Source organism: Gluconacetobacter brunescens (assembly GCF_048695475.1).
Lineage (GTDB): Bacteria > Pseudomonadota > Alphaproteobacteria > Acetobacterales > Acetobacteraceae > Gluconacetobacter.
Genome location: NZ_JBLHEN010000001.1, coordinates 230468 through 345810, shown reverse-complemented (window position 1 = coordinate 345810; position 115343 = coordinate 230468). Strand labels below are relative to the sequence as shown.

Annotated in this window: 89 protein-coding genes (1 of these 89 cut by a window edge); 37 read left to right on the top strand and 52 right to left on the bottom strand. The window is 65.8% G+C overall.

Annotated elements, in window-relative coordinates; translation table 11 throughout:
* Positions 1-10: 10 nt before the first annotated feature.
* From hflX to dusB, 7 genes are all read right to left on the bottom strand, one after another.
* Positions 11-1297, bottom strand: coding sequence for a GTPase HflX (gene hflX, locus ACMAUO_RS01415; RefSeq protein WP_420355226.1), 1287 nt, complete (start codon positions 1295-1297; stop codon positions 11-13).
* Between the two features lie 7 nt (positions 1298-1304).
* Positions 1305-1601: an RNA chaperone Hfq gene (gene hfq / locus ACMAUO_RS01410; RefSeq protein WP_420355225.1), complete on the bottom strand. Its 297-nt coding sequence runs from the start codon at positions 1599-1601 to the stop codon at positions 1305-1307.
* A gap of 113 nt (positions 1602-1714) precedes the next feature.
* Positions 1715-3106, bottom strand: coding sequence for a nitrogen assimilation response regulator NtrX (ntrX, locus tag ACMAUO_RS01405; RefSeq protein WP_420355224.1), 1392 nt, complete (start codon positions 3104-3106; stop codon positions 1715-1717).
* Positions 3096-5312, bottom strand: a complete 2217-nt coding sequence (locus ACMAUO_RS01400; RefSeq protein WP_420357165.1) for a sensor histidine kinase NtrY-like — start codon at positions 5310-5312, stop codon at positions 3096-3098. The genes ntrX and ACMAUO_RS01400 overlap by 11 nt, the downstream gene beginning before the upstream one ends.
* A 94-nt stretch (positions 5313-5406) precedes the next feature.
* Entirely contained in the window at positions 5407-6861 is a 1455-nt protein-coding gene (gene ntrC / locus ACMAUO_RS01395; protein ID WP_420355223.1) for a nitrogen regulation protein NR(I), read from the bottom strand.
* 82 nt (positions 6862-6943) lie between these two features.
* Positions 6944-8062, bottom strand: coding sequence for a two-component system sensor histidine kinase NtrB (locus ACMAUO_RS01390; RefSeq protein ID WP_420355222.1), 1119 nt, complete (start codon positions 8060-8062; stop codon positions 6944-6946).
* Positions 8062-9123 carry a tRNA dihydrouridine synthase DusB gene (dusB, locus tag ACMAUO_RS01385; RefSeq protein ID WP_420355221.1) on the bottom strand — a complete coding sequence of 354 codons (1062 nt, stop codon included), beginning with the start codon at positions 9121-9123 and terminating at the stop codon, positions 8062-8064. The genes ACMAUO_RS01390 and dusB overlap by 1 nt, the downstream gene beginning before the upstream one ends.
* A gap of 244 nt (positions 9124-9367) precedes the next feature.
* Between dusB and ispF the strand changes: the two genes are divergently transcribed.
* On the top strand, positions 9368-10522 hold the full coding sequence (gene ispF / locus ACMAUO_RS01380) for a 2-C-methyl-D-erythritol 2,4-cyclodiphosphate synthase (RefSeq protein WP_420355220.1): 1155 nt from the start codon (positions 9368-9370) through the stop codon (positions 10520-10522).
* Between the two features lie 198 nt (positions 10523-10720).
* Here ispF and ACMAUO_RS01375 read toward each other — a convergent pair whose 3' ends face one another.
* The 5 genes from ACMAUO_RS01375 to ACMAUO_RS01355 all read right to left on the bottom strand — a co-directional run bounded on the left by ACMAUO_RS01375 (position 10721) and on the right by ACMAUO_RS01355 (position 16639).
* Positions 10721-10933, bottom strand: a complete 213-nt coding sequence (locus tag ACMAUO_RS01375) for a hypothetical protein (RefSeq protein WP_420355219.1) — start codon at positions 10931-10933, stop codon at positions 10721-10723.
* Between the two features lie 134 nt (positions 10934-11067).
* Positions 11068-11829 (bottom strand): ATP12 family chaperone protein, encoded by a 762-nt coding sequence (locus ACMAUO_RS01370; protein WP_420355218.1) that lies wholly within the window; start codon positions 11827-11829, stop codon positions 11068-11070.
* Positions 11826-14279 carry an AsmA family protein gene (locus tag ACMAUO_RS01365; RefSeq protein ID WP_420355217.1) on the bottom strand — a complete coding sequence of 818 codons (2454 nt, stop codon included), beginning with the start codon at positions 14277-14279 and terminating at the stop codon, positions 11826-11828. Before ACMAUO_RS01365 ends, ACMAUO_RS01370 begins: the two co-directional genes overlap by 4 nt.
* Before the next feature lie 3 nt (positions 14280-14282).
* On the bottom strand, positions 14283-15260 hold the full coding sequence (locus ACMAUO_RS01360) for an RluA family pseudouridine synthase (protein WP_420355216.1): 978 nt from the start codon (positions 15258-15260) through the stop codon (positions 14283-14285).
* Positions 15257-16639 (bottom strand): replication-associated recombination protein A, encoded by a 1383-nt coding sequence (locus tag ACMAUO_RS01355; protein ID WP_420355215.1) that lies wholly within the window; start codon positions 16637-16639, stop codon positions 15257-15259. The genes ACMAUO_RS01360 and ACMAUO_RS01355 overlap by 4 nt, the downstream gene beginning before the upstream one ends.
* Before the next feature lie 955 nt (positions 16640-17594).
* Between ACMAUO_RS01355 and bcsA the strand changes: the two genes are divergently transcribed.
* The 7 genes from bcsA (at position 17595) to sodC (ending at position 32880) form a co-directional block, all read left to right on the top strand.
* Positions 17595-22214: a UDP-forming cellulose synthase catalytic subunit gene (gene bcsA / locus ACMAUO_RS01350; RefSeq protein WP_420355214.1), complete on the top strand. Its 4620-nt coding sequence runs from the start codon at positions 17595-17597 to the stop codon at positions 22212-22214.
* Between the two features lie 47 nt (positions 22215-22261).
* Complete coding sequence (locus ACMAUO_RS01345) at positions 22262-22936, top strand: SGNH/GDSL hydrolase family protein (protein WP_420355213.1); 675 nt, start codon at positions 22262-22264, stop codon at positions 22934-22936.
* Positions 22937-22990: 54 nt separating this feature from the next.
* Positions 22991-24151: an acyltransferase family protein gene (locus tag ACMAUO_RS01340; protein WP_420355212.1), complete on the top strand. Its 1161-nt coding sequence runs from the start codon at positions 22991-22993 to the stop codon at positions 24149-24151.
* 28 nt (positions 24152-24179) lie between these two features.
* Positions 24180-27968: a cellulose biosynthesis protein BcsC gene (locus tag ACMAUO_RS01335; RefSeq protein ID WP_420355211.1), complete on the top strand. Its 3789-nt coding sequence runs from the start codon at positions 24180-24182 to the stop codon at positions 27966-27968.
* Positions 27969-27978: 10 nt separating this feature from the next.
* Complete coding sequence (locus tag ACMAUO_RS01330) at positions 27979-29676, top strand: SGNH/GDSL hydrolase family protein (protein ID WP_420355210.1); 1698 nt, start codon at positions 27979-27981, stop codon at positions 29674-29676.
* Between the two features lie 163 nt (positions 29677-29839).
* Entirely contained in the window at positions 29840-32197 is a 2358-nt protein-coding gene (locus ACMAUO_RS01325) for a TonB-dependent receptor (RefSeq protein WP_420355209.1), read from the top strand.
* Between the two features lie 143 nt (positions 32198-32340).
* Complete coding sequence (sodC, locus tag ACMAUO_RS01320; RefSeq protein WP_420355208.1) at positions 32341-32880, top strand: superoxide dismutase[Cu-Zn]; 540 nt, start codon at positions 32341-32343, stop codon at positions 32878-32880.
* Positions 32881-32943: 63 nt separating this feature from the next.
* On the opposite strand, the gene ACMAUO_RS01315 is transcribed toward sodC, so the two are convergent.
* The 3 genes from ACMAUO_RS01315 to fzlA all read right to left on the bottom strand — a co-directional run bounded on the left by ACMAUO_RS01315 (position 32944) and on the right by fzlA (position 35152).
* A complete protein-coding gene (locus ACMAUO_RS01315; protein WP_420355207.1) occupies positions 32944-33207 on the bottom strand; it encodes a hypothetical protein in 264 nt (87 codons plus the stop codon).
* A gap of 72 nt (positions 33208-33279) precedes the next feature.
* Positions 33280-34467: a BaiN/RdsA family NAD(P)/FAD-dependent oxidoreductase gene (locus ACMAUO_RS01310; protein ID WP_420357164.1), complete on the bottom strand. Its 1188-nt coding sequence runs from the start codon at positions 34465-34467 to the stop codon at positions 33280-33282.
* 16 nt (positions 34468-34483) lie between these two features.
* Positions 34484-35152, bottom strand: coding sequence for an FtsZ-binding protein FzlA (gene fzlA, locus ACMAUO_RS01305; protein WP_420355206.1), 669 nt, complete (start codon positions 35150-35152; stop codon positions 34484-34486).
* A 157-nt stretch (positions 35153-35309) separates the two neighbouring features.
* On the opposite strand from fzlA, the gene minC reads away from it, so the two are divergent.
* The 3 genes from minC (at position 35310) to minE (ending at position 37216) form a co-directional block, all read left to right on the top strand.
* A complete protein-coding gene (gene minC, locus ACMAUO_RS01300; RefSeq protein ID WP_420357163.1) occupies positions 35310-36032 on the top strand; it encodes a septum site-determining protein MinC in 723 nt (240 codons plus the stop codon).
* A gap of 102 nt (positions 36033-36134) precedes the next feature.
* Positions 36135-36950: a septum site-determining protein MinD gene (gene minD, locus ACMAUO_RS01295; RefSeq protein ID WP_114727694.1), complete on the top strand. Its 816-nt coding sequence runs from the start codon at positions 36135-36137 to the stop codon at positions 36948-36950.
* Positions 36947-37216, top strand: a complete 270-nt coding sequence (gene minE / locus ACMAUO_RS01290) for a cell division topological specificity factor MinE (protein ID WP_420355204.1) — start codon at positions 36947-36949, stop codon at positions 37214-37216. Before minD ends, minE begins: the two co-directional genes overlap by 4 nt.
* A gap of 67 nt (positions 37217-37283) precedes the next feature.
* Here minE and ACMAUO_RS01285 read toward each other — a convergent pair whose 3' ends face one another.
* The 3 genes from ACMAUO_RS01285 to ACMAUO_RS01275 all read right to left on the bottom strand — a co-directional run bounded on the left by ACMAUO_RS01285 (position 37284) and on the right by ACMAUO_RS01275 (position 40091).
* Complete coding sequence (locus tag ACMAUO_RS01285) at positions 37284-37496, bottom strand: hypothetical protein (RefSeq protein ID WP_420355203.1); 213 nt, start codon at positions 37494-37496, stop codon at positions 37284-37286.
* A gap of 11 nt (positions 37497-37507) precedes the next feature.
* Positions 37508-38179, bottom strand: coding sequence for a GntR family transcriptional regulator (locus ACMAUO_RS01280; protein ID WP_420357162.1), 672 nt, complete (start codon positions 38177-38179; stop codon positions 37508-37510).
* Between the two features lie 112 nt (positions 38180-38291).
* Complete coding sequence (locus tag ACMAUO_RS01275; protein WP_420355201.1) at positions 38292-40091, bottom strand: ABC transporter ATP-binding protein; 1800 nt, start codon at positions 40089-40091, stop codon at positions 38292-38294.
* A 286-nt stretch (positions 40092-40377) separates the two neighbouring features.
* On the opposite strand from ACMAUO_RS01275, the gene ACMAUO_RS01270 reads away from it, so the two are divergent.
* Positions 40378-41412 carry a glycosyltransferase family 4 protein gene (locus ACMAUO_RS01270; protein WP_420355200.1) on the top strand — a complete coding sequence of 345 codons (1035 nt, stop codon included), beginning with the start codon at positions 40378-40380 and terminating at the stop codon, positions 41410-41412.
* 57 nt (positions 41413-41469) lie between these two features.
* Here the strand turns inward: ACMAUO_RS01270 and ACMAUO_RS01265 are convergent, their stop codons facing one another.
* The 4 genes from ACMAUO_RS01265 to ACMAUO_RS01250 form a co-directional block, all read right to left on the bottom strand.
* Positions 41470-42672, bottom strand: a complete 1203-nt coding sequence (locus ACMAUO_RS01265) for an MFS transporter (RefSeq protein WP_420355199.1) — start codon at positions 42670-42672, stop codon at positions 41470-41472.
* A gap of 58 nt (positions 42673-42730) precedes the next feature.
* On the bottom strand, positions 42731-43456 hold the full coding sequence (locus ACMAUO_RS01260) for a tetratricopeptide repeat protein (protein WP_420355198.1): 726 nt from the start codon (positions 43454-43456) through the stop codon (positions 42731-42733).
* 14 nt (positions 43457-43470) lie between these two features.
* Positions 43471-45798 (bottom strand): TonB-dependent receptor, encoded by a 2328-nt coding sequence (locus tag ACMAUO_RS01255; RefSeq protein WP_420355197.1) that lies wholly within the window; start codon positions 45796-45798, stop codon positions 43471-43473.
* 1102 nt (positions 45799-46900) lie between these two features.
* Positions 46901-47587 carry a Fe2+-dependent dioxygenase gene (locus ACMAUO_RS01250; protein ID WP_420355196.1) on the bottom strand — a complete coding sequence of 229 codons (687 nt, stop codon included), beginning with the start codon at positions 47585-47587 and terminating at the stop codon, positions 46901-46903.
* A 206-nt stretch (positions 47588-47793) separates the two neighbouring features.
* Between ACMAUO_RS01250 and ACMAUO_RS01245 the strand changes: the two genes are divergently transcribed.
* Entirely contained in the window at positions 47794-48564 is a 771-nt protein-coding gene (locus ACMAUO_RS01245) for a tetratricopeptide repeat protein (protein WP_420355195.1), read from the top strand.
* A 20-nt stretch (positions 48565-48584) separates the two neighbouring features.
* Here the strand turns inward: ACMAUO_RS01245 and ACMAUO_RS01240 are convergent, their stop codons facing one another.
* The 5 genes from ACMAUO_RS01240 to ACMAUO_RS01220 all read right to left on the bottom strand — a co-directional run bounded on the left by ACMAUO_RS01240 (position 48585) and on the right by ACMAUO_RS01220 (position 54078).
* Positions 48585-49694, bottom strand: coding sequence for an anhydro-N-acetylmuramic acid kinase (locus ACMAUO_RS01240; protein WP_420355194.1), 1110 nt, complete (start codon positions 49692-49694; stop codon positions 48585-48587).
* Positions 49695-49767: 73 nt separating this feature from the next.
* Complete coding sequence (gene coaA, locus ACMAUO_RS01235; protein ID WP_420355193.1) at positions 49768-50736, bottom strand: type I pantothenate kinase; 969 nt, start codon at positions 50734-50736, stop codon at positions 49768-49770.
* A gap of 228 nt (positions 50737-50964) precedes the next feature.
* A complete protein-coding gene (locus ACMAUO_RS01230) occupies positions 50965-51390 on the bottom strand; it encodes a hypothetical protein (RefSeq protein WP_420355192.1) in 426 nt (141 codons plus the stop codon).
* Entirely contained in the window at positions 51374-52426 is a 1053-nt protein-coding gene (gene recA, locus ACMAUO_RS01225) for a recombinase RecA (protein WP_420355191.1), read from the bottom strand. Before recA ends, ACMAUO_RS01230 begins: the two co-directional genes overlap by 17 nt.
* Before the next feature lie 128 nt (positions 52427-52554).
* The gene (locus ACMAUO_RS01220) at positions 52555-54078 is read right to left on the bottom strand and encodes a gamma-glutamyltransferase (protein ID WP_420355190.1); all 1524 of its coding nucleotides are present in this window, start codon (positions 54076-54078) and stop codon (positions 52555-52557) included.
* A gap of 155 nt (positions 54079-54233) precedes the next feature.
* Here ACMAUO_RS01220 and ACMAUO_RS01215 point away from each other — a divergent pair, with 155 nt between their 5' ends.
* Positions 54234-55016 (top strand): DsbA family protein, encoded by a 783-nt coding sequence (locus ACMAUO_RS01215; RefSeq protein WP_420355189.1) that lies wholly within the window; start codon positions 54234-54236, stop codon positions 55014-55016.
* A gap of 52 nt (positions 55017-55068) precedes the next feature.
* On the opposite strand, the gene ACMAUO_RS01210 is transcribed toward ACMAUO_RS01215, so the two are convergent.
* From ACMAUO_RS01210 to ACMAUO_RS01185, 6 genes are all read right to left on the bottom strand, one after another.
* Entirely contained in the window at positions 55069-55881 is an 813-nt protein-coding gene (locus ACMAUO_RS01210; protein ID WP_420355188.1) for a hypothetical protein, read from the bottom strand.
* A gap of 35 nt (positions 55882-55916) precedes the next feature.
* A complete protein-coding gene (locus tag ACMAUO_RS01205; RefSeq protein ID WP_420355187.1) occupies positions 55917-58886 on the bottom strand; it encodes a TonB-dependent receptor in 2970 nt (989 codons plus the stop codon).
* Between the two features lie 136 nt (positions 58887-59022).
* The gene (locus tag ACMAUO_RS01200) at positions 59023-59988 is read right to left on the bottom strand and encodes a FecR/PupR family sigma factor regulator (RefSeq protein WP_420355186.1); all 966 of its coding nucleotides are present in this window, start codon (positions 59986-59988) and stop codon (positions 59023-59025) included.
* Positions 59972-60550: an RNA polymerase sigma factor gene (locus ACMAUO_RS01195; protein WP_420355185.1), complete on the bottom strand. Its 579-nt coding sequence runs from the start codon at positions 60548-60550 to the stop codon at positions 59972-59974. Before ACMAUO_RS01195 ends, ACMAUO_RS01200 begins: the two co-directional genes overlap by 17 nt.
* 220 nt (positions 60551-60770) lie before the next feature.
* Entirely contained in the window at positions 60771-62018 is a 1248-nt protein-coding gene (locus ACMAUO_RS01190; RefSeq protein WP_420355184.1) for a pyridoxal-phosphate-dependent aminotransferase family protein, read from the bottom strand.
* Between the two features lie 51 nt (positions 62019-62069).
* Complete coding sequence (locus ACMAUO_RS01185; RefSeq protein ID WP_420355183.1) at positions 62070-62768, bottom strand: GntR family transcriptional regulator; 699 nt, start codon at positions 62766-62768, stop codon at positions 62070-62072.
* 502 nt (positions 62769-63270) lie between these two features.
* Here ACMAUO_RS01185 and ACMAUO_RS01180 point away from each other — a divergent pair.
* From ACMAUO_RS01180 to ACMAUO_RS01170, 3 genes are read left to right on the top strand one after another with little or no spacing between them, the layout of a single operon-like run.
* Positions 63271-65559 carry a TonB-dependent receptor gene (locus tag ACMAUO_RS01180; protein WP_420355182.1) on the top strand — a complete coding sequence of 763 codons (2289 nt, stop codon included), beginning with the start codon at positions 63271-63273 and terminating at the stop codon, positions 65557-65559.
* Between the two features lie 44 nt (positions 65560-65603).
* Entirely contained in the window at positions 65604-66896 is a 1293-nt protein-coding gene (locus tag ACMAUO_RS01175) for a cation:dicarboxylate symporter family transporter (RefSeq protein ID WP_420355181.1), read from the top strand.
* Positions 66893-67924, top strand: a complete 1032-nt coding sequence (locus tag ACMAUO_RS01170; protein ID WP_420355180.1) for an Ldh family oxidoreductase — start codon at positions 66893-66895, stop codon at positions 67922-67924. Before ACMAUO_RS01175 ends, ACMAUO_RS01170 begins: the two co-directional genes overlap by 4 nt.
* Before the next feature lie 25 nt (positions 67925-67949).
* Here the strand turns inward: ACMAUO_RS01170 and hemA are convergent, their stop codons facing one another.
* Positions 67950-69212 (bottom strand): 5-aminolevulinate synthase, encoded by a 1263-nt coding sequence (gene hemA / locus ACMAUO_RS01165; RefSeq protein ID WP_420355179.1) that lies wholly within the window; start codon positions 69210-69212, stop codon positions 67950-67952.
* A gap of 99 nt (positions 69213-69311) precedes the next feature.
* Entirely contained in the window at positions 69312-69776 is a 465-nt protein-coding gene (locus ACMAUO_RS01160; protein ID WP_420355178.1) for a hypothetical protein, read from the bottom strand.
* Between the two features lie 175 nt (positions 69777-69951).
* Here ACMAUO_RS01160 and ACMAUO_RS01155 point away from each other — a divergent pair, with 175 nt between their 5' ends.
* Genes ACMAUO_RS01155 through ACMAUO_RS01145 form a run of 3 tightly spaced genes read left to right on the top strand, consistent with a single transcriptional unit; the run spans position 69952 to position 74227 of the window.
* Positions 69952-71931, top strand: a complete 1980-nt coding sequence (locus ACMAUO_RS01155; RefSeq protein ID WP_420355177.1) for a transketolase-like TK C-terminal-containing protein — start codon at positions 69952-69954, stop codon at positions 71929-71931.
* A gap of 50 nt (positions 71932-71981) precedes the next feature.
* Positions 71982-73004 (top strand): type I glyceraldehyde-3-phosphate dehydrogenase, encoded by a 1023-nt coding sequence (gene gap / locus ACMAUO_RS01150; RefSeq protein WP_420355176.1) that lies wholly within the window; start codon positions 71982-71984, stop codon positions 73002-73004.
* Entirely contained in the window at positions 73004-74227 is a 1224-nt protein-coding gene (locus tag ACMAUO_RS01145) for a phosphoglycerate kinase (RefSeq protein ID WP_420355175.1), read from the top strand. The genes gap and ACMAUO_RS01145 overlap by 1 nt, the downstream gene beginning before the upstream one ends.
* Before the next feature lie 21 nt (positions 74228-74248).
* On the opposite strand, the gene ftsY is transcribed toward ACMAUO_RS01145, so the two are convergent.
* Genes ftsY through ACMAUO_RS01125 form a run of 4 tightly spaced genes read right to left on the bottom strand, consistent with a single transcriptional unit; the run spans position 74249 to position 77730 of the window.
* Positions 74249-75226 carry a signal recognition particle-docking protein FtsY gene (ftsY, locus tag ACMAUO_RS01140; protein WP_420355174.1) on the bottom strand — a complete coding sequence of 326 codons (978 nt, stop codon included), beginning with the start codon at positions 75224-75226 and terminating at the stop codon, positions 74249-74251.
* Position 75227: 1 nt separating this feature from the next.
* Entirely contained in the window at positions 75228-76475 is a 1248-nt protein-coding gene (gene mtaB, locus ACMAUO_RS01135; protein ID WP_420355173.1) for a tRNA (N(6)-L-threonylcarbamoyladenosine(37)-C(2))-methylthiotransferase MtaB, read from the bottom strand.
* Positions 76472-77296, bottom strand: a complete 825-nt coding sequence (gene dapF, locus ACMAUO_RS01130) for a diaminopimelate epimerase (RefSeq protein ID WP_420355172.1) — start codon at positions 77294-77296, stop codon at positions 76472-76474. The genes mtaB and dapF overlap by 4 nt, the downstream gene beginning before the upstream one ends.
* Before the next feature lie 32 nt (positions 77297-77328).
* The gene (locus ACMAUO_RS01125; RefSeq protein WP_420355171.1) at positions 77329-77730 is read right to left on the bottom strand and encodes a VOC family protein; all 402 of its coding nucleotides are present in this window, start codon (positions 77728-77730) and stop codon (positions 77329-77331) included.
* Positions 77731-77979: 249 nt separating this feature from the next.
* On the opposite strand from ACMAUO_RS01125, the gene ACMAUO_RS01120 reads away from it, so the two are divergent.
* Together ACMAUO_RS01120 and ACMAUO_RS01115 are read left to right on the top strand one after the other, a co-directional pair.
* Positions 77980-79848, top strand: coding sequence for a PspA/IM30 family protein (locus ACMAUO_RS01120; RefSeq protein WP_420355170.1), 1869 nt, complete (start codon positions 77980-77982; stop codon positions 79846-79848).
* Positions 79849-79973: 125 nt separating this feature from the next.
* Positions 79974-80318: a hypothetical protein gene (locus ACMAUO_RS01115; RefSeq protein WP_420355169.1), complete on the top strand. Its 345-nt coding sequence runs from the start codon at positions 79974-79976 to the stop codon at positions 80316-80318.
* A 27-nt stretch (positions 80319-80345) separates the two neighbouring features.
* On the opposite strand, the gene ACMAUO_RS01110 is transcribed toward ACMAUO_RS01115, so the two are convergent.
* The 4 genes from ACMAUO_RS01110 to ACMAUO_RS01095 all read right to left on the bottom strand — a co-directional run bounded on the left by ACMAUO_RS01110 (position 80346) and on the right by ACMAUO_RS01095 (position 86678).
* Positions 80346-81158, bottom strand: coding sequence for an SDR family NAD(P)-dependent oxidoreductase (locus tag ACMAUO_RS01110; protein ID WP_420355168.1), 813 nt, complete (start codon positions 81156-81158; stop codon positions 80346-80348).
* Positions 81159-81242: 84 nt separating this feature from the next.
* Positions 81243-84317 (bottom strand): efflux RND transporter permease subunit, encoded by a 3075-nt coding sequence (locus ACMAUO_RS01105; RefSeq protein WP_420355167.1) that lies wholly within the window; start codon positions 84315-84317, stop codon positions 81243-81245.
* 4 nt (positions 84318-84321) lie between these two features.
* On the bottom strand, positions 84322-85470 hold the full coding sequence (locus tag ACMAUO_RS01100) for an efflux RND transporter periplasmic adaptor subunit (RefSeq protein ID WP_420355166.1): 1149 nt from the start codon (positions 85468-85470) through the stop codon (positions 84322-84324).
* Complete coding sequence (locus tag ACMAUO_RS01095; RefSeq protein WP_420355165.1) at positions 85467-86678, bottom strand: TolC family protein; 1212 nt, start codon at positions 86676-86678, stop codon at positions 85467-85469. The genes ACMAUO_RS01100 and ACMAUO_RS01095 overlap by 4 nt, the downstream gene beginning before the upstream one ends.
* 500 nt (positions 86679-87178) lie before the next feature.
* Here ACMAUO_RS01095 and ACMAUO_RS01090 point away from each other — a divergent pair, with 500 nt between their 5' ends.
* From ACMAUO_RS01090 to ACMAUO_RS01045, 10 genes are all read left to right on the top strand, one after another.
* A complete protein-coding gene (locus ACMAUO_RS01090; protein WP_420355164.1) occupies positions 87179-87415 on the top strand; it encodes a hypothetical protein in 237 nt (78 codons plus the stop codon).
* 140 nt (positions 87416-87555) lie between these two features.
* Positions 87556-88146, top strand: coding sequence for an acetate uptake transporter (locus tag ACMAUO_RS01085; RefSeq protein WP_420355163.1), 591 nt, complete (start codon positions 87556-87558; stop codon positions 88144-88146).
* A gap of 209 nt (positions 88147-88355) precedes the next feature.
* Positions 88356-89366, top strand: a complete 1011-nt coding sequence (locus tag ACMAUO_RS01080; protein ID WP_420355162.1) for a dipeptidase — start codon at positions 88356-88358, stop codon at positions 89364-89366.
* Between the two features lie 78 nt (positions 89367-89444).
* Entirely contained in the window at positions 89445-90743 is a 1299-nt protein-coding gene (gene ahcY, locus ACMAUO_RS01075; protein WP_420355161.1) for an adenosylhomocysteinase, read from the top strand.
* 63 nt (positions 90744-90806) lie between these two features.
* The gene (locus ACMAUO_RS01070) at positions 90807-91190 is read left to right on the top strand and encodes a DUF3597 domain-containing protein (RefSeq protein ID WP_420355160.1); all 384 of its coding nucleotides are present in this window, start codon (positions 90807-90809) and stop codon (positions 91188-91190) included.
* A gap of 24 nt (positions 91191-91214) precedes the next feature.
* Positions 91215-92741: a glycosyltransferase gene (locus tag ACMAUO_RS01065; protein ID WP_420355159.1), complete on the top strand. Its 1527-nt coding sequence runs from the start codon at positions 91215-91217 to the stop codon at positions 92739-92741.
* Between the two features lie 90 nt (positions 92742-92831).
* The gene (locus tag ACMAUO_RS01060) at positions 92832-93917 is read left to right on the top strand and encodes a CorA family divalent cation transporter (RefSeq protein ID WP_420355158.1); all 1086 of its coding nucleotides are present in this window, start codon (positions 92832-92834) and stop codon (positions 93915-93917) included.
* A 76-nt stretch (positions 93918-93993) separates the two neighbouring features.
* Entirely contained in the window at positions 93994-96183 is a 2190-nt protein-coding gene (locus tag ACMAUO_RS01055; protein WP_420355157.1) for an amylo-alpha-1,6-glucosidase, read from the top strand.
* A gap of 304 nt (positions 96184-96487) precedes the next feature.
* Positions 96488-97897: a lytic transglycosylase domain-containing protein gene (locus ACMAUO_RS01050; protein WP_420355156.1), complete on the top strand. Its 1410-nt coding sequence runs from the start codon at positions 96488-96490 to the stop codon at positions 97895-97897.
* A 30-nt stretch (positions 97898-97927) separates the two neighbouring features.
* Positions 97928-98521, top strand: coding sequence for a peroxiredoxin (locus ACMAUO_RS01045; protein ID WP_420355155.1), 594 nt, complete (start codon positions 97928-97930; stop codon positions 98519-98521).
* Positions 98522-98570: 49 nt separating this feature from the next.
* Here the strand turns inward: ACMAUO_RS01045 and ACMAUO_RS01040 are convergent, their stop codons facing one another.
* Positions 98571-99101, bottom strand: a complete 531-nt coding sequence (locus ACMAUO_RS01040) for a hypothetical protein (protein WP_420355154.1) — start codon at positions 99099-99101, stop codon at positions 98571-98573.
* A gap of 176 nt (positions 99102-99277) precedes the next feature.
* Entirely contained in the window at positions 99278-99886 is a 609-nt protein-coding gene (locus ACMAUO_RS01035) for a cytochrome b (RefSeq protein WP_420357161.1), read from the bottom strand.
* Between the two features lie 157 nt (positions 99887-100043).
* Between ACMAUO_RS01035 and ACMAUO_RS01030 the strand changes: the two genes are divergently transcribed.
* From ACMAUO_RS01030 to ACMAUO_RS01015, 4 genes are all read left to right on the top strand, one after another.
* Positions 100044-100739, top strand: a complete 696-nt coding sequence (locus tag ACMAUO_RS01030) for a VIT1/CCC1 transporter family protein (protein WP_420355153.1) — start codon at positions 100044-100046, stop codon at positions 100737-100739.
* A gap of 75 nt (positions 100740-100814) precedes the next feature.
* Positions 100815-101168, top strand: a complete 354-nt coding sequence (locus ACMAUO_RS01025) for an ArsR/SmtB family transcription factor (protein ID WP_420355152.1) — start codon at positions 100815-100817, stop codon at positions 101166-101168.
* Positions 101165-101587 carry an arsenate reductase (glutaredoxin) gene (arsC, locus tag ACMAUO_RS01020; protein ID WP_420355151.1) on the top strand — a complete coding sequence of 141 codons (423 nt, stop codon included), beginning with the start codon at positions 101165-101167 and terminating at the stop codon, positions 101585-101587. The genes ACMAUO_RS01025 and arsC overlap by 4 nt, the downstream gene beginning before the upstream one ends.
* Complete coding sequence (locus tag ACMAUO_RS01015) at positions 101587-102882, top strand: arsenic transporter (protein WP_420355150.1); 1296 nt, start codon at positions 101587-101589, stop codon at positions 102880-102882. The genes arsC and ACMAUO_RS01015 overlap by 1 nt, the downstream gene beginning before the upstream one ends.
* Positions 102883-102908: 26 nt before the next feature.
* Here the strand turns inward: ACMAUO_RS01015 and ACMAUO_RS01010 are convergent, their stop codons facing one another.
* The 7 genes from ACMAUO_RS01010 to ACMAUO_RS00980 form a co-directional block, all read right to left on the bottom strand.
* On the bottom strand, positions 102909-103835 hold the full coding sequence (locus ACMAUO_RS01010; protein ID WP_420355149.1) for a L,D-transpeptidase: 927 nt from the start codon (positions 103833-103835) through the stop codon (positions 102909-102911).
* A 199-nt stretch (positions 103836-104034) separates the two neighbouring features.
* Positions 104035-106452 carry an ABC transporter permease gene (locus tag ACMAUO_RS01005; RefSeq protein ID WP_420355148.1) on the bottom strand — a complete coding sequence of 806 codons (2418 nt, stop codon included), beginning with the start codon at positions 106450-106452 and terminating at the stop codon, positions 104035-104037.
* A 26-nt stretch (positions 106453-106478) separates the two neighbouring features.
* Entirely contained in the window at positions 106479-108890 is a 2412-nt protein-coding gene (locus ACMAUO_RS01000) for an ABC transporter permease (protein WP_420355147.1), read from the bottom strand.
* The gene (locus ACMAUO_RS00995; protein WP_420355146.1) at positions 108890-110314 is read right to left on the bottom strand and encodes a TolC family outer membrane protein; all 1425 of its coding nucleotides are present in this window, start codon (positions 110312-110314) and stop codon (positions 108890-108892) included. Before ACMAUO_RS00995 ends, ACMAUO_RS01000 begins: the two co-directional genes overlap by 1 nt.
* 5 nt (positions 110315-110319) lie before the next feature.
* Positions 110320-112785, bottom strand: a complete 2466-nt coding sequence (locus ACMAUO_RS00990) for an ABC transporter permease (protein WP_420355145.1) — start codon at positions 112783-112785, stop codon at positions 110320-110322.
* Positions 112786-112797: 12 nt separating this feature from the next.
* Positions 112798-113481 carry an ABC transporter ATP-binding protein gene (locus tag ACMAUO_RS00985; RefSeq protein WP_420355144.1) on the bottom strand — a complete coding sequence of 228 codons (684 nt, stop codon included), beginning with the start codon at positions 113479-113481 and terminating at the stop codon, positions 112798-112800.
* A gap of 34 nt (positions 113482-113515) precedes the next feature.
* Positions 113516-114838 (bottom strand): efflux RND transporter periplasmic adaptor subunit, encoded by a 1323-nt coding sequence (locus ACMAUO_RS00980; RefSeq protein WP_420355143.1) that lies wholly within the window; start codon positions 114836-114838, stop codon positions 113516-113518.
* Between the two features lie 194 nt (positions 114839-115032).
* On the opposite strand from ACMAUO_RS00980, the gene ACMAUO_RS00975 reads away from it, so the two are divergent.
* Positions 115033-115343 carry the 5' portion of a sigma-54-dependent transcriptional regulator gene (locus tag ACMAUO_RS00975; protein ID WP_420355142.1) on the top strand. 892 nt of this gene lie beyond the right edge of the window, so 311 of the gene's 1203 nt are visible here — the first part of the coding sequence; its start codon is at positions 115033-115035; the stop codon falls past the right edge of the window.

Below are 115343 nucleotides of genomic sequence, written 5' to 3'. Positions count from 1 at the left end.
GGGCGGGCGCCTACCGGTCGCGGCTGGCCAGTTGCTGTTCGAACCGCGCGCGATCGGCCGGCAGCAGCCGCACCGTCACCACGATAGCCTGCTCGCCGTCATCCCGCGTTGTCACTTCACCATGAGCATACAGCCAGGCCAGCAACGCACCGTCCTTCACCGGGATGGTGTAGTCGACGACTTCCATCGCCTCTGTCAGGCGCTGGTCGATCGCCGCCAGCAATTCCGGCAGCCCGTCACCGGTAATCGCCGAAATCGCGACACTCCCGGCCCGCACCGGCACTGCGTCGCACCCGCCCAGCAGGTCGGCCTTGTTTTGTACCTCAATCACCCGCCGGCGCCAGTCGCCTTCCAGCGTCCCGCTGGTCGCCATGCCCTCCAGCACTTCCTCCACATCGGCGCGCTGCGCCGTGGTGTCCGGATGCGAGATATCGCGCACATGCAGGATGATGTCGGCCTCGGCCACCTCTTCCAGCGTCGCGCGGAAGGCGGCGATCAGTTCGGTTGGCAGGTCGCTGATGAACCCCACGGTGTCGGAGAGGATGATCCGCCGGCCCGACGGCAGGCGAATCCCGCGCATCGTCGGGTCCAGCGTCGCGAACAACTGGTCCTGCGCATAAACCGTCGCCCCGGTCAGGGCATTGAACAGGGTCGATTTGCCGGCATTGGTATAGCCGACCAGCGCCACCACCGGAAACGGCACCCGCCGCCGCGCGGCCCGATGCAGGCCACGGGTGCGCCGCACCTGCTCCAGTTCGCGCTTCAGCCGCACGATGCGGTCGCCGATCATGCGGCGATCGGCCTCGATCTGGGTCTCGCCCGGCCCGCCAAGGAAGCCGAAGCCGCCGCGCTGCCGCTCCAGATGGGTCCAGGTCCGCACCAGCCGGCTGCGCTGGTACTCCAGATGGGCCAGTTCGACCTGGAGCGAGCCTTCCTTGGTGGCGGCACGCTCGCCGAAAATATCCAGGATCAGGGCCGTCCGGTCGATGACCTTGCAGCCCAGCGCCTTTTCCAGGTTCCGCTGCTGCACCGGCGTCAGGCGCGTATCCACCACCACGACGGCGACGCGATCCTCCTGCACCGCCTGGCGCAGCGACTCCACCTGGCCGCTGCCCAGCAGCGTGGCCGGCCGGCGCGTGCGCAGCAGCAGCACCGCCTGGCGCACGATCACCAGCCCGATCGACGCCGCTAGACCCACGGCCTCTTCCAGCCGGGCTTCAGCGGCGCGAACCTCGTCCTGACGGTCCGGCCGCTCCCATGGCAGGATAACGGCGGCCCGTGTGGGCGACTGCGCCACGGGAGCCTCAGACGAGATCGGATTCTCCCGCCAGATCCTTGTCCGACAGATCCACGGCGGCACCCTCGGGGCGCGAGGGGTCGAACAGCACGACCGGCGTCGCCGGCATCACGGTGCTGATCGCGTGCTTGTAGACAAGCTGCGTGTGGCCATCACGCCGCAGCAGGACGGAAAAATTGTCGAACCAGGTGATGATGCCCTGCAACTTGACACCATTGACCAGAAACACCGTGACCGGCGTCTTCGAGCGCCTGACATGGTTGAGAAAAACATCCTGAACGTTCTGCGTAGGTTCTTTTGCCACGGTTGGGCCTTACTTGCTCTGTCGGCGAGGACGAACGCCGCACAAGCCGCTCCGTTCCCCGCCAATAATACGGTTGGCCCTCTCTAGCAGGCCCTTCCCCGGGGGGCAAAACCTCATCCTGCTCCCCGCTCGTCGGACGTCACGCCCAACTGCTTCAGCTTGCGGTGCAGCGCACTGCGCTCCATGCCCACGAAGCCCGCGGTACGGCTGATATTGCCGCCGAATCGCAGCAATTGCGCCTGGAGATACTGGGTCTCGAACAGGTCGCGCGCCTCGCGCAGCGGCAGGCCCATCACGTCGGCGGCGGGGTCGAATTTCAGCAGCGTCGGCGCCCCCTGCCCCACCTGCGGCGGCAGCATCTCGGCGCGGATCGGATCGGTGCCGTTCCCCGGCATCATGATCAGCAGCCGTTCCATCAGGTTGCGCAGCTCGCGCGAATTGCCGGGCCAGTCATAGCTCTGCAAGGCCGCGATGGCATCGCCCGACAGGTCGCGCAGCGGCAGGCCGGCATTTTCCGCCGCCCGGTGCAGGAACATCCGCGCCAGGCCCGGAATATCCTCCCGCCGCTCCCGCAGGCTGGGCACGCGCAGCGGCACCACCGCCAGCCGGTAATACAGGTCCTCGCGGAACCGCCCGGCGGCAATCAGCTCCTGCAGGTCGCGGTTGGTCGCCGCCAGCACGCGGACATCGACCTTCACCCGCGTGGCGCCCCCCACGCGCTCGAAACTCTGGTCCTGCAACGCACGGACGATCTTGCCCTGGGTCTCGATCGGCATGTCGGCCACTTCGTCCAGCAGCAGCGTGCCTCCATGGGCGCGTTCCAGCACCCCGGTACGGCGCCCGCTGCCGTCCGCCGTGCCCTCGATGCCGAACAGTTCTTCCTCGAAGCGCCCCGGCGCCAGCGTGGCGCAGTTCAGGGCAACGAACGGCCCCTCGGCCCTGCGCGACCGGGCATGGATCATCCGCGCCGCAACTTCCTTGCCCGCGCCGGCGGCACCCGAAATCAGCACGCGCGAACCGCTGGGCGCCACCCGCTCGATCTGGTTGCGCACGGCGGCAATGGCCGGGCTGTCGCCGAACAGCGTCGCCTCAGCCCCCGCGCGCAGGCGCAGTTCCGCATTCTCCCGCGCCAGGCGCGAGGCCTCCAGCGCACGGCGGACCACCAGCAGCAGCCGATCGGACTGGAACGGCTTCTCGATAAAATCGTAGGCACCGTGCTGAAGGGCGGCAACGGCCGTCTCAATCGTGCCATGGCCGGAAATCATGATCGTGGGAACGACCGGTTCCTCGCCCTGGATCGCCTGCAGGATGCCCAGCCCGTCCAGGCGCGATCCCTGCAACCAGACATCCAGAATCACCAGCGACGGCCTGCGCGCCCTAAACGCGCTGATCGCCGAATCCGAATCTCCCGCCAACCGGGTCTCGTAGCCTTCGTCGCGAAGGATCCCCTCGATCAGCAGCCGGATATCCGGTTCGTCATCAACGATCAGGATTTCATGCGCCATGCTCGTCCTTTACCGGCAGTATCAAGATCGAAACAGCTCCCCGTCCGTCTGGCCTGTCCTCCAGACGGATGCTTCCCCCATGATCTTCCAGAATTTTCTTGACGATCGCCAGCCCAAGCCCGGTTCCCTTCGGCTTGTGGGTCACATAGGGCTCGGTCAGACGCCGCCTGTCTTCCTCAGGCAGACCGATCCCATCGTCGACGACCGCGATATGGGCGGCCGTCCCTTCGATACGCAAGACAATCCGGATAGAGCCGACCGGTCCGGCCGGGCGATCGGCAGCATCACCATCTTTCGGAAGCATTGCAATGGCATCGGCAGCATTTTGCAACAAATTGGTCAAGGCCTGCCCGACCAGCCGCCGGTCGCACGAGACGATCGGCCCATGGTCGGGCAGGTCGGTCTCGTAATGGATCTCGGGATGCGCGTTGCGTTGCAGGATCAGGGCCTCGCGCACGATTCGCGACAGGTCCTCGGGCCGCATGATCGGCTGCGGCATCCGCGCGAATGCCGAGAATTCGTCCACCATCCGCCCGATATCGCCCACATGCCGCACGATCGTATCCGCGCACTGGCTGAACGTCTCGGGGTCGGAGGTGATTTCCCGCAGGAAGCGGCGCTTCAGCCGTTCGGCCGCAAGCTGGATCGGCGTGAGCGGATTCTTGATCTCATGGGCGATCCGCCGCGCGATATCGGCCCAGGCCGCCTTGCGCTGGGCCGCCTGCAAGGCCGTGATGTCATCGAACGTCACCACATAGCGGTCCGGCGCCCCCCCGGTGGTCTCGCTCCCGATCCGGACCAGCAGCGTGCAGGCCTTGGTGCCCGATCCCACATGGATCTCGCCCGTCCACACCCGGTCGGGCGCACCCGCCGCCTCGTTCAGCATCGGGCCGAATTCGGGCACCACATCCACCAGACGCTTTCCGACGGCAGCCGGCAGATCATGTTGCAACAGCACGCTGGCCGCCCGATTCGGCAATTCGATCACCTGCTGCGCATCCAGCCCGATCACCCCGGCCGACACGCCCGAGAGCACCGCCTCGGTAAAGCGCCGGCGCTCGTTGATCTGGCCATAGGCGATCATCAGTTCCGAACGCTGGCTGGAAAGCTGGTCGGTCATGCGGTTGAAGGCGCGCGACAGGCTCGACACCTCGTCATGCCGCTCGCCTTCCGGCACCCGTACTTTCAGATCGCCGTCGCTGATGCGCTCCGAGGCCAGGATCAGCAGCCCCAGCGGCCGCACGATCTGGTTGGCCAGCACCAGCCCCACCAGCACGGCGGCAAAGAGCACCAGCAGCCCCACCAGCGCGAAGATCAGCACGAAGGTAAACTGGATCTTGGACCGGTTCCGGTTCAGCCGCTGATAGTCCGCCACCACCATCTCGGTCTTGTGCATGTGGTCGAGAATCGACGGATCGACCGGCCGGGTAATCACCAACATCAGCGCCGGCGTATCGCCCAGCGAAATCACCGCCCGCACCGTCTTCTCGTCCGGCGAATCGAGAATCGCAATCTCGTTGGTGCGGGCCATCATGGTGGCCGAAGGCGGCGGCAGGGCCTGCATGTCGCCCGCCCGGCTCATCAGCCCGCCCTTGGCCACCACGGTATTGGTCAGCGGATCATAGATCACCGCCTCGTTCAGCCCGCGCAGGGTCGCCTGCGAATCCAGCACCTGATCCAGCGCCTCGGGGTCATGCATCAGGTCCGACCCCGAGCCCTCCAGGCTGTTCGCCGCCCCGGCCAGGTAATTGGCCAGCGAGAACGCCTCGGTCCGGATATTGGCGTTATGTTCCTGCAAATACCCGCGCGAGGCCTGGAGCGCCTCGTTCAGCGCCGTGTTCACGCGGTCGCTGAACCAGATCTGGATGCCGTAATGGAAAAACACGGCGGCAAACGTGCCCACCACCACCGTCGGCGCCACCGCGACGATGCCGAACAGCGTGACAAGGCGCACATGCAGCCGTGCCCCCGCCAGGCCGCGCCGCCTGTCGGCCATCACGCGCCCCAGGCGCTCCGCCAGCGCCAGCGCCAGCAGCAGCAGCACCAGGAAGTTGAGGATAAAGATCAGCGCCTGGATGTGCGGATAATGCGTTACCGACATCCCGCCCGACAGCACGACGAAGGTCGCGACGCCGAAGCACAACGCCAGCGCCACCAGGGCAATGGCGACATTCCGCCGGGCCAGCAGCCCGAACAGCCCCCGCATCAACCCCATTCCCGACGCCAGCCGCCGAATATTGAAACCGTGCCCGGGGGTCAGCACCCGATTGTCGCCCGACGCTTAAAAAGACTCATGACAGTCAGCTTACGCCGCGAACGACCGGTATTTCCAGATCCCGGATCTTCTTGCGCAGGGTATTGCGGTTCAGGCCCAGCATCGCCGCGGCCTTGATCTGGTTGCCCCGCGTGGCAGCCAGCGTCATCTGGATCAGCGGCCGCTCGACCTCGGCAATCACCCGGTCATAGATATCGTGCAGCGGCATGCCATCCTGCCCCGCCGCCAGGAAATGCCGGATATGCCGGGCGACGGCATCGGCCAGCGGCTCCTTGGCCAGAATCTCCGGCGCCTCCGCCTCCTGGTCGTGCGACGCCGCCTCCGCCAGTTCCTGGTCCACCAGGTCCGCCGTGATCGTCTCCTGCGGATACAGGGCCGCCAGACGACGCATCAGGTTTTCCAGCTCGCGGACATTGCCCGGCCAGCGGCTGGCCTGCAGGCGCTCGATCGCCCCATCGGCCAGGATCTTGGCCGGCAGCCCGTCCTCGCGGCAGCGATCCAGGAAATGCCGCGCCAGCAGCGGGATATCCTCCACACGCTCGCGCAGTGGCGGCAGCCGGATCGGCACCACGTTCAGCCGATAGAACAGATCCTCGCGAAACGTCCCGTTCCGGATCGACTGGCGCAGATCGCGATGCGTCGCCGCGACGATACGGACATTGGCCCGGATCGGCTGCCGCCCGCCGACGGTCGTAAACTCGCCTTCCTGCAACACGCGCAGCAGGCGGGTCTGCGCCTCCGGGGGCATGTCGCCGATCTCGTCGAGAAACAGCGTCCCGCCCGCCGCCTGTTCGAACCGGCCCGGATTGCGGCTGGTCGCTCCCGTAAAGGCCCCCCGCTCATGCCCGAACAACTCGCTCTCGATCAGTTCGCGCGGAATGGCCGCCATGTTGACGGCCACGAACGGCCCGCCCCGCCGGCGCCCGTAATCATGCAGCGCCCGCGCCACCAGTTCCTTGCCGGTGCCGCTTTCACCATTGATCATCACCGTCAGGTCGGAGGTCGTGAGCCGCGCGATGATGCGATAGATATCCTGCATCGCCATCGACCGGCCGATCAGCGGCATCCGCTCCTCGGATTCGGGCGGGGTCGCCGGCTCGACCAGCGTGCGGGCCGGCGAGGCCAGCGCCCGCTCCACCACCGCCAGCAATTCCTTCAGGTCGAACGGCTTGGGCAGATATTCGAACGCCCCGCGCTGGGTCGCCTTCACCGCCGTCATCAGCGTGGATTGCGCGCTCATCACCAGCACGCGCATGTCCGGCCGTGCCCGCTTGATGCGCGGAATCAGGTCCAGGCCGTTCTCGTCGGGCATCACCACGTCGGTAATGACCAGATCGCCCTCCCCTTCCTCGATCCACTGCCACAGGGTGGCGGCGCTGGCGGTGGTGCGCACCTGATAACCGGCGCGCCCCAGCGCCTGGCTGAGAACGGTGCGGATGGAACGGTCGTCATCGGCAACAAGAATGGTCGGAAGGGGCATACGAAATCCGGTCTCTCAGTCGAAACGGGCAACAAGGAAAAGGAATAAAAAAACGAAGAAGACGGCCGCGCGGGATCGCGGGTCAGGGGTGCGCCCGCCCCTCCGCCACCACGGGCAGGTGCAGCAGGACTTCGGTCCGGCCAGGCCGGCTGTTCACCTCGATCACCCCGCCATGATCGCCGATGATCTTGCCCGCCAGCGCCAGCCCCAGCCCGCTCCCCCCGGCCTTGGTGGTCAGGAAGGGCTCGAACAGATGGGGCCGGATACTTTCGGGAATCCCGGCGCCGTTATCGCGCACCGAAACCACCAGCGGCAGTTCGACCCGCTGCTCCATACCCGGCACCGCCAGGCGCACGCCATGGCGATAGGCGGTGCCGAGCGTGATTTCGCCCTTCCTGCCCTCTCCGGCCACAGCCTCGGCGGCATTCTTGACCAGGTTCAGCAGCACCTGCACCAGCTGGTCGCGATTGCCCCATACCGGCGGCAGCGACGGGTCATATTCCTCGACAAAGCGGATATCGGCGGCAAATCCCTGCTGTGCCAGCAGCCGCACATGCTCCAGCACCCGATGAATGTTCACCGGCCGCCGCTCCAGCGGCTTGTCGCTGAAAATCTCCATCCGGTCGACCAGGTCACGGATCCGGTCCGCCTCGTCACGGATCAGCACCGCCAGTTCCCGGTCACTCTCCGAGACCGATCCCTCCAGCAACTGCGCCGCCCCCCTGATGCCGGAGAGCGGATTCTTCACCTCATGCGCCAAAATCGCGGCCATGCCGGAGACGCTGCGCGCGGCGGAACGAAAAGTCAGTTGCCGATCCAGCGCCCGCGCCGCCGACGAATCGTGAAAAGTCAGCAGCACCCCGTCCGGATGCTCGGCCACCAGCGTTCCCTGCACGGTAATGCCGCTGCGATGCAGCCGGGGGCCGTCCAGATTCAGTTCATGTTCCGCGATCGTCACCCCGTCGCGCCGCACCTGCTCCACCAGCAGAAAGATCGGATGGTCCGCCGCCAGCACGTCGGAGAGATGCATCTGCACCAGATGCTGGCTGGACATGCCGAAGAACGGCTCGGCCGCGCTGTTAACGTGGCGGATGCGGTTGTTCTCCCCCACCAGCATCACCGGCAGGGGCATGGCATCCAGCAGCGCCGCCCCGTCCGGCCGGGGCAGTGCATCGGGCGGCAGGCTCGCTTGCATGGGCATCAGGCCGCCTGGGCGGCGTCCTGGCCGCCCGACGCACTGCCCCGGCGCTCCCGGCCCGAACCGGCGGCAATCTGCCGGTCGTAGAAATCCCCGATCATGGCAATCGCCACCGCCGCCTCGTCCACCTTGTTGATCGCGGCACGGAAACCCGCCGAATCCGGCAGGCCGGCCGAGTACCAGGACACATGCTTGCGCGCCAGGCGCAGCCCGGGGTGCGCGCCGAAATGCGAGAGCATCATGTCGTAATGCTCCAGCACGATCGCCTTTTCCGTCGCCAGGTCCGGGTCGGGTATTTCCTCGCCGGTCGTCAGCGCATGCCCCACCTGCGCCAGGAACCACGGCCGGCCATAGCAGCCGCGCCCGATCATCACCCCGTCGGCGCCAGACTGCGCCAGCGCCCGCCGCGCGTCATCGACGGTCAGGATATCCCCATTCACGATCACCGGCAGCGACACCGCCTCCTTCACCGTGCGGACGAAGGCCCAGTCGGCGGTGCCGGTATAAAATTGCTGCCGCGTGCGGCCATGCACCGTGACCATGCGAATACCGGCCTGCTCGGCCATCCGCGCCAGCACCGGCGCGTTCAGGCTGGCATGGTCCCAGCCCATGCGCATCTTCAGCGTCACCGGCACGTCCACCGCCCGCACCACGGCCTCCAGCAGCCGCCCCGCCAGCGCCTCGTCGCGCATCAGTGCCGAGCCCGCCATCTGGCCCACCGCCACTTTCTTGACCGGACAGCCAAAATTGATGTCGATCATGTTCGCGCCACGATCGACGGCAATCCGCGCCGCCTGCGCCATCGCCTCGGGCTCGCAGCCGGCAAGCTGCACCGCGTTCGGCCCGTCATCGTCCGCCACCTCGGCCATGCGCAGCGTCGCCTGGTTCTCGCGCACCATGGCCCAGGACGCGATCATCTCGGAAACCACCAGCCCCGCGCCCAGGCGGCGCGCCAGGCGGCGGAACGGCAGGTCCGTCACGCCCGACATCGGGGCGAGAATCACCGGGGTGCGCAGCACCACGCCCCTCCCCAGATCGACAGGACGCAACAATTCGGACGACATGGACGGCACTACCCCCATCTGGGCTGACAGATCATGCCTTCGTCTCGCGGCGCGACACTGGGATGCGCAACACCGGGATGGACGAATTTCCAGCATGGATGCTCAGGATTTAAGCAGAATATCGACTTTGAGAGCATCACGCAATCGCGATAGCAGCCAAACGGACGGAAACGGGACGTCGGGCGCCCGAAACAAATGCGTCCCGGCGCTTGACGCCGCCGGGCGTCCGCCGCATTGCTCCGCCATGCGTGTTGCAGCCATTCTTCTTGCCGCGGGCGTGGGCCGACGTTTCAGCGCCACGACGGCATCGCCTGTCGCCAAGCAGTATCTGACGCTCGGCGGCCGGCCCATCATCCGCCACGCGGCGGATGCCCTGTTCCCTCATGTGGACCTGCTCCAGCCGGTCGGCGACACCGCCGCGCTGGCCGAGGCCCTGCACGGCCTGGACACCCTCCCACCCGTCGCTGGCGGCGCCAGCCGCCAGGAAAGCGTCCGCGCCGGGCTGGAGGCACTGGATCGCCTGCCGGCATCCGAACGCCCCGACCTGGTGCTGGTCCATGACGGCGCCCGCCCCTACGTGCCTGCCGAAGTCACGCAGGCCGTCATCGCGGCCCTCGCGACCCACCCCGGCGCCATCCCGGCGGTGCGCGTGGCCGACACGCTCAAGCGCGGCCATGGCGGCGTCATCACCGCCACCGTCCCGCGCGACGATCTCTATCGCGCCCAGACACCGCAGGGCTTCCGCTTCGCGCTGCTGCGCGACCTCCATCGCGGCGCCGCCGCCACCGACGCCACCGACGACGCCGCCCTGCTGGAAACGGCGGGCCACACGGTCGCGCTGGTCGCCGGCTCGGAAGACAATATCAAGCTGACCTACGAGGAAGATCTGATGCGCCTGGAACGGCTGATCGGTCCGACATTGCTGCCGCGCACCGGCATCGGGTACGACGTGCATGCCTTCGCCGAGAACCGGCCTCTGATCATCTGCGGCATCACCGTGCCCCATGATCGCGGCCTGGCCGGCCATTCCGACGCCGATGTCGGCATCCACGCCCTGTGCGACGCGATCTACGGCGCGCTGGCCGAAGGCGATATCGGTCGCCATTTCCCGCCCAGCCAGAACGAATGGAAAGACGCCGACAGCGCGCGCTTTCTCGTTCATGCCGGGCAGCGCATCCGCGACCGGGGCGGCATGCTGGTCAACGCCGACGTCACGCTGATCTGCGAACGTCCCAAGATCGGCCCGCATTCCGAAGCGATGCGCCAGCGCCTGGCCGACCTGCTGGAAGTCGGCATCGACCGCATCTCGGTCAAGGCTACCACCTCCGAGCGTCTGGGCTTTACCGGCCGCGAGGAAGGGATTGCCTGCACCGCCAGCGCCACAGTCCTCGTCCCCTAACCCTGTTCGGAAATGCGCGCTGGTGGCGATCCGGCGCGCGTTTCCTGCGCTTCGCTGCTCACGGCCGTCAAGGCCGCTCCGCTGCGATGCTCGGAAACACACGCCGGCCGTGCCGCTTCGCGGCACTCTCGCTCACCAGCCCACATTTCCGAACAGGGTTTCCACCTCCCGCACCGGGAGGGAGCATGGCGTTAATCTTCAGCCGTCGATTGCCATGATGACGACGACGACGGGCACGATCGCCAGCAGCACCCACGCGCCCATGGCGCAGGTCGCGACCCAGTGGGCGACACGCTGCCGTGTGCGACGCGACGAACCGGAGCAGTCAGCCTGGCCTTTCGATGACCGGTCGATCTCATGCGCGGCAATCCCCGGCATTTCCGAAAGCGGCCGCAAATCGATCAAAGCCATGCGCTCACTCCTGAGTCGTCGTTGTTCTCCGTTCCTTCTACAGCGAAGCTCTGTAACAGAGTGTTTGGCTCGGTGTCGGAACGCAAGCCGCAAGCTGCCGACACTTTATGGCGGTTCCATGACCGCCCCGGCCGTTACGAATCGGCCCGCAACAGCGCCAGAAACGACGCGGCGTCCATAACATCCAGCCCCAGCGTCTCCAGGCGCCCGGCCTGCTCGGCGTCGTGCCCCCAGAGTTCCATCTGGGTCCGCTCGTCCAGGGTCGCGCAGGCCATGACCTGCTCCGCCGTCAGCCGTCCATCCACCAGCGCCAGCCCCAGCACCAGGCTGCCCAGCGCCGGCACGGCAACACCCAGCGCGGCCAGCACCCCGTCCGGCAGTCCCTCAAGCACCGCCTGTAGCCCCGCCAGCGCCTCGGGCGGCTGATCGACCGGCATCACCCCGTCGGTGCTCCGCAGCACGACACCATACCGGGCACGCAGCCATTCCAGCCACGGGTCCCATTCCTGCTGCTGGAGCTCGACCAGCAGGGCCGGATAGCGCACGCGGTAACACAACAGTTCGTGGCGGGCGTATCCCAGCAGCACGCCGATCACGGCCGCCCGGTCGGGCGCGATGCGCTCCAGCATCGTTCCGGCAATCCGGGTCAGCCGCAGGTCGGACGGCGCGAAGTCGCCCCCTTTCGTGCCACCTCCCGCCGCCTGCCACTCCCCGGCCAGTGCCTCGGCCAACGCGCGACTGCCGACCCGCAGCACCGCCCCACCCGGCAGACGCACCGGCCGGCCGTCCAGCCGAACCGCGAAGCCCTCGGGCTCCGACACCACCTCCGCATGGTCCCAGAAGCGGCGTCGTGTGGCGGGGGCGGAAGGTTGAGGCGTCACAGGCGTACCCTTCATCGAAACAATCCAAGACCGCGCAGAATATTCATCACCTTCGGCGCCTTGGCCTTCGGCGCGGCATCCGGTGCCGGGCCGGGCTGTTCCTCGCGCGCCGCCTTCAAGGCCTCGGGGCACGGGTCGCCGATCCCCACCGCCGGCCCGATGGTCAGCGTGAAGCGATGCCCCGGCCCCGCCGCTTCCGGCCGGGGCTGCGGCGCCCGGATCGTACCGGCGACCACGATCGGCATCGAGGCGCCGCCGCCACCGATCAGCAGTTGCGGCATCAAATGCAGGTCCAGGTCCTGCTGCGCCAGGCCGATCGTCCCATGGCCGGTCATCGCCAGCCGAAAGGTCTGCAACCCGATCGTATCCAGCGCCGCCCGCCCGTCACCCAGCGTCATATGCACACCCAGGCACCGCAGCGCGACCGAGGTGCCCCGCGTGGCGGCGGAGGCATCCGGCCCCAGCAGGCGGCCCAGCGTATTGCCGTCGATCTGCCCCCTGACCATCGACAGGCCCAGATGCCCGCCCAATTGGTCACGCAGCGCAGCCCGATCATTCCCCTGGGTCTGCACACTGCCGACCAGTTGCAGGCTGCCGCGCAGCATCGGCGTCAGGTCGAGCGCCTGGGCCAGCCAGTCGGCCGGCAGCACCAGCGTCCGCACATCGGCCGACAGGCGCGGCACCGCACCCGACGCATCGACGGACAGCACGGCATCCAGGCTGCGCCCCGCGCCATCGGCATGCAGCGGATCAATCGTCAGATGCCCGCCCCGCAGCACGAAATGGGCTTCGGCGGCATGATAATCCTCGTCATACAGCCGCATCCGGTCCGCCGTCAGGTCCAGATCCCCATCCATCTGCCGCAGACGCTCGAAGGGCAGCGGCGCATCGGCCGCCGCATCCTCCACCACCGGAGGCGCCGCCGGCGCGCCCCCGTCAGCCGAAGGCTCGCCGTCCGGCGCAGCCGCACGCAGCGAATCCACATCCAGCCGGCTGGCATGCAGCCGCCCGTTCAGCAGCGGCACCCCGTTCGTCCCGCCCTGCCGGAGAAAAGACAGTTCCCCATCCAGCGTCATCTGCGCCGAATCCAGCCGCAGCCCCGTCAGGCGAATGTCGGAACCGCCCCGAACCGCCAGATGCGCATCGGCGGTCAGATGATCCAGCACCAGATTGCCGGGCAGCGACAGCCGGCCGGCGGTCAGGTGACTGTCGAGGGCCGACTGGCCGCCCCCGACCGTTCCCCCCAGCCGCAGGCTTCCACCCGCGACATCCACCACCAGATCCAGCGGCATCGCACTGCCCAGAAAGCTGCGCGCCGCGGCCAGGGTCTCGGCCGGCGTCCCCAGCGTGCCATGCAGCGCGAACGGCTGGCCGGCATAATGCCCGGCGGTCTCGATCGCCACATGATCGGCCGGCGTCGGCGCATCCACCGCCAGACGATCCAGCACCAGCCCGCCCACCACCGGCAGGCTGCCGATCGCCCCGGTGCGCAGCCGCACCTGCCGCAGGCCCGGCATCGGCGCGGTATCCGATCCCAGATCGACCACGTGCGCCGTCAGGTCGATATCATGGATATCCGGCAGATTGGCATGCACGAACAGCCGGTTGAGATCCCCCAACTGCCCGATCGCCAGATGCACCGCCGCATCATAGCCACGCAGGCGCATGGGGTCGGAGAGGCTACCCTCCAGCGTGGCGGAGCCCGCATCCCGCCCCTCGATCCGCAACGAAGCCTGCAAGCGGACCGGCCATGCCGAGGGCTCCGCCCCGAAAAGCCGGCCAACCTGCCCCGACACGCTGACGACCGCGGACGAATCCCCCTGCCGATGCCCCTGAACATTGATCGAGGGTTTCGAACCGGTCAGCCCGGACAGATCCAGGCTGTCCAGCGTCACCGCCCCACTGGCATGGGCACGCTGGTCATCCCAGCGCAGATCGGCATCCCGGACCCGCACGCTGCCGATCCGGACCTGCCATGGCGTCGAGGGCGAAGACACACCGCCCGGCGGCTTATCCGATTCGGCCGGCGGCTGCATCTGCCAGTTCGCGCGCCCGTCCGCCATCCGCTCCACCAGCAGGTCGGGATGGGTCAGGCGCACATCTTCCAGCCGGATTTCGCGCCGCAACAGCGGCAGCAGCGCCAGCCGAGCATCCAGTTCGCTGGCCGTCAGCATCTCCGGCCGCGCCCCGCCCGGCATGTCCGACAGCGCCAGATCCCGAACGGAGAGCGACGGATAAGGCAGCAGGTGCACCTGCACCGCCCCCACCTTCAGCACACGGCCGGTCTGGCGCCACACCGCCGCCACCGCCTGCTCGCGCAGCACGGTGGGATCGAGCCGCATCCACGCACCCACTACGCCACCGGCACCCAGTACCGCCAGCAAGGCAAGTCCCGCCAGCAGACGCAGGCGACGCCGTTTCGGTCGCGGCGGCTTCGGTTCCCCTTCCAACACGACCGGCAGCATGATTCAGCTCCGCCTTGGGGCCGGCGTCGCGCCGGCGGTAAAACCGAGTTGCCGGAAGGTCTCGCGCATATGGGGCGGCAGTTCCGCCGACACCTGCAAGCGCCCACCGGCCGGATGCGGCAGATCCAGCGACCGCGCATGCAGATGCAGCCGGTCGACGAATCCCTCGGGATGCGCCGCCTCTCCCCCATATTTCGGGTCGCCCAGAATCGGTGTGCCCAGGGCCTCGCAATGCACGCGCAACTGGTGGGTCCGCCCCGTCAGCGGCGACAGCGCCAGCCACGACAGGCGGCGCCCGGCGGCATCCAGCACCTCGTATTCCGACAGCGCATGGGCCGCGTCCTCGTCCTTGCGCGACGCCACCACCGTCAGCGCCCCCGGCCCCACCCCCAGCCGGGCCAGCGGCTGGTCGATCACCCCGCTGGCCGGCGTCGGCCGACCGACCACGACCGCCCAGTAGGTCTTGCGCACGTCGCGCCCCCGGAACGACGCCGCCAGCTTCGCCGCCACGCCGGGCGTGCGCGCCAGCAACAGCAGCCCCGACGTATCCCGGTCGATCCGGTGTACCAGGCGCGGGCGCGGATCGTCGTCATTCTCCTTCAGCGCATCCAGCATGCCGTCCACATGGTGGATGATGCCCGGCCCGCCCTGCACCGCCAGCCCGGCGGGCTTGTTCAGCACGATCACCTGCGCATCGCTGTACAGCACCATGCCCCGGATCTCGCGCACCGTCCGCTCGTCCAGCACCGGCCGGGGTGGCGGCGCCGGCCGCGCGGCGGCGGGGATCGGCGGCACGCGCACCGCCTGCCCCGGCAGCAGGCGGGTCGAGGTGTCGGCACGCTTGCCATCCACCCGCACCTGCCCCGTGCGACACAGTTTCTGCAATGCCCCCTGGGTCAGGTGGGGATAATGGCGGCGAAACCAGCGGTCGAGGCGGATATCGGCTTCGTCATCGCTGACGGTCAGGGTCACTACACTCATGACTGACGGCTTTCCCGCAGTCTGGCCCACCTGTCCAGCCGTCGCGCGATTTCAGCCTCGAATCCCCGGCCGCTCGGGCGATACAGCGATTCGCGCCGCATCTCGTCCGGGAAGTAATTCTGGCCGGAAAATCCCTCTTCGCTATCGTGGTCGTATTCATATCCCCTGCCGTAGCCGAGATCCTTCATCAGCCCTGTGGGCGCGTTCAGGATATGAGCCGGCGGCATCAGGCTGCCCGTTGCCTTCGCCAGCCGCCGCGCGGCATTATAGGCGGTATAGACGGCATTCGATTTCGGCGCGGTGCCCAGATGCACCACCAGTTGCGCCAGCGCCAGTTCCCCCTCGGGCGAGCCGAGTCGCTCATAGGTCTCCCAAGCCGCCACCGCCAGCGGCAATGCCTGCGGATCGGCCATCCCCACATCCTCGGTCGCGAAACGGGTCAGCCGCCGCGCGATGAAGCGCGGGTCCTCTCCCCCTTCGAGCATGCGCGCGAACCAGTACAGCGCCGCGTCGGGGTCGGAGCCCCGCAACGATTTATGAAGCGCCGAAATCAGGTTGTAATGTTCCTCGCGGTCCTTGTCGTACAACACCGCCCGCCGCGCCAGCAGGGCAGACAGGCCCTGCCCGTCCAGTTCCTGCCCCTCCGGCAGCGCCAGCACCTGCTCGACCATGTTCAGCAGATACCGCCCGTCACCATCCGCCATCGCGCGCAGCGTCGCCCGCCCATCCGGCGTCAGCGGCAAACTCCGCCCACTCTCGGCCTCGGCCCGGCACAGCAGCCGCTCCAGCGCCTCGTCGTCCAGCCGCCGCAGCACCATGACCTGGCAGCGCGACAGCAGCGCGCCATTCAGCGCGAAAGACGGATTCTCCGTCGTCGCCCCCACCAGCACCACCGTCCCGTCCTCGACCACGGGCAGAAACCCGTCCTGCTGGGCGCGATTGAAGCGATGGATCTCGTCCACGAACAGCAGCGTGCCCTGCCCGATGGCGGCTCGCTGCCGGGCCTCCTCAAACGCCCGCTTCAAATCCGCAACACCCGAGAACACAGCCGAAATCTGCACGAAGCGCAGCCCCGCCGCATCGGCCAGCAGCCGGGCGATGGTCGTCTTGCCCACCCCCGGCCCGCCCCACAGGATCAGGCTGGCAAGCGTGCCCCGGTCCAGCATGCGCCGCAGGGCACCGTCCGGCCCCAACAGATGGTCCTGCCCCACCACCTCGTCCAGCGACGCCGGGCGCAACCGGTCGGCCAGCGGCTGCGTACGCGAGGGCGCCGAACGCCCGTGCCGCCCGCCCTGCCCGGCCGGATCGTGCCGGACATCGACAGCTGCCGGACCACCGAACAGATCCCCGCTTTCTCGTTCATCCCGCCTGCCTGCCATGCCGTCCCGCCTCACATCCACACCAACGTCCGCCGGACATGCGTCCATCCGACCGATATCATGGCCATGGCCGTCGACAGAAATGGGATTACCGCGAGGCAAATGCCATACCGAGTTGCCAGAACACCGGACACGCGGCACGTTTGACCGATCGAGCCCCCTCCCCAACTACCGCGCCATCCACACCCGCCACGCCCTCACTCGCGCCGCCACCGACAAGCCGCATCTCGTCAGGCCCCATGGCGGGCAGACCGGAATTTCACGATGACGGCCGCATCCCGCTGGTCACTCCAGGAAATCCGCCATCTCGGCACGAAGAATGCCCGAATCCCGCCTCGATCGAGCATATCCTCCGAAGGTCGTTCTTTCGGCGCACTCATCAGGCGACCGACCATCCTCCTGCGCTTTGTGGTTTGTATCATTTTTGGTGATATCTGAGTTAAGCACTTGCCGTAATTCATGCGCCATTCATACATGGCGGCACCAACAAACAGCGCCTTTATAAATTCACCAGGATTTCCGGCATTAATAAAACTTTCAGTGTGAAGAAAAAACTATGACACAGAAATCAACAAACAAAGAAAAATGAAAACACCAAACAACATAGAGCAAAAATAGGCGGAAATATATTGTAAATTATTATCATAATAATTTACAATATTAAAAATACATTTCGAAATATATAACTAAATATGGAATTTTATCGTAAAATACATCGTGGAGATGACCCAAAAAAATTTTCCGAAGGGACTTTTTATATCGAACAATATAGAATATTAACAAAGCGTACATTTTTCGGTCTATGGTCAGGTATCCAGTATAGCGCACCGGGCCTGGTCCGGATCGGCTGTTTTTGGGATCTTGTGAGTCGGTAGTAAAACAACGGACGGCTTACCCGGCAACCGGGGCGCGTGTCTGAATATCTGGTTGGAATTCCATAATGGGTCGGTTGGATATGACAGTAAAATCGGGCCGGTTTCGTCGGGTCGCGCTCGATTCCGCTTTCGCTGCCGTCGTCGGTCTGACATTGATTGTTCTGGTCAGTGCACTTGAATTGTCCGACACCCAACAGGGTTTCTTCGCGTTCGGCACGATTAGCCTGCTTCTGTTGGTCAATCGTTTCGAAGGGCGTCTGGCCAGTTGCTTCCTGATCACATTGTCGATCATGATGTCGCTGCGTTATATCGTATGGCGGGTGGGGACTACAATCACCCACGACAACATACTGCAATTTGTTCTGTCCATCACACTACTCCTGGCCGAATGCTATGCGCTATGGATTCTTTGCCTGAGTTATTTCCAGATGGTCTGGCCACTGGAAAGGCAGGTGCATCCATTACCCGAAGATGAATCTCTCTGGCCCGTGGTGGATGTCCTTATCCCGACTTATCATGAAAGCCTGGATGTGGTGCGCGCGACGGTACTCGCTGCTCAAGCACTCGACTGGCCGACCGACAAGTTAAACGTCTATATATTGGATGATGGAAGACGTCCGGCTTTCCGCGATTTCGCGCTCGAATGCGGTGCCGGATACATCACCCGGCCGGACAACCGCTTTGCCAAGGCAGGCAATCTCAACCACGCACTCGAAGTGACCACGGGCGCGCTGGTCGTCGTGTTCGACTGCGACCATGTCCCGGTGCATGATTTTCTGAAGCAGACCGTCGGCTGGCTGGTGGCCGACCCGACGATGTGCATCTTGCAGACGGCGCATTATTTCTATTCGGCCGATCCCTTCCAGCGTAATCTGACGGCAGTCGAACAGGTTCCTCCCGAAGGCAATATGTTCTATGGCCTGATCCAGGACGGGAACGACCTGTGGGATTCGACCTTCTTCTGCGGATCGTGCGCCGTGATCCGGCGGGCGGCGCTGGAAAGCGTCGGCGGTTTCGCGACCGAGACCGTCACCGAAGATGCACATACCGCTCTGAAGATGCAGCGCAAAGGCTGGAGCACCGGCTATCTGCGCCTGGCCCTGGCGGGCGGGTTGGCGACTGAACGACTTATCTTTCATATCGGCCAGCGCATGCGCTGGGCCCGTGGCACGCTACAGATCATCCGAACGGACAATCCCTTGCTGAGGCCCGGTCTCCGCTGGGAGCAGCGGCTATGCTACCTGTCATCGATGTCGCATTTTCTGTTCGCGATACCCCGCATCGTCTTTCTGACCGCCCCGATGGCCTTTCTGCTTCTGGGACAGAACGTCCTGATGGCATCGCCACTGGCGGCTCTCGCCTATGCGGGGCCCCATATCGTGCATTCGATGCTGACCCTGTCGCGGATCGAGGGGCGCTGGCGCTATACTTTCTGGAGCGAGTTGTATGAAACCTCGCTGGCCATGTTTCTCGTCCGGGTGACGATCTCCACCTTCCTGTGGCCCAGCAAGGGAAGCTTCAACGTAACGCGCAAGGGCACGCAGCTTCACAATAATTATTTCGATATGCGTGCGGTCTATCCCAACGTGGTTCTTGCCGTTCTGCTGGGCGTAGCCGTGCTGCGCGGCCTTTTCGGGGTGTTCATCCAGCATACGGACGGGGCCGAATATCAGTCGATGCTGCTCAACACATTCTGGGGCCTGTTCAGCCTGTTCATGGTGCTTGCATCGATCGCGGTTGCCCGCGAAACGCGCCAGAGCCGTGTCCAGCATCGTGTGCGCGCCGATCTGCCGGTCAATGTGCGGATGGCGTCCGGCGAGGTCTGGCAGACCCGCACCACCGATCTGTCGTTGGGCGGGGTCGGTCTCCTGGCACCAGGCGGCGCACAACTCAGCGGGTCCACGCAAGCCATACTCGATTACTACGACGCGCAGGACCATATCGATGTCTCGATCCCCGTCGAAATCCTGCGTCAGCGCGGAGATCGCATACATGGCCGCTGGTTGATCTCGGATCTGGACCAGGAGCGCCAGGTCGTCTCGATGATTTTCGGTCGTCGTGACGCCTGGAACTCCTGGGCCGACTTCCCCCGGGACCGGCCCCTCAGAAGTTTCTTCATCATCCTCAGGAACATCGTGGCCATGTTCAGGCCCCGTTCCGGTGAGGTTCGTTCATCCGTCATTCCTGCCGATGGTGCCTCGTCCGACGACGTCGCAACGGCCCAGACATTGGAGAAGGCAAGTTTCGTGCTGAAACCTTCACGACAAGCCACCCAGCGTGGCGTAGTGGCTTCCTGTGTCCTGGCTGCCGGCCTGGCGATGGCGGCCATCCCTGTTGCTCATGGGCAGACCCACGGGGCGCCTCTCGGCTCCATCCCCGCAGATGGTGATTCACCCTTCGCCTTGCCGGTTCCCGCGCCTTCCGAAGCCAAGCCGACCATTACCGTGCCGACGCGCCCCTCCACACCGGGGGCACCGGAACTGCCGATCGACGACCCCAATGCCGGCGACCGCAATCCGGTCGCCGGCGACGACGCCGCCATCGCGGCGCGCATCTCCGATACCGAAGTGACGAATACCTTGTCCCTCCATGATCTGGGCGTATCCGGCCCCATGATCCTGCGTGGTTACAGCCCCTTGCAGGGCGTGACTGTGGCCGTACCGGCCAATCGTATCGTCACCCATGCGCAACTGACGTTGTCGGGCGCCCTGTCACCGGAACTGCTTCCCGAAGCGAGTGCGGTGACCGTGACTCTGAACGAGCAATATATCGGAACCATCAAGGTCGATCCGGCGCATCCACAGTTCGGGCCGCTGACGTTCGACGTCAATCCCATGTATTTCGGCGGAAAGAACACACTGAATTTTCAGTTCGCCGGCGAATACAGGCGCGACTGCAACGATCTTTATAACGAGGTCCTGTGGGCCCGTATTTCCGACCAGTCGCATATCACGCTGACGACGGTGCGGATCGCGCCCGAACGGACGCTGGCCCGCCTGCCGGCACCATTTTTCGATCCGAACCTGCGGACCGCTGTGCGGGTCCCGATGGTGCTCCCCGCGAAGGAGCCGAATTTGCGGGCCAGCGGCATGATCGCCTCCTGGTTCGGCAAGCTGGCGGATTTCCGGCAATTCTCCTTTCCGGTCACCAACGCGATCCCGGACGCGGGCAATGCAATCCAGATCGGTGAAAACCTGCCTGTCGGACCGGATGGCCAGCTTCCCCAGGGGCCGACACTGGTCGAAATCCCCAACCCTAACGATCGTTGGGGCACGATCCTGGTCGTGACGGGCCGCAATTCGCGTGAAGTGGAGGTCGCGGCGCGCTCGCTGGTCCTCTCGCCCACAACATTGGGCGCGGTGAATGCGCAGGTGATGTCCGATGTCGCCACGACGCCGCGCAAGCCTTATGACGCACCATCTTTCGTACCGACCGATCGCCCGGTCCGTTTTGGTGAACTGGTGCCGGCCGACACGCTGCAGGCAAACGGCTTTGCGCCCGCATTGCTCAACCTGCCGTTCCACTTGCCGACCGACCTCTTCACATGGCGTCAACGGCCGTTCCTGATGGATCTGTGGGTCCACCCGCCCGGCGTCATCGGCGGAACGTCGGTCGATCTGGCCAGTTCGCGGCTTGATGTGTCGGTCAACGACATCTTCCTGCAGCGGTCGTCGATGATCGCTTCGGGCTCCTGGGACACCTGGTCGCGGCGCCTGATCAATCCACATTTCGGCACGGTCGGCATTCAGGTGGCGCTGCCGCCGGCGGCATTGTTCGGCCAGAACCAGCTGCAATTCTCGTTCGATGCCAGGCCGGTCGATCGGGGCGCCTGCCGCCACGTTCCGATCGACCTCCACACCAGCGTGGACGAATCATCGGTGCTGGATTTCCGGCGGGCCTATCATTTCACCACCCTTCCGGATCTCGCCCAGTTCGCCCAGATCGGTTTTCCCTTCACCCGGATGGCGGACCTGTCGGAAACAACGGTGGTCCTGCCCCGGCATCCCGACAATACGGTGATCGGGGCCTATCTGGACATGATGGGCGTTTTCGGTGCGACGACCTGGTATCCCACGACAGAGGTATCGATTACCTATACGGGCGATGTCGATGCTGAACATCCAACGGGCGATATCATTCTACTGACAACAGCCGGCAATGTGCATGAAGCCGATTCGCTGCTGTCCCGCGCCCCGTACCAGGTTGATCAGAGCTGGATTACGGCGGGCCAGTACACCGGCCTGCAAGGCATTCGCCATCTGTTCCAGGACCGCGATCAGGCCGGGCTTCGGAATGCGGTGACAGCAAAGCTGCGGGCTCCGCTCGTGGGAGCAGGCCTGCTGATTGGCGCGCAGTCGCCCTACGATACTCACCGCTCGGTCGTGGCGATCATAGGTGACACGCCGCAACGGTTGCAGGAGATGGTGCTGGCACTGCGCGACAACACGGTCCATCCCCTGATCCAGGGCGATCTGGTCATCAAGAACGGCGATCGGGTTTCGAGCTATCGCACGGCACCGCGTTATACGGTGGGGTCGCTGCCGCTATGGATGTGGCCGGCCTGGTACCTGGACGGTCATCTGCTTGGCCTGTCGGTGGCCGGTCTCCTCGGCACCAGCCTGCTGGCCTACGTGATCTGGCGGGCTCTGAAGCGCCGGGCACGTCGCCGGCTGGGCGACATGTCTTCCAAGGATGATTGAGAAAGGCATTTTTCTCTGCATCCCATAATGAAGAACGGAAACCGGATATGAGTGCACTTCTCGCGGGCCTGACGCTGCTGATCATCGGCGACAGCCATGTCACCTTCAAGGATTCGCTGCTGTCGGTCCTGCCAGACGCGCTGACGGCACAGGGGGCGAAGGTCGTGGCCTATGGCGTCTGTTCGTCTCAGGCGGCGGACTGGGTGGTCCCGAATCCGAACAACGGCTGCGGCGCGGCGGAGCGGATCGACGATGCTCCGCTGGGGCCGCCGAACATGCAGCCGGCCGCACCACCGTCGATGTCGTCTCTGCTGGAGAAGTGGCATCCGAATGTGGTGATGGTGGTACTCGGCGACACCATGGCGTCCTATGGTCAGGAGAGCGTGTCCAAATCCTGGCTCGACGAGCAGGTGAAAACCCTGACCTACACGATCGGCAAGACCGCCTGTATCTGGATCGGACCAACCTGGGGCCAGTACAGCCCGCGTTATGGCAAGACCGACGCGCGGGCCGCCGAAATGGCGGCCCTCCTCAAGACAGAAGTCGCACCCTGCACCTATATCGACGGCACGGCCCTGATGAAGCCCGGTTCGGTCTCCACCATCGACGGGATTCATGCCACGGCGGCCAGCTATCGCGTATGGGGTGATGCGATCCTGAAGGTGACCGTGCCGCTCTTGCAGAAAATCAAGGACGGGACAGCCCCGGCGCCCGCGCCATAAGCCATTCGGGCTCGTTTGCATTCCTTCAGCGGCGCATTTTTACGGAAGACTGGAATGTTACAGCGCACCACCATCCCCCCAGCCGCGGGCAGTTGGACAGAGGCCCTGCGGCGGGACTTCTTTCCAGCAGACCGCCGAAGGGACGTCGACGGACTTCGTGGCCTGGCCGTTCTGCTGGTGGTGCTGTTTCATGCCGGCTGGATTCATGGCGGCTTCATCGGCGTCGATGTTTTCATCGTGATTTCCGGCTATTTCATGGGGCGTTCGGCATTACTCCAGTCGCCGTTCCGGCCGGTGAATTTCGTCTGCCGCCGCCTCTACCGCCTGCTGCCTGCCCTGCTCTTCATGATCGTTGCCGTATGTGCGGGAATGCTGTGGTGGGTCCTCGCCAGCGATCGGGCCGACATTGCGCTCAACGGCGCTTATTCACTGGTCTACCTGTCAAATCTGTGGGCTGCAGGTCATGTCGGATATTTCGAAGGGCAAAGTATCGCCTATCCGTTTCTGCATACATGGTCGCTCTCATTGGAGATGCAGTTCTACACGATCATTTTCTTCATGGCGCTTTTCCTGCCCTATGTCCGGCATCGCGGCTGGGCAATCATCGGGATCTTCCTGCTCTCCCTCATGGCCAGCATGACGGCTCATTTCCGCGGCGATAGCCAAGCCTATTACAGTATTTTCGACCGGATGTGGCAGTTCTCGCTCGGAACCATGATCTGGCTTCTGCCGCGGCATCGCATGCCCCCGCTTGCGGCGAATCTGGCCAGCGCCCTGGCCTGCGCGACAATCGTCATGGCGGGATTGTACTATTCCCTGCGTTTCGCCTGTCCGTCCTATATGTCGATATTGCCGTGTCTGGCCGCTGCCGTGCTGATCGCATTGCCGCAGAGCTGGCTATCCCAAAAGGTGCTGGGTTTGCTGTCGCCGCTCGGCGTCATGTCCTATTCCGTCTATCTCTGGCACTGGCCCTGTATCGTCGTCGCCAATTACCTGATGGCTTTTTCCGTGCACGGCCTGGTCATGGCCGGTGTTCTGGCACTTGCTCTGGTGGCCAGTGTCATCAGCTATCTCTCCATCGAACAGACCGGCCTGGCCTATGAAGGCCGCGTGGCGATGCCCGCGCGGGTCCGCGGGGCATTGTGCCTGGTCGCAACCAGCGGGCTCGTCGCACTGGGCCTGTCCATCATATCGGCTACCTCCCGTGTCCATTAGGTTGCGCTCGCCCCAGAGGAACGGACAATTGCGTGCATATTTGACTGGCATGACAATGCTGGGCGGCCTGGTCGCATGGGCGCCGGGCATCGCATATTCTCACGAAGCGTCCGACAGCACGGCTCCGGCGATCTCGGGTGGCGCCGTGCCGACATCGGAGGCCGAAGCCCGGCTGTCCCATGCCAGGTCGGTGCTGGACCTGGTGCTGGAGCAAGGCCATTACTGGATCGACGCAGGCCAGTTCGTTCGGGCACATGAGAGCATTCAGCGTGCACTGGCGATCCAGCCGACCAATACCGACGCACTGAGCATGTTGTGCGTGGTGCAGATCGGGACCGGTGATGTCACGGCTGCCCAGCAGACATTGAGCCGCCTGGCTGCCGCCGGGGGCAGCGCCACCCAGCTATCACGACTGCGCGCGGCCCTGAAGGCGGGGCCGGTGGATCAGAAGGCGCTTGCCGAGGCGCGCAAGCTTGCCGGATCAGGCAGTATGCTGGCCGCGATGCTGCGCTATCGTGCGCTGTTTCACAACGGCGAGCCGCCCCCTGCACTGGCGCTGGAATATTACCGTGTTCTGGGCGGCACCATCCTTGGATATAACGACGCCCGTACCAGACTGTCGGCTCTGGTGGCGGAAAGTCCGCACGACCTGAACGCGCGGCTGGCCCTGGCGCAGATCCAGACCTATCGCGACACCTCACGGGCCCAGGGACTGGCGGAACTACGTCGCCTGGCGGGCCCCGAGACACAACCCCTGATCCGTAATCAGGCCATCGCGGCCTGGCATGCGACATTGTCCTGGGTGCCGATCGTCGGTGCCAGCATTCCGCTCTACATGGACTGGCTCGCCCTGCATCCGGACGATACGGCAATCGTCACCCGGCTGGAAAAGGCCCGCGCCGTCCAGGCGACGATCGACGAGGGCAACGACCGGACCGAAGGCTTCGTCCTGCTGGAACAAGGACGACTGGATGCCGCCAATGCGGCCTTCCAGCGGGCATTGAGTGTCAATCCGCAGGACGCCGATGTGCTGGGTGGCCTGGGGCTGGTCGCACAGAGGCACAGACAGATCCCACTGGCCCGGCGCTATTTCCACCAGGCGATCGATGCGGATGCCGGGCGTGCATCCCACTGGCGCGCGGCCTTGAGCGCATTGAATGCGGTGGGCGGAAACGATCCGCAAATCGTCGCGATCAACCGGCTGGCGGCGGCGGGACGGTATGACGCCGCGCGGACGGCCCTGACGCATCTGGCCCGTCGCCCCGAAATGGCGTTTGCGGCACTGCTGATGACGGCCGGTCTCGACCGCCTGCAAGGCCGGACGGCCGAAGCCGAACAGCTTTACAGGAAGGCATTGCAGCGGCGTCCGGCCGATCCGAACGCCCTCTTCAATCTGGCGGATCTCCTGTACCAGGCCGGACAGTTGGACGAAGCCCGTACCCTGGCAGCCCGGGTGGCGATTCTGCGGCCGGCCCTGCTGCCCCGCCTGCAGGCCGCAGACTATACGGCTCGCGCCGCACGAGCCGGCACCGACGCCGAACAGATCGCCCTGTTGCGGCAGGCGCTGGGCAGGGTACCCGGCGACCCGTGGCTGACCCTGCGCCTAGCGCAGGCACTCTATCATAACGGCCAGCCCACCGAGGCACGGTCGTTGATGGAGGCTCTGACCCGCAACCCACATGCCCCTCCCGCCAGCCTGCAGGCCGGCGTAACGTTCGCGATGAATATGCGGCGCTACGAGGACGCGGCCGTGTTGCTGGACCGGCTGCCCCCTGCGGGCCGCAACGCGGCGATGCGACGTGCCGCCGACCTGGTCGCATTCTCCCGCCAGGTCGCGGCCGCGCCGAAGAACGACACCCGTTCCATACGGGCGATGGCCGACCAGCCGGATCCGACCGGCAATCGCGCGGCAATGCTGGTCGACGCCCTGCTGGCGCGCCACGACCGCGAAGGCGCGCGCTGGGTACTGGCGCATGAGAGCGCAATCACCCTGTCGGCCACGCCCGCACAGAAGCTGCTCTACGCCGGCCTGGCCTTGCGCCTGGAAGCTCCTGCCGACGCGCAGCGTGAACTGGATGCCTATGACCGGCTTGTCCGTGCCGAGGGCCTGCCCCCCACTGCCGATGCCGCTCTGGCCCGCGCGGATCTGGCGGTAGGGGTCATGATCCAGCGGAGTGACGCGGAAATACGCGCGCAACGGCCGCGGGAAGCCTATCGCCTGCTCGCGCCGATCGTCAGCCTGCATCCCGATTCGACAGCCGCATGGCTGGCCCTGGGGCGCGTCTATCATGCGTTGAACCAGCCACAGATGGCATTGCGCGCCGACCAGGAGGCCCTGCGACGGGGACCCAAATCCGTCGATGCCCTGGCCGCCGTGGCACAGGACACGCTGGCTCTGGACGACCGGCTGGCGGCGCGGGCGATGGAACGGCGCCTGATGGCCAGCGCTCCCCGTCGGTCAACGACCTGGCAGATCAAAGCCCAGAACGACCGTGCCGATGGGCTTGACCGCCAGCAGAAGGCCGATCTGGTCGTCGCCCGCCAATTGCAATGCGACGCGGAACAGGATCGTGCATGCGCGCCCGCTGTCCGGCAGAAGCCGGATTACCGCTGGCCCGACATCGAGACCGCATATGTACCGCTGCGCGGCGCTCCCCTGCCCGCCACGGAACATTATCTGCCGGAGGATGGTCCGGTCGGGTCGATGAACCGGCAAATCGTCTATCTGCAGGAGAGCACGGCGCCGCAACTGGATGCCAATACCTATGTCCGCAGCCGTACGGGCACGGCCGGACTGGGGCAGTTGACCGAACTGGCCGTGCCCATCACCGGCACGATCCCCTTCGAGTCCTGGCAGCACCGGATTTCATTTTCGGTCACGCCGACATTCCTCTTCACCGGCGATCCGTTGCGCAACACCTATAGTGCCGACCGGTTCGGTACGGTCCCGCTCTATGGCAGCGGGTTTGCCCGCCATCATGCATACGACGTGCAGGGCGTCGGACTGGATGTCCGCTACGTCAACCACTGGTTCGCGGCCGACGTCGGATCGAGCCCCCTGGGCTTCCCGCTCGCCAATGTCCTGGGCGGCGTCGAATTCTCACCGCGACTGACCGATAACCTGACGCTGAGGATCACCGGCGACCGACGCATGGTGACCGACAGCGAACTGTCCTATGCGGGTATGCGCGATCCGGGAACCGGCAGGGAATGGGGTGCCGTCACGCGGGTCGGCGGCCATGGCCAGCTCGAATGGGCCAATGAAAGATGGAACGCCTATGCCGGCGGCGGCTTCGGACTGCTGGAGGGCACCCATGTCGTCGACAATACCGAAATCGATGCCGAACTGGGGGGCAGTGTTACAGTATGGCAGCAGCGGCAGCGGCAGAGATTGCGGCTGGGCGTGAATGCCGAATATCTCGCCTATCATCGGAACGAATATGAATTCACCTACGGACAAGGCGGATATTTCTCGCCCCAAAGTTATTACGCCATCATGCCGTCTGCTGAATATACAGGCCATATCGGCCGCTGGACGTGGTTGGTGATGGGAAATATCGGCTACCAGAACTACCATGTGGATTCGACGTCCTATTTTCCGCTGGATCCCACCATGCAGAGGATGATGGCCCTGCCGGGGCCCAATCGATATGACGGCCAGGGCGCCAGCGGTATTGCCGGCACCGGAAGGGCGCGCATCGTCTATCAGTTGACCGACCGGCTGCGGCTGGGGGCCGAGGGCCAATATGTCCGGTCGGGAAACTGGTCCGAAGCCAGCGGCATGCTGATGGCCCATTATCGGTTCGGTAATCCGTAAGGAACGGATCATGTGCGTCGCAGGCCGCTTGACCCCGCATGGGATCCTGTTCTGGTCGGCTTGCCTGCTGGTTCTGGCGACCGGGCGGACAATGGCGGCCGAAGACTGCCCGATCTCCGGCGCGCCGGAAATGGTCTGCGTCGCCAATGAGCCCATCCCGGCAGGCCGGCAACCAGACGCCCATGACGATTCGCGGGCGGGGTACGCCGTTGGCGACTTGTGGCAGGCGGGCGGCCAGGTCTGGCACGCCGTTTCGGTGCAGCCCGATGCCGCGCGCTGGGACCCGGTGCCCGTGGCCCGGCCCGGTGATGCGTTCGGCAACCATACCGTCTTCGCCGGCGGTCCGATGAGGATGATTGCGGACTATACCGGCCCGGCACTGGATATCGCGATCACGCACGCGGGCCACATCGGGCAACGCACGATCGCCATTCGTCCCGACGGACATTTCGATGCATCGGCGCTGGAGGCCGCACTGCTGACACGTGACGGCGGTACGGCCGCGCTGGTCACGCGCATCTACGATCAAAGCGGCCACCATCATGACCTGACCGCACTTCCCGGCCATGCGGCGGCGCATATCGGCGCAATACGCATCGCGGGACAGGACGTCATTTCGTGGGGCGAACAAAATGGACCGGGCGGATTCTCGATCCCCTCGGACCTGACCCTGCCGCGCGACGGATTCTTCTTCGGCACGACGGGGATGGTCGCCTCGTCCAACAGCGCGTCGGGTGCCTCTCCCATCCTCGCGACTTTTGGCCAGGGCGAACAGGCCGTTCGCATTTTTACGGGAAGCTATACGCTCGACGGGTTCGTCCATCTGGGGGATGCCAACAATCCTGATCAGCGGAGCGGCTTTGTGCTGCCCAGCAGTCCGGCACCGTTCGGAATCGGCTCAGGACCGGATGGCTATCGCCTCGTTTCGTTCCGGGCGCCGGTGCCGCATCCCAGCAGGATCCGCCCGGGACCATTAAATGGCGGCGTCATCGGTTACGGCGCAGGTGCCAGCGCATGGGCCGCCCAGGGACACGGAACCGGCCTTTACACCGGCATCGTCATTGCCGATGCGGCGCCTTCGGATGACATGCTGCTGGCCTTTCAGGCGGCAGCGGCAGCCGACAATCATGATCTCCCTCAGCAGCGCACCGTCTTCGTAGCAATCGGCGACAGCCGAACCGAAGGGTATCAACTGGCGGATGGCGGAAACTGGCCCGTCCGGATGCAGCAGATGGCACGGTACCAAAGCTATAATTTCGCGGTGTCGGGCGCCACGACGCGGCAGATGCTCGCAGCCCTGCCCGCGGCGGGCGTGGCGGCGTCAGGCGCGTCCCGGCGCGTCGCGGTGGTATTCGGCGGCTTCAACGACCATCTGCAACAGGGCAATATCCCGGTCGACGAGACCATTGCCAACCTGGCAACGATCGTAAAGACCCTGAAAACATTTGGTTTCAAGGTTGCGCTCATGGCAGAGGCCACGACCGATCTATCCTGCCGGGCGGCGATCGCGAATGCGCTCCATCAAGGCCGCATCGCCCCCGATCTTGTCATCGACCCCTTCGCCGAAGGGCAACCACTGTCCAATGTGGCAGATCGCCGTTACTGGCAGCCGGACTACACGCACCCGACCGACGCCGGCACCGCCATGCTGGCAGACGTCGTCTGGGCGGGCGTGAAATCACTGCTCTCTCCGGTTGAGCATCATTGAAATGCAGGCTCCTGATCGGCGCAGACACGCCGCTGAACGAGATCGGCCGATAAAGGCCGCGTAAAACAGCGCAGCACTCTCGCTCGGCAGGCCGGCTTTCCAAACATCCCCCAAACCGCGTTCGCATGTGACTTTCGGGCAACGTGCGTCCGGGGAATACCAGATGGAACCAGCGAGCCGCCTTCGCGTATTGCGATCAGTTCTCATTCGCGCCTATGTGTCAGCTCCTTTCACGGCTTGCCATTCGAGGCCACCCTTGCACGCTCGATCGCTTCTCAGTGCTCTCCGCCATACTGCGGCCTTTGCAACGATACTGACACTTCCGGTATCGATATCCGCCGTTGCGTCGGCCCAGGCCCAGAATCAGGATCAGGCACAGGTCCAGGCCAAAACCCGAGCAGCCGGAAACATCCCCAAACCGCCCCAGACCGCCACCCAGACCAGCCCGACGAACAGAGCGGGCCCTTCCGACGAGCAGATCGTCGTGCAGGCCAGGCGCCGCAACCAGATGGAAGTCATCTCCGGCGGCCAGCTCGGCGTCCTCGGCACCAAGAAGGGCCTGGACGTTCCCTTCAACGTCCGCAGCTACACCTCGGCCCTGATCCTGAACCAGCAATCGCAGACCCTCGGCCAGGTGCTGGAAAACGATCCCTCCGTGCGCACGACCTACGGGTACGGCAATTTCTCCGAGCAGTTCGTCATTCGCGGCTTCCCCGTCTATGGCGATGACGTATCGATCAACGGGCTCTACGGCATCGTTCCCCGCCAGCTCGTCTCGCCGCAGCTCTACGACCAGGTACAGGTGCTCAACGGCGCCAGCGCCTTCCTCAACGGCGCGGCCCCCGGCGGCTCCTCCATCGGCGGCAACATCAACCTGATGTTCAAGCATGCCGGCGAAACCCCGCTGACCCGCATCACCGGCGACTATGAGAGTGCCGGCATGGGCGGCGGCAATATCGACGTCAGCCGCCGTTTCGGCGCCGACAACCAGTTCGGCGTGCGGATCAATGTCGCGGGCAAGAGCGGCCAGACCGCGATCGACCTGGAGCGCCGCCATTCGGTCGCCGTCGGCGGCGGTTTCGACTGGCGCAGCCGCGACGGCGCGACCCGCATGACGCTGGACATGGATTACGAGAACCAGGGCGTAAACCAGGGCCGCCCCGGCGTACTGCTGGGCGCGGGCCTCACGCGCGTGCCCAGCACCCCCTCGCCGTCGAGCAATTACGGCCAGCCCTGGACCTATACCGAGCTGAACTACATTTTCGGCATGCTCAACGTGGAGCATGATTTCTCGAAGCACCTGACGGCCTATGCGGCCTTCGGCGGCCTCGGCGGCAACGAGAAGGGGAATTATTCCACCCTGACCGTCACCAACGCCGCAACCGGCGCGGCCAATGCCGGCTCGATGTATGTGCCCTATGTGCAGACCAACGAGAGCACCCGCGCCGGCATCCGGGCCCATTTCACCACCGGTCCGCTGAAGCACGAGATCAACGCCGGCGGCTCCGGCCTGTGGTCGGAGAAGGACACGGCCTACGCCTTCTCGCTGACATCACTGGCCTCCAACCTCTACCGCCCGACTTTCTACCGGCAGTCGGCGCCCGAGACCTTCGTGGGCGGCAACGTCAACAACCCGCAGAAGAACGGCTATACCCGCCTCTACAGCCTGTTCTTCTCCGATACCGTGTCCGCGTTCGACGACCGCGTGGCCCTGACGGCGGGCTTCCGCTACCAGAACATGCTGGTGAATGATTACGGCTACGGAAACTACTTCACCCGCTACAACCAGGATGCCTTCACCCCCGTCGTCGGGCTGGTGGTGCATCCCACGCGCCAGACCTCCATCTATTTCAACCGGATCGAAGGGCTGGCGCAGGGCCCACAGGCGTCCGGCAGCGTCATCAATACCGGGCAGGTGTTCCCACCCTATCAGACGGTGCAATACGAAGTCGGCGCCAAATACGATATCGGGCGCTTCAGCACCTCCCTCGCCCTCTACCAGATCGCGCAGCCCAACGCGTACACGGTGCCCTACGGCGATGGCGGGCAGTCCATTTTCTCGGTCGACGGGCAGCAGCGCAATCGCGGCATCGAATGGACGATCAACGGCGAGATCGTGAAGGGCCTGCGCTTCAACGGCGGCACCGCGATCATCGACGCCGACCAGCGCCGCACCTCGGCCGGCCTGTATAACGGCAATCGCGCCATCGGCGTGCCGGGCTACACCATCAACGCCAATCTCGAATACGACCTGCCGTTCCTCAAGGGCGGGACGGTGACGGGCCAGGCCATCCGCACCGGCCACCAGTGGGCCGACAACGCGAACACCCTGAAGGTCCCGGGCTGGACCCGCTTCGACCTCGGCGCGCGTTACACGTTCCTGGTCGATCACAAGGCGCTGACCGCCCGCTTCGGCGTCGAGAACCTGGCCAACACACGCTACTGGGCCTCTTCCTTCGGCGGCTTCCTGCTGCAAGGCATGCCCCGCACGTTCAAGTTCTCGGTCACGGCAGACCTGTAACCCCGACAACGGACGGTCACGTTTCGGTCAATGCACAGGATCGGATATCGCGTGTCGAACGAACCACGCGAATCATGCTAGCTTTTCAGGATATTGCACGAGCCGGCCCGAAACCGGCCCGCGCGGCATTCAAGGAGGAAATGATGGCGTATTCATGCAGGAACTGGGTCGCGGCCCTCGGCCTGGGGCTGCTCGCCCTTCCGATGTCCGCCTACGCGGCCGACAAGCTGACCGGCGACCTCAAGGGCAGCGACGGCGCCTCCCACGGCACGGTCGAGGTCACCGAAGCGCCCAAGGGCGTGATCCTGCGCATCACCGCCACCGGCCTCACCCCCGGCTGGCACGGCGTGCATTTCCACGAAAAAGGCGATTGCGCACCGCCCGCTTTCAAGAGCGCCGGCGGCCACGTCCACGCGCACGATGTCGCCAAGCCGGTCCACGGCCTGCTGAACGCCAACGCCAACGATGACGGCGACCTGCCCAACATCCATGCGGGCACCGACGGCACCGCAACGGTCGAGCTTTATTCCACCCTGGTGTCCTTCAAGGGCGACGACGGACGCCCCGCCCTGCTCGATGCCGACGGCTCCTCGGTCGTCATCCACGCCAAGCCCGACGACTACCAGACCCAGCCGATCGGCGGCGCCGGCGACCGCGCGGCCTGCGCGGTCCTGGCCCAGTAGCCACGACGACCCAAGCGGGAGGAGACCGGCCCCCGGCCCTCCTCCCGCTCCGATTCGGCCAGACTAACCCGGATGCACATTCCCGTAGGACGGCGCCCCCAGCCCCGGGCATGAGCAATCGGACCCCAGCGGCACCTGCGTCGGCAGACGGCAGCTATAGACGCCAGCCTTGCAGAGATACCCGTACCCCGCGACCGGGGCCCCGGGCGGCGGCGGATACCCCTCCGCCACGCCCCTGCACCCCGCCGGCACGGCCGCCAGCCCGGCCAGCAGCAGGAGCACCCGCCCCCGCGCAACCAGCCGGCGCGCAATCAGATCAGTCGCCATTCCGTCCTCCCGTCCAAGGATCATGCGAATCCTGAAACGGCCAGCGGGACCGGCGGGTTGCGCCGCCCGCGATCAACCCTTCTCGGCGATCGCGCGGCCTGCCGCATGGCCGCTGGCCCAGGCCCACTGAAAATTATAACCGCCAAGCCAACCCGTCACATCCACCGCCTCGCCCACCGCATAAAGGCCGGGCACAGTCCGCGCCTCCATGGTGCGCGACGACAGGTCGTCCGTGTCGATGCCCCCGCGCGTTACCTCGGCCTTGGCATAACCCTCGCTCCCGGCCGGCATCAGGCGCCAGCCGGCCAGCACCTGCCCCAGACGGTTCAGCACCGCGTCCGGCACATCGCCCACCGGCCGGTCCGGCAGATGTCGCGCCGCCATCGCCTGGGCGAAGCGCTGCGGCAGAAAGCCGCCCAGCATCGTCCGCCCCTCCACCCGTGGCCGCTGCCGCTTCGCCTCGCGCAGCATCGCGCCCGCATCGCATCCGGGCAGCAGGTTCAGGCTGATCTCCCGCCCCGGCTCCCAATAGGACGAAATCTGCAGAATCGCCGGGCCCGACAATCCGCGATGGGTAAACAGCATCGCCTCGCGAAACCGCTTGCCGCCACACTGCGCGATCACCTCCAGCGAAACGCCGGCCAGTTCGCGCGTCCACCCATCCTCAACCGCATCCAGCGTCAGCGGCACCAGCCCCGGGGCCGTCGCCGTCACGCCCAGCCCGAACTGCCGCGCAATCCCATGCGAAAGGCCGGTCGCCCCCATGCGCGGAATCGAAAGCCCTCCGGTCGCCAGCACCAGGGACGGCGCGCGAAACACCCCGCGATCGGTCTCCACCCGGAATCCCTCGCCCCCCGTCACCCCCACGATCCGGTGCGATAGCCGGATATCCACGCCACCCGCCGCGCATTCCGCCAGCAGCATGGCCACAACCTGCCGCGCCGACCCGTCGCAGAACAGTTGCCCCAGCGTCTTTTCATGCCAGGCTATGCCATGGCGTCCGATCATCTCCAGAATGTCGGCGGGCCGGAAACGCGCCAGCGCCGATTTGGCGAAATGCGCATTGCCGGAGAGAAACCGCCCGGGCTCGGTATCCAGGTTGGTAAAATTGCAGCGCCCGCCACCCGAAATCAGGATCTTGCGCCCGGCCTCGTCCGCGTGGTCCAGCACCACCACCCGCCGCCCGCGCTGGCCGGCCGCCAGCGCCGCCATCAGCCCGGCAGCACCCGCGCCCAGCACGATGGCGTCCGTCTCGATCATCAGGGCCATCGACGGATCAGAAATCGAGGTCGGCGTAATGATCCGGCGGCACGATCCCCGTCACCCGGTCGTTCAGCAGCGCGCGGAAACACGGGCGGGATTTCATCCGGGCGTACCAGTCCTTGGCCGCCGGAGCCTTGTTCCAATCGACATCGTTGATGAAATCCAGGCACGACAGATGCGAAGCCGCGGCAAAGTCAGCCAGCGAGAGCGTCGGCCCCGCCAGCCATTTCCGCGTCTCGGCCAGCCAGTCCAGATAGGACATATGGTAGCGGATATTGGCATACCCGGCCCGCAGCGCGTTGCCGTCCGGGTTGCCCCGCCCCGCGATCCGCTTCATCACCTTCTCATGCAGCAGGTTCTGCGTCACTTCGCTGGCGAATTTCTCGTCGAACCACGCGACCAGCCGCCGTACCTCGACCCGCTCGGCCAGCGTGCGCCCCAGCAGCGGCGTGTCGGGATAGGCTTCCTCCAGATATTCGCAGATCACCGACGAATTGGGAATCGAGAGCCCGTTTTCCTCGACCAGCATCGGGACGGTGCCGGCCGGATTGACCGAAAGATAGTCGGGCCGCCGCTCCCAGACCCGTTCCATCATCAGTTCGAACGGCAGCCGCTTCTCGCCCAGCACCAGACGAACCTTGCGACAATAGGGCGAAAGCGGAAGATGATAGAGGATACGCATTGTCCCACTTTATGCCATCGAAACACGCCGCGCCAAGAGCCCTTGCACGCTCCGATGGAAATCGGCGCACGAACGCGCGGATCGCTCGACAGCGCCCCGTTCTCACGGTAGCTGGAACGGGTTCCCTTCCCAGCAGACGTGAAGGTCCGTGACGCCCTTGTCCGACGAAACCCGCCCGCTTCCCCGCATCCGCGCCCGTGGCCGCTCCTTCCTGGCGCTGGTGCTCTCCCCCGAGGCCGAACTGGACGACTGGCTGCGCGGGCTGGATGCCCAGATCGCGCGTTCGCCTTCCTTCTTCGTGGGCAAGCCGATCATTCTCGATCTCGGCCTGCTGGCGGGCGACGCCGAAGGGCTGGCGGAACTCTACCCAGCCCTGCTGGAACGCGGCGTCCGGATCATCGGAATCGAGGGCGCCGATCCGGACTGGCCGGCCGTGGCCGGCTGGGACTGGCCCATGGGCTTCGAGGGCGGCCGCGCCGCCGGCACGGTGGAACTGCCCGACGAAGACACGGGCGACACGGCACCCGCCGCCGCCCCGCCATCGGGGCCGTCATCGGCGCTGGTCGTCGAAGGGCCGGTACGATCCGGCCAGTCGGTCCAGAATCCCGACGGCGACGTGGTCGTCATCGGGTCCGTGGCATCGGGGGCCGAAATTTCGGCCGCCGGATCGGTCCATGTCTACGGCACGCTGCGCGGGCGGGCGATCGCCGGCATGGGCGGGCAGACCGGGGCGCGGATCTACGCGGGCGTGATGAAGGCGGAACTCCTGGCGATCGACGGGTATTACATGATCGCCGAGGAGATCGACCCCGCCCTGCACGGCCGCTCCGCCCAGGCCATGCTGGAGGACGACACCCTCATCGTCCGCACACTGAACTGACGAAAATCCCGCTTTCCCGTTGCCCTCACCACATTTCCGCCATTAGATTCATATCAAGACGTTGCCGCAGAACGGCAGGTCCCGACATAAGGAAACACGCATATGGCCAAGGTGCTGGTTGTCACTTCGGGTAAGGGCGGTGTGGGCAAGACCACATCGACCGCTGCCCTCGGCGCGGCACTGGCCCAGACCGGGAAGAACGTCGTCGTCGTCGATTTCGATGTCGGATTGCGCAACCTGGATCTGGTGATGGGCGCCGAACGCCGCGTGGTGTTCGACCTGATCAACGTCGTGCAGGGCGACGCCAAGCTGGCGCAGGCCCTGATCCGCGACAAGCGGGTGGAAACCCTCTCGATTCTCCCCGCCTCCCAGACACGCGACAAGGACGCCCTGACCCCCGAGGGCGTCGCGCGGGTCATCGAGGAACTGCGCGAGAAGTTCGACTGGGTGATCTGCGACAGCCCCGCCGGCATCGAGCGCGGCGCGCAACTGGCGATGTATCACGCCGACCAGGCTGTGGTGGTGACCAATCCCGAGGTCTCCTCGGTGCGCGACAGCGACCGCATCATCGGCATGCTCGACAGCACCACCGAGCGCGCCAAGAAGGGCGAGAAGATCGACAAGCACCTGCTGCTGACGCGCTACGACCCCGCGCGCGCCGCGCGCGGCGAAATGCTGCGCACCGAAGACGTGCTGGAAATCCTGTCGATCCCCCTTCTAGGCATCATCCCCGAAAGCGAGGAAGTCCTGCGGGCATCGAACCTCGGCATGCCGGTCACGTTATCGAATCCCACCAGTGCGCCGTCCCGCGCCTATTTCGAGGCGGTGCGCCGCCTGGAGGGCGAAACACTGGATGTCAGCGTGCCGACCGAACGCAAGGGCCTGTTCGACTGGCTGTTCAAGCGGAGTGTCGCATGAGTTTTCTGGCCTCATTCTTCGGACGCAAAAATTCGGCCCCCGTCGCCCGTGACCGCCTGCAGATCCTGCTGGCGCACGAGCGTGCCGGCGAAGGTCAGTCGGAACTGATCGCCAAGCTCCAGGAGGAAATCCTGGAAGTCATCAAGCGGCATATCTCGGTCGACCAGGACAAGGTCCAGATCAAGATGGATCGCGGCGCCGGCGTCTCGATGCTGGAGATCGACATCGAGGTCCCTGAAGCCAAACCTGCGGCGAAGACCGCCTGAACAGGCACGTCTCAGCCGGGTCCGGCCCAGCCGGCCCCGGCTGCCCCAATAGTCATCGCCCCTGGGGTCACCACCCCAGTCGAACGCGCTCCGCATAGGGCACGTTCCAACGGCGCCATATCGGGATCACCGCACCCGGCAGCAGCGATATCCACATATAGCGGCCGAACCGATCCAGGGTGTCCAGGCAGAACGGTATCTGGAAAACAACGCAGCCCACCAGCAGGCAAACATTCGCGACTGCGGCGATCATCGCCGCCACATGAGCGGCGCGGCGCACGATATCCCCTCTTACGACTGGTCCTCCACCATCCCCTGCGACAGCAGCGGCTCGATCCAGCTCCGCGCATAGTCCGCATCGATGATCAGCGCGCGGGTAGCGGCCTCCGGATCATGCGCGCGCAGCGCGGCCATCAGTTCGTCATGGGGGTGGCGCATACCGGGCGGCCGCGCGGGCGGAGCGGTGCGCGCCAGCGCATAGAGCGGCCCGATCCGCGCCCACAGATTATGCAGGATATTCGCCGTCAGCGGCAGGTCGGCCGTGGCCGCCAGCATGGCGTGGAAATCGGCATTCCCCGCCGCCATCATGCCTTCATCCTGCCGCGCGCAGGCAATCTGGAAGCGCTCATGCACATCCGAAAGCGCATCCAGTTCCTCAGGCGTGGCCCGCAGTGCCGCCGCCTGGACCAACCGGCTCTCCAGATCGACGCGCAGCCAATGGATCTCGCGAAAACTGGCGGGTGTGATGTCGGGCACCACCGCCGTATTGCGGTCGTTCAGGTCCAGCGCCTGCTCCGATACCAGCCGCAGCAGGGCCTCGCGCACCGGCGTGGGGCTCAATCCCAGCTCGGCGGCCAGCGGGCGCAGCACCAGCCGCTGACCCACCTTGTAGCGGCTGCGGATCAGCCCGCCACGAATATATTCATAGGCCTCGGCACTCAGCGCCCGTCGGCCACTCTCCATCGCCGCGCGGGAAGGCCGCTCCACCTTCTCCGCGCCATGGCCCCGTCCTTCAGGCAATGAGGCCGCCGCACGCGCCATCACCTCACCCTCGTCCCGTTCCTTCGTCATGTCGTCACACGGCACCTTCGATAAACATCGACTGGCGCTCGAGGAAATCGCGATACGGGCCTTCGGTCCGTTCCAGCACGCTCACCGGCCCGTCCTGCACGATCCGGCCATGATCCATCACCACGATGCGGTCGAAATCGCGCAGGGTGGAAAGCCGGTGCGCCACCGCAATCACGGTGCGCCCCACCTTCAGCCGGTCCAGCGCCTCCTGCACCCGCTGCTCGCTCTCGCTGTCCAGCGCGCTGGTGGCCTCGTCGAGGATCAGGATCGGCGCATTGCGCAGGAACGCGCGGGCAATGGCAATCCGCTGCCGCTGGCCACCCGAGAGCTTGACGCCGCGATCCCCCACCTCGGTCTGGAAACCCTCGGGCATGGCGTCGATGAAATCGCGGCACCCGGCGGCGATCGAGGCGGCAATCACCTCGTCATCCGTCGCATCCGGCCGGCCATAGCGGATATTCTCCATCACCGACCGCCGCAGCAGCGACACATCCTGCGGCACCACCGACATGCAGGCCCGCAGGCTCGCCTCGTCGAGGTCTCGCAGATCGACCCCGTCGATCTGGATCGACCCGCCCTGCACGTAGCGCAGGCGCTGCACCAGGGCCAGGATCGTGCTCTTGCCCGATCCCGACCGCCCCACCAGCCCGACCCGCGTTCCCGCCTCGATCACCAGGTTGAAATGCGACAGCACCGGCGCCCCGCCCGGATAGGCGAACATCACGTCGCGAAACGCGACCTCGCCCCGCACCGGACCGCTAAAGCCACGCGCATTCGGCGAATCGACCATTTCATGGGGCACCAGAATGGCGGAAAGCGCCTCGTCCAGCCGCGCGATATGCTGGATCGTCTCCACCAGCGCCACCGCCAGGTCGCGGGTGCCATGCAGGATCATGAAGCCCAGATTGGCCACCATCACCACGTCGCCGACGCTGGCGCGGCCCAGATGCCACAGCATCACCACCCAGAACAGCAGGCCCGCCGTCAGCACCGCCGTCAGCACCGCATGCACCAGCCGCAGCTTTTCCATGTAGCGCAGCGACCGGCCGCGCGCGCCCATCTCCTGGCGCATCGTCTCGCCCAGGCGCAGCCGCTCATAGCCCGTCATGCCGAAGGAGCGGACCAGCGGCAGGTTGTTGACGATGTCCAGCATCTCGCCGTCCACGCTCGCCGCCTCGGCGGCATAATGCTGGTGCATGCTCCGCCCGCCGGCCGCCATGCGGAACACCAGCAGGCACAGCCCCGCCGACAGCGCCACGATCACCCCCGCCATCACCGGGCTGATCGTCAGCAGCAGGCTCACCGACAGCGCCACGTTCAGGCAGGGCGGCAGCACGTTCCACGCCGCCAGATTCTCCAGCGTAAAGACCGACATCGAGGCGGTGGAGATCCGCGTCGCCATGGCGCCGGACATCCGGTCGGCGAAATAACCGGCCGAATGGCCCGTCAGGTAGCGGAACAGGTCGCGCCGCACATCGCCGGTCATGTCCACGAAGGCATAGGTGGCGAACCACCCGGCCACCCGCCACGACATATTGTCGAAGGCAATGACCACGACCAGGATCACCACGGCATGCCAGACGGGCGGCATGTCTCCCACACCGTGCGCGGTCATGGTATCGACCAGGAAGCGGGTGGCGTAGGTAGCCCCCACGGTGCACCCCACGGCGACCATGACGGAGAGGAAAATCACGGCATGCAGCAGCGCATGACCCCGCGCATAGCGGAAGACGAAGGCAAGCGGCCGGCCCAGGTAATGAACCAACTGATCGTCTGAAATGGTGGTCTTGGTCTCAGTCGCCAAAATCGGCTGCCCTCTCTGCTGCCGGCCTGTCCGGTCGTCGTGACGCGCGGAAAGTTCCACACCCTGAAATGTTTATCTATCCGGATCGGGGGCAGGAAAGATAGGCTCTCCCTGCCCATCCCCGCAGATGCCGGGCAGGTCGGCCCATCGGACGGAACAACCTTTACCGCGCTTCGTTCCACCTGTTGCCGCAGCCCGCCTTCCGGCGTGCCATTGATTTGCCGTTTCCCGATGGCACGCTAGCATCCCCTGTCCATTCATGCGGAAGAAAGAAGTGAACTGCCCCATGCGTATCGCCCAGATCGCGCCGCTCCATGAAGCCGTGCCGCCCAAACTGTATGGCGGCACCGAGCGTGTCGTGTCTTTCCTGACGGAAGAACTGACGGCCATGGGCCATGATGTGACCCTGTTCGCCAGCGGCGACAGCGTGACCTCCGCCCGGCTGACCGCCTGCTGGCCCCAGGCCCTGCGCCTCGATCCCGCGATTCGCGACCCGATCGCGCCGCACATGCTGATGATGGAACAGGTCGCGCGCGCGGCGGAGCAGTTCGATATCCTGCATTTCCATATGGATTACTGGCCCTTCACCTATTTCAGCCGCCAGCCCACACCGATGCTGACCACGATGCACGGCCGCCTGGACCTGATGGAACTGCAACCGGTCTTCGACGCCTTCCCCAAGGTGCCGATCGTCTCGATCTCCAACAACCAGCGCCTGCCCCTGCCCCAGGCCCACTACGTGCGCACCGTGCTGCACGGCCTGCCCGAGAAGCTGCTGACGCCCCAGCCCGGCCCGCGCGACTATTTCGCCTTCCTGGGCAGGATCTGCCCGGAAAAAGGCGTGGACAAGGCAATCCGCATCGCCCGCGCCCTCAACGTGCCGCTCAAGATCGCCGCCAAGATCGACAAGGTGGACGCCGAATATTTCGAGCGCGAGATCGTCCCCATGCTGGGCGAGGGCGTGGAACTGATCGGCGAGATCAACGACCGGCAGAAGCCCGCCTTCCTGTCGGGCGCGCGCGCCCTGCTGATGCCAATCGACTGGCCCGAACCGTTCGGCCTGGTGATGATCGAGGCCATGGCCTGCGGCACCCCCGTCGTCGCCTTCCGCCGCGGCTCGGTCCCCGAGGTGCTGGAAGACGGGCTGACCGGCCTGATCGTCGATGACGAGCACGAGGCCATCGCCGCCTGCGCCCGCCTGCCCGAAATGCAGCACGACCGCATCCGCCGGCGATTCGAGGAACGCTTCACCGCCCGCCGCATGGCCGAGGACTATCTCGACATCTACCGCGCGCTGATCGAAGCGAAGAAGACGGCCTGATCCGCCACCAGAGCCTGACCGGAACAGCGCGCCGGATCACCCGGCGCGCATGTCCGGTCAGGCGCGAGGCCGCATCGCCTCGCCGGCCAGAACCTGCCGCCCCAGCGCAATCAGCGGCAGCACGGCCCCGGCCAGCGAGACCGCCTGCCACCCGCCATGATGAAACAGGGCGGCCGCCAGCACCGAACCTGCCGCGCCGCACAGAAACACGATGGTCATGAACAGCGCGTTCAGCCGCCCCCGGATCTCCGGCCGCAGCAGATAGATCGCCCGCATGCTGATCACCTGGTTGGTCTGCACCCCGGCATCCAGCACGATCGCCGCCACCGCCAGCGGCACCAGCGCATGGCCCGCCACCGCCGCCAGCCCCAGCGCGAATCCCCCCGCCACCATCACCATCGCCCCGGTGGTGGCCGCATTCGTCAGCCCTCGGTCCGCCAGCCGCCCGGCCACCGGCGCCGCCAGCGCACCGCCCGCCCCGGCCAGCGCGAACAGGGCAATCCCCGTCTGCCCCAGATGAAAGGGGGCCGAGGCCAGTTGCAGCGGCACCGCCGTCCAGAAGATATTGAACGCGGCGAACACCGATCCCTGATAGAACGCCCGCCGGCGCAGCAGCGGCGTATCGCGCAGGATACCGGGCAGCGAGGCGAGGATATGCCCGTAGGTCAACCCGTCATGCACGGGCTGCCGCCGGGGCAAACCCCGTGCCAGCGCCGCCATCAGCACCAGCGTCATCGCACACGATGCCAGGAAGACGGCATGCCAGCCGGCATGATCGGCCACCACGCTGGCAAACGGCCGCGCCAGCATGATCCCGCCGATCAGCCCGCCCATCACCGTGCCCACCACGCGCCCGCGATCCTTCACGGCCGAAAGGTGCGAGGCCAGCGGCACCAGCACCTGGGTCGCGGTCGCGAACACGCCGATGGCAAACGCCATGACCAGAAACGCCCCCGCCGACCGCGCAAAGGCGGCGGCCAGCAGCGTCAGGGCCAGCCCTCCCAGCGCCACCAGCACCAGCCGCCGGTTCTCCACGATATCGGCCAGCGAAACCAGGCCGATCATGCCGCAGCCATAGCCCAGTTGCGTCAGCATCACGATGCTGCCCAGCCACGCCGGCGCCAGGCCGATATCCGGCCCGATCAGCCCGATCAGCGGCTGCGCATAATAGATATTGGCCACCACCAGCCCGGCGGCACAGGCGATCAGGCGAATGATCCCGGCCCCGGCCGGCGCGGAAGAGGCGGAGGAAGCAGTCATCTCGTCATCCCGATATGCGTGACGAACCTTTACCCCTCCAAAGGCCGGATTGCCAAAATCAGGGCCCCGATCCGCCCCCTTCCACGGCCGAAGCGAAACGCATGGCGCACCCGGCCTCGTTCCCGCCTCCCGCCAGGAACTGTTCCATTTTTGCCCGAAAGGCCGGTGTCGCGGTCCGACCGGCGATCTCGAAATGCCGCCGCGCCTGCGCCGCCCGCCCCTCCGCCGCCAGAAAGCGCCCCAGATTGAAATGCCCGCGAAAATCCCCGCCATCGGCGGCGCGGGCATACCATACCCGCGCCTGCGCTAGGTCGCGCGTCACGGCCCAGCCGTCTTCATAAAAACCGCCGATGATATTGAACGATTTGCAGTGCCCGCGCGCGGCGGCCCGCCGCAGCCACGCCAGCGCCCGCGCATGATCGGGCGGCCCGTCCCACCCCAGGGTCAGCCCGGTGGCGTAATTGTACATGCCCCAGTCCAGCCCGGCGCAGGCGGCACGGCGATACCAGCGCATCGCCTCCTCCGGGGTCGCGGCCATGCCCCATCCCAGCTCGCAGCAGCGTCCGACCATGTTGCACCCCATGGCGCTGCCCTGCCGCGCCGCCGCCAGAAACCAGCCCAGCGCGGCCGCCGGGTCGCGCGGCAGCAGCACGCCATCCAGCAGGATCTGCCCCAGCGCAAGCTGCGCATCGGCCACCCCGCCACCGGCCAGGTCGCAGATCGTCGCGACACCGGCCGTCACCGCGTCCCGTCCGGCCTCCGGCATGGCGGCACCATTCGGCATGGAGGCCCGGCCGCTCAGAAATGCACGTTCAGATTGACCAGCGCCGTCCGCCCCGGCGCCTGCATCGCGTAATGCGTGGTGTAGGCCTGGGTGAAATAGCGCCTGTTGGCCAGGTTCTGGACATTGAGCTGAAGCGTGTAGTGCTTCAGGAAGCGGTAGCTCGCCATGATGTCGAACCGGTAATAGCTGGGGATGAATTTCGGCGCGGTGGGCGAATCCGTGCCGTAGACCTTGGCCATGTAATAGACGCCACCCGCGATCGTCAGCGGCTCGATCGGGCGATAGGTCGTCCACAGGGCCAGGCTGTTCTCCGGCGTGTTCGGCGCATGCCGCCCATCCATCACCCCGGCGGCGGCGCCCGCCCCGCCAGCCTTCAGCAGCCGCGCGTCCAGATAGGTAAAGCCGCCATTGATCGACCATTTGCGGGTAATCTGCCCGTTCAGGCCGACCTCGAAGCCCCGCACCCGCTTGGTGCCGCCATTGTCGATCCCGCCCGTCGCGGTGGAAATCTTGAAGTTGGTGGCATCGATCTGGAACAGCGCGCCGGTCACCAGCAGCCGGTTATGCAGCACGTTCCACTTGGTGCCGACCTCGATCGTGCGATCGCGCTCGGGCTTCAGGACGGCACCGATATTGCCGCTCCGGTCGGCACCCAGGCTGATATCGTCCGAGCCCTGGCCGACCGAATTGCCCGGCGGAATCGCCGACGTGGCATAGGACGCATAGATCGACCCGTTGGAACGCGGCTTGTAGACCAGCGCGCCCTGATAGGTGAACAGATTGTCGCCCCGTCCATACTCACCCGCCGCCGAGCGAAAGGTGCTCTGCACATTGTCGTAGCGCAGGCCGACATTGGCCTGAAGCTGCTTCAGCAACGTGATCGTATCGAACAGATAGACCGCCTTGGTGTCGAAGCGCGTGCTGTTCGGCGTGCCGGTATGTTTCAGGTCGCCCGTCCACAGATCGTTCGGGTTCGGATTGAACAGCGACGTGCAGGTATCCGACGACAGGGCCAGCGCCGTCGCGCAGCGCGTGAAATTGGTTCCCGACCCGACATTCTGGCCGTTTACATAGGCCGTATAATTGTCGTTCTTGCCCTGCTCGCGGGTAAATTCCGCGCCCGAGGCAAACTGGTTCTTGAAGCCCGCCAGATCGAACGACCCATAGAAATCGGTCTGGTTGGTCGCCGTATCGAAGGTCGAAAACCGGCTGTTCAGGCGGCGATAGACATAGCCGTAATAAATATTGCCCTGGCTGTCGTCCGGCATCGTCCAGCGGTCGTTCTGGGTCGTTTCCGAATAGCGCGTGGTATTGCGCAGATGCAGCGTGCTGCTGAAATCATGCTCCAGCCGCAGGGTGCCCATATCGATGCCGTCCTCGTTGGCATCGCGGTTCTCCAGCCCGTACCAGGTATCGAACGGCACCTTGACCGGCTCGCCATTGCCCGTCGCCAGAACCCGCGGCGCACCGTCGGAGCGCGGGTTGAAGGCCGGATTATTGTACGGAATGCCGACATCGGGCAGGTCGTCATTCTGCATGTGGTAATACATCAGGGTCACGCGATTGGCGGTTCCCAGCCCGAACGCCAGCGACGGCGCCACGCCGAAACGCCGGTAATGGGTCGGCCCGCGCCCGGCCACGCCCTGGTCGTCGCCCATCAGGTTCAGGCGGAAGGCGCCCGTGTCAGTAATCCGCCAGTTGCCGTCGAACGTGCCGCGCTTGTAATCGGCATTGCCGAAACCGAGATTGGCGTCGATCGCATTCTTCAGCGTCGGCATCTTGCTGTTGATCAGCAGCGCGCCGCCGGCCCCACCGCGCCCGGTAACGGCACCGGAATCCCCTTTCACGACCTCGATCGATTCCACATTGAACGTCTCGCGCGACTGCGCGCCCACATCGCGCAATCCGTCGACGAAGGTGCTCGACTGCGCGTCGAACCCCCGCAGGAACGGCCGGTCGCCGACCGGATTGCCGCCTTCGCCCGCCCCCATTGTAATGCCGGGCACGTTGCGCAGCGCGTCGGCCAGCGTGTTCGACGCGGTCTGGCTCAGCAACTGGCGGGAGATGATCGTAACGCTCTTGGGCGTATCCAGCAGCGGGGCGGTGAATTTCGGCGACATGTCATGCCACTGGCCCACGACCTCGATATGCTCGTGCCGGGGGTTCGCGCGTTCTTCCCGCGCCTTCTTCTTTTCCTCGTCGGTCAGCTTGTCGCCCGCCGCGACACCCGGCGTCGCGGCCAGCCCCTGGCTACCGATCATCGCCATCGCCAGTCCACACAGGACCTGACCGCGCTGGGGCGCCACCTGCCGCACCGCACGCCATTTTCCAGTGACACCCATTCGCCGGGGTTCCTCAAAATCATACATGAAAATGCGAACCACTCGCATTAATCGCGTATGTTTCATGGCGGATACAAAGCGTCAAGAAATTTCATTTACGACAAAAAATGTCTTCCCACCGCCAGCACGGCTTCACGTAGCCGACCACGCAGGAAAATATTGAAATACAATGATTATTTCAGGATATTCACGCACCGTATGCGACAGCGCGTATCCGGGCACGCACCTGAAACCGCGCCATCCCGGCAATCGGGAATCGTTACGAATGTATCGATCATGAGCGAAATGTAACCGCAATCACATGCCGCTACGGCTTTCGTGTCCAGCCGGGCGCCATCTCTCCGGCCCCATGGCGCGCCAGAGCGCCGCGTACCGGCACGGCCGTCATGTGTTCGACAGCGCGGACGCCCAGAAAACCCGCGCCGGATCGCCGCCAGCCTACTCGGACAGATTCTCAAAACCTGCCTGGAAATGTGGGCTGGTGAGTGAGAGCGGCCCAAAGGGCCGCGCCCGTCGTGTGTTGCCGAGCACCGAAGCGGAGCGGCCTCAATGGCCGTGAGCATCAAAACGCAGGAAACGCGCGTCGGATCGCCACCAACCTACTCGGACAGGTTCTCAAAACCTGCCTGGAAATGCGGGCTGGTGAGCGAGAGCGGCCCGCAGGGCCACGCCCGTCGTGTGTTTCCGAGCACCGAAGCGGAGCGGCCTCAATGGCCGTGAGCATCGGAGCACAGGAAACGCGCGTCGGGTCGCCATCAACCTACTCGGACAAGTTCTCCAAACCTGGCTGGAAATGCGCGCTGGTGAGCGAGAGCGGCCTGAAGGGCCGCGCCCGTCGTGTGTTTCCGAGCACCGAAGCGGAGCGGCCTCAATGGCCGTGAGCATCGGAGCACAGGAAACGCGCGTCGGATCGCCACCAGCCTACTCGGACAGATTCTCAAAACCTGCCTGGAAATGTGGGCTGGTGAGCGAGAGCGGCCCAACGGGCCGCGCCCGTCGTGTGTTTCCGAGCACCGAAGCGGAGCGGCCTCAATGGCCGTGAGCATCGGAGCACAGGAAACGCGCGCCGGATCGCCACCAGCCCGCATTTCCAGGCAGGTTTTCAGAGTTCGCACCATTGGCGCATGAGATTATGATAACAATTCACCAGTTCCAGCACGGCGGGGTCGTCGTCCCGAAGGCGCGTGCGCAGATCCATGATCGTGCGATCCAGGTCGAACAGAATCCGCCGCCGCTCCACATCCCGCACCATCGATTGCGTCCAGAAGAACGACGCCCAGCGGCTCCCGCGCGTGATCGGCGCCACGTCATGCAGCACGGTAGTGTCGTAAACGATCATGTCGCCCGCAGGCAGCTTGATCTCCTGCACGCCCGACGCATCATGGATCCGCAACTCTCCCCCCTCGTACTCCTCCGGATCGGTCAGGAAGAGCGTGGAAGACACATCGGTACGGATGCGCATACCGCCGGAATTGGGAATCGGCCGGATGGCATTGTCCACATGCGCGCCGAACGACATGCCTTCGTCATAGCGATTGAACAAAGGCGGCACGACACGCAGCGGCACCACCGCGCTGTTGAACAGCGCATTCCGCCCCAACGCGCGCAGCACGATCTCGCCCAGTGACCGATGCAGCGGATGGTCCAGCGGAATCTGCAGATTATGCTTGGCCGACGCCGATTGCGGCCCCGCCGTCACCTTGCCATCCGCCCACGGCGCGTCGGCCAGCGCACGACGACAATGCAGAACCTCCTCGGAAGACAGAACATTGGGGATATGCAGCAACATGGCGGTCCCGATCAAAGAACTGGCACGGCCCAGGCACGCGCGACCGGCGACGTTTCCCGCCCGGCAGCCCCACCAAGGCCGACGCACACCATGCGGACGACATGGCGAGGCTGCTGAATAGCTGCATTGCAACAGATTATCAATTGCACAAATAGCCCACCCATGGTTTGTAACCGCCGACTGCCAATCGCCACGGGTCCCTGCACATGCGGATTGTCCATGCCCTGAAGAAGGCCGCACGCCGGCGCCGGCCCGGCAGGCCAATGCCCCCCGCCCTGCCGCCCTTCATCGAAGAGATCCGTACCCGGGCCGCCCAGGGCCATGTCGCCGAACAGGTGCGCTGGGGCGACATCCTGCTCGACAGCATCTATGTGCCGCCCGACCCGCAACAGGCGCGGACATGGTACGAAATCGCGGCCTCGGCCAACTACGCGCCCGCCCACAACATGCTGGGGCGCTGCCATCATTTCGGCTGGGGCGGCCCGCTCGACCTCCCGGCCGCCGCCGCCAGCTACAGGAAGGCGGCCGATCTCGGCGATCTCTGGGGCTGCTACAATCTGGGCATCATGACCATGCGCGGCATCGGCATGCCGGCCGACCTCCGCCGCGCGCTGGAGCTGTTCCGCAGCGCCGCCGAACGCGGCCACGCCAAGTCGATGAACCTGGTCGCCCGCTTCACCGAGGAAGGCTGGCACACCGAACGCAATCCCGCCGAAGCCCTCCGCTGGTATCGCCGCTCGGCCGAAGGCGGCGATTATCGCGGACAGCATAATTATGCCACGGCCCTGCTGGCGATGGGCGAGCGCGCCCAGGCCCTCGACTGGTGGCGGCGCGCAGTGGGCGATGCGACGTCGGACGTGCTGCTGGCCATGGCGCGCACCCTCCACACACTCGGCCCTGACGGCGACCCCACCCTGCTGAAACAGGTACACGACCGCCTCGATGCCTTGGGCATCCCTTACCCCGCACCCGCCTGATCCCGAACAGGCCGGCCACCCTACCCCGCTCGCAGGCGCTCCAACCCCCGCATCGCGGCCCCGGGCAGGCCCCGCTGTTCCAGCCTGCCGCCACAGACCGGCCGATCCGCCCCGGTCGTTCCGGGGAAGGAGAGCGGCAACCCCCGCACGGCACGCGCGGCGAGAAAACCGAAGCACTGGGCCTCCAGCGCATCGCCATCCCACCCCACGTCCTCGACCGGCTCCACCACGGCCCCCAGCGATTCCCGCAAACCATCCATCAGCACCGGGTTGTGGCGCCCCCCACCACAGACCAGCCAGCGACGCGGCTGAAACGGCAGCGGCAGACTGGCCACCGCCCGCACGGTAAAGGCGGCCAGCGTCGCTGCCCCATCGGCCGGCGAAAGCGGGGCCAGCAGGTCCATGGCCCGATGAAACGCCAGCCGGTCCAGCGATTTCGGCGCGGGCCGGGCAAAAAACGGGTCGCCCACCAGGCGCTCCAGCACCGCCATATCGACCCGTCCCGCCCGCGCCAGCGCACCGTCACGGTCGCACGGCACGCCGGTATGGCGCATGGCCCAGTCATCCAGCAGCGCGTTGCCGGGCCCGACATCGCAGGCCAGCAACGCCCCATCCGCCCCGATCAGCGAAACATTCGCCACCCCGCCGATATTCAGCACGGCCAGCGGATGCGCCAGCCCCCGCGCCAGCGCCTGGTGAAAGACCGGCACCAGCGGCGCGCCCTCGCCGCCCGCCGCCAGGTCGGCACTGCGGAAATCATGCACGACCGGCACCCCGGTTTCCGCCGCCAGCAAGGCGGCATCGCCGATCTGCCAGCTTCGGCGCTCCGCCGGACGATGCAGGATCGTCTGGCCATGAAACCCGATCAGCTCGGCCGGCCAGTCCAGCGCGCGCACGGCCGCGACATGCAGCAGCGTCAGCTCCCGCTCGACGGCCAGCAACGCCGGATCATCGTCCGGCAGGCTCGCCGCACGATCGAGAATGGCACGGGTCCGCGCGCGCAGTCCGGGCGGAAAAGGAATGGTCGCCGTCGGCCCGGCCTCCCCGACCGCAACGCCATCGGTCTCGATTCCAGCGGCATCGACCCCATCCAGCGACGTGCCGCTCATAAGACCGATGACCCGGACCATGACCTACCCCTTGCGAAACAGCCGCAAGCCTATCGCGCCCGAGCGCGTTCCGGAACCGGACCGGCCGCCGATCTCAAAGATAACGCAGGCGGACTTCACTGATGGCGTGCGACCGCGCCTTGCGCATGATCAGCCGCGCGCGTTCGCGCGTGGGCAGGATATTGGCTTCCAGATTGGGCAGGTTGATCCGGTTCCAGATCTGCCCCGCCACCCGCTCGGCCTCGGTGGGCGACAGGTCGGCATAATGATGGAAGTAGGAGGTCGGCTTGCGGAACGCCGTGCGCTGCAACAGCAGGAACCGCTCCACGTACCACGATTCGATATCGCTGGTGGTCGCGTCGAGATAGATCGAGAAATCGAAATAATCCGATGCCACCATCGACCGGTCGGTACCGGTCTGCAACACGTTCAGCCCCTCGAAGATCAGGATATCCGGCCGGTCCACCATCTGGAACCGGTCGGGCACGATGTCATAGGCTTCGTGCGAGTACAGCGGCACTTCCTGCAACCGCTCGCCCGCCTTCACAGCGGCGAGGAAGGCGATCATCCGCCGCAGGTCATAGCTCTCCGGAAAGCCCTTGCGCTGCATCAGGCTCCGTTCTTCAAGCACCCGCGTCGGCAGCAGAAACCCGTCCGTCGTCACCAGGTCGACGCGCGGATGGTCCGGCCAGCGCGACAGCACCGCCTGGAGCAGGCGGGCGAAGGTGCTCTTGCCCACGCCAACGCTGCCGGCAATGCCAATGATGAACGGCACCGAAATGCGCGGACACCCCAGGAACGCGCTCTCCACCATGCTGTTCAGGCCACGCGAGGCCATGACATACAAATTGAGCAGGCGCGACAGAGGCAGATAGACCTCGGCGATATCCGCCATCGACACGGGCTCGTTGCGGCCACGCAGCGCCGCGATATCCTCCTCGGACAGCGAAAGCGGCACGTTGGCCCGCAACGCCGCCCAGTCCGAACGCGAAAAGGTCAGATACGGAAGCGGCGGGTCGCCATCACGCGATACCGAGCCCCATGGAGGCATACGAAGCATCATGGATCTATACCCGCGCCGGACAGACGCCGCCGGGTCTCGTGCCAACCGTCATGAATCCGCTTCCCCAGGATGGGCCATCATTCCGGCCTCGCTCAGCGCGGCGTAACACCAACGGTTGGAGCGATCCAGTGGACCGCGTTCCCCCACCCGGTCGATCTGGTCAAAAAAGGCGAAAAACCGCCATATTCCGGCACGCTCATGACAGAGACGTGACTCAGCCTCGCCGAACTAACGCCCGGTCGTCGTCTGCCCACGGCCCCGGGCGCCATAACTCACCTGCGTGTCGGGGATGACGTAATGCCCGCCCTCTTCCTTCTCACTATCATCTCCGGCGGCATTGGCATCGAAGCCGGAGGCGATCATCTGCATGCCCCAGGCATCGGGAAGCGGCTGATAGTCGGGCTGCCGCCCGGCCGGCGCGGCCGACATGGGCTGCGACCCGTCCTTCTGCTTGCCGTCAGCGGATGCCGTCTTCTGGGCATAGCCCGGCCGTTCCTGCCCGCTGAACAGGGTCAGGGGCGGCACATCGATCGACTCTCCATCCGGCCGCTTGAACCCGCAGGCCGTCAGACCGGCCAGCAGAACCAGCAATGCGAGGCCGCGCGGCCCTGCCCGCCGGTTCATCGCCCCGCGCCGGTCAGTCGGCGTCGGCAAGATCCTGTTCACCGGGAGAGACCAGCATCGCCTCGGCCACCACGCCCGCCTGCTCGCGCACGCGCCGCTCGATATCCGCCGCCATTTCAGGGTGCTCGCGCAGGAACTGCTTGGAATTTTCCCGTCCCTGGCCGATCCGCTGACTGTCATACGAGAACCAGGCTCCCGATTTCTCGACAATGCCCGCCTTGACGCCCAGGTCGATCAGTTCGCCCATCTTGCTGATCCCCTCGCCATACACGATGTCGAATTCGACCTGCCGGAACGGGGGGGCCATCTTGTTCTTGACCACCTTGACGCGGGTCTGGTTGCCCACGACCTCGTCCTTGTCCTTGATCTGCCCGATCCGGCGGATATCCAGACGCACCGAGGCGTAGAATTTCAGCGCGTTGCCGCCCGTCGTCGTCTCCGGGCTGCCAAACATGACGCCGATCTTCAACCGGATCTGGTTGAGGAAGATCATCATGGTGTTGGAGCGCGAAACCGTGCCGGTCAGCTTGCGCAGCGCCTGACTCATGAGTCGCGCATGCAGGCCCACATGGCTGTCGCCCATGTCGCCTTCCAGTTCCGCGCGCGGCACCAGGGCGGCGACGCTGTCCACCACCAGCACGTCGATGGCACCCGAGCGCACCAGCGTATCGGCGATTTCCAGCGCCTGCTCGCCGGCATCCGGCTGGCTGATCAGCAGGTTGTCGACGTCCACCCCCAGCTTGCGGGCATAGCCGGGGTCCAGCGCGTGCTCGGCGTCGATAAAGGCGCAGACACCGCCCTTCTTCTGGGCTTCGGCGATCGCATGCAGCGCCAGCGTCGTCTTGCCCGAACTTTCGGGGCCGTAGATCTCGACGATACGCCCACGCGGCAGGCCGCCGATCCCCAGCGCGATATCCAGCCCGAGCGAACCGGAAGAGATCACGTCCGCCGCCTCGTTGGGGCGCTGCCCCAGGCGCATCACCGATCCCTTGCCGAACGCGCGTTCGATCTGGCTCAGCGCGCCTTCCAGCGCCTTGCTCTTGTCTATGCCCGGTGCCTGCGCCATCGCCCTCAATCCCGTTCCGATATCATGAAAACCCCGGGTCCTGCCCGCCACGCCCCGGCGGTCCCGATCAGACAAAACTAGAACAAAACATGATCATCCACAAGCACCGCCCCAATCCCGGCCGGCCCTCAGTCCGACCCCACCGAAAGGCCGGCCGAACGCGCATCGGTGCCGCCGGCACAGCTTCCCTCGCCGCCCGGCAGGCCCGCCGGGCAGGAAATCGCATTGATCCGCCCATCCGCCGTCACCGGCCGCGCACCGGGCTTCTCACCGCCCAGAACCTGCTTCATTTCAACCGCGACCGCATCGGCGGCATCGTTCTGCCCCGATCCCGTCACGGCGGCCCGGAACCGGTTGCCCTCGCTGGCGATCGCGGCCGTCAGCAACGGCGGCGGCAGGCGCTTCGGCGAGGCCCCCATCACAATGCCCGTGCCGCCGGCAACGCGGCCGATACCGAACAGATTATCCATCGTCAGGCTGCACGCCACGGCCCCGCCATGCCGGTCGACCACGGCGAACGAGGTCGATGCCGGCAGATGCGGCAGGGTGCCCCCATTAGGCACGGTGCCGGAATCGACCACCGCCTGCGCCCGCGCAACCAGTTCGCCGCCCGACTGCGCCCCGGCCGCCTGCCCACGCCACGCGGCCACCGCCGACTGGCCGGCCCGGTCGCTCGCGCCACCCCCATTCAGGGCACGAAACGCCACCGCGCTGCCCAGCCCGCCATCGGCGGGCGGCGGCAGGAAGCCGACCGTCACCTGCCCCGCACGCACCGTCAGCGGATCGGTCTCCACCGGAACGGCGCCGCGCAGGTCCGCCACGGTCAGGCCACCGCCCGCACCCTGGCTGCCGGCGACGAACGAGCGCGCCAGCGCCCCGTTATACAGGTCGCCCACCCCCATGCTCCTGATCTGTTCCAGCACGCCGGTCAGGCGCTGCTGCACCAGGGTATCGCCCTCCGCCAGCACCTTGCCGTCGCCCCGGCTGAAGATCGCCCGCGCGCCCGGATCGGCCAGCAGCGGCCCCTGCACGGCCGCAAGGTCGGTCGCCAGCGCCCGGCTGACCGAAATCCCGCCGCGCGCCAGTTCCAGCGCCGGGGTCAGGGTTTCGCCGAAATCCACGCTGCCGTAGCGCAGGTGCATCAGGTACAGCCCGCGCGCCAGCGTCGGCGCCGCCGCCGGGCGATCAACCGGCGCGCCACCAGCCTCCGGCGCCGTCGATCCCGCGACCGGAAGGAACAGGAACGCCCGTCCGCCGCTGGAGTCGCCAGGCCGCCACGCCAGGCAGGCACCGCCACCGCCCAGCGAGGCCCGCGACGGCAGCGTCACCGCCAGCGTCATCCCCAGCGCCGCCGCCGCGTCGGCCGCATTGCCGCCCCGCGCCAGAACGTCGCGGGCGACCATGGCCGATTGCGGCTCGTCCGAAACGACATTGCCGATATAACCGGTCAGGTAGGTCGGCCCCCTCGGCGTGTCGGAGCCGCCGCCGAACAGGACGTGGCTGGCGGTCCCGACCGGGTCATTGAATGTCTTGACCGAACATCCGCCAAGCGCCGTCGCCAGGACCGTAGACAGCAGCAAGGCCCCGCAACGACGCAACGGGTGGTTCAGGGGACGTTCACGCACGCACAGATTCTCCATTGCCGCCGTCATGCCCAGGCGCGAAAAGCCGGACTATCCGGAATTAGCGGTCTTCTGGAGCATCGGCAACTCGCCATCTCCCCCGCACCCTTCCGCGCCCCCCCGTTCTGCTCTAAAGACGGCCTCCAAGACCGCCCGATACCGAACCCGAGCGCCGGAGGCAGCCCTTGTCCTTTTTCTCGTCCCGCAGCCTCGCCCGGCTGGGCACGGCCCTTCCGGCCGGCATCGGCCTGATGCTGGCCCTGTCATCCGCCGCCCACGCCGACGACAGCTTCACCCCGGCCCAGCGCAAGGAAATCGTCGCCATCGTCCGCGACGCGCTGAAGACGGACCCCTCGATCCTCTCCGATGCCATCACCGCCCTGCGCGCGGGCGCCGAGGCGCAGGAGCAGACCCGCACCCGCGACGCGCTGCTCGCCCACCGCGCCGCCCTGACCACCCCCGTGCCGACCGACGCGATTCTGGGCGCACCCAATGCCCGGACGACGGTGATCGAATTCTACGATCCGCGCTGCCCCTACTGCCGCAAGGTACTGGCCGACCTCGACCGCCTGGTTCATGACGATCCCAATGTCCGCATCCTGGAGAAGGTGATCCCGGTGCTGGGCCCGGCCAGCGTGCTGACGGCACAGGCCATCGCCGCCGCCGCGCTGCAAGGCGGTCACGACGCCTATTTCCGCATGCAGCGCGCCATCATGACCGACACCACGAAGCCCGACACCGCCCGCATCCGCCTGCTGGCGAAGCAGGCCGGCCTCGACGCGGACCGCCTGGTGTCCGATATGGCCGGCCCCGCCGTCGCCGCCACCCTGCGCGCCAATTCGGAGCTGGCCGAGGCCATCCACCTGGAAGGCACGCCCACCTTCGTCTTCGACGCCCGCTACGTCATCCCCGGCGCCGTCGATTACGACGCCCTGAAAGCCGCGATCGACAAGACCCGGCGCAGCTAACCGCCTGCCCTTTCCCTGCCGGGTTCCTCCCGGCAGGGCCACGCCATCCCCGCTACCCGCCGTTCGCCACGCCAGTCCGCGAGATCACGCTCTCGACCATCGCCGTACGCCGGCGATCGATCGTCCAGATATGATCGGGATGCAACACGTCCCAGTCGAACGCCTGGCCATTTGTGGGCAAAGGCAGGGTCTCGAGATGGACGAGGCGCCCCCCCGTTTCGGACAGCGCCAGAACATAAAGTTCCGTCCGGTCGTGACCGGTCACATAAAGCCGGTTATCCGCTCCCCATCGCCCGCCTGACGAACTGAAATGGCCGAACCGCTCCAGCACATCCTGCGGAAACAGCCATGCTTCCTGGCGGACGAACTGTGAATCCATTCGCACAAGGATGGTCGACCGATGATCGCGCGGCGCCTCCCCGCCCTCGCCATCGTAATTGGCAAAACACGCCCACCAGCTTCCCGCATGCCAGTCGATCCAGGTCAGCGACCCTAATCCCGGCCCGAAACTGTGCGAGCGCACATGCCGCATCGTGCGCGCATCGAACCATTCGACGGAACTGGTCATCGGCGTGTTCGGATAGTTCGACATCGCACAGACCAGTTCGCCACCCATCACCTGGCAACTGTTGATATGGATATAAAGCGCGGGGTCACCCTCCCACGATCCGACGCGCTGCCCCGTCGCCCGGCTATATTGGCCGATGCGCCTGTTCTGCACGGCGTAGAGAAATGTCGCATCATTGGCGACACCCTGCGTCGCCTCCAATGCCGGCACAACCCGGACGATTTCAGGCGTCGCGGCGACGGGCTCCGCCGCAACCGCCCGCGCAGCGGCCAACGCCGCCCCCAGCGTCATGGCCATGACCCGACAAGGTTTCCGGAGCAACATGGCTATCCTCACATCTTGGGCTGAAAGCGTACACCGAACCACAGGCTCCGGCCCGCCGGATGCATATCCTGGACCAGGTTGGCGCTTGGCCCCATGCGGGTCTGATACCCCTCGTTGGTCAGGTTCTGCACCTGCCCCGTCACCGACATCCATTTATTGACCCGATAGCTCAACTGCATGTCGAGCTGCGCACGCGGCTGCATCCACATATCGAGCCAACTGGCCGAACCCGAGGTATAATAAAGATATTTTCCAGTCATATTATAGGCGAAGCGCGCTTCGAAATTCCGGTCCGAATACAACAGGGACGCATTGTAGATATGGTCCGGCTGGTTCGCCAATCCGCCCATGCGCCGCTGCGATCCGTCGCTCATCTGCTCCTCGAACCAGCCCTGCAGGAAGGTCGCATTGAAGGAAACACCGAAATTCTTCAGCACCCCGGGCAGAAAACCAAACTTCTCTCGCACCAGCTGCACCTCAAGTCCGCGCAACCCGGCACCCGAAGCATTGAGCGGCTGCGATATGATAGCCTGTTCCGTAATCCCGTTCAGCGTAGCCGTTCCAAGCGTGCTGCGGGTATAGATCGCATCATGGATATCCTTGTAGAACAGGCCGACCGATACCATGGTGTCGCGCCCCGGATACCATTCGTAGGCCAGGTCATAATTCCATGAATGCAATGGCTTCAGGTTCGAATTGCCCTGGGAGATCGTATAGGTGCCATTGCTTTCCGACGTCGTGGTGGCCCCGCCGATCTGGTTATAGTTCGGCCTTCCCATGGATTCGGTAAAATCGGCCCGGATCTTCATCCGCGGGGTAATCGTGAACGTCGTCAGGACCGAAGGCAGCAGGTAATCATACTGCGCCGTGCGGGTCTGCGGCAGATATTGCGTCGTTCCCCCCGACGTCACGGCATTGATGTTGGAGACGTTCGTAAACGTATGATCCCAGCGAAAACCACCATGAATCGCAAACCAGTCATTATGCCATCCGGTCTGGAAATACAGCGCCGTGATTGATTCCATCAAATGATAATAGGCTTCCTTGTTGGTCGCCGTCTCGTCGAGCTTGCGAAACAATTCCGGATGATTGGTCAGGACGGCATGCGCCTTGACCGGATCGACGTAATAATAAGTCAGTCCCGGCGCCGAAAATACCGTGCCGGTCCGGCCCATGATGTAATCCTGCAGGCTTCCGATCTCCTGCGGCGCGTCTCCCGCCATCGGTGCCCAGTCATTGTAGGTTTCCGTATGCTGGACATTGGTCATGGTCTGCGTGGCACCCGCTCCCAGCCAGAACCCATGCCCCAGATCCCAATGCCAGTCTCCACGCAGAAACCGCAGTTTCGTCTGTAGGGAATATTGATAATCCCTGAAATATCGTGGCCCGTAATTGCTCAGATTGTTTGCCGCCGCCAGGTCATTGAGATAAATCGAGGGCACCCCACCTTTCACGGTATAGCTGTACCCATAGGGGGCGGAATAACTCGTCTTGTCTTCCGAATTCCCGGTATTGCTGTATACCATGCCGGTGTTCCACTTGAACATCCAATCCGACAGATGGTCCTGGGCCTCCGAGTCCGCGGCAACCAGGTCCAGCTTCATACGGTTCGTGATATCGTAATGAAGATTGCCGTTTACAAAAAAGGTCTGGTGCGTTTCCGGCTGTACGGCATCGCCGAACTGATACTGCCCTTGCGTCAGCGTGCCCGTATCGGGCGTCGCACCCGCAATCCACTTGCCCGAGGGCATGGAAAGCGCCTCATTGCGCACTTCCTGGTCGACGGCGTGGAAATAGCCGCCCGACAGGGCCATGGACAGACGCGACGTCGGCCGCCACTGCAATTTTCCATTCAGGCTGTAACGCTTGTAGGCATCATCGAACGCATAATCCTGCACACGCACCGGCACGGCGGCGGCACCAGGCGCATGGGCGGCGGCATCGGTATTGATGGCACTGCCCGAGGCCGCGCCCGAGGCCCCGTAATACGCCCACCCATCCCCCGATGAGTCGCCCGGCAGAATGGCATGCGCGGCCGAGTTGAGTTCCTGATAGCTCCCGGCCAGAACCAGGCCGAACTCCCGGTTCTTGCCGAATACGCGCGTAACAGTTCCATCTACACGCCAATTTTCACGGCGGGGCTCCACGACGGTGCCAGACTGGTTGTTCCAGCCGCCCAGCAACTGGACGTCAGCGGAATTTCCGTACTCGTAGGCGCTCTTGGACAGCATATGAACCTGGCCACCCAGGCCCTGCGGATCGTTATAGGCATCGATGGTCTTGAGAACCTGCAATTCACCGACCAGAGATGACGGGACCAGATCGAGCCGCATGCCGCGCTGCGGTGACGTGACGTTGTCCGCCGACGCCAGTTGCGCCCCATCCAGCGTGATCAGATTATAGGAATTATCCAATCCCCGAATGGTCACGTTCTCCATCTGGTTATCGGAGCGACCATCATTCTGGCTCGGCAGGGTCGAAATACCCACCATCCGCCGCGCGGCTTCGACGATCGTCAGGTCCGGCGCCGAGCGGATCTGCTGGGCGCTCAGCGTATCGAAGATCTGGTCGCTCGTCCGTTTGGTCAGCGTATTGTCATGGGTCGCCGAAACGACGATTCGCTCACCATCGGATTTTACCGGCTCCGCGACATGCTTCGCCCCCAGGATCAGAACGGAATCATGCCGCGACTGCACGACAAGCCCGGTGCCCGCCAGAAGGTGCGACAGCGCCTGCTCGGCGCTCATCACCCCATGCACGGCATGGGTCTGTATATTCCGCGCCGAGTTCTCACGCAGCATGATCTGAATGTCCGCCTGCCGCCCATAGACAACGGCGGCACGGGAGACGGGCATGCTGTCAATATCGAACCGACGCACCTCGGCGCGGGCGGAGGCAAGCGAAAGACCGAGCGTCAGGCCGGTGGTCGTCAGAAGGATTGCAGCGAAGCGGGCATGCGGGAACGATGAATGCGACACGGTTTTTCATATCCACCAATGATACGTTCCCTTCCTTGATCCCGGAGACCGCAAAACCCTCCTCCCAAAACCCCCTTATTTTTATTAAGCTTTTCTGACAGAGACTATTCGGACCGCAAAAGGCGGGAAACCCGCGTCAGAGCAGTTCCAGTCCACGCGCGGATGCCACCAGCCTGACATGGAACATGCGGCAAAGACTGCGCGCGAACGTCTCGGGCTCGGTCAGCGAAAAAATCCCGTCAATCCGCTGACGCGAGAGCACCGCGTCGGAAGAGAATATTTTCGTATCGTTATAGAGATTGATCCTTCTGATCGCCTCGCCTACCGAGATGGCCCGCAATTCCAGCCGCCCATGGCTCCAGGCAGAGACATATTCCAGGTCATCCGCGCTCAGGCTCCCCTCCTGCCACCTGCCCGAGGGAGTCAGCCGGACCCATTGCGCCCGGCGCAGCATGTGCACAGGCTGCCCGGCGCCACCGCGCAGCCGGGCGTCTCCGTCCAGCAGCAGCACGCTTTCCCCATCGGCGTCACATCGCATCACGAGCGATGCCGCCACGGTATCCAGCGCCACACTCCCGGCCCGCACCGAGATCGGCCCCTGCCGCCAGTCCACCCTGACACGCCCCGCCAGCAGCTCGGCATGGATCCGGCCTCCCCGCGTCAGGCAAAGAAGCTGCGAGGTCCGATCAAGGCGAAAATCCCCGCCGGTCAGTCGAACAGGCTTCGGCAATTCCGAGCCCGAACGGAAAAACCGCACCGGTTCACGCGCTTCGCCCGGCCCGGCCGTGACACCCAGCGTCGCGCCGACCAGCAGCGAAGCCGCAGCCGACATCACCATCCGGCGCCGTCCCATGAAACCGGGCGGCACAGGCTCCGTCGCCGGCACCGTCCCATCGGGAACGCGAAAAGCCACAACGCGATCGGCCGAGCGCCACAATGCCCTCGCCCGCAGGAAGGCGCCCTGGTGCCGGCTATCCGCCTTCAGCCATGCATCCAGTTCCTGCGCGGCCTCGGGAGCAAGCGCGCCGCGATCCAGCCGAAGCACCCAGGCGAATGCCGCCTCGTCGACCGGATGCGCGCATGGCTCAACATTTCCCGGCATCGCGTCGTCGTGTCGCGCAAACATCCCCGCCATCAGCAGGCCGCTCGTCCGTGCCAGGCTCGCCAAACATGCCATTGAGCGCACGCAATGCCCTGGCCAGTTGTTTTTCGACCACGCTTTCCGACACCCCCATGCGCTGCGCCACCTCGCGCTGGGATAATCCGTCGAGCTTTCTGTGCAGGAGAATGTGGCGACAACGCTGCGGTAGCTCCTCGATGAACGTGTAGAGACGTGCAAGCTCCTGGCGGGCACCGAGCGTCCGCTCAGCATCCGCCCCATCATCCACGATGCTTTGCGCGTCGAAATCCGTCAGCGCCGTGATGGAAATAATGCGTGCGCGCCGGTAGTGGCGCAGCACCACGCTGCGGGCAACCGTAAACAGGTAGGCACGCGGATTGCGGATACCGGTGATATCGGCCGTAATCATCGCCGCGTAGCTGTCCTGGACGACATCGTCGACATCGATGTCACGAAACCGGCGAAGCCATACCCTCAAGGCAGCTTCATGCGGCAGAACCTGACTGGCAACCCAGGAGATTCGCTCGTCATCCGAAGGCGGCATCTTGGTCCCCGCACGAAGGAATCCATATTCCCCGTCCCGGGAAACAGCACGGAAACTGTGGAAAAGGTGTTGGCGGAAACTAGAGCAAAGCGCGCAAGAGTGATGTTGAAATTATGATGACAATCTATTCTGACAAAAGAAAGAATAGCTCGGAGCCGATCGAGGAAGCACGCAGGAGGCGATCGCGCCCGCATCCCCGATCAGGCTCCGCGCATGGATTTCAGGACCGGTCATAAACGGCGCGTGCGGCGTCGATCGCCGCCCCCGCCGGCGGGGCGTAGCCCTCGGCGCGCAGTACGGCCTCCAGCGCGCCGAGCGTGATCAGCACCTTGTGCCGCATCGCGTTGTAGCCCATCGCCCCGATCCGCCAGATTTTCCCCGCCAGCGGCCCGAACGCGGTGCCGATCTCGATCTCGAACTCCCCGCGCATCCGCGCCCGCACCCGCTCGCCATCCACGCCTTCGGGAATATAAACCCCCGTCACGTTGGTCATGCGGTGGGCATCCTGGCCATACAGGGTCAGCCCCATCGCCCGCAGCCCGGCACTCATCGCCGCACCCGCCGCCCGATGCCGCGCGAAACGCGCCTCCAGCCCCTCTTCGACCATCACCCGCGCCGCCTCGCGCGCCGCATACAGCATGCTGGTCGCCTCGGTATGGTGATTCAGCCGCTTCTCCGACCAGTATTCCATGATCATCGCCAGGTCGAAGTAGTTCGACCGGATCAGCGCTCCCGGCCCCTCGTCCAGGTCCGCGCCGCGTATCCCCGCCTCGACATGCCGCCGCTTCATGATATGCGCCGCCGCCCGGTCGGAAATCGTGATCGGCGAGGACCCCGGCGGCCCGCCCATGCATTTCTGCAGGCCGCCCGTCACCACGTCCACGCCCCATGCATCGGCCGCCACCGCCATGCCGCCCAGCGTCGCCGTGGCATCGACATAGGACAGCACGCCATGCCGCCGGCAGATCATGCCCACACCCTCCAGCGGCTGCGCCATCGTGGTCGAGGTATCGCCATGGATCGCCGCAAGCACCTGCGGGCGATGCGCCACGATCGCCGCCTCGATCTGCTCCGGGCGCGCCACCTCGCCCCATGGAATATCCAGCGTGCAAATCTCCGCCCCGATCCGCTGTCCGATCTCCGACAGCAGCAGCCCGAACCGCCCCGCCTGGATCACCAGCAGCCGCGCCCCGGGCTCGACCAGCGACACCAGCGCCGCCTCGATCCCCGCCCGCGCCGTGCCGTCCACCAGCAACGTCCACCGGTTCTCGGTCATGAACACGCGGCGATACAGCGCCATCGTCTCGTTCATGTAGCGCGTCATCTCCGGGTCGAACTGCCCCAGCATGTCCGCCGACATCGCACGCAGCACGCGCGGATGCACATTCACCGGGCCAGGCCCCATCAACAGCCGATGCGGCGGGTCGATCTGTCCGAACACGCTGGCTCTCCTCTCCCGTAATTCCATACAATCTTGTATACAAGAAAAGCCAAAAAACAATCGAAATCGTCCGTCAGCCTACCCGCCCGCCCCCTGCAACGCGGCCTTCAGATGGTCCAGCCGGCTCGCCGCGCTGCGATAGTTCAGCGCCTTTTCAACATGCCGGAGATGAACATCCATCAGGCGCGCGGCCTCGGTGGAATTTCCCTTCTCCAGCGCGTCGATAATCCCGCCATGCTCGCCGCAGGATTCGTGCGCGTCGTGCGACGACTGATACAGGGCGGCGATCAGCACCGTGCGCGTCGTCAGATCCTGCAACAGCGACGCCAGGACCGGATTGCCCAGCGTCTCGGCCAGGCAGACGTGAAAATGCCCCAGAAGATAGCTGCGCTCCGCCCGGTCGCCGCTGGCGATGGCCTTCTGTTCCGCCCGCACATGCTCGCGCAGGGCGCGGATCATGCCCGGACTCGCCCGGTCCAGCGTCACCAGCATGCCCACTTCCAGGGCCCGCCGGGCATCGATGGTATGCCGCGCCTCCTCGACGGAAGGCTCGATGACGAACCAGCCGCGCCGCGCGGAAACCTCAACGATCCCCCGTGCCTGCAGGCGCATCATCGCCTCGCGGACCAGCGTGCGCGACACCCCGAAAATCTCCGACAGTTCCTTCTCGCCCAGACGTTCGCCCGGCGCGATCCGCCCGGAGAGAGCCGCATGGATAATGCGATCCTCGATCAGGTGCGGGTTCTTGTGTGCATCTTTTTCGGTTTCATCTCGCATACAAGAAGTATGCGCAGACCGATGCGGTTCGGCAATCGTCATCATGCCGCGGCACGGCGAACGGCCTCCGCCACGCACCACCCAGCGTCGATGATTTTTTATTCAATTGCCCATCGAAATGAACAACACTTGTGCAGAAAAACAGGCTCCCATAAATACCCGACCGAAAGATTGATTTTTTCAGTCATAAAATCAATCCATTAATCCATTTTATAAATTTTCTGTCACGTTCTGATTCCCACGCATTTTTCGAAAGCGTTTCGTTCCGGATTGTTTTAAATCTTGTATGCAACATTGCCTCTCACAAATTCTTCGATTTGTAGACCAGTCTAAAACACCATTTCATATATGAAATCATGAACACCACGCCGACCTGACGCCATCCCCCAGCCACCGGGGCCCATCGCCGAACCCGCAGGGCCCGACCAGACCAGACCAGACAAGGAAGACAGACATGCTCCTCCCGTGCCGCGCCGAGCTTTCCTTCCGAAGGCAGGCCATCATGACCAGTGTCCTGGCAGGCGTTATCCTGCCGCTGCCGGCCCTGGCCGACACGACCGGACAGGTCCCGCCCGCCGACACGCCGGCACGCGCCGCGCCTGCCCACGCCGCCGCCCAGCCTGCCCCCGCCAGGGCACCCGCATCGGCCGAAGCCGTCATGGTTTCCGCGCGCCGGGGCGCGAGCGGAGCCGGCCAGCACGACGCCCATTCGGAAACGCTGATTTCCCGTCAGGAACTGACCAATCGCAATATCCGCGTCATGACCGACATCCAGCGCGTGGCACCCAACCTCACCATCCAGCCGTCCTTCGGCTCAGGCGCCCTCAACTTCACCCTGCGCGGCGTCGGCCTGATGGATTTCACGCAGAACAACACGCCATCGACCATGCCGTATCTCGATGGCGTGGCGCTGCCGGTCTCGATCATGACGACCGGCATGATGTTCGACCTCGACGACATCTCCATCGCCGCCGGCCCGTCGGGCTACACCCACGGCCAAGCCACCACGGGCGGCGAAATCGACTTCCATACCGCCGACCCGACGCGCCAGTTCCATGCAGGCATCACCGAGGATATCGCCAGCTACGGCCGCAACCGCGTCGAAGGCTACGTCTCCGGCCCGATCTCCCGCTCCGTGTCGTTCCGCATCGCCGGCCAGTCCATGACCGGCGGCGGCTACCAGCACAACGCGGCCGGCCAGGGCTTCGGCAACGCCAATCTGGGCGCCCTGCGCGCCAAGCTGAAATGGGATATCGACGACACGTCGAACCTGATCATCGGCGGCCACTGGACGACGGACCAGTCGGAATACGCCTCCGGCCACAATCTCTACAATTCCTACAACGTCCCGGTCACGCAGGACCTCTACCAGACCGAATGGGGCCTGGACCCGCGTTTCGCCAAGATCATCGGCATCGACGGCAGCAACACCAGGCCGCGCGAAGACAATATCTTCTGGGGCGCCAACGTGCGTTATACGAAGAATTTCTCCTGGGGTCGCCTGTCGAGCATCAGCGCCTATGAAATGGCCGACGAGCACGAACTGACCAACCAGACCGATTCCGTCCTGTCCTACGGCAACATGTTCCGCAACAACCAGACGAACGTGTTCTCGCAGGAAGTCAAACTGGAATCGATCGATCCCAACGCCCGCTTCCATTGGGAAACCGGCATGTATTACAGCCGGTCGCGCATGGCGCAGAATTTCTGGTACGATTCCTCCGACCGCCCCGGCACCACGCCGCTCAACGAAACGCGCTACGGGCAGAATCAGCAGAATTTCAACCAGTACGTGCAGCTTTCCTACCGCATCCTGCCCAAGCTGCGCCTGATCGGCGCGATCCTGCATGAATCCGACGACCGGCAGATGCTCAACGTCACCAGCACGAACTACAACCTGAACACAGGCGCCATCGAGGGCAAAACCAACTTCGGCAACAGCGGCGCATTGAGCAACGAGTTCGGCGGCCGTGTCGGCGCGCAATACCAGTTCACGCGCAACGTCATGGGCTATGTCATGTTCAGCCGCGGCTTCAAGCCGGGCGGCTTCTCGGCCAACATCACGCAACAGGCGGCCCAGCTCCGCCCCTTCAAGCCCGAACAGATCCTGACTTATGAAGGCGGTTTCAAGACCATGCTGTTCGACCGCCGCCTGCGCCTCAACGCCGCCGGGTTCTATTACGATTACCGCGACCAGCAGCTTCTGGGCACGATCCTGGTCCCGCCCTACGGCGTGCTGGGCGGCTATGTAAACGCCCCGCGCTCATACATCTACGGCGCGGAATTCGACGCCGAGGCCCACCCGTTCCGCGGCATGGTCCTGACGCAGAATTTCGGCTACCAGAACGGCGTCTACACCCAGTTCCAGAGCCTCAACCGCTCGGCCACCACGGCCAATTTCGCCGCAACCGGCGTCTGGCAGGCCATCAACACCAATTACAACAACGTCAATATGGGCCTGGCCAACCTCACCCTGTCGGGCGCCGCCACCTACACATGGAATGTCTTCCGCGACTACCGGATGACCTTCGACGTCGATTATTCCTATCGCGGCCGCCAGACCCAGCCGCAATATATCGGCCAGACCGGCATCTATCGCTCGCCGGCCTATTTCCTGGTCAACTCGTTCCTGACCTTCGCGGCGCCGAAGCAGCATTGGTCGGTCACCGTCTACGGCCAGAACCTGGCCGACCGCCGCTACTGGCTGTCGGCCGGCACCCAGGCCACCTTCTACGGCGTGATTCCCGGCATGCCGCGCTTCGTCGGCGCACGCATCAACTACACCTACTAAACCGGACCCGCAGCGCCCCCTGTCACCAGCAAGGACCCCACCGGATGAGCGAGACGACCCTCCCCGCGACACATACCGGACCCACCGCGCGCCCCGGCATGTTCCTCCAGGTCGTCATCGCCACCCTGCTGGGCCTGGCACTGGGCGTCTTCGCGCCCAACCTCGCAGCCCAGACACGCTGGGCCAGCGACCTGTTCCTGCACCTGATCGTCATGGCGGTGGGGCCGCTGCTATTCTGCATCGTGGTCACCGGCATCGTCGGCGCCGGCTCCCTGCGCACGGTGGGGCGGCTGGGCGCCAAGGCGCTGCTCTATTTCGAGGCGATGACCACACTGGTCCTCCTCCTCTCCGTCGGGCTGGCGATGCTTCTCCAGCCCGGCCGCGGCATCGTCTTCACGCCCACGGCAGACGACGCCCGCATGATCTCGTCCTACGCCCACAACGCCCATGTGATGCATGAAGGCGGCATCACGGAATTCCTGCTGGGGCTGATCCCCCACACGCCCGCCGACGCCTTCGCGCAGGGCAACGTGCTGCAGATCCTCTTCTTCGCCATCCTGTTCGGCTGCTGCCTCAACCAGATCGGCGAGGCCGGCGCGCCGATCGTCCGCCTGATCGACGCCCTGTCCGCCCTGTTCTCGCGCATGATGCGCTTCATCATCGCGCTGGCACCGCTCGGCGTCTTCGGCGCCATGGCCACCACCACCGCGCGCTACGGCCTGGGCGCGATCGGTCACCTGGCAGCTTTCGTCATCCTGTATTTCGTGGTCATCACCCTGTTCGTCGTCGGCGGACTGGGCCTCTGCCTGCGCCTCTCGGGCGTCAGCCCGATCGGCTTCTTCCGCTATTTCCGCACCGAATTCGCCATCACCTTCGCCACCACCGCGTCCGATGCCGTGCTGCCCAGCGTCATGGCCAAGCTGGAACAGATCGGCGTGGACCGTCAGGTGGTCGGGCTGGTGGTGCCTGCCGGCTATTCCTTCAACCTCGACGCGCTGTCGATCTATCTGGGCCTCGCCGTCATCTTCCTCGCCCAGGCCACCGGCACGGTGCTGAGCGCGTGGCAGATCCTGATCATGCTCGCGACCGCGCTGGTCACCTCCAAGGGCGCGCACGGCGTGCCCGGCATCGCCATCGTGGTACTGGCCGCCACCCTGTCCGCCATTCCCTCGATCCCCGTCGCCAGCCTGGTGATGCTGCTGGCGGTGGACTGGTTCGTCGGCATCGCCCGCGCGGTGGGCAACCTGGCCGGCAACTGCGTGGCACCGGTGGTGATCGGCGCCTGGGAAGGCAAGCTGGACCGCAAGCGCGCCGCCGAAATCCTGGGCCGGCCATGACCGACATCCTCCTCGTCGACGCCGAGACACTGGCCTCCCGCGTCGCCGCCGCACTCCTGGCTGCCGGCGCCTCGCCCGAATCCACTTCCGCCACCACCGAAGCGCTGATGCACGCCTCGCGGACCGGCATCGACAGCCACGGGGTCCGACTGGCCGCGCATTACGCCACCATGCTGCGCGCCGGCCGGCTCAACCGCACACCGCGCCTCACGATCCGACGCACCGCCCCGGCCACCGCCATGCTTGATGCCGATAACGGGCTGGGCCATTTCGCCTGCGCCCGCGCCATGGATCTGGCCGTCGAAATCGCGGCTGAAACCGGCGTCGGCGCGGTCGGTATCGTCCGCTCGTCGCATTGCGGAGCCGCCGGCGCCTATGCCCTGAAGGCCGCCGAGGCCGGAATGATCGGCATCATCACCAGCAATTCCGACGCCAACGTCACGCTTTTCGGCGGCACCCTGCCCTTCCACGGCACCAACCCGATCGCCATGGCCGCCCCCGTCAGCGGACAGGCCCCATGGCTGCTCGACATCGCAACCTCGTCGATCCCCTTCAATCGGGTCCGGCTCTACCGCTCGCTGAACCGCCCCCTCCCCAGCGGGGTAGCAGCCGACGCACAGGGGCATGAAACCACCAACCCCCATGAAGCGGACATGCTGCTCCCCCTCGGCGGCACGGATTACGGGTTCAAGGGCGCGGCACTGGCCGGAATGGTCACGATCCTCTCCGCCGTCCTGACAGGGGCCACGACCGATGCGGACATGATCCCGATGACGGACACCAACGACCATACCACGCCGCGCAATGTCGGACAGTTCTGCCTGGCGATCGACCCCGCGCGCTTCGTGGGCCGCCCAGCCTACGACCGGGCAATGACCCTCTACCTGGATCAACTCCGCGCCGTCCCGTCCACCGAGGCGGATCACCCCGTCATGGCGCCGGGCGACCGCGAATGGCAAACCGCCCGCCACCGCGCCACGCACGGAATTCCGATCGACCCCGATACGCGGCGCTTCCTCGATCTCTGACCCCGTCAGGGCCGAGAAAGAGGAATCAGGCCGCCGCCTCTTCCTCGTGGCGGGCATTGATCCGCAGCAGAGTCCCCAACGCCGAGACCATCTCGTCCATCATCTCGTCCGTATGGTGCGGTCCCGGCGTCAGCCGCAGCCGCTCAGTCCCGCGCGGAACGGTGGGATAGTTGATCGGCGTGGCGTAGAGCCCGAAATCCGTCAGCAGCCGCCGGCTGATCTCGTTGCAGCGATCGGCATCCCCTACCGGGATCGGCACGATATGGCTGGGCGTGGGCATGAACGGGATGCCGGCCTCGGTCAGCTTGGCGCGGAACGTCGCAACGCGCTCGAACATCTTCTCGCGCCGCCAGTTCTCGCGCCGCACCATGCGCACGCTGGCCAGCGCTGCCGCCACCACCGACGGCGGCAGCGCGGTGGTAAAGATGAAGCCCGACGCAGCGCAGCGCAGATAATCGATCAGCTCCGCCGACCCGGTCACGTAGCCACCATGGACGCCGAACCCCTTGGCCAGCGTGCCCTCGATGATGTCCACCTGGTCGGCCACGCCGTCACGCTCGGCCACGCCACCGCCCTGCGGGCCGTAAAGCCCCACGGCATGCACCTCGTCCAGATAGGTGATCGCGCCATATTTGCGCGCGAGGGCACAGGTGGCGCCGATATCCGAGACGTCGCCATCCATCGAATACACGCTCTCGAACGCCACGAGCTTGGGCGCATCCTTGGGCGCGGCGGCCAGCTTGGCCTCCAGGTCCGCCAGATCGTTATGTTCGTAGATGACGCAGGAAGCACCCCGCGCCCCCTTGATCCCGGCGATCATCGAGGCATGGTTCTGCCGATCGGAAAAGCAGATCCACCCCGGCATGCTGGTCAGGATCGTCTGCAGGCTGGCCTGGTTCGACACATAACCCGAGACGAACAGCAACCCGGCTTCCTTGCCATGCAGGTCGGCCAGTTCAGCTTCCAATGCCGCATGCAGCGGGCTGGTGCCAGCGATGTTGCGGGTGCCGCCGGCCCCTGCCCCATGCTCGCGGATCGCGGCGATCGCGGCCTCGGCCACCGCCGGCTCCACGCCCATGCCCAGATAATCGTTGGCCGACCACACCACCACCTCACGCTCCATGGGCGGCTCGGCGACTGGAGCGGTCACGTAGTCGTAGACAGGGTAGCGATCCGCCTGGCGCGCCAGCGGCGTGAAGCGGCGATATCGTCCCTGTTCGCGGATACCGTCGAGGGACTCCCGGCAGAAACGGTAGAAAGGATGCCGATCCACGTCGATACTGGGCACGCTGTCATTCTCCTGCGACGCCGCTGCGGGCTCACCGGTCCGCACGGCCGTCGTCACCAAGGTCGATCCGCCGATATGGCTGCGGATCACAATCCCGTTTTATCGCACATACACCCGGACAGCGCCGGTGGTCATCGACGAATCCGACATGGCGGCCATTTCCACCTGTTCCGGTCGCGCGCCGGCGGCCACGATGGCCGCCGCCACGTCCCGGCCATAGGTGGCCACGGCCTGACGCATGGCCAGAGCCTCCTGGTCCGGCGTCGGCCCGGCCGGAACCATGACCCGCACCGTGAACAGCACGTTCGGCTTGCGCGCCAGCGCCCGCGCAACCGCGCCTTGCAGCGCTGGGCGCCATTCACCGTCCGGCGTGCCGGCGCGGATATCCACCAGCGGCGGCACCGGGCGTGGCGCGGGCGGCGCAGGCGGATAATGCGGCACAGGCGGCCGGCTGGCGCGCGGATCGAAGGTCCGCTGGTCCACCAGATTGCAGCCGGCCAGCCCGGTCGCGCACAGGGCGGACACGGCCATCAGGGTCGAGGCGGAACGAAAGCGATGAAGCATGGGCCGCCACGGTTACAGCATCCACGATACGGAGCAAGAGTCTTGCCGCAGGAAGGCTTCCGGATGCCCCCCGAACCGTATCGCGCTTGCGAAGCCTCCTGCACGATCCTATAGCCGACAACGACAGTTTCGCCGCCCGCCGGCCCGATCGCCGGCCTTCAGGACGCCTTGCCCCATGCTCCGCGCGCAGACCGACACCGCCCCCGAGCTGGACGCGCCGCCCGCCGACGCCCCGGCCGAGCCGGCGACGCGCGAGACGATCCACGCCCTGCGCGACGCGGTCAGCACGTTTATCGGCACCCGATTGGACGATCCGGCCAAGGCGGCGCAGGCCGGGGCGATGGCGGTGCCCGCCTGCATCTTATGGAACCAGTTCCTGCGTTTCGACCCGGCCAGCCCCGACTGGCCCGACCGCGACCGGTTCGTCGTCTCCTCCACCCGACACCGGCCGCTGCTGGATGCCCTGATGCGCCTGGCCGGCCAGACGGCGGCACCCGAGGCCGCGCCAGTCGAATACGGCGCCCACCCGGCGGTGGAAATGGCGTTCGGTCCCAGCGGCCAGGGGCTAGGTGCGGCCATCGGCATGGCCCTGGCCGAGCGCCAGCTCGCGGCCCGGTTCGGGCGCTCGATCGTCAATCACCGGATCTGGGCCCTGTCCTGCGGTACCGAACTGGCCACCGGCGTGGCGATGGAGGCCGCCTCGCTGGCTGCCCGGATGCGGCTCGACCGTCTCACCGTCCTGTTCGAAATCGCCCCCCACGAGGAAGACGAGGCCGAGGACACACTGGCCCGCTACGCCGCGACCGGATGGATGGTCCGCAAGGTCGCCGCCGACGACCACGACGCCGTACAGGCCGCCCTTTCGGCGGCAATCCGCTCGCGCAAGCCCTCGGTCCTCGCCTGCTCCGCCCCGCCCCGTTCCACGCCGATCCGCTCCGCCACCGGGCCGGCACCCGATCATTCGACGCTGCTGTGGGCCCGCGCGGCCCGCCGTGGCGCATCGGCCCGGCGGTCCTGGCTGCGCCGGCTGGTCAAGCACCGGCAGCGTGCGGAATTCGAGCGCATGGCCGCCCGCCGCCTCCCCGCCTTCTGGCGCGAGGACTGGCTGCGGGCCTGGCACAGTTCCTCCCTGCCCGCGATCCTGCCCGATTCCGGCCATGACACGACATTGAGCTACGGGCGCCAGGGGCTGGACATCCTGCGCGAGCTGGTGCCGGAAATGCTCTGCCTGTCTTCCCGCCGTGGCCGCGAACGCACCGAGGCGATGCCGGTCGACCAGACGCTCCCCGATTGCGGCACCCTGGTCCACGGGCTGGCGGCGCTGCTGAACGGCATCGCGGTGCATGGCGGGCTGGTGCCGTGCGGGGCGATCACCTTCGTCGCCATCGACCGCATGCGCCCGGCCCTGCGTTTCGCGGCGATGATGCGCCAGCAGGTGATCTACCTGCTGACCGACGACGGGCTGGCCCTCAGCGAAGACGGCGCCGGCTGGCTACCTGTGGAACAACTGGCCAGCCTGCGCGCCATGCCCAATGTCCTGGTCTTCCGCCCCGCCGACCGGCGGGAGACGATGGAATGCTGGGAACTGGCCCTGCGCCGCGCCGACGGCCCCAGTCTGATCACCCTGTCGCCGATGGCCACGGATGCGAACGCCCCGCCCGATCTCCGCCAGCGCCGCCCCCACGACGGCAGCGCCCACGGCGGCTACGTGATGGAAGAGGCCCGCGGCCCCCGCCAGGTCACGCTGATCGCCACCGGCAGCGAGATGGTCATTGCCCGGCAGGCCCAGCAAATGCTGGTGCGCGACGGCATCAGCGCCGCCCTGGTCTCGCTCCCCTGCTGGGAACTGTTCGCCCGGCAGGACGCCGCCTACCGCGCGCAGGTCCTGGGCGATGCGCCACGCATCGGCGTCGAGGCCGCCTCGGGTTTCGGATGGGACCGATGGCTCGGCCCTCATGGCGCCTTCATCGGCATGGAAGATTTCGGCGAAGCCGCGCCATCGGGCGAACTGTACCGCCGACTGGGCATTACAGCCGAGCGGATACACGAAACGGCGATCCGCCTTGTCGGCGAGACGGGACGTGACTTTCCATCGCCTTCGGGGCAGAAAGCGGATGGCTATCGCGCACGATCCGTCGCGGGAGGCAACACATAGCCGGGGCCGGTTTTCCGGCCGGAGCGGCTGAAATTCGGGAGAGAAATAGAATGGCTGTCAAAGTCGCAATCAATGGCTTCGGGCGTATCGGTCGCCTGGTTCTCCGCGGAATCATCGAAAGCGGCCGCACCGATGTCGTGCCGGCGGCGATCAACGACCTGGGCAGCGTCGCCGACAACGCCCACCTGCTGACCTATGACAGCATCCATGGCCGCTTCCCCGGCGAAGTGCGCGTCGATGGCAACAATATCGTCATCACGGCCAACGGCCGCACCTACGCACCCATCGCCGTCTCGGCCGAAGCCAACCCGACCAAGGTGCCCTTCGAAGGCGTGGACGTGGCGATGGAATGCACCGGCCGCTTCACCAACAAGGAAAAGGCCGCCCACCTGATCGAGGCCGGCGCGCGCAAGGTCATCATCTCCGCCCCGGCCAGCCATGTCGACGCCACCATCGTCTACGGCGTGAACCAGGACACGCTGACCAGCGACATGACGGTGATCTCCAACGCCTCCTGCACCACCAACTGCCTGGCACCGGTCGCCAAGGTGCTGGACGAGGCGTTCGGCATCGAATGCGGCTACATGGTCACCATCCATTCCTACACCGGCGACCAGCGCACGGTGGACACGCTGCACAGCGACCCGCGCCGCGCCCGCGCGGCGGCGATGAACATCATCCCGACCTCGACCGGCGCCGCCCGCGCGGTCGGCCTGGTGCTGCCGCACCTCAAGGGCAAGCTGGACGGCACCGCCATCCGCGTTCCCACCCCCAACGTCTCGCTGGTGTCGCTCGATTTCGTGCCGACCCGCACCCCTGCCTCGGTCGAGGCGGTGAACGAGGCGATGCTGAAGGCGGCTTCGGAAGGCCCGCTGAAGGGCATCCTGGCCTACAACACCGCGCCGCTGGTCAGCTCCGACTTCAACCACTCCATTGCCTCCTCCACCTTCGACGCCACCGAAACGGCGCTGATCGACGGCGGCAAGCTGGTGCGGATCTGTAGCTGGTACGACAACGAGTGGGGCTTCTCGAACCGCATGTCCGACACGGCAGCCGTCTTCGGCGCGCTCTGATGGCCACGCTGTCCTTCAAGACGCTGGATGCCTTGCAGCCCAAAGGGCGCAAGGTACTCCTGCGCGCCGATCTGAACGTCCCGGTGCGGGACGGCCAGATCACCGACCTCACCCGCATCGAGCGCCTGGCCCCCACCATCCGCGAACTGGCCGACAAGGGCGCGCGGGTGATCGTGGTCAGCCATTTCGACCGCCCCAAGGGCCAGCGCGTGCCCGCCATGTCGCTGGAGCCGATGGCGGCCGCCCTGGGCAAAACCCTGGGCCATCCGGTACGCTTCGCCGAGGACTGCATCGGCCCGGTGGCCGAACAGGCCGTCGCCGCCATGCAGGACGGCGATGTGCTGGTGCTGGAGAACACGCGCTTCCACGCAGGCGAGGAAAAGAACGACCCCGACCTGTCGAAGGCGCTGGCCGCGCTGGCGGACGATTACGTCAATGACGCCTTCTCCGCCGCCCACCGCGCCCATGCCTCGACCGAAGGGGTGGCGCATTTCCTGCCCTCCTTCGCCGGCCGGCTGATGGAAGCGGAACTCAACGCCCTGAACATCGCGCTGGAAAACCCGGTCCACCCGGTCGGCGCGATCGTCGGCGGCGCCAAGATCTCGACCAAGCTGGACTTAATCGGCAACCTGCTGGACCGGGTGGACGTTCTGATCATCGGCGGCGCGATGGCCAACACCTTCCTGGCCGCCAAGGGCGTCGCCGTCGGCAAGTCGCTGCAGGAAGCCGACATGCACGACACGGCCCGCGCCATCATGGCCCAGGCCGCCAGCAAGGGCTGCGAGATCATCCTGCCCGTCGACGCGGTGACGGCCACGGAATTCCGTGCCGACCCGCCGACGAAGACGGTGCCGGTCGACGCCATTCCCGCCGACGCGATGATCCTGGACGCAGGCCCGGAGACGGTGCGGCTGCTGACGGAAAAGATCGTCGGGCTGAAGACGCTGGTGTGGAACGGCCCGCTGGGCGCGTTCGAACTGCACCCGTTCGACACCGCCACCAACCTGGTCGCGGCGGAAGTCGCGCGGCGCACCCAGGCCGGTCAGTTGACCAGCGTGGCCGGCGGCGGCGACACGGTCTCGGCCCTGCGCCATGCCGGCGTCGCGGACGAGATGTCCTACACCTCGACCGCCGGCGGCGCCTTCCTGGAATGGCTGGAAGGCAAGACCCTGCCCGGCATCCAGGCGCTGGGCGAACTGTCGGAGCGGATCCTGCCGCTCTGACGATCAGGCAGCGACCCGGCCTCAGGCCGGGTCGCCCTCGCCTTCCTTCTTCTCCTCGCCTTCCGGCGACGAAAGCTTGATCGACGGCCCGACCAAGCCATTGGCGAACGCCTCGGCCGAGAACGGCCGCAGATCCTCCGCCTGCTCGCCCACACCCACCGCATGCACCGGCAGGCCGAACGTATCGGCCAGCGCCACCACGATGCCGCCGCGCGCCGACCCGTCCAGCTTGGTCACGATCAGCCCGGTGACGTTCACCAGTTCCTTGAACACCCGCACCTGCTCGATCGCGTTCTGCCCGGTGGTCGCATCCAGCACCAGCAGCACCGAATGCGGCGCGGTTTCGTCGAACTTGCGCATCACGCGGATGATCTTGGCCAGTTCCTCCATCAGCGCGCCCTTGTTGTGCAGGCGGCCGGCGGTATCGATCAGCAGCAGGTCAGCCCCTTCGGCCCGCGCGCGCTTCAGCGCATCGAACGCCAGCCCGGCGGCATCGGCATTCGGCGGCCCGGCGATGACCGGCGCCCCCACCCTTTGCCCCCACACCTGAAGCTGCTCGACGGCGGCGGCGCGGAACGTATCCCCCGCCACCATCATCACCTTCAGCCCCTGCTCGCCATAGAAGCGCGCCATCTTGCCGATGGTCGTGGTCTTGCCGTTGCCGTTCACGCCGACCACCAGCACCACATGCGGCTTCAGATTCGGGTCGGGCACGAAGGGAATCGCCACCGGCTCCAGAACCTGGGCGATTTCCGCCGCCAGCGCATTGCGGATTTCCTCATCCGTCACCTCGGTGCCGAAGCGCGAACTGCGGAAGGATTCGATCACCCGTGCGGCCACATTGGGGCCCAGGTCGGCTGCGATCAGCAGGTCCTCCAGTTCCTCCAGCGCGGCGTCGTCCAGCTTGCGGCGGGTAAAGACCGCGGCGATCCCGCCGCCCAGTTTCTGGGTCGATCGGGACAGGCCCGCCTTCAGGCGGGAAAAGAAGCCAAGTGCCATGTCAGAGGATTTCCGCCACCAGACCGTTTTCGTCAACCGCCGTCGCCCGCACGGCCACGATGCGCCCGGCTTCGGCCACACCCTCCGCCAGGCGAACCGGCGCGAATTCCTCGGAATGCCCGCTGGTCGCGGTTTCCAGCAGCACGTTCAGCGTCTGCCCCAGCAACCCGGTGTGATAGGCCCGCGCCGCCTCCTGCCCCGCCGCCCGCAGCCGCGCCGCACGCTCGCGCCGCGTCGGCACCGGCACGGCCGGCATCTTGGCCGCCGGCGTCCCCGGCCGCTCGCTATAGGGGAACACATGCAGGTAAGGCAGCCCCTGCCCACGCACGAACGCCAGCGTCTCGTCGAACAGTTCGTCGCTCTCGGTCGGAAAGCCCGCGATCACGTCGGCGCCGATGCCCAGATCCGGCCGGCAGGCCCGCGCCCGCTCGATCACGCCCACCACGTCGGCCACCAGATGCCGCCGCTTCATCCGCTTCAGCACCATGTCCGACCCGGCCTGAAGCGACAGATGCAGATAGGGCATGAAGCGCCGCTCGCCCTCCAGCAGCCGCCACAGATCCTCGTCGATCTCCACCGGATCGACCGACGACAGGCGCAGCCGCTCCAGTTCCGGCACCAGCACCAGCAGCCGGCGACAAAGCTGCCCCAGCGCCGGCTGCCCCGGCAGGTCGCCGCCCCACGAGGTAATATCCACCCCCGTCAGCACCACCTCCCGGTAGCCCGAGGCGACCAGCGCGCGCACCTGCTCCACCACCGCGCCCACCGGCACCGAACGCGACGGCCCCCGCCCGAACGGGATAATACAGAAGGTGCAGCGATGGTCGCACCCCTGCTGCACCTCGACAAAGGCACGAGTCCGCCCGGCAAATTCCGTCACCAGATGCGGCACCGTCTCGGTCGCCGCCATGATGTCCGAGACCGCGCGCCCTTCCCCCAGCGCCGTGGGCGTCCAGCTTGCGGCCTCCAGCTTCTCGCGGTTGCCCAGCACACGGGCCACGCCGGGCAGCGCCTCCCACCGTGCCGGGTCGATCTGCGCCGCGCAGCCGGTCACGACGATCCGCGCATCCGGCCGGTCGCGATGCGCGCGGCGGATCGCCTGCCGCGCCTGGCGCTCGGCCTCGGCAGTGACGGCACAGGTATTGACGATGATCACATCGTCCAGCCCCGCCGCATGGCCGCGCATCACCTCGCTCTCATAGGTATTCAGCCGGCAGCCGAAGGTCAGGATCTCGGGCGGCTTGTTCATGACGGATAGACCTCGGGATCGAACGACCCGACGAAGCTGGTAGTCGCCGGCCCCGTCATCAGCACATGCCCATCCTCTTCCCGCCAGGTAATCGACAGCGCGCCGCCATCCATCTCCACCCGGCAGGTCCGCGCCACCAGCCCCCGCCGCACGGCATTGACCACGGCGGCACAGGCACCCGATCCGCAGGCCAACGTCAGCCCGCTCCCCCGCTCCCACACGCGCAGCCGCATGGCTTCGCCGGACAGGATCTGCGCGAAGCCGATATTCGCCCGTTCGGGAAACAGCGGATCATGTTCCAGCAGCGGCCCGGCCACGACCGGCTCGAGGTCCAGAATATCGGCCAGGAAGAAGGTGGCGTGCGGATTGCCCATCGACGCCGCCGCCGGATCGCCCGCCAGCGGCAGGCGCAGCGTATCCACCGGCTCCGCCAGCGGCACGTCGCGCCAGTCCAGCGCCGGCGGCCCCATATCAACCGTCACCAGCCCCGCCTCGTCCACCGATGCCGGCAGCAGCCCGGCCCGGGTCTGCAACAGGCTCCGCCGCCGCCCCTCGTGCCGCCACAACAGATCGGCCACGCAGCGCGATGCATTGCCACACGCGCCGGACTCGCTGCCATCGGCATTGAAAAAGCGTACGAAAACATCCGCCCCCTCGCGGCAGGCCGGGCGCAGCACCACAAACTGGTCGCACCCGATCCCGCGATGCCGGTTGGCCAGGGCGGCGATACGCGCAGGCGTCAGCCCATGGCGTTCCACGCGCTCGTCCACCACGACAAAGTCGTTGCCCAGGCCATGCATCTTGCGGAAGGGGATCATCATGCGCGCCTTATACGGCAGGCGCCCCGCTTATATCAAAGGAAACGACCGGGCGCTCCGCGCTGCAACACCTCGATCCTGTAGCCATCCGGATCGACGACGAAAAAGAACCGCCCGACCATCCGGTCCCCCAGCGCCAGTTGCTTCACTGGCAGCGGTGACAGCCCCTCGCGAACGAAACGCGCATGCTCGGCCTCGATATCGCCGACCGAGACCGCCAGATGCCCATAGCCGTCGCCCAGTTCATAGGGCCGGTCCCGATCGTGATTGACCGTCAGTTCCAGTTCGAACGTCTGCTCGGCGTTGGACAGATAAATCAGGGTGAAGCCATCGAACGCCAGCCGATCGGCCACGGTCAGGCCGAAGGCCCGTTCGTAGAAAGCCAGCGACGCGGCCTCGTCGCGCACCCGGATCATGGAATGGATCAGTTTCGCCATCGTTTCGGGCTCCTTCCCGGCATAATCTCACCATGCGCGACATATCGGGCCGGGCGGCACGCGGTCCAGTCCTTCCATCCCCACCCGGCAGAACCTCCGGGATAGATTTCTATTGATACGATATATAAATATGTTCTATCCGATTAACTGAATTCTGATACAAAACTAAAAGAAATTATTATTTACCTTTTCCAAGAAATGTTTTGACATACTTCTGAAACTTCATCCCTCCTCATGCGATTGTTCCGAATGCCACTGCGCTCCTCGTCGTTGAAGCGGTCCCTGCCGCTGTTCCTGCTATGCTGCTCCATGCTGGTGCCTCCCGCCGCCCATGCCCAGGGCCACGGGCCGGAGGAAGCCGAGGCGATCGACGCGATGGAGAGCCAGATCGCCCGCATCCAGGAGCAGCAGCTCGAACTGCAGAAAGACCTCATGGCGATGCGCCGCGAACTGGCGCAACACCGGGCGCGCATGCATCTCGCCCGCCCCGCGACGACGAACGAGGCGTCCGCGCGCGAGCATGCCTCTTCACCGCACGGCATGGAAGGGGCCAGGCAACTGGCCCGCAACACCGCAACGTCCACCCCGGCCACCCCGGCCACGGCGGGCCATCCCCATCTCTATCCCGGCGAGGTTCCCGCCCCCACCATCGGGGAAGACACGCCCACCTACGCCGCCGTCGTCGCCCATCGCGACGAAGACATGGTCAACCGCCTGGCGGACAATAATGTCGGCCCGCACCCGCGGGAGACCGCCGGCGCGCAGGCCGCCGGCGCGCTGGGCGATCACGGCGTGTTCCATATCGGCCCGGTCACGGTCGTGCTGGGTGGCTATTTCGACACTTCGGCCGTGCTGGAAAACCGCCACGTCGCGTCGGGCACGTTCAATTACTGGTCGGCCATGCCCTTCCCGCGCGATGCCAACTACCACCAGAACAATTTCGAAGGCAGCCCGCGCTACAGCCGGTTCTCGCTCATGGCCCGCGCGAATATCGATTCCCACACCACCGTATCCGGCTTCGTCGAAACCGATTTCGGCGCCGGCGCGGAAACGACCAATCCCTACGAAAGCAATGCCTATGTGCCGCGCCTGCGCCAGGCCTATCTGAGCTACGACGACACGCTCGATGGCGATCACCTGCTGATCGGCCAGGCCTGGAGCCTGCTGACACCCGGCCGCGCCGGCATCGTCGCCCGCCAGGAAAGCCTGCCCGAGACCATCGAATCCTCGATGCTGGCCGGCCAGACCTGGACCAGACAATGGCAGGCCCGCTACGTCCACGACCTGTTCCACCACCGTCTGTGGCTCGGCCTGTCGATCGAAAATCCGGCGACGATCTACGACACCACAGGTTTCGATAATAATAACGGCTCGGTGCCGCTTCCCAATGGCGGCACGGCCACCATCGGCGCCAACGGCACGGGCCTGACCGAATTCACCACCAATTATTCCGATGAAATCGCGCCCGACGTCATCGGCAAGATCGCGTGGGACCCGGCCTGGGGCCATTACGAGGCCGAGGGCATCGTCCGCTTCCCGCACGACCGCGTCTTCGCAAACGGCACGGGCCACAACAACACCGCGATTGCCGGCGGCGGCGGCGGATCGGCGGTGCTGCCGGTCATCCCCCACAAGCTCGAAATCCACCTGGCCGGCCTGGCCGGGGTCGGGATCGGCCGCTATGGCTCGGTGCTGCTGCCCGACGTCACGCTGAACGCCCAGGGCAAGCCGAAACCCCTGCCCGACGCGCAGGCAACGGCGGGAATCGTCGCCCATGTAAACCCGCGGATCGACGTCTACGGCTATTACGGCATGCAACGGTCCGGCCGGAGCTATTTCTCCTCCGGCGGCTCGGCCTATGGCTACGGCAACCCGCTGTCCTCCAATGCCGGGTGCGAGGTCGAGATGTCGCCCCTGGCCTGCACGGCCAGCATCCGCTCGGTGCAGGAATTCACCATCGGCGCATGGTGGCGCTTCCTCAAGGGCCGCTACGGCACGGTGGAAGTCGGCACCCAGCTCGCCTATTCGCGCCTGCAAACCTGGAAGGCCATCGGCGGCGGTCCCTCCACCAGCATGAGCCAGATCTTCTTCGATTTCCGCTACCTGCCCTTCCAGTAACGGCACGCGGCCCCGCCGCCATGCCCGGCCCGCATCGCCGGGCCGGGCATGGGGCGAGTTGCGCCGAACGGAAAAACGGAGGATGTTCCCGCGGACCGGACCACAGGACGAAGGAGGATACGGTCATGCAGGACAAGGCACTGCGTATTCTGGCGGTATCTCTCGGCCTCGGCGCCCTGTCGGTGCCGACACTGGCGCTGGCGCAGGAGGAAGACGGCCCCAGGGGCCCCACGATGCACCAGTTGGCCACCACGCCGCCGGTACCCAGCGCGCACAAGGATTTCAGCCAGTTCCGCTACCGTCCGGCCGGTGACAAGGTGGTCGAACAGTCCGATGCCAACCGGCTGCTGTTCTGGACACCGCAGGGCACGCCGGACGGCTACGCCGAACGGCGCGGCAACGCGATCTTCTATTACGACCGGACAGGCAAGGCCGTGCGGGTGCAGGAACTCCCCCTCGACGAAAACTGAGGCCACCATCTCCGGCGGCCGCCCGGCCTATCCGCGCCCGTGCCGCCGCCGATAGCACCATCTGGTCAGCCGGGACCAGACCGTCATGACCGGCATGCACAACCGCATAAAAACCGGCGACGATAAGAACAGCGGCGGGAATATCCTGTCGATGATGGAGGGGAAATGCTCCTCCTTCCGGCTGCGCGCCACAGCCAGGATCCAGGCGGCAGCCCGCTCGGGCGCCTGCGGCCAGGACATGAAATTCAGCAGCGACCCGCCCTGTTCCATCTCCTCGCGAAACATGGACGTATCGACACTGCCGGGAAACACCGACACGACATGAATGCCCCGGGGCCGCAACTCCTGCGCCAGCGCCCGCGCGAAGCCGCGCAACCCGAATTTCGACGCGGTATAGACGGCGCTGCCCGCCAGCGGAAAAACCCCCGCCATCGAATTGACGAACAGGATCCGTCCTCCGGCCGCGATGTTCGGCAGCACTTCATGCGTCAGCATGATCACGCCGGTCAGATTGGTGTCCACCTGCCGGCGGACCCGCTCACCGTCCAGCGCGCCGGCCGCCTGGGGCGAGATCGTGCCGGCGCAGGAAATGAACAGGTCGATTCGCGGGCAGGCCTCCCGAATCGCCACGCCCGCCGCCGCGATCGCCCCCGCGTCCATCAGGTCGCACGTCACAGCCAGATCCGCCGCGATATCGGGCGACAGGCCTGCCTGGCGTGACAGAATGACGACCCGACAACCCTGCTGACGAAGCTGCCGGCACAGAAACCGCCCGATTCCGCCCGTCGCACCGCTGATGACAACGGTCTTCCGGCGGGAATTTTCACTTTCCTGGGACAAGGCAACCGCCCTTCCTGCAATGCTAGCGGGCCCTATATCAGGTCTCCCCGCCCCGCACGAGGCCGGTGCCCACAACCCCGCTCCTCACCCACCTCCCGACCGGACGGGCGATTTCCCGCCCGCAATCCGAATATAGAGCGAGGGTAGGACCAGAAGCGTCAGCGCGGTGCAGGAGATCAGCCCGCCGATCACGACCGTCGCCAGCGGCTTTTCAACCTCTCCCCCCTCGCTCATCGAGAAGGCCATCGGGAAGAACCCCAGGCATGCAACCGTGGCCGTGGCCATGACCGGCCGGAACCGCTCACGCGCGGCACTATAGGCGGCATCGACCGCATTCATCCCCGCCTGCCGCTTCAGCCGGATACAACTCACCAGCACCACCCCGTTCAAAATCGCCACGCCGAAGAGGGCGATAAAACCGATCCCGGCGGAAATGCTGAACGGCATCCCTCTGGCGGCCAGGGCGATGATCCCCCCCGTCGCCGCGAACGGCAGGTTGACGAAGACCAGCCCCGCCAGCCTGAACTCCCCCAAAGCCGCCACCAAAAGGCAGAAAATCAGCAGCAGCGCCACCGGCACCACAATTTCCAGCCGCGCCAGCGCCGACTGCATGTTGCGGAACTGGCCGCTCCATTCGATCCGATAGCCATGCGGCAACCTGACCTGCCCCGCGACCCGCCGCTGGGCCTCGGCCACGAACGAACTGAGGTCACGCCCCCGCACATTGGCCTGCACCATCATCCGCCGCTCGCCATTGTTGCGACGAATGGCGGCCGGCCCATCCTCCAGCTTGATGATCGCGACCTGCTCCAGCCGCACCACATGGTCGTCGCGCGTCAGCACCGGCAGATTGCGGATCTTGTCCACGCTATCGCCGGCATCGTCGGCAAAACGCACCTGCGTCGGGATCAGGGCGCCATTCAGCACCACGGGCGGCCCGATATGTCCGCCCAGCGCCTCGATCACATCCATCACCCCGGTGGTGTCGACATTCAGCCGTGCCGCCGCCGTACGATCGACATCGATATGCAGGAACGGAATCGTTCCGACATCCTGCGGCGCGACATCGGCCGCGCCGGGAATCGCGTTGATCAGTTCCGTCACCTGCCCCGCCAGGCGCCCCAGCGTTTTCAAATCGTCGCCATAGATGCCGACGGCGATCTGCGAGCGGACACCGGACAGCATGTCGTCCATCCGCATCTGGATCGGCTGGCTCCACGAAAACAGCGATCCCGCCACGTCGCGCTTCAGCGCCGCATCGAAGGCCCGTACAAGCTCTTCCTGGGTCGAAGCCGTCTTCCACGCCGATCGCGGCTTCAGCAGGATAAAACTGTCCGTCTGCTCCCAGCCCTGCGGATCGGTCGGGATCGCCGCCGTACCGGTATTGCTCACCACGGTCTGCACCTCGGGGAACTGCCGCAACGTCCGCTCGATCGCCGTCGCCGCCCGGATCGAGGCATCGAGCGAAATGCTGGGCAATCGCGTGGAGGTCACCACCAGGTCGCCCTCCTGCAACTGGGGAATGAACTCCCCGCCCAGGCGGCTCGCCAGCACCACCGAAACCACCAGCAGAACCAGCGCAATCCCCATCACCCGGTTGGCATGCGCCGTGCACCACGCGAAGGCAGGGTCATACACCCGCCGGCACGCGCGGATAAAAACCGTGTCGTGATGGCCATGGGGCATGCGTACCAGCAATCGTGTCAGCACCGGCACGCAGAACAGCGAGAACGCCAGCGACGCCAGCAGCGCCAGGATCACCGTCTGCGCCATGGGGCCGAACATCCGCCCCTCGACGCCCTGCAAAGTCAGCACCGGCAGGTAGACCATGATGATGACCAGGATCGCAAAGCTGACGGGCCGCACGACCTGCGCCAGCGACGTCGCGATCAGTTGCTCCATGGTCACGCCCCGATGCGTCGGCATGCTGATGACGCTCTCGACGATCACCAGCGAACTGTCGACGACCATGCCGAAATCGATGGCGCCGAGACTCAGCAGGTTGGCGGAAATGCCCAGATGATGCATGCCCGCCATCGCCGCCAGCAGCGCGAACGGAATCACCGAGATGATGACGAGCGAAGCACGCCAGTCACCGATCACCACCAGCAGGGCCACCAGCACCAGGATCGCGCCCAGCGCCAGGTTCTCCTTCACCGTGTCGATCGTCGCCCCGGTCAGCGCCGACCGGCTGTAATACACATCCAGCGTCATGCCGGGCGGCAGCGATTGCTGGATCGCCGGCAGCGCGTCTTGGATATGGGCCAGCGTCGCCTTCGCGCTCGCCCCCTGCTGCAACAGTACCACCCCATTGACGATCTCGCCCGCGCCGTCGCGGGTCACGGCCCCCAGGCGTGGCCGCGCGCCATGCGAGACGGTTCCCACATCGCCGATATGAATCACCTGGCCGTTGGGGCCGGACCGCACCTGGATCTCGGCCAGTTCAGCCAGGTTGTCGATCAGCGTCCGGCCGACGATCACCTGCTGCTGGTCGTTATGTTCTATCCACGCACCGCCCGCCACGGCGTTCCCCTGGTCCACGGCATGAAACACATCCGTGACCGACACCCCGTAGGCCTGCATCCGCTCGGGGTCCAACGCAACCTTGAAGGTCTCCTCGGCGCCCCCGTTGATGTTGACGTCGATCACCCCCTGCACCAGCTTCAGGCGTGGCACGACCTGCCAGGTCATGATCCGGTTCAGCTCCGGCGGGCCCATTCCCGGCCCGCGCAACTGGAATTGCAAGATCTCGCCCATGCCGGTCGCCAGCGGCCCCATGGTGAACGACAGGTCCCGGACCGAAATATGCGACCGCGCCTCGCTCATGCGCTGCGAGACCAGCGTCCGGTCCAGATAGATGTCCGATCCGTCGGCGAATTGCAGATAGATCACTGCCACCCCGGTGCGCGAGACCGAGCGCATGCCCGTCATGCCGGGAACACCCGCCATCGCCGTCTCGACCGGAAAAGTGACAAGCCGCTCCACCTCCTCGCTGGGCAGGCCGGGCGCCAGCACCGACAGCATGACCTGCGTGGGCGAGATATCGGGCACGGGTTCGACCGGCAGCGTCCGCAGATCGGCCACGCACGCCAGCATGAACAGCGCCACCAGCCCCAGGACGATACCTCGGCCGCGCAGCAAGGCATAAATCGCTTTCATGGCGCTATCCGCCCCCCACCCGGGTCAGGAGCATCTGCGATTTCAGCGTAAAACTACCGGCTGTCACGACGACATCGCCCGGCGTCAGGCCATGCGTCACCACAAGCATGCCGCCCGCCTCGGGGCCGGTCGTCACCTCCCGCGCCGCGTAGCGGTCGGATGCGACGCGGACAAAGACCGCCTGCGCGCCATCGAGTTCCTGCACGGCGGTCGCAGGAACCAGTACGCCCTCCACCGGCGTGGACGCATACAGTTCCGTCGTCACCAGCATGCCGGGCCTCAGGCGGCCCGACTTGTTGGGCACAAGGCTGCGTACCAGAAGCTGCCGGGTCTGCGGATCGACATTGCCGTCGATGGTATCGATGCGCGAGGCGATCGCCTGCGTGGACCTGCCACCGGGATGCGTCACCTGCCGGTTTCCCGGCGCCAGCGCGCCGGCATCCCGTCCCAGCACCTGCGACACCACCCAGACCGAGGACAGATCGTCAACCTCGACCAGCGGCTGGGTGCGATTGGCCATATTGTCGCCCATCGCCACATTCACGCCACGCACGATGCCGGGGATCGGCGAGATGATCCGCGACTGCTCTCCATCCGGCCGTTCGGTGGCCGAGGTCAGTTCGTCCAGGCGCACCTGGCTGCTGTCCAGCAGGGCCTTCTTCTCCCGCACCAGCCCTTCGGCATGCCGCAGGGCCAGTTCCCGCCGCTGGACCTCGCCCACCGCCAGCACGGTCCCGCGCAGGATTTTCGCCCGCGCCGCCGACAAGGCGGCCTCGTCCCGCGTCGCCCGCGCCTCTTCCAGCGCGGCCTCCGCCGCCGCGATCTGCTGGCGAAGCTGCACCAGCGTATGGTTGTCATATTCCAGCAGGACCTGCCCGGCCGCGACGATCTGTCCCGGATAGGTCAGCACCTTGAGCACCCGCCCTTCTCCCAGTGGGGAAATCCGCACGACATGGCGGTTGTCGGCCATCACATAGGCCGGGCAGGCAATATGCCCGCTCAGCGTTCCCGCGCGGGCAATCGTGGTCGCGATCCCCATCGTCTTCATCGCCGACGGCGCGATCGTCACCACGGCCGGCGGCGTCTCACCCGCCACGCCCACTCCCGGCAGCAGAACCAGCGCCAGAGCGACCAGTGACCATGCCGCTCTCATGGCGTTTCTCCCGCCATGATCATCATCTGCGCGATCGCCCCCCGCCATTCGACCGAGGCCGTCTGCTGCTGCTGCCGCGCCTCCAGCCCCGCCTCGCGCGCCCGCAGATATTCGATCACCGGGGTTTCGCCCGTCACCCACCCCTTACGCAGGTCCTCTATCCGGCGCGCCAGCACCCGATCCCGCCCGCTGGCATGGCGCAGGATATCCAGCGACGCGGCCAGCCGCGCCAGGGCGCGCGCATAATCGGCGCGCACCGCCCGCCGGGCCTGCCGCTCCTCCCGCTCGGCCGCCGCGATCTCCCGCACCGCCTTCATGCGCATCGGCACGTTCCGCGCCTCGCTGGGAAGCGGAATGGTCAGTTGAACGCCGACGCGCGTATTCCACGGGCTGCCGTACTGCTTCTCATGGATCGCATCCACGCCGACCTCGGGATTGGGCATGAAGGAACGGCGGGCAAGATCATCGGACGCACGCGCCGCCATGACCTGGGCATGCGCGAAACGCAGGCGCGGATCGTGATCGATCGCCTGGTCCACCGCCGTGCCGCCGCGCACGGCCGCCAGCGCATGACCGTCAACCTCGTCCAGATCGGGAATGTCCGGCTGGCCGGTCAGTTCTTCCAGCCCGGCCCGCTCGTCCTCCAGCCGCTCCCGGGCCGCCGTCAACCGCCCCTCGACGGCCTCCAGGTCACTGGCGACCGCGGCATGATCGGCCGACGAAATCTCTCCCGCATCCATCAGGTGCCGGGCGGAACTTTCGATCTCCACCAGCGCGCGCCGCTCGTCCTGCAAGGATTGAACGCTCAGCCGCGCTGTCGCCCCGCCCAGTGCCGCACGCAGCACCCGCACCGCCATGACCATCCGCTCCATCGCCAGATGGGCCGTCGCCAGCCCTCCGCCGGCCTGTTCCTGGCGGATCGTGGCCGAGCGCTGGCCGGGCAGCCACAGCGGCACGGCAACCCCGGTCTGGTAGGTCGTGTAGCCCTGATTGCTGCCTAATGCGTGGTCGTCATAATATTGTCCGCTCACGATCGGCCCGCCCGGAAACCACGACCGCGCGGCATCTGCATTGTTGTCCGCCGCCTGCCGGTCGACCAGCAGCGACTGCCGCAACGGGTCCTGTGCCCATGCGTCGCGAATAGCCTGATGCAGCGACACCGCCATCGCCGGTCGCACCAGAACACCGCCCGACAGAAACGCCGCCAACCCCAGCAATCGCCAAGCCCGCCCCGCGACAATCCGAACACCCGTTCCGCGTCTTCCCCTCCCGTTCCCGATGCGGTCATCATCAACACGTGATCGGGCGGACGGAAGGCGATGCATAATTATCCTTGCACTCAAAAATGTGGGGGAAGAATGAACTTTCTAGATAAATGTAAGAAAAAATTATCAAACAAATCATGTCTCTATAATAAATTTCCATTTAAAGAACATCGAAAGCCCGTTCGCCGGCCGAACATACAGACGCAATTCGCGCCGTAACGCGCACAACATATGCCAATCCGCAAAGCTGACTGAGCGCGTGTTCCCGCGCATGCAAACCATGGCTGCTTTCAACTTTCGAGAACCGTCATTTTCCGGAAAAATGCCCGAAACACCTTTGCCGACTACCCCTCCGGGGCAATCACATCTCCGAAACCGGATTGAAGCACCATCGGGCACGCGCCACCTCCCTTTCACAATCCATCGGATACGGGAGGCGAACCATGCGTATCCTCCGCAAACCGGTGCCGGCCGAAGCGATCGAGCTGGTGGATCAGCATGGTCCGGACGCCCTGCTGGTCGCCCGCACCCAGCTCGCCCAGGCACGCGACGCCGGCGACGACATCCGTGCCGCACGGTGGCAGACCCTGAGCGAGGCCATCAGCGCCATCCTGGAAGAGCGAAAGTCCGACCAGCCGGGAGAGCGTTCGCCTCTCCCCACGGATACGCTTTCAGGATAACCGCCTTGTGACCACGACTTATTCACCTAACATATATTTGTTATTGTCGAATTTTATAAAAAGGACGAGAAAAACGCCAACGGCTGCGAAGGTCCGGGCTGATCGGACAGCCCCAGCGGCCGATTACGGAGACTCTCGTCATGAAACCTCTCGCCAATCCAGCACCCCTCGGCCTCGCCGGCTTCGGGATGACGACGATCCTGCTCAATCTCTGCAATGCCGGTTTCCTGCCACTCAATTCGTCGGTCCTGGCAATGGGAATCATCTTCGGCGGAGCGGCCCAGATCCTGGCCGGGCTGCTGGAATATCCCAAGGGCAACACGTTCGGGCTGACGGCCTTTACGTCCTATGGCGCGTTCTGGATTTCTCTCGTCCTGCTCGTCATCCTGCCGAAATTCGGCCTGATCCCGGCGGCGAGCGCGCCGGCCATGGCCGCGTACCTGGCCCTCTGGGGCGTCTTCACGGGCTTCCTGTTCATCGGCACGCTGCGGGGCAATCGCGTGCTGCAGTTCGTGTTCTCGTCGCTCACGCTCCTGTTCTTCCTCCTCGCGCTGGGCGAGTGGACGGGCAATCTCATCATTACCCGCATCGCGGGATATGAGGGCCTGCTCTGCGGCGCCGCCGCCCTGTATCTTGCCATGGCGGAAGTGATCGAGGCCCAGTTCGGCTATCCCGTCCTGCCGTCCGGCATCCCGGCCCCGCGGGCGGCACCCCGGCACGTTCCGGCCTGAAAGACGCAGGTCCGTCTCCCCGCCACGGTGGCACGACAATCCGATAACAGCCTCCACCCTGCCTTCCGTCCCTCCTGGGGCAGAAGGCAGGTTTTTTTCATTCCCGCCGGTCCCCGAGAGACTGCTCAAAATCACCGTCAGGCCGCCACCGGCGGGGCTTTTGAACAGTCTCTTACGGATCGGGCATTTCCAGCCTACATTGCTCGGCCATGACCGACCTCCCGCACCTCCCCCTGCTGACCGTCGATACGCATATCGACATCCCCTGGCCCGATCGGGGCGATTTCACGCAGGACACCGACTATCGTCATGTCGACCTGCCCAAGCTGCGCCGGGGCGGCGTCGCAGCGGCCTGTCTGGTCGCCTATGTCGGCCAGGGCGCCACCGACCCGGCCGCCCATGCCGCGATCTCCCAGCAGGCCCTGGCGATGCTCGATGCGATCAACCGGGGCGTCGAAGGCGGCCCGGCGCGGATCTGCCCGCTCGCGGCGGATATCGAAGCCGCATTCCACGAGGGCATCACCGCCATCGTTCCGGCGGTCGAAAACGGCTATGCGATGGGCGAGGACCTGTCGCTGCTGGCCCGGTTCCGCGCGCGCGGCGCGCGCTATATGACGCTGACCCATAACGGCCATAACGCCCTGGCGGATTCGGCCCGCCCGATGGCGTCCCTGAACGACCCGGAATCCCGTCATGGCGGCCTGTCCGGCCTGGGTCGCGAGGCGATCGCCGAAATGAACCGGCTGGGCCTGATGGTCGATATCTCCCACACCGCGCGCAGCACCATGCTGCAGGCGGTGCGCCTGTCGCGCAACCCAGTCCTGGCCACCCATTCCTGCGTCCGGGCACTCTGCGACCACCCGCGCAATCTCGACGACGAACAGCTCGACGCCCTGCGCGATTGCGACGGCGTCATCCACATCACGGCCGTCGACGCCTTCCTGCGCCCGCGCGAAATCCGCGCCCAGCGGCCGGTAAGCGTGGCCGATTATGTCGATCATATCGACTATGTCGCCAACCGGATCGGCGTCCGCCATGTCGGCATTTCCTCGGATTTCGACGGCGGCGGCATGATCGAGGGCTGGCGCGATGCCGCGCAGAGCCCGGCGCTGACGGCGGAACTGCAACGGCGCGGCTACGATGCCGACCAGATCGCCCAGATCTGGGGCGGCAATTTCCTGCGCGTGCTCCGCGCGGCCGAGGCCGTCGCCACGGCGTGAGATCATGCCCGCGCTAGCCCTCGCGGGCCCGAACGTCTATACCCGCCGAGATTCTGCATCAACCGAACAGGACCGAACATGACCGCCAGCACGGACTATAAGGTACGCGACATCGCTCTCGCGGAATGGGGCCGCAAGGAAATCGCCATCGCCGAGGGCGAAATGCCCGGCCTGATGGCTCTGCGCGACGAATTCGGTGCCAGCCAGCCGCTGAAGGGCGCGCGCATCGCCGGCTGCCTACACATGACGATTCAGACCGCCGTGCTGATCGAAACCCTGACCGCCCTGGGCGCCACGGTCCGCTGGTCGTCGTGCAACATCTTCTCGACCCAGGACCACGCCGCCGCCGCCATCGCCGCGACGGGCGTGCCGGTCTTCGCCTGGAAGGGCCTGACCGAGGAAGAGTTCTGGTGGTGCATCGAGCAGACCATCAAGGGCCCGGACGGCTGGACGCCGAACATGATCCTCGACGATGGCGGCGACCTGACCGTGCTGATGCACGACAAGTATCCCGAGATGCTGAAGGACGTGCGCGGCCTGTCCGAAGAGACGACCACCGGCGTGCATCGCCTGTGGGAAATGGCCAAGAAGGGCACGCTGGCCGTGCCGGCCATCAACGTCAATGACAGCGTCACCAAGTCGAAATTCGACAATCTGTACGGCTGTCGCGAAAGCCTGGTCGACGCGATCCGTCGCGGCACCGACGTGATGATGGCCGGCAAGGTCGCCGTCGTCGCCGGCTATGGCGATGTCGGCAAGGGCTCCGCCGCCTCGCTGCGCAATGCCGGCTGCCGCGTGCTCGTCACCGAGGTCGACCCGATCTGCGCCCTGCAGGCCGCCATGGAAGGCTACGAGGTCGTGACGATGGAAGCCGCCGCCCCGCGCGGCGACATCTTCGTCACCTGCACCGGCAATGTCGACATCATCACCGTCGACCACATGCGCGCGATGAAGCACCGCGCCATCGTCTGCAATATCGGGCATTTCGATTCCGAGATCCAGGTCGAGGCGCTGCGCAACTTCACCTGGGACAACATCAAGCCGCAGGTCGACGAGGTCGTGTTCCCCGACGGCAAGCGCCTGATCCTGCTGTCCGAGGGCCGTTTGGTGAACTTGGGCAACGCCACGGGCCACCCGTCCTTCGTCATGTCGGCGTCCTTCACCAACCAGACGCTGGCGCAGATCGAACTGTGGACCGCCCCCGCGGGCAAGTACGAGCGTCAGGTCTACACCCTGCCCAAGCATCTCGACGAGAAGGTCGCGGCCCTGCACCTGGCCAAGGTCGGTGCCGAACTGTCGAAGATGTCGGAGAAACAGGCCGAGTATATCGGCGTTCCGGTCAACGGGCCGTTCAAGAACGACCTGTACCGCTACTAAGGCACGACACCGCCCGGGGACAATGCGCACCCCGGGCGGCGGCGCTAAAAGGAGAGTCCGCGCATGAGCATCTTCGCCACCATCCTGTCCACGATCTTCGGCCACGCCGGAGCCACTACCCCGGCGGTCGCCACCCCCGCCATATCCGCAGGCCAGACACCCGCACCGGCGGCACCGGTCACGCCCTCCGCCCCAGTCGATGTCGCCGCCATCCTGACCGACCTGGCCGCCAAGGCACCACAGCCGCTCAACTGGAAGCAGTCGATCGTCGACCTGATGAAGCTGCTGGGCCTGGACAGTTCGCTGGCGGCCCGCAAGCAACTCGCCGAGGAACTGCACTACACCGGCGACACCAACGATTCCGCGTCGATGAATGTCTGGCTGCACAAGGCGGTCATGCAGAAACTGGCCGAAAATGGCGGCAAGGTTCCCGACGACCTGAAATGATCCTGATCGGATGACGGGAATGGCATGACAGACGGCTCGACCGACGGCGTCCCGCCATTCCCCGAGGAAATAGAGCAGACCGGCGACACCCTCTTCGCCACAGGCCGGGGAGAAGACGCGGTCCGCCTGTTTCTGGACGCGGCCTCCCGCTATCCCGATGACTGGCGGCTTGCCGTTACCGCCGCCACGGTCATCCTGCGCCACAGTTCCGCCTACGACCTCGTCGAGGCATTCTTGCGCCCCGTCCTGCACCGACTGCCGGACACGATCCCCGCATGGAGCCTGCTGCTGCATGTCCGCGTCGTGCGCGGCGACCGCGCGGGCAGCCAGGCCCTGTTCGCCGAACTGCTGGGCCGTTACCCGAATGACAGCGGCACGCTCTGCGACGCCATGTCCACGGCCCTTCTCCAGGCCGGCCACGCGGCGGAAAGCCTGCGGATCCTGCTGCCATGCCTAGAAAACGGCATTGTCACGCCCACGCTGCTGAAAAATATGGGCATCGCCCTCTTCTGCCTGGACCGATCGGCGGAGGCCGTTTCCTGGTACGAAAAAGCCGAAGCCCTCGCCCCGACCGACTACGGAATCACGTTTGGCCATGCCTGCGCGCTGATCAAGGCCGGCCGTCTGAGCGAGGGCTGGCCACGCTATTTCAACCGACGGCTCGCCCCCGACGACAGGGCCGCCTGGTATCTGTCCCTGCCCCGCCTGCGCCCCGGCGATGCGGTCGCGGGGCGTGGCGTCGTGCTGTTTCAGGAGCAGGGGCTGGGCGACACGATCCAGTTCATCCGATTCGTGCCCGACCTGCTGGCAAAAGGGGCCCGCGTCACGATCGTCGTGCCCCGCCCCCTGCTCCGCCTGCTGGCGCAATCCTATCCGGCGGCCACGGTGTGCGAGACAAGGGCGTTCGCGCTGCAGGATGGCTACGATTACGCCGCCGCCATTCCCGACCTGCCCCATATCGCCGGCGCAACGTCATTATGGGACGTTCCGGCACCGATCCCCTACCTGCACCCCGATCCCGACGATGTCGCCCGCTTCGCCGCCCTGCTACCGAAACGCCGCCCGCGTATCGGCCTGGTCTGGGCGGGAGAATGGCGGCCTCAATCCATTCATGCCCTGGTCGACCAACGGCGCTCGACGACGCTGGCGGCGATGGGCGCGGCCCTGACGCCCGTCGAGGCAACGCTGGTCAGCCTTCAATTCGGCAATGCCCGACAGGAAATCGCGAACTGGACCGGCCAGCCACTGTACGACCCGATGGGGGCCGTGCATGACATGGCCGACACGGCGGCGATCATGGCCAATCTCGATCTGGTCATTTCGGTCGACACGTCGCCGCTGCATCTGGCGGGTGCGCTGGGCTGCCCGGTCTGGATGATCAGCCGCCAGGACGCCTGCTGGCGATGGGGCGATACCATCGGTCGCTCGCCCTGGTATCCCGGCATGCGCATATTTCGGTCGCGGGAAACATCCCTTGCCCCGGTCCTGAAGGAAGTGGGCATGGCCCTGCGCGCCTGGACAAGGAACTGGCGACCCATCCGTAAAACCTGACCGTCCGACGTATCCACTTCCATGGGATTGCAACCGGCAGGCACCCATGCCAAGTGTGCGCTTGTATTGCGAGCGGTCCCGGATATCACGATGCCCGATACGATAGCCCAGACCGAATTGTCCCTCGCCGATACGCCGCAGAGCGATGCGGCGGATGGCTTGGTCTGGGCGGTTTCCTGCGTCCCCGGACACCGGCCGGTGCAATTGTCGCCCCAGCAGGCGGCCGACCACCTGAACGGCCGCCCCCCCCATACCGACGACGCCGAAGCCGAGCCCACCACGACCGAAGAGCGGCCCGCCGGATGGGTCTGGCTGCATTACGACGTCGTGCATACGGCCAGCCGGGCCCGGGTCGAGGCCATCGCCTGCCTGCCCGAGGAAGCCCGCATCACCCTGTCGGGCACCGACCGCAGCACCCGGCTGGAGGCCGAAGGCGACATCGTCTACGGCGCCCTGCCCGGCTTCGACGACAGCATGACCGATGACGATACCAGCGTCTCGGCCTGGCGTTTCGCGGTACTGCCCGACCTGCTGATCACCACCCGCCGCCACCCCGTCCCGGCGCTGGGCGCCGCCTATCGCTGGCTGCAACGCGATGACGGCCCCCGCACCCCGGCCGAGATCGTGGACCGCACGCTGCTGGAATTCGCCGACAGCGTGCGCCGGAACATCGCCATGCTGGACGACCAGCTCGACCGCGCCGAAGATCTGCTGCTGACCCTGGACCAGCACACCGATTTCGGCCGCATCAGCGGCCTGATCGGCAAGGTGCGGCGCCGTTCGACCGAACTGCGCCGCGTCATTTCTCCGGTCGACCGGATCTTCCACAACGAGGATCTGGAACTGCCCGAATGGGCCGAGGACGATATCCGCGACCGCTCGCAACGTCAGATCCACGCGGCGCTGGACGATCTGATGGCATTGCAGGACCGCGCGCGTTCGTTGCAGGATGAACTGGCCTCGGGCCAGGCGGAAGAAACCAACCGGCGCCTGTACACGGTGTCGGTGCTGACGACCCTGATGCTGCCGGCCACATTCGTGACCGGATTCTTCGGCATGAATACCGGCGGCATGTTCCTGGCGAGCGGCTCCCTGGGCACTGTCGAGGCCGGCGGCATTTGCTTCCTGTTCATGGTCGTCGCCTGGCTGCTGCTGAAATTCACCAAGCTGCTCTGACCGCCAGCCCGCTACCACGCCCCGCCCCCGGGCACCTCCGGACAAGATAACCGATTCAAAGCGAAGGACCCCCGTCATGGACAGCCAAACAGAAACCCAGACGCACGCCGGGGACCTGGACGGCTTTCCCGTCGCCGCGAAATCCCTCCTGTCCGAACGCCGCCTGCACACGCTCAAACAGGGCGACATGTTCGGGGTCTTCGACCAGACGGGCGATATCCTCTATGGCGACGGCATCGCCGACGGCCTGTATTTCCACGACACGCGCTATCTCTCCGGCCTGTCGATGAGCCTCCAGGGCACACGCCCCATCCTGCTGTCCTCGACGGTGCGCGAGAACAACGTGATGCTGTCGGTCGACCTGACCAACACGGACATCGACGGCCCCGACGGCCAGCGCATGAATCACGACCTGCTGCATGTGCGCCGGTCACGCTTCCTGTGGAACCGCGTCTGCTACGAACGGGTCGAAATCCGCAATTTCGACGTCGAACCCCGCACCGCGCTGCTCGACATCCGTTTCCTGGCCGATTTCGCCGACCTGTTCGAGGCGCGCGGTTCCACCCGCCCCCGGCGCGGCACAATGGGCACGCCGGAGGTCGGCGAAGCCGAGGTGAAACTCTCCTATGACGGGCTGGACGACCGGCGCCGCACCACCATGCTGCGCTTCTGGCCACCGCCGGCCGAACTGACCGCCCAGCACGCCGCCTTCCGCTTCGATCTGCCGCCGGGCCAGCGCGTACTGATCCATTACGAGATCGAGTGCGACCCCACCGAACGGCACGAAGCCCAGCCCAACCGGCGCTTCCTGCGCGGCGCGGTCGAGGCAAGGCGCGCCCTGCGCCTGTCCTCGTCCCGTGCGGCGGCGATCGCAACCTCGAACGAGATCTTCAACGAGGCCATCCGTCGCTGCATCTGCGACATCTACATGCTGCTGACGGACAAGAAGACCGGCCCCTACCCCTATGCCGGCGTGCCCTGGTTCAGCACCGCCTTCGGCCGCGACGCCCTGATCACCGCCATGCTCACCCTGTGGCTGGACCCGGAAATCGCGCGCGGCGTGCTGGCCTACCTCGCCCGCCACCAGGCCCACACCGAAGACCCGGTCGCCGACGCCGAGCCCGGCAAGATCCTGCACGAGGTCCGGCACGGCGAAATGGCCGAACTGGGCGAAGTCCCGTTCCGCCATTATTACGGCTCGATCGATTCCACGCCGCTGTTCGTCATGCTGGCCGGCCAGTATCTGGAGCGCACCGGCGACGTGGCGCTGATGACAACGATCTGGCCGAACATCGAACGCGCCGTCGAATGGATCGACCGCTACGGCGATCGCGACGGCGACGGCTTCGTCGAATATGGCCGCCGCAACAAGGACGGCCTGATCAACCAGGGCTGGAAAGACAGCTACGACAGCATCTTCCACGCCGACGGCACCCTCGCCGAAGGCCCGATCGCCCTGTGCGAGGTCCAGGCCTATGTCTACGCCGCGCGCCGCGCCGCCGCGACCATCGGTCGCCGCCTCGGCCGCACGGCCTATGCCGACCGGCAGGACCACCTGGCCGAGACGCTCCGTGTCGCCTTCAACGCCCGGTTTTGGATCGAGGAACTGGGCACCTACGCCCTGGCGCTGGATGGTCACAAGAAGCCCTGCCGCGTCCGGTCGTCGAATGCCGGCCATATCCTGCTCACCGACATCGCAACCCCCGACCGGGTTCCCCGGCTGGTCGCCGGGCTGATGCACCGTTCGTCCTTCTCCGGCTGGGGCATCCGCACCATCCCCGAGGGCGAGGCCCGCTACAACCCGATGGCCTATCACAACGGCTCGGTCTGGCCGCACGACAACGCCCTGATCGGTCTGGGCCTCGCCCGCCACGGCTATCGCGACGAGGCCGAGCGCCTGTTCCGGGGCATGTTCGACGCCGCGTTCCACACCGACCTGCGCCGCCTGCCGGAACTGTTCTGCGGCTTCACCCGCAACCGCGCGGAAGGGCCGGTGCGCTACCCGGTCGCCTGCTCGCCGCAGGCCTGGGCGGCGGCGACCTTGCCGGCCCTGGTCCAGTCGGTCCTCGGCCTCAGTTTCGACCCGACCGCGGTGGCGGTGCATTTCCAGCGCCCACGCCTGCCCGATTTCCTGGAGCAGATGACGCTCTACAATCTGGAAGTCGGCGGCGACAAGGTGACGGTGCGTCTGGTCAGGGTGGAGGAGGAAGTCGCGATCAACGTCGTCCAGCGCACGCAATCCATCCAGGTGCAGATCACGAACTGACAACGGGTCGGGCCGGCGCGACAATGCCGGCCCGCTTTCCCCCATGCTCCGGCAAGCCGGCATGATCGCTACGGCAGCGCGATCATGTTGCGCGGAAGTACGGCGTTCTATAAAGATTTAGGGCAGATTCTTCCTCTCTGACCTGAACTTCCGCCCAGGACTGGCATGCGCTGATGATGAAGATGGCCGTTCTCACGTCCGAAACGGAGCCGGGTCCCTACTTTCGCCATAATCGGCGCCAAATTTCTGCCTTTACCCCGGCGCTCCCCTCGCGGGTCTCGCGCCCGTCCCGGATGAACGCCCGATGACCCGACAGAAGCAGGCCCGCCCCACCCGTCCGTCCCGGCGCGCGACGGCGCGCGCGTGCGATCTGCCGCAACCGGTACGAGGCCGGCTCGCCATCCGCGTCGCCGGCGCCGTCGGGCTGGCCGGCCTGCTGGCAGCCTGCGCCACCGACCCGGGACAACATGCCCCGGTGATGCAGGAAGCCGCGGAATACCGGGCCCACGCCAAATCCTTCTACGCTCCGCCAGGCCCGCCCGACGATCCGTGGGGCCCCTATATCATGGAAGCGTCCAGACGATTCGACGTCCCGGATACATGGATCCGCTCGGTCATGCAGCGCGAATCCGGCGGCCAGCTCTTCCGCAACGGCCAGTTCGTCACCTCGGCCCCCGGCGCGATGGGTCTGATGCAGCTCATGCCCCCGACCTACGACGAAATGAAGGGCCAGTACGGGCTGGGCGACGATCCGTTCAACCCCCGCGACAACATCATGGCCGGCACCGCCTATCTCCGGCAGATGTACGACATTTACGGCTCCCCCGGCTTCCTGGCCGCCTACAATACGGGCCCCGGCCGGCTGGACGATTTCCTGCTGCATAACCGTTCCCTGCCGCGCGAGACCCGCAATTACGTCGCCGCGATCGGCCCGCAGATCGCCGGCATCACCCCCAATGTCCGCTCGCAGGCCGACCTGATGGTCGAAGCCCACGACGTCGCGCGCGGGCACGTCTATGCCGCCGCACAGACCAACGCCGAAACCCGTTCCGTGCGCGCCGCCTGGGCCCACCGCAACGATCATCAGGGCAGCAGCAACGACAGCCAGCCGATCCAGGTGGCCGAGGCTCCGGCGGAAGCCACGCCTTCCCCGGCGCCGGCCTACACGGCATGGAAGGCCGTCTCCCCCGCCGGCCAGGGCACATCGGCCGACGCCGTCCGCGCCGCCTGGGCCGCCCGCGCCCGGCCGGACGCCACCGACAGCACAACGGCCTCGGCATCCCCGGCACCAGCACCCGCCTCACCGGCCCCCGCCGCCATCGCATCCGCCGCACCCGTTTCGCCCCGCCCGTCCGCTGCCCAATCCGCATCGACTGCCGGGCACGGCTTCCAGTTCGTCCCTCCCGCCATGGCCGAGCCCGCGCCTCTGCTGCGACGCGGCAGCCTGGCACCGGCCCAGCATGACTGGGCGATTCAGGTCGGCGCGTTCGGCACGGCATCCCTGGCATCGCAGGCCGCGGGCCATGCGCGCAGCCGCGCCGCCACCGTGCTGGCCAGTGCCCGCCCACAGGTTGCCGGCGTGCATGCTCCCCATGGCATGCTTTATCGCGCCCGACTGACCGGCCTGTCGCATGAGGCCGCTGTCGAGGCGTGCCATCGCCTGTCGACGGGCTCGGACAATTGCGTCATCATTTCGCCTGACTCGCGGTCCTGATCGCCTGCCTCCCGTTGAAAAGGTCAGCCCATGCCCCGCCTCGCCTCCCTCCGTCGCGTCACCCGGTTGAGCATGGTGTTGCCCGTCGCCCTCACCCTGTCGGGCATCACGCTGCTGTCCTTTTCCGTGGCCAAGGCGGCGCTGCCACTGGGCAGCACGGCACCCCTGTTCGACGCTCCGGCCAGCCTGGGCGGCAAGCAGTACAATTTTTCGCTGGCCGAGGCCCTGCACAAGGGTCCGGTGGTCCTGTATTTCTACCCGGCCGCCTTCACGCGCGGCTGCACCATCGAGGCCCATGATTTCGCCGACGCGATGGACGAGTTCAAGGCCCTGGGCGCCACGGTCATCGGCATCTCGATGGACAAGATCGAAACGCTGGACCGCTTCTCGGTCAGCGAGTGCCGCAGTCGCTTCCCTGTCGCCTCGGACCCGGCAGGCAAGATCGCCAGCTCCTACGATTCCAAGATGAAGCTGCTGCATTACGCCAGCCGCACTTCGTACGTCATCGCGCCGGACGGGCATATTCTGTACGCCTACAGCGCCATGGCGCCCGAAGGCCATATCAGCGGCACCCTAGCCGCCCTGCGCGCCTGGAAATCGGTCCAAACCCCCGCCCAGCACTGACGCGAAACGCGCGTCACCAGCACTCATTTCCAATCAGCCGCTCGGGCTCTCAGGGAACCGACTTCGCCGTTCCCATGGCGGCCAGGCACCGATCCCGCACCGCACGCAACCCGTCATCACGTACCCGCCGCAGAGCAGCACGGGTACGCCGGATATACCCCTTCAGATCCGGCACTTCATCATGCACGAACGGATGGGCGCAAACCCGCGCCGGGTCCAGCGCCGGCGTCTTCGGGTCCAGCAGCGGCAGAACCAGACGCGGCTTCTGCGGCAGCGCCAGGGCCAGCGCCGCCGAAACCGCAGCCCCGCTATCGGCATCCAGTCCCGGCCCCATCGCCGGCACCAGCGCCAGCCAGGCCGGATCCGCCGCCGCGATCCCGTCGGTCACGGTATCGAACGTATCGGCATCGTCCAGCGCGCCCAACGCCGCCCCCGCGCCATCCGTCTGGATCGCCGCCGCCACGCTGGCAGGTGTCGGCGCGCCCGAAGGCACCGGTTGGGCCGCCGACGCCGCCCAGGCCGGCGACAGCGCCAGCAAAGCCGGCAGGACAAGGCAAGGGAGCAATCCGGATTTTGTCATCACATGATCATGAGCGAAGCCGGACGCTTTGAAAAGCGAACGTTCTCGCCCTCACGGCCCCACGCCCTCCAGGTCCAGCCACCAGCGCCAGCCGACAGATTCATCGCGGAAATACCCGATATGCGCGATTGGTCCGCCGAAGCAGGTGACGCCTCAGCCTGGGATTCCCGACCGCCTCACTGACGGAGCGAGGAGCCCTGCGGCAGCATGCGTCCGAGCACTCTGTCCTTCAGGACGAACTGATGAAAAAGCGCCGCCATACCATGGCCTGACGCAAGACCCATGATCAGCCAGGCGTTCCAGTAATGCAGCGTGTGAAACCACGCCACGGTTTCCGCCGGGAACCGTGCGAAGGGGGATGGGATCAGGAGGCCGAAAAAACTCATCGTCTGCCCAGCACCCCATCGCCAGAGATAGCCCAGCAAGATTTCCGCCAGAAGCAGCACATAGAGCGTGTACTCCGCTCCAAGGGCGAATACCCGGTCCACAGGCAGGAGAAGGTCCGACAGATGCCGGCCTTTCGTCAGACGCCAGACAATGCGGCACGCCATGATCGCCGTCAGCAGGATACCGGCGGTCAGATGCGCGACGACCATCAGATGATGGACGGGCTTTGCCGGCCAGCTCCAGGTCTCGCCCACGGCGAACTGAAACAGCACCAGAAAGGCCGTCATCCAGTGAAGGACGATCGTCGGCCTGTCGTAGCGCTGCAGGCTGTCCGTGATGTCCGGCGTTGAATAAGGCATATGCGTCTCGGCGAAAAGGAACCCTGAATCTACTTCCATATCATGCTTACCTGACAGGATTCTGAACAGAACAGATTTTCCGAAAATATAAATAATATTGAAAATAACTCGCAATATCAGAATAAAATATCTGTTGTCGCGGCAAACGACGCATCTTAACCTTGATTTGTATTTATCAGAAGCAACAGGTCATCTTATGTCGCGTCTCCATCCTCTGGCCGAGCGCCATGCCGTCGAGAAACTCGGCTGGCTGCGTGCGGCCGTTCTCGGCGCCAATGACGGAACATTGTCGACCGGCAGCCTCATCGTCGGCGTTGCCAGCTCTCATGCGACACGCGGCAGCATTCTCGTCGCGGGACTGTCCGCGCTTGTCGCGGGCGCCCTGTCCATGGCGGCTGGCGAATATGTCTCGGTCAGTTCCCAGGCGGATTCCGAACACGCCGACATCGCCCGCGAGAAACAGGAACTGGCCACGGACTGGGACGGGGAAGTCACCGAACTGGCCGGGATCTATCAGAAAAGAGGACTGGACGAAGACCTCTCGCGCACGGTCGCCGTCGCCCTCATGAAGCATGATGCGCTGGGCGCGCATGCAAGGGATGAACTGGGACTGTCCGAAGCCACGGCGGCACGACCCATACAGGCGGCGCTCGCCTCGGCAACGGCCTTTTCGTCAGGCGCGGTGCTCCCCGTCATGGCGGCCGTCCTGACTCCCGTGGCATGGGTGTCCTGGGGCGTGTCCCTGACCTCGGTCGTGGTTCTCGCCATTCTGGGCGTCGTCGGTGCGATCGCCGGCGGTGCACCGCCCCTGCGCCCGGCGTTGCGGGTGACGTTCTGGGGTGTCGTGGCGATGATCGTGACGGGCGGGATCGGCCGCCTGTTCGGCGTGTGACGCGGCATTCCCCGCGACGGAACTCCCGCCCCGGGCCGACTTGACCGCACCCCACATATCCACAATCGTCGATTCATGGATACAGAATCTGCTCTCGCGGCCCTCAGCGCCCTGTCCCAGTCCACGCGACTGGAGGTCTTCCGCCTGCTGGTGCGCCACGAACCGGACGGGCTACCGGCCGGAGACGTCGCGCGCCATCTCGATGCCCCGCAGAACACGATCTCGACCCATCTAGCCACCCTGACCCGTGCCGGCCTGCTGACCGCACGGCGCCAAAGCCGCCTGATCATCTATCGTGCCTGTCTTCCACGCCTGCGCGACCTGATGCTCTTCCTCGTCAGGGATTGCTGCGCGGGTAGCCCTGAACTCTGCGCGCCCCTTGCCGCGACCCTGTCCTCCTGCTGCCCCCCCCCGGACTCCTGCTCATGACGATCACGATCTTCCACAATCCGGCCTGCGGCACGTCGCGCAACGTGCTGGAGCTGATCCGCAACAGCGGTGCGGAACCCCGGATCATCGAATATCTGAAAACGCCGCCAGGCCGCGCCGAACTGGTCGATCTGATCGACCGCATGGGGATTCCGGCCCGTGACCTGCTGCGGCGCAAGGGCACACCCTATGATGAACTCGGCCTCGATAATCCGCTCCTGACCGATGACGACCTGATCGACGCCATGATGGCGCGTCCGATCCTGATCAACCGGCCCATCGTCGTCACCCCGCTCGGCGCTGCGCTCTGCCGTCCGTCCGAAACGGTGCTGGATCTTCTTCCCTCCCCACAGCGCGGCGCATTCGCCAGGGAGAACGGCGAGAAGATCGTGGATGAGGCCGGAAAGCGGATCGTCTGATGCTGGCCCTTGTCATTTTCATTGCCACGCTGGTCTTCGTCATCTGGCAACCAAGGGGTCTCGGCATCGGCTGGAGCGCCATGGCTGGTGCCGCCGTGGCCCTGGCAACAGGCGTCATCCACTGGCACGACATCCCCGTCGTCTGGCACATCGTCTGGGACGCGACCTTTACCTTCATCGCGCTGATCGTCATCTCGCTGGTGCTTGACGAGGCCGGGTTCTTCCATTGGGCCGCCCTGCATGTGGTGCGCTGGGGCAAGGGCCGGGGCCGGACGCTGTTTCCCCTGACCGTGCTGCTGGGTGCCGCGATCGCGGCCGTGTTCGCCAATGACGGCGCGGCCCTGCTGCTGACGCCCATCGTCATCGCCATCCTCACACAACTCCGCCTGAGCCATGGCGCGGCGCTGGCCTTCATCATCGCGACCGGCTTCGTCGCGGATACGACCAGCCTGCCGCTGGTGATTTCCAACCTGGTGAATATCGTCAGCGCCAATTTCTTCGGCATTCCCTTTGACCGCTATGCCGCGATCATGGTTCCCGTCGATCTGGCGGCACTTGGCGCGACCCTTGCCGTCCTGTGGCTCTATTATCGACGGCAGGTGCCCCAGACCTACCCCGTCGCCGAACTGCCCGCGCCCGCCACGTCCATTCGTGACCGCCTTGTGTTCCGCGCGGCTTTTCCGCTACTGGCCCTGGTTCTGGCGGCCTATTTCCTGACCGCGCCGTTTCATATCCCGGTCTGTATCGTGGCCTGTCTTGCCGCCGCAATCCTGCTGCTTGTCGCCGGATGTGGCCGGGTCATTCCCATCGGCCGCGTGCTGCGCGGCGCCCCGTGGCAGATCGTGATCTTCTCGCTGGGCATGTATCTGGTGGTCTACGGGCTGCGCAATGCCGGACTGACCGATCATCTGGCAACCGCGCTGGTCTGGCTCGGCCATCAGGGAACCTTCACGGCCACCATCGGCACCGGCCTTATGGCTGCGGTCCTTTCCTCTATCATGAACAACATGCCCAGCGTTCTGATCGGCGCGCTGGCCATCGACCAGGCGCGCGACATCACGCCGCTGACCCGCGACCTGATGGTCTATGCCAACGTCATCGGTTGCGATCTCGGCCCCAAATTCACCCCGATTGGCAGTCTCGCCACGCTGCTATGGCTCCATGTGCTGGCGTCCAAGAACCATCGCGTCACATGGGGACAATACATGAAGGTCGGGCTGGCGATCACCCCGCCCGTCCTGCTGGTCACGCTTGCGGCGCTGGCCCTGTGGCTGCCCCGGATCAGCCATTCGTAATGCGCGAAGGAAGCAGGATCGCTCCCTCACGTCATCCCCTCACCGAGCGCGGAATCCACCACCACCAGCGCATCCCCCGCAATCGGCGAAGGTGTGCGGTCCCGAGGCAGCAACGCCCGAAAGCGGCCATCATAACTGGCCGCCTGTTCATATTGCGCATCCAGCAACCCATGCCGATCCATAAACCGGTTCAGCGCCGCCGGAATGCGCACGCACCCTTCCGAAGCCGGCCGCCCCAGCCGCGCTTCCAGAAAATCCGGGTCGGTCGCATGAATTTCCAGCCGGATCTGCCCCTGCTCCCGGTCCGCCCGCCAGCCCTTCACCGCCCATTGCCAGCCCATATCCCACACCCGCATGCCGCGCGCGCCCAACCCGCGAATACCATGCTCGTTGCGCGTGCCCTCGGCACGATAGCCCAGCCGATCAGGTGAATTGATGAACACGCCAGTCGGCGTCAGATAATAATATTTACGTCCGGCCTGGCCGGTCGAAACCCGGGTTCCTCCCAGCACCACCCACGCATCGTCATCCGGCAACGCCAGCACAAAGCAGACCCGCTGCACACGCGGATTGCGATCCACCACCATCAGCACCTGCGCACGGTCGATCGTGACCTTGGCCCGCGCCAGTTGCGCGCGGGCCAGCGCGATCCATCGGTCGGCATCCTTGCCCGACACCGTCTGAAAATGCGGAATCTCGCGCCGCATGGCCACCAGCAGATGCTGCGCCTCGGCCCTGGCGGCCGCGTCGTCGAGTGCCGGCAGGGGCGGAATATCAAGTGCTGGAGCAACCTGCTCAGGCAGCGCGCCCGTCGGCGCGGGCACGGCCGGAGGCCCCACCTCCTCGGGGAGCAGCGGCATCGGATCGGCCAACGCGGCCCCGGCCGCGAACAGGAGGAAAAACACCGCCAGGAAGCCGGCCCCGGAAACCGTCACCGGAAAAACTGTCCGCATGCTTTCCCTCTCCGACGCGGGCCGCCGGCACTGCGTGGGCGTTCCCGCCCCGCCAACACCCGCATCCCCCGATCTTGACGCCTGAAAAGTCCCGACGTTCCCCGCCCGATGGCCGGAGAATGGCGGGTCGATCCCCGGTGCCGCTCAGCCCTTTTGGATCATATCATGCGCCATCCCCATTTCCGGCATGCAACACCTCCTACCCTGCCCTCAGCGACGCAGCCGGCGGATTGGCCGCCGCCCTGGCGGACTGCCCGAGCACGGTCAGCAGCGCGATCAGCGCCGCCCCACCGGCCGCGATCACGAACGGCCACGGCGTCAGCGCGATCCGCTGGTCGAACCCCGACAGCCACTGGCTCATGAACAGCCACGCGACCGGCCAGGCGATCAGGTTCGCGATCATGACCGGGCGAAGAAACTGCCCCACCAGCAACATCAGGACCTGCCGACGATCCGCCCCCAGCACCTTGCGCACCCCGATCTCATGCCGGCGGCGCGACACGTTGAACGACGACAGGCCGAACAGGCCCAGACAGGCGATACCGATCGCAACAGCGGAGCCGATGCCGAACAACATGCCGTAATTCTGGTCGCTGCGAAAATCGTCGGCAAAAATATCGCTGACTTCCTGGGCCGAGAACGGAACATCCGGCGCGATGCCCGCCCAGGCCGACCGCAGCCGCGCCATTTCCTCGGCCTGCGACGCACCGTCATAGCGGACGATCACCACCGCATCCTCGAAGGATCCCGTCCGGCCCAGATACAGCAGCGGCTGCATCGCTTCATGAACGTCGCCGAAACGAATATCGTCGATCACCCCGATGATACGACAACAGGGTCGGTCAGCCTGATCCGGCCGCACAACCTGCCCCACCGCCGCCTGCGGCGACGCAAACCCGAACCGTTCCGCCGCCAGGCGCGAAATGACGACGTTGATATCCATCCCCTCATGCTGCGGATCGGCATGATAATCATTGCCCTGGTGCTCGTCGAACAGACGCCCCGCAACCAGCCTCGCCCCGATCGCCTCGAAATAGCCCGGAGCCACACGGCCCCAGTGAACGGGAACAAGGCGTGCATCACCCGGACGGCGAAAATTGTCGGCGCTGTTGACATGATGGGCATACATGTTCGATCGCGTGGCAATCCGCACCCCCGGCACCTCGGCCAGCCGGCGCATGATCTCCGCCTGCCGCGCCGTCAGGCTCGCATCCATCAGCGCATCGATGGCGATCACGCCATCCTTGCTGACGCCGCGATCGAGCGCCCGCACAAACGCCGCCTGATCGGTCATCACGATCGTGCAGACCGCCAGCACGATGGCAAACCCGAATTGCAGCACCACCAGCCCGCTGCGCAGCATGCTCTCGATCCGCCCGCCCGCCGGCATCCGGCTGGCCGCCAGCACCGCCACCGGACGGAAAGACGACAGCACCAGCGCGGGATAAATCCCGGCAACAACCCCCACCACCAGCACGATCAGCACCGACACCGGCAGCACGAAGCCCCACTCGAAGGCGACATTCCACCCGCCCAGCATGTTGACCCAGCGCAGCGACAGCTCCGTCAGCGCCAGCCCGACAAGCACCGACACCCCGACCAGCATGATCGCGTCACCCATGAAGCGCACGACCAGTGCCGCACGGGTCGCCCCCAGCACCTTGCGCATCGCGACCTCACGCGCCCGCAACCCCGACCGCGCGGTGGCCAGATTGACGTAATTCACGATCGCGGTCGCCAGCGCCGCCAACCCGACCAGCCCGAGGATATCGATCAGCCGCCGGCTGGCCCCTCCCTCGCCGATCGAGGCATTATGGAAATGCACCGCGCGCAGCGGCACCAGCACCAACCCGCCATCGCCATATGTAAAACGGACCAGGCTCTCCTTCCAGGTCCCGGGGTGCCGATACGGGTATCCGTGCAATCCGGCGGCGATGCGCGGTACTGCCGCGGCATCGTCAATCCGCAGCCACACATGCCCCCACTGGCTACCCCAGTTGTTGAAGGGCCATTCCTTCAGCCAGCTACTGGGAAAAACCGTAACAATCCTGAAATCGCTGGTCGCATTCGGCGGCGGATCCACCAGGATCGCCGAGACAACTTCCTCGTCACCGCTATTGTCGATCCGCATCCGCCGGCCGATCGCATGGACGGTGCCGAAATATTTCCGCGCCATGCTCGCCGACAGCACCACCTTGCCGGGTCCGTCGAGCGCCGTCGCCTTGTCTCCCTCCAGCAAAGGCAACGCAAACACGGACAGGAAATTCCTGTCGGTGAACGCCACCGTATCCCGCTCCAGCACCGCCCCCACCCGGACGGGCGCCGGCTTTTCGACCACGCGAACCGCCTGGCTGATTTCCGGAAAATCCTGCTCCATGAAAGGAACGGATACGAAACTCATATAACTCGCCTGATAAGGCGCCCGCCCGGCCGGCCGAAAATCATCATCGACCTGATAGATATGTGACGCATCGGGCACGTAGCGATCGTACCCATATTCGTAGCGCACGATCAGCATCATCGTCAGAAAGACCGCAACCCCCAGCCCCAACCCCAGCAGATTGATCGCGCCATAGAGCCCGTGCCGGGGCAGAATTCTGAAACCGGACGCAAACATCACTCGCCCTCCCGTATAGGCCGCCCCTACCCTGCCCTCAGCGATGCAGCCGGCGGATTGGCCGCCGCCCTGGCGGACTGCCCGAGCACGGTCAGCAGCGCGATCAGCGCCGCCCCACCAGCCGCGATCACGAACGGCCACGGCGTCAGCGCGATCCGCTGGTCGAACCCCGACAGCCACTGGCTCATGAACAGCCACGCGACCGGCCACGCGATCAGGTTCGCGATCATGACCGGGCGAAGAAACTGCCCCACCAGCAACATCAGGACCTGTCGACGATCCGCCCCCAGCACCTTGCGCACCCCGATCTCATGCTGGCGGCGCGACACATTGAACGACGACAGGCCGAACAGGCCCAGACAGGCGATACCGATCGCAACAGCGGAGCCGATGCCGAACAACATGCCGTAATTCTGGTCGCTGCGAAAATCGTCGGCAAAAATATCGCTGACTTCCTGGGCCGAGAACGGAACATCCGGCGCGATGCCCGCCCAGGCCGACCGCAGCCGCGCCATTTCCTCGGCCTGCGACGCACCGTCATAACGGATGATCGCGCCCGCCTCCTCGAACGGTCCCGAGCGGCCGAAATACAGCAACGGACGCATCGGCTCATGCGCGCGACCGAACCGGATATCGTCGATCACCCCGATGATACGATAGGTGCGCGCGCTCCAATCCTCTCGCAATTCCTGCCCCACCGCCGCCTGCGGCGACGCAAAGCCGAACCGTTCCGCCGTCAGGCGCGAAATGACGATGCTGGTGCTCGCTCCTTCCTGTTGGGCGGCACGATAATCATTGCCCTGATGCGCGTCGAACAGACGTCCCGCGACCAGCCTCGCCCCAACCGCCTCGAAATATCCGGGCGTGGCACAGCCCCACCAGACGGAGATCAGACGATCGCCCCCCGGACGGCGAAAACTATTGTTATCGTCGGTGTGGTGAGGATACATGTCCGATCGTGTAGCGATTCGTACCCCCGGCACCTCGCCCAGCCGGCTTACAATCTCCTCCTGCCGCGCCACCAGGCTGGCATCCGCCAGCGCATCGATGACGATCACACCCTCCTTGCTGACCCCGCGATCGAGCACGCGAACGAACGCCGCCTGATCGGTCATCACGATCGTGCAGACCGCCAGCACGATGGCAAACCCGAATTGCAGCACCACCAGCCCGCTGCGCAGCATGCTCTCGATCCGCCCGCCCGCCGGCATCCGGCTGGCCGCCAGCACCGCCGCCGGACGGAAAGACGACAGCACCAGCGCGGGATAAATCCCGGCAACAACCCCCACCACCAGCACGATCAGCACCGACACCGGCAGCACGAAGCCCCACTCGAAGGCGACATTCCATCCGCCCAGCATGTTGACCCAGCGCAGCGAGAGTTCCGTCAGCGCCAACCCAACGAGCACCGACACCCCGACCAGCATGATCGCATCGCCCATGAAGCGCGCGACCAGTGCCGCACGGGTCGCCCCCAGCACCTTGCGCATCGCGACCTCACGCGCCCGCAGCCCCGACCGCGCGGTGGCGAGATTGACGTAATTCACGATCGCGGTCGCCAGCGCCGCCAACCCGACCAGCCCGAGAATATCGATCAGCCGCTGGCTGGCCCCTCCCTCGCCGATCGACGCACTATGAAAATGCACCGCGCGCAGCGGCACCAGCGTCAAGCCGCCATCGCCATAACTGAAACGGATCTGGCTCTCCTTCCAGTTTCCGGGGTGCCGATACGGAAATCCGCGCAACCCGGCGGCGATGCGCGGCACGGCCCCGGCATCATCAATCCTTACCCACACATGCCCCCACTGGCTGCCCCAGTTGCGAAATGGCAGTTTATCCATCCACGAACTGGGAAAAACGGTGATGATCCTGAAGTCGCTGGTGGCATTCGGCGGCGGGTCGGCCACGACCGCCGACACCACATTATCATCGCCGCTATTGTCGATCCGCATCCGGCGGCCCACCGCATGGACGGTGCCGAAATACTTCCGCGCCATGCTCGCCGACAGCACCACCTTGCCGGGTCCATCAAGCGCCGTCGCCTTGTTTCCGTCCAGAAGCGGCAGCGCGAAGACGGCGAAAAAATTCCGGTCGGTCAATGTCACCACGTCGCGTCCCAGCACCTCCCCAGCCCTCACGGGCACCGGATTTTCGAAAACGCGAACCGCCTCGCTGATTTCGGGAAAATCCTGCTCCATGAAAGGAACAGGCACGAAACTGATATAGCTCGATTCGTAGGGCGCCCGCCCTGCCGGGCGAAAATCATCATCGACCTGATAGATATGCGACGCACCGGGCACGTAACTGTCATACCCGTATTCGTACCGCACGATCAGCATCATCGTCAGAAAGACGGCAACCCCCAGCCCCAACCCCAGCAGGTTGATCGCGCCATAGAGCCCATGCCGGGGCAGAACTCTGAAACCGGACGCCAACATCACTCGCCCTCCCCTTTACGCCCTCTCTGCCAGCCCACCCGGTCAAGGGCGGCAATCGGTGTCTGGAGCGGCTCCCACCCGCGCGTCCGCGCGCGCTGCAATGCGGCCGCGTTGTCGTAATGCCGGGCGCCGGGCAACAGGTCGCGGGCCTGCAACCGCCCGATCGAGGCCAGCAGCTTCGCTTCGGCCACGATCGTGTCATGGTGGCTGGTCGCCAGATCCACCTGCGCGGCCCGCAGGTTCTGGTCGGCGTACAGCACGTCGGTCGTGCTGCGCAGCCCATAGCCATATTCGATCTGATAGCCCTTCAGCGTCGTTTCGCCCGACCGCACCTCGGCGGTACCGGCCTGGATCGCCTGCAAGCCGTTCTCGACCGCCCGCCAGTTGGTCACCACATCCTGCAACGCCGTCCGCCGGGCCTGCTCCAGATTCTGCCGCGCCTGCTCGTCCTTGTCGCGCGCCTGCCGGATCTGCGAGTTATACAGGTCGCCATTATAAAGCGGCTGCACCAGCGACACCGTGCCGCTGACCTGCTCCGAATATTCATGCCCCCGGAACGGCGCCGCCGGCCCCACGGTGCCGATCAGCCCCTGCACCTGGATCTGCGGCCCCCATTGCGACCGCGCGGTATCGATATCCGCCTCGGTCGCCGCTTTCATCTCGCGCGTCTGCGCCAGTTGCGGATTGGCGGCGATCGCCTGCCGCACCGCCTGCTCGATCGAGGGCGGCAATCCCGGCAACCCGTCCGGCATGGTCAGTTGCGCCGGCATGACCCCGATAACGGCCCGGAAATTCGCCTCCGACGCCGCCAGCGTCGCCCGCGCCTGCGTCAGGGCCACTTCGGCCGAACGGCGCCGCGTCTCGGCCTGCTCCACATCGGTGCGCGTCACCTGCTCGCCCGGCGCGCCGCCCAGATTGTAGCGCGAGGTGATCAGCCGCACCTGCCGCACCAGCATCTCCAGGTCGGCCACCCGCACGTCCAGCACGTACCGGTCGCGCAGCACATCCATGTAGGCACTGATCGCGGCGGTGAAGACCTGCGATTCCGTCAGGCGCAAATTTTCACCCTCGGCGCGTGACCGCGCATCCGCCGCCCGCACCTGGTTGGCGACATGGCCGAAGGAATAAAGCGTCTGCTTGGCCGCCACATAGCCTTCCGCGTAATTCGACGTGAAGGTGCCCAGCGCGAAGGCGCTGGTATAGGGCCCCTGCTGATAGTTCGCGTCCATGTTGACCGACACGGTCGGCCGCCAGCCGCTGCGCGCCTGCGCCGAATTCTCGGTCACGGCACGCTGGTTCGCCTGCTCGCCCAGCAGGGTCGGATTACCGCGATAGGCCATCGCCAATGAGTCCTGAAGCGTCTGCGCGGCAGCAGGCGACGCGACGACAAACGCAAGAGCGAGCGTCGCTGAGAAAACACGCATGCCGATCACTCCGCCCGCAAGGCCCGCGCCGGCTCGGCGCGCGCAAGATGAAAGGTCTGTCCAAGGACGGTGAGAATGGCGATGCCGAAAGCCCCGGCCACCGCGATCAGGAAATGGGCCGGCGTCAGCGCGATCCGTTCGTCGAACCCCGCCAGCCAGCGCCGCATGACCACCCACGCGATCGGGCAGGCCAGCAGGCACGCCACCACCACGGGCCGCAGGAAATCCCCCAGCAGCAACGCCACGATCTGCCGCCCCGAAGCCCCCAGCGCCTTGCGGATGCCGATCTCATGCACCCTCCGCGCGGCCGCAAAGGCCGCCAGCCCATATAACCCCATGCAGGCAATCAGCAGCGCCGCCGCGGCCCCCAGCGTAAAGATCCGCCCCCGTCGTTCGTCACCGCTGTAATAGGCCGCCATCCGCGCATCGACGGCCGAAAAATCGCTGGAAACATTGGGAAGAATGCCTGCCCACGCGCGATTCAGCCGCCGCGCCACGTCGGCTTCCCCGATCCCCTGGAACCGGACCGCGGGAATGGGGTCGCTGAATGGCTGCTTCGCAAGCGTGTCGAAGAAGATAATCTCCGGATAGATGGCCTGACGGGGCGATTCGAAGCGCACATCGTCGATCACGCCGACGATTCTGGCCGTCACCCCGCCACTTCCGATGATTTTGCCGATCGCCTGGTCCGGCGAGGCAAAGCCGAACCGCGACACGGCCCCTGCGTTGACAACGATGCTGGCCGTACGGGTCCGCATTTCCTCGCGCGACGGCACATCGTCCTGCCCGCGGGCAGCATCGAACCAGCGCCCGGCCAGCAGGCGCGGCCGATAGACTTCGAAATAGCCGACACCCACCGTATCCTGCAGCAGATAGACGTGTACCGGCCCGGCCGGCCCGTCAAAACTGTATGTCCCAAAGTTCTTCGTGTCCGGACGCGGCGCCAGTTCGCCGAAACCGGCCGTCACCACGCCCGGCACGGCACGCAGCGCATCCAGCATCCTGCGCTGGGCGGCCAGATCGCTGCCCGGCATCGCAGACCCGATCAGCAACCCGGAGCGCACATAACCCGGATCGGCGGTGCGCATGAATGCCGTCTGATGGTTGATCACCAGCATGCAGATCACGATCGTGATCGCGATGCCGAATTGCCCCGTCACCAGCGCATCGCGCAGCCGCGCCGCCCGCCGCCCGCCCGACGGCATCCGGGCGGCCGCCAGCACGGCGGCCGGGCGATAGCCCGACAGGACCATCGAAGGATAGAGTCCGCTGGCAAACCCGCAGACCAGCACGATCAATGGCAGAACCACGCCGACCAGCCCGTAGCGCACCACAAGCTCTTCCCCCGTCAGGCTCGCGACCTCGGGCACCAGAAGCTCGCACAGCGCCAGGCCAAGCACGCCGGCAATGGCGGCGACCAGGATCGCCTCCCCCATGAACTGCACGAACAACATCCTCCGCGAGGCGCCAAGCGTCTTGCGGATCGCCACCTCCCGAGCCCGCAGATCTGCCCGCGCCGTGGCCAGATTGACCGCGTTGGCGCAGGCAAGCGCCAGTGCCAGCAAACCCATCAGCCCGATACTGTTGATCACGGTACGATCCACCCCGTCTTCGGCATACAGGATGTGGAAATCACGAAACCGTGCCTCCTCCAGCTTCGCCAGTGACAACCCGTAGACCTTCTCGGGATGCATGCCGAACGCCGTGGGATCGCTCTCCGCTCCCGCCGCATGGCGAATGACGAAATCGCGCAGCCGCGCGCTCACCGCATCGATGTCCCCCGGCCTGCGAAACCTGAGATAGATCCTGCCGCAATCACTCGCCCAGCTCCGGAAGCAGAACCGGGTCGCCATGTCCTCCGAGGAAAACGGCTCCAGCATCTCGATGTCGGAGAGAAAATCCGGAGTCGTCCGGCGTGCCAGCACCCCCGTCACGGTATGCGTCACCGTCACCCCGGCACGGTTGATCGCCACCGTCCGCCCCATCGCCTCGGTCGTCCCGAACAGCCGGATCGCGGCATGCTCCGACAGTACCAGCCCATCCGGCCGCGCCAGCGCCTGCTCCGCCACCCCGTGCGACAGCTTCAGCCCGAAGACGCTGAAGAATGCAGGATCGGTCAGGCCGCCGGCGAACGAGGTGAAAACCCCGTCCCGCTCCGTCTGCAAGTCGGTGTTCTCGAAGCGGATTCCCGCTTCGATCTCGGGAAAATCCTCGCGCAGGAACGGCAGGGCGCGGAACGTACTGCCCGCGAACTCGGCCGTCGGGGTGCCGGGCATCGTCCAATGGGTATCCACCCGCGCCAGCCTTCCCACATCCGGCAACGCGGCGTTGAAACTGTATTCATACCGCACCAATAGGGTCAGCGTCAGGAACACGCCTATCCCCAGCGCAAGCCCGAACACATTGAGCCCGACATAGAGCGGATGCCGCCGCATCTGGCGCAGGACGCTTTTCAGGATGGTCGTGAACATCGCTGCAATTCCCTAGATGGCGTTGCGCACCGAGATCACGATCTGCCCGTCCAGCATGTCCACGCGGCGCTTCGCCAGGTCGGCATGGCTGGGCGAATGGGTCACCATCACGATGGTCGCCCCCTCGTCATTCAGGCGCTGGAGAATATCCATCACCTGCGCGCCGTTTTCGGTATCGAGGTTACCGGTCGGTTCGTCCGCCAGGATCAGGCGCGGCTCGCCGACGATGGCGCGGGCAATCGCCGCGCGCTGCTGCTGGCCGCCCGAAAGCTGCGACGGATAATGGCGCGCCCGATGGGCAATCCCCACATGGTCCATGGCATGCGCCACCCGCCGCCGCCGCTCGGCCTTCAGCATCCGGCGATAGATCAGCGCCAGTTCGATATTCTCCTCGATCGTCAGCTCGTCGATCAGATTGAAACTCTGGAAGACATAACCCAGGTTTTCACGCCGGAACGCCGCCAGCGCCGCCTCGCCCAGTTCCGTCAGTTCCTGTCCGCCGAAGGAATAGGAGCCCCCCGTCGGCCGGTCGATGGTGCCGAGAATGTTCAGCAGCGTGGACTTGCCGCAGCCCGAAGGGCCCATGATGGCGACGAATTCACCCGCCTCGATGCCAAGCTCGATATCGAGCAGCGCCGTCGTCTCCACCTCGTCGGAGCGGTAGAGGCGCTGGATGTGGGAAAGGGAGATCAGCATGTCCGTTGCATTCCGTTCGTTCGGTGGCCGTTGGTCAGTGAATCGAAAGATGATTGAAATTTTTGTAGGAATTATAGGACGAGACGATCACGCGATCCCCCGCGTGCAGCCCGCCCGTAATTTCCACCTGTTCGGGATTGCGCCGCCCGGACGTAATCGTCGCCCGGTCGGCACCATGCCCGTCCGAAGTCATGACAAAGGCCGCCGACCCGCCGCCGGCTTCCAGCCAGGCACCATTGGGCAGCACCAGCGCCGGATGCGTCTCGCCCAGCGTAATGCGCACATCCACGCTCTCGCCCCGGCGCAGCCCGGCCGCCATCGCCCCGTCGAAGGTCAGTTCGGCGCGGAACTGGCCGTTCGTCACCTGCGGATGCACGCGCGCCACCGTCATCGCCACTTTGGCGTCGCCGATCTCGGCATCCGCCCGCTGCCCGACCGAGACCCGGCCGAGATAGAATTCGTCGATATCGGCATCGAGGCGATACTGCCCCTCGCTGTCGATCTGCCCGATCCGGTCGCCCGCCTTCAGCGACTGCCCAGGCTGAAGGTCGAAATTCGTCAGCCGCCCCGCCACCGGCGCACGCAGCACCAGCGCGTTCAGACTGTCTTCGACCACTTCCAGATTGCTGCGCAGCCGCTGCGCCTCACGGTCGATCTCGTCGCTCTGCCGGGCCGCGACCGCCAGATCCTGCGTCCGCGCCGCGTCCAGCCGGGCCACACGGTTCGCGTCATACTCGGCCTCGTCGCGATAGCTTTGCAGATTGGCGTCGGATTCGAACCCCTGCCCGTGTAGCTGTTCGTGAATTTCCAGTTCCCGCCGGGCCTTCAGCAGATTGTAGCGCGCCTCGCCAAGCTGGCTTTCCTCGCTGGTCCGCGTCTGCTGCAACGCCAGCCGTTGCGCGCTGACCGCGCCCAACTGGCTGGCGATCTGCGCCTCGCGTGACGTGACATCCAGCTGAAGCTGCGGGTTGGTCAGCCGCACGAGAATATCGTCCCTGGCCACCAGCGCGCCGTCCCGCGCCACCACCTCCGACACCTCGCCGCCCTGCACCGCGCCCACATAGGTCACGTGCAGCGGCGCCACGCTGGCGCGAACGGGAAGATAATCGAGAAACGGCGCCGAGCGGACGGTCTCGATCGTCAACTGGTCATTGCGCACCGACAGCGTGCCGGAGGCCGGCACCATCCGCCACATCACCACACCGGCCACCACCACGGCCACCGCCGCCCCCCAACGCACCGCCCGCCGCACCAGCACATGGTGACGCGGGCGGCGCACCGCCCGATCCATCCCCCCACCGGAGATCGGACGTGTCGGCGACGGCACGGCGTCGGGTGATGAAATCGGTCGGTCCATGCTCTGTTTCCCTCGTTCGCAAACAGTGTATGGTACCCGAACGGATTTTTATCCCATTGTAAGAAAAGGATGTTTTCCGGATCATCCCCTCCCCCTGTCCGCCAGCGGACAAACTGTCCGAAACCGGACAGCCGGGCGGGCCTGTCAAGGCGAATATCCGGACGACCGCGCAACGAATCGGGAGCAACCACGCCATGACGGACCCGGCCAACCAGCCAACGGTCCTCTTCGTCGACGACGATGCCGACATCCAGTCCGCCGCGCGGTTGCTGCTGACGCGGCGCGGCTTTCGCGTGCTCGCGGCCCACGACGCGGCGGAGGCCCTGACCCGCGTCGCCGCCGACCCGATCGACCTGATGCTGCTGGACCTGAACTACGCGCCGGGCGCCACCACGGGGACGGAAGGGCTGGCGCTGCTGCGCGACCTGCACGCGCTGCGCCCCGCCCTGCCGGTCATCGTCGTCACGGGCCATAGCGGGGTGGCCATCGCCGTCGCCGCCATGCG

What these genes read in the sequence shown, in the direction of transcription:
- ACMAUO_RS01000 (WP_420355147.1), bottom strand. Translation starts at nt 108,890, where the DNA reads ATGTTGGCGTCCGGTTTCAGAGTTCTGCCCCGGCATGGGCTCTATGGC.
- ACMAUO_RS01325 (WP_420355209.1), top strand. Translation starts at nt 29,840, where the DNA reads ATGGAACCAGCGAGCCGCCTTCGCGTATTGCGATCAGTTCTCATTCGC.
- ntrC (WP_420355223.1), bottom strand. Translation starts at nt 6,861, where the DNA reads ATGCCCCTTCCGACCATTCTTGTTGCCGATGACGACCGTTCCATCCGC.
- ACMAUO_RS01050 (WP_420355156.1), top strand. Translation starts at nt 96,488, where the DNA reads ATGACCCGACAGAAGCAGGCCCGCCCCACCCGTCCGTCCCGGCGCGCG.
- ACMAUO_RS01065 (WP_420355159.1), top strand. Translation starts at nt 91,215, where the DNA reads ATGACAGACGGCTCGACCGACGGCGTCCCGCCATTCCCCGAGGAAATA.
- ACMAUO_RS01035 (WP_420357161.1), bottom strand. Translation starts at nt 99,886, where the DNA reads ATGGAAGTAGATTCAGGGTTCCTTTTCGCCGAGACGCATATGCCTTAT.
- ACMAUO_RS01160 (WP_420355178.1), bottom strand. Translation starts at nt 69,776, where the DNA reads ATGCTTCATCGCTTTCGTTCCGCCTCGACCCTGATGGCCGTGTCCGCC.
- ACMAUO_RS01280 (WP_420357162.1), bottom strand. Translation starts at nt 38,179, where the DNA reads ATGGAGAGTGGCCGACGGGCGCTGAGTGCCGAGGCCTATGAATATATT.
- ACMAUO_RS01080 (WP_420355162.1), top strand. Translation starts at nt 88,356, where the DNA reads ATGACCGACCTCCCGCACCTCCCCCTGCTGACCGTCGATACGCATATC.
- ACMAUO_RS01250 (WP_420355196.1), bottom strand. Translation starts at nt 47,587, where the DNA reads ATGTTGCTGCATATCCCCAATGTTCTGTCTTCCGAGGAGGTTCTGCAT.
- ftsY (WP_420355174.1), bottom strand. Translation starts at nt 75,226, where the DNA reads ATGGCACTTGGCTTCTTTTCCCGCCTGAAGGCGGGCCTGTCCCGATCG.
- gap (WP_420355176.1), top strand. Translation starts at nt 71,982, where the DNA reads ATGGCTGTCAAAGTCGCAATCAATGGCTTCGGGCGTATCGGTCGCCTG.
- ACMAUO_RS01190 (WP_420355184.1), bottom strand. Translation starts at nt 62,018, where the DNA reads ATGGAATTACGGGAGAGGAGAGCCAGCGTGTTCGGACAGATCGACCCG.
- ACMAUO_RS00980 (WP_420355143.1), bottom strand. Translation starts at nt 114,838, where the DNA reads ATGGACCGACCGATTTCATCACCCGACGCCGTGCCGTCGCCGACACGT.
- ACMAUO_RS01355 (WP_420355215.1), bottom strand. Translation starts at nt 16,639, where the DNA reads ATGGCAGGCAGGCGGGATGAACGAGAAAGCGGGGATCTGTTCGGTGGT.
- ACMAUO_RS01185 (WP_420355183.1), bottom strand. Translation starts at nt 62,768, where the DNA reads ATGCGAGATGAAACCGAAAAAGATGCACACAAGAACCCGCACCTGATC.
- ACMAUO_RS01010 (WP_420355149.1), bottom strand. Translation starts at nt 103,835, where the DNA reads ATGCGGACAGTTTTTCCGGTGACGGTTTCCGGGGCCGGCTTCCTGGCG.
- ACMAUO_RS01200 (WP_420355186.1), bottom strand. Translation starts at nt 59,988, where the DNA reads ATGCCGGGAAATGTTGAGCCATGCGCGCATCCGGTCGACGAGGCGGCA.
- ACMAUO_RS01015 (WP_420355150.1), top strand. Translation starts at nt 101,587, where the DNA reads ATGCTGGCCCTTGTCATTTTCATTGCCACGCTGGTCTTCGTCATCTGG.
- ACMAUO_RS01310 (WP_420357164.1), bottom strand. Translation starts at nt 34,467, where the DNA reads ATGATCGAGACGGACGCCATCGTGCTGGGCGCGGGTGCTGCCGGGCTG.
- ACMAUO_RS01100 (WP_420355166.1), bottom strand. Translation starts at nt 85,470, where the DNA reads ATGAGAGCGGCATGGTCACTGGTCGCTCTGGCGCTGGTTCTGCTGCCG.
- ACMAUO_RS01390 (WP_420355222.1), bottom strand. Translation starts at nt 8,062, where the DNA reads ATGCCCATGCAAGCGAGCCTGCCGCCCGATGCACTGCCCCGGCCGGAC.
- ACMAUO_RS01120 (WP_420355170.1), top strand. Translation starts at nt 77,980, where the DNA reads ATGCCACTGCGCTCCTCGTCGTTGAAGCGGTCCCTGCCGCTGTTCCTG.
- ACMAUO_RS01255 (WP_420355197.1), bottom strand. Translation starts at nt 45,798, where the DNA reads ATGGGTGTCACTGGAAAATGGCGTGCGGTGCGGCAGGTGGCGCCCCAG.
- ACMAUO_RS01155 (WP_420355177.1), top strand. Translation starts at nt 69,952, where the DNA reads ATGCTCCGCGCGCAGACCGACACCGCCCCCGAGCTGGACGCGCCGCCC.
- ACMAUO_RS01070 (WP_420355160.1), top strand. Translation starts at nt 90,807, where the DNA reads ATGAGCATCTTCGCCACCATCCTGTCCACGATCTTCGGCCACGCCGGA.
- ACMAUO_RS01260 (WP_420355198.1), bottom strand. Translation starts at nt 43,456, where the DNA reads ATGCCGAATGGTGCCGCCATGCCGGAGGCCGGACGGGACGCGGTGACG.
- ACMAUO_RS01090 (WP_420355164.1), top strand. Translation starts at nt 87,179, where the DNA reads ATGCGTATCCTCCGCAAACCGGTGCCGGCCGAAGCGATCGAGCTGGTG.
- recA (WP_420355191.1), bottom strand. Translation starts at nt 52,426, where the DNA reads ATGGCGCAGGCACCGGGCATAGACAAGAGCAAGGCGCTGGAAGGCGCG.
- ACMAUO_RS01145 (WP_420355175.1), top strand. Translation starts at nt 73,004, where the DNA reads ATGGCCACGCTGTCCTTCAAGACGCTGGATGCCTTGCAGCCCAAAGGG.
- bcsA (WP_420355214.1), top strand. Translation starts at nt 17,595, where the DNA reads ATGACAGTAAAATCGGGCCGGTTTCGTCGGGTCGCGCTCGATTCCGCT.
- dapF (WP_420355172.1), bottom strand. Translation starts at nt 77,296, where the DNA reads ATGATGATCCCCTTCCGCAAGATGCATGGCCTGGGCAACGACTTTGTC.
- dusB (WP_420355221.1), bottom strand. Translation starts at nt 9,123, where the DNA reads ATGTCGTCCGAATTGTTGCGTCCTGTCGATCTGGGGAGGGGCGTGGTG.
- ntrX (WP_420355224.1), bottom strand. Translation starts at nt 3,106, where the DNA reads ATGGCGCATGAAATCCTGATCGTTGATGACGAACCGGATATCCGGCTG.
- minE (WP_420355204.1), top strand. Translation starts at nt 36,947, where the DNA reads ATGAGTTTTCTGGCCTCATTCTTCGGACGCAAAAATTCGGCCCCCGTC.
- mtaB (WP_420355173.1), bottom strand. Translation starts at nt 76,475, where the DNA reads ATGAACAAGCCGCCCGAGATCCTGACCTTCGGCTGCCGGCTGAATACC.
- ACMAUO_RS01115 (WP_420355169.1), top strand. Translation starts at nt 79,974, where the DNA reads ATGCAGGACAAGGCACTGCGTATTCTGGCGGTATCTCTCGGCCTCGGC.
- ACMAUO_RS01055 (WP_420355157.1), top strand. Translation starts at nt 93,994, where the DNA reads ATGGACAGCCAAACAGAAACCCAGACGCACGCCGGGGACCTGGACGGC.
- ACMAUO_RS01375 (WP_420355219.1), bottom strand. Translation starts at nt 10,933, where the DNA reads ATGGCTTTGATCGATTTGCGGCCGCTTTCGGAAATGCCGGGGATTGCC.
- ispF (WP_420355220.1), top strand. Translation starts at nt 9,368, where the DNA reads ATGCGTGTTGCAGCCATTCTTCTTGCCGCGGGCGTGGGCCGACGTTTC.
- fzlA (WP_420355206.1), bottom strand. Translation starts at nt 35,152, where the DNA reads ATGCGTATCCTCTATCATCTTCCGCTTTCGCCCTATTGTCGCAAGGTT.
- ACMAUO_RS01365 (WP_420355217.1), bottom strand. Translation starts at nt 14,279, where the DNA reads ATGCTGCCGGTCGTGTTGGAAGGGGAACCGAAGCCGCCGCGACCGAAA.
- ACMAUO_RS01360 (WP_420355216.1), bottom strand. Translation starts at nt 15,260, where the DNA reads ATGAGTGTAGTGACCCTGACCGTCAGCGATGACGAAGCCGATATCCGC.
- ACMAUO_RS01315 (WP_420355207.1), bottom strand. Translation starts at nt 33,207, where the DNA reads ATGGCGACTGATCTGATTGCGCGCCGGCTGGTTGCGCGGGGGCGGGTG.
- ACMAUO_RS01370 (WP_420355218.1), bottom strand. Translation starts at nt 11,829, where the DNA reads ATGAAGGGTACGCCTGTGACGCCTCAACCTTCCGCCCCCGCCACACGA.
- ACMAUO_RS01085 (WP_420355163.1), top strand. Translation starts at nt 87,556, where the DNA reads ATGAAACCTCTCGCCAATCCAGCACCCCTCGGCCTCGCCGGCTTCGGG.
- ACMAUO_RS01340 (WP_420355212.1), top strand. Translation starts at nt 22,991, where the DNA reads ATGTTACAGCGCACCACCATCCCCCCAGCCGCGGGCAGTTGGACAGAG.
- ahcY (WP_420355161.1), top strand. Translation starts at nt 89,445, where the DNA reads ATGACCGCCAGCACGGACTATAAGGTACGCGACATCGCTCTCGCGGAA.
- ACMAUO_RS01025 (WP_420355152.1), top strand. Translation starts at nt 100,815, where the DNA reads ATGGATACAGAATCTGCTCTCGCGGCCCTCAGCGCCCTGTCCCAGTCC.
- ACMAUO_RS01345 (WP_420355213.1), top strand. Translation starts at nt 22,262, where the DNA reads ATGAGTGCACTTCTCGCGGGCCTGACGCTGCTGATCATCGGCGACAGC.
- ACMAUO_RS01125 (WP_420355171.1), bottom strand. Translation starts at nt 77,730, where the DNA reads ATGGCGAAACTGATCCATTCCATGATCCGGGTGCGCGACGAGGCCGCG.
- ACMAUO_RS01240 (WP_420355194.1), bottom strand. Translation starts at nt 49,694, where the DNA reads ATGGTCCGGGTCATCGGTCTTATGAGCGGCACGTCGCTGGATGGGGTC.
- ACMAUO_RS01210 (WP_420355188.1), bottom strand. Translation starts at nt 55,881, where the DNA reads ATGGCCATGACGCTGGGGGCGGCGTTGGCCGCTGCGCGGGCGGTTGCG.
- ACMAUO_RS01175 (WP_420355181.1), top strand. Translation starts at nt 65,604, where the DNA reads ATGAGCGAGACGACCCTCCCCGCGACACATACCGGACCCACCGCGCGC.
- ACMAUO_RS00985 (WP_420355144.1), bottom strand. Translation starts at nt 113,481, where the DNA reads ATGCTGATCTCCCTTTCCCACATCCAGCGCCTCTACCGCTCCGACGAG.
- ACMAUO_RS01270 (WP_420355200.1), top strand. Translation starts at nt 40,378, where the DNA reads ATGCGTATCGCCCAGATCGCGCCGCTCCATGAAGCCGTGCCGCCCAAA.
- ACMAUO_RS01005 (WP_420355148.1), bottom strand. Translation starts at nt 106,452, where the DNA reads ATGTTTGCGTCCGGTTTCAGAATTCTGCCCCGGCACGGGCTCTATGGC.
- ACMAUO_RS01195 (WP_420355185.1), bottom strand. Translation starts at nt 60,550, where the DNA reads ATGCCGCCTTCGGATGACGAGCGAATCTCCTGGGTTGCCAGTCAGGTT.
- arsC (WP_420355151.1), top strand. Translation starts at nt 101,165, where the DNA reads ATGACGATCACGATCTTCCACAATCCGGCCTGCGGCACGTCGCGCAAC.
- ACMAUO_RS01400 (WP_420357165.1), bottom strand. Translation starts at nt 5,312, where the DNA reads ATGCGGGGGCTGTTCGGGCTGCTGGCCCGGCGGAATGTCGCCATTGCC.
- ACMAUO_RS00990 (WP_420355145.1), bottom strand. Translation starts at nt 112,785, where the DNA reads ATGTTCACGACCATCCTGAAAAGCGTCCTGCGCCAGATGCGGCGGCAT.
- coaA (WP_420355193.1), bottom strand. Translation starts at nt 50,736, where the DNA reads ATGATGCTTCGTATGCCTCCATGGGGCTCGGTATCGCGTGATGGCGAC.
- ACMAUO_RS00995 (WP_420355146.1), bottom strand. Translation starts at nt 110,314, where the DNA reads ATGCGTGTTTTCTCAGCGACGCTCGCTCTTGCGTTTGTCGTCGCGTCG.
- minD (WP_114727694.1), top strand. Translation starts at nt 36,135, where the DNA reads ATGGCCAAGGTGCTGGTTGTCACTTCGGGTAAGGGCGGTGTGGGCAAG.
- ACMAUO_RS01105 (WP_420355167.1), bottom strand. Translation starts at nt 84,317, where the DNA reads ATGAAAGCGATTTATGCCTTGCTGCGCGGCCGAGGTATCGTCCTGGGG.
- ACMAUO_RS01180 (WP_420355182.1), top strand. Translation starts at nt 63,271, where the DNA reads ATGACCAGTGTCCTGGCAGGCGTTATCCTGCCGCTGCCGGCCCTGGCC.
- ACMAUO_RS01245 (WP_420355195.1), top strand. Translation starts at nt 47,794, where the DNA reads ATGCGGATTGTCCATGCCCTGAAGAAGGCCGCACGCCGGCGCCGGCCC.
- ACMAUO_RS01330 (WP_420355210.1), top strand. Translation starts at nt 27,979, where the DNA reads ATGTGCGTCGCAGGCCGCTTGACCCCGCATGGGATCCTGTTCTGGTCG.
- sodC (WP_420355208.1), top strand. Translation starts at nt 32,341, where the DNA reads ATGGCGTATTCATGCAGGAACTGGGTCGCGGCCCTCGGCCTGGGGCTG.
- ACMAUO_RS01170 (WP_420355180.1), top strand. Translation starts at nt 66,893, where the DNA reads ATGACCGACATCCTCCTCGTCGACGCCGAGACACTGGCCTCCCGCGTC.
- ACMAUO_RS01040 (WP_420355154.1), bottom strand. Translation starts at nt 99,101, where the DNA reads ATGACAAAATCCGGATTGCTCCCTTGCCTTGTCCTGCCGGCTTTGCTG.
- ACMAUO_RS01060 (WP_420355158.1), top strand. Translation starts at nt 92,832, where the DNA reads ATGCCCGATACGATAGCCCAGACCGAATTGTCCCTCGCCGATACGCCG.
- ACMAUO_RS01220 (WP_420355190.1), bottom strand. Translation starts at nt 54,078, where the DNA reads ATGACGGCGGCAATGGAGAATCTGTGCGTGCGTGAACGTCCCCTGAAC.
- ACMAUO_RS01265 (WP_420355199.1), bottom strand. Translation starts at nt 42,672, where the DNA reads ATGACTGCTTCCTCCGCCTCTTCCGCGCCGGCCGGGGCCGGGATCATT.
- ACMAUO_RS01045 (WP_420355155.1), top strand. Translation starts at nt 97,928, where the DNA reads ATGCCCCGCCTCGCCTCCCTCCGTCGCGTCACCCGGTTGAGCATGGTG.
- ACMAUO_RS01030 (WP_420355153.1), top strand. Translation starts at nt 100,044, where the DNA reads ATGTCGCGTCTCCATCCTCTGGCCGAGCGCCATGCCGTCGAGAAACTC.